General features: G+C 51.8%; 96 protein-coding genes and 1 tRNA gene (1 of these 97 cut by a window edge). 62 read left to right on the top strand and 35 right to left on the bottom strand.

What is annotated here, in order from left to right:
- Positions 1 to 491, top strand: partial view of a LysR family transcriptional regulator gene (locus I6L54_RS17335; RefSeq protein WP_005123587.1) — the 3' portion only. The gene continues 421 nt to the left of window position 1, outside the view; 491 of the gene's 912 nt are visible here — the last part of the coding sequence; the start codon falls outside the window, past its left edge; it ends in the stop codon at positions 489 to 491.
- Between the two features lie 78 nt (positions 492 to 569).
- On the opposite strand, the gene infA is transcribed toward I6L54_RS17335, so the two are convergent.
- The 5 genes from infA to trxB form a co-directional block, all read right to left on the bottom strand.
- On the bottom strand, positions 570 to 788 hold the full coding sequence (gene infA / locus I6L54_RS17330; RefSeq protein ID WP_002211347.1) for a translation initiation factor IF-1: 219 nt from the start codon (positions 786 to 788) through the stop codon (positions 570 to 572).
- A 286-nt stretch (positions 789 to 1,074) separates the two neighbouring features.
- Positions 1,075 to 1,779 carry a leucyl/phenylalanyl-tRNA--protein transferase gene (aat, locus tag I6L54_RS17325; protein ID WP_040233932.1) on the bottom strand — a complete coding sequence of 235 codons (705 nt, stop codon included), beginning with the start codon at positions 1,777 to 1,779 and terminating at the stop codon, positions 1,075 to 1,077.
- A gap of 44 nt (positions 1,780 to 1,823) precedes the next feature.
- On the bottom strand, positions 1,824 to 3,545 hold the full coding sequence (gene cydC, locus I6L54_RS17320; RefSeq protein WP_040233934.1) for a heme ABC transporter ATP-binding protein/permease CydC: 1,722 nt from the start codon (positions 3,543 to 3,545) through the stop codon (positions 1,824 to 1,826).
- A complete protein-coding gene (gene cydD, locus I6L54_RS17315; RefSeq protein ID WP_040233935.1) occupies positions 3,546 to 5,312 on the bottom strand; it encodes a heme ABC transporter permease/ATP-binding protein CydD in 1,767 nt (588 codons plus the stop codon).
- Between the two features lie 114 nt (positions 5,313 to 5,426).
- Entirely contained in the window at positions 5,427 to 6,395 is a 969-nt protein-coding gene (gene trxB / locus I6L54_RS17310) for a thioredoxin-disulfide reductase (RefSeq protein ID WP_040233936.1), read from the bottom strand.
- Positions 6,396 to 7,013: 618 nt separating this feature from the next.
- On the opposite strand from trxB, the gene lrp reads away from it, so the two are divergent.
- The 10 genes from lrp to I6L54_RS17260 all read left to right on the top strand — a co-directional run bounded on the left by lrp (position 7,014) and on the right by I6L54_RS17260 (position 22,428).
- Entirely contained in the window at positions 7,014 to 7,508 is a 495-nt protein-coding gene (gene lrp / locus I6L54_RS17305; RefSeq protein ID WP_002439523.1) for a leucine-responsive transcriptional regulator Lrp, read from the top strand.
- Between the two features lie 134 nt (positions 7,509 to 7,642).
- Positions 7,643 to 11,683 carry a DNA translocase FtsK gene (gene ftsK / locus I6L54_RS17300; RefSeq protein ID WP_040233938.1) on the top strand — a complete coding sequence of 1,347 codons (4,041 nt, stop codon included), beginning with the start codon at positions 7,643 to 7,645 and terminating at the stop codon, positions 11,681 to 11,683.
- Positions 11,684 to 11,794: 111 nt separating this feature from the next.
- Positions 11,795 to 12,406, top strand: coding sequence for an outer membrane lipoprotein periplasmic chaperone LolA (lolA, locus tag I6L54_RS17295; RefSeq protein WP_040233939.1), 612 nt, complete (start codon positions 11,795 to 11,797; stop codon positions 12,404 to 12,406).
- Between the two features lie 10 nt (positions 12,407 to 12,416).
- Positions 12,417 to 13,760 (top strand): replication-associated recombination protein RarA, encoded by a 1,344-nt coding sequence (rarA, locus tag I6L54_RS17290; RefSeq protein ID WP_040233941.1) that lies wholly within the window; start codon positions 12,417 to 12,419, stop codon positions 13,758 to 13,760.
- 92 nt (positions 13,761 to 13,852) lie between these two features.
- Positions 13,853 to 15,145, top strand: a complete 1,293-nt coding sequence (gene serS / locus I6L54_RS17285; protein ID WP_003836908.1) for a serine--tRNA ligase — start codon at positions 13,853 to 13,855, stop codon at positions 15,143 to 15,145.
- 236 nt (positions 15,146 to 15,381) lie between these two features.
- Positions 15,382 to 17,826: a dimethylsulfoxide reductase subunit A gene (gene dmsA / locus I6L54_RS17280; RefSeq protein WP_005123571.1), complete on the top strand. Its 2,445-nt coding sequence runs from the start codon at positions 15,382 to 15,384 to the stop codon at positions 17,824 to 17,826.
- Between the two features lie 10 nt (positions 17,827 to 17,836).
- On the top strand, positions 17,837 to 18,454 hold the full coding sequence (locus I6L54_RS17275) for a DMSO/selenate family reductase complex B subunit (RefSeq protein WP_005123570.1): 618 nt from the start codon (positions 17,837 to 17,839) through the stop codon (positions 18,452 to 18,454).
- 1 nt (position 18,455) lies between these two features.
- Positions 18,456 to 19,319, top strand: a complete 864-nt coding sequence (locus I6L54_RS17270; RefSeq protein WP_005123569.1) for a dimethyl sulfoxide reductase anchor subunit family protein — start codon at positions 18,456 to 18,458, stop codon at positions 19,317 to 19,319.
- Between the two features lie 331 nt (positions 19,320 to 19,650).
- Positions 19,651 to 20,799, top strand: coding sequence for an MFS transporter (locus tag I6L54_RS17265; protein ID WP_005123568.1), 1,149 nt, complete (start codon positions 19,651 to 19,653; stop codon positions 20,797 to 20,799).
- A gap of 207 nt (positions 20,800 to 21,006) precedes the next feature.
- Positions 21,007 to 22,428 carry an amino acid permease gene (locus I6L54_RS17260; RefSeq protein ID WP_005123567.1) on the top strand — a complete coding sequence of 474 codons (1,422 nt, stop codon included), beginning with the start codon at positions 21,007 to 21,009 and terminating at the stop codon, positions 22,426 to 22,428.
- Between the two features lie 43 nt (positions 22,429 to 22,471).
- Here the strand turns inward: I6L54_RS17260 and pflA are convergent, their stop codons facing one another.
- The 4 genes from pflA to ycaO all read right to left on the bottom strand — a co-directional run bounded on the left by pflA (position 22,472) and on the right by ycaO (position 28,762).
- On the bottom strand, positions 22,472 to 23,212 hold the full coding sequence (gene pflA, locus I6L54_RS17255) for a pyruvate formate lyase 1-activating protein (protein WP_003035751.1): 741 nt from the start codon (positions 23,210 to 23,212) through the stop codon (positions 22,472 to 22,474).
- Positions 23,213 to 23,397: 185 nt separating this feature from the next.
- Entirely contained in the window at positions 23,398 to 25,680 is a 2,283-nt protein-coding gene (pflB, locus tag I6L54_RS17250; protein WP_005123565.1) for a formate C-acetyltransferase, read from the bottom strand.
- A 59-nt stretch (positions 25,681 to 25,739) separates the two neighbouring features.
- Positions 25,740 to 26,597 (bottom strand): formate transporter FocA, encoded by an 858-nt coding sequence (focA, locus tag I6L54_RS17245; RefSeq protein WP_003831909.1) that lies wholly within the window; start codon positions 26,595 to 26,597, stop codon positions 25,740 to 25,742.
- A 404-nt stretch (positions 26,598 to 27,001) separates the two neighbouring features.
- A complete protein-coding gene (gene ycaO / locus I6L54_RS17240) occupies positions 27,002 to 28,762 on the bottom strand; it encodes a 30S ribosomal protein S12 methylthiotransferase accessory factor YcaO (RefSeq protein ID WP_040231802.1) in 1,761 nt (586 codons plus the stop codon).
- Positions 28,763 to 29,208: 446 nt separating this feature from the next.
- On the opposite strand from ycaO, the gene serC reads away from it, so the two are divergent.
- The 12 genes from serC (at position 29,209) to I6L54_RS17180 (ending at position 43,328) form a co-directional block, all read left to right on the top strand.
- Positions 29,209 to 30,297, top strand: a complete 1,089-nt coding sequence (serC, locus tag I6L54_RS17235) for a 3-phosphoserine/phosphohydroxythreonine transaminase (protein WP_040231803.1) — start codon at positions 29,209 to 29,211, stop codon at positions 30,295 to 30,297.
- 69 nt (positions 30,298 to 30,366) lie between these two features.
- Positions 30,367 to 31,650 (top strand): 3-phosphoshikimate 1-carboxyvinyltransferase, encoded by a 1,284-nt coding sequence (gene aroA, locus I6L54_RS17230; RefSeq protein WP_040231805.1) that lies wholly within the window; start codon positions 30,367 to 30,369, stop codon positions 31,648 to 31,650.
- Between the two features lie 171 nt (positions 31,651 to 31,821).
- On the top strand, positions 31,822 to 32,505 hold the full coding sequence (cmk, locus tag I6L54_RS17225; RefSeq protein ID WP_005123561.1) for a (d)CMP kinase: 684 nt from the start codon (positions 31,822 to 31,824) through the stop codon (positions 32,503 to 32,505).
- Between the two features lie 113 nt (positions 32,506 to 32,618).
- The gene (gene rpsA / locus I6L54_RS17220; protein WP_003035776.1) at positions 32,619 to 34,292 is read left to right on the top strand and encodes a 30S ribosomal protein S1; all 1,674 of its coding nucleotides are present in this window, start codon (positions 32,619 to 32,621) and stop codon (positions 34,290 to 34,292) included.
- Positions 34,293 to 34,451: 159 nt separating this feature from the next.
- Complete coding sequence (gene ihfB / locus I6L54_RS17215; RefSeq protein ID WP_003035780.1) at positions 34,452 to 34,736, top strand: integration host factor subunit beta; 285 nt, start codon at positions 34,452 to 34,454, stop codon at positions 34,734 to 34,736.
- Between the two features lie 206 nt (positions 34,737 to 34,942).
- Positions 34,943 to 37,207, top strand: coding sequence for a ComEC family protein (locus tag I6L54_RS17210; protein WP_040231806.1), 2,265 nt, complete (start codon positions 34,943 to 34,945; stop codon positions 37,205 to 37,207).
- A 36-nt stretch (positions 37,208 to 37,243) separates the two neighbouring features.
- Entirely contained in the window at positions 37,244 to 38,992 is a 1,749-nt protein-coding gene (msbA, locus tag I6L54_RS17205) for a lipid A ABC transporter ATP-binding protein/permease MsbA (RefSeq protein WP_040231807.1), read from the top strand.
- Positions 38,989 to 39,966, top strand: a complete 978-nt coding sequence (lpxK, locus tag I6L54_RS17200; RefSeq protein WP_040231809.1) for a tetraacyldisaccharide 4'-kinase — start codon at positions 38,989 to 38,991, stop codon at positions 39,964 to 39,966. The genes msbA and lpxK overlap by 4 nt, the downstream gene beginning before the upstream one ends.
- A gap of 41 nt (positions 39,967 to 40,007) precedes the next feature.
- Complete coding sequence (locus I6L54_RS17195) at positions 40,008 to 41,240, top strand: winged helix-turn-helix domain-containing protein (RefSeq protein WP_005123555.1); 1,233 nt, start codon at positions 40,008 to 40,010, stop codon at positions 41,238 to 41,240.
- Positions 41,241 to 41,291: 51 nt separating this feature from the next.
- Complete coding sequence (gene ycaR / locus I6L54_RS17190; RefSeq protein WP_003035793.1) at positions 41,292 to 41,474, top strand: protein YcaR; 183 nt, start codon at positions 41,292 to 41,294, stop codon at positions 41,472 to 41,474.
- The gene (gene kdsB, locus I6L54_RS17185; RefSeq protein ID WP_005123554.1) at positions 41,471 to 42,217 is read left to right on the top strand and encodes a 3-deoxy-manno-octulosonate cytidylyltransferase; all 747 of its coding nucleotides are present in this window, start codon (positions 41,471 to 41,473) and stop codon (positions 42,215 to 42,217) included. Before ycaR ends, kdsB begins: the two co-directional genes overlap by 4 nt.
- A gap of 217 nt (positions 42,218 to 42,434) precedes the next feature.
- Positions 42,435 to 43,328, top strand: a complete 894-nt coding sequence (locus I6L54_RS17180) for a YcbJ family phosphotransferase (protein WP_005123553.1) — start codon at positions 42,435 to 42,437, stop codon at positions 43,326 to 43,328.
- Here the strand turns inward: I6L54_RS17180 and elyC are convergent.
- Entirely contained in the window at positions 43,305 to 44,081 is a 777-nt protein-coding gene (gene elyC / locus I6L54_RS17175) for an envelope biogenesis factor ElyC (protein WP_005123552.1), read from the bottom strand. The genes I6L54_RS17180 and elyC overlap by 24 nt on opposite strands.
- Before the next feature lie 135 nt (positions 44,082 to 44,216).
- Between elyC and cmoM the strand changes: the two genes are divergently transcribed.
- The 7 genes from cmoM to I6L54_RS17140 all read left to right on the top strand — a co-directional run bounded on the left by cmoM (position 44,217) and on the right by I6L54_RS17140 (position 54,881).
- Positions 44,217 to 44,996, top strand: a complete 780-nt coding sequence (cmoM, locus tag I6L54_RS17170) for a tRNA uridine 5-oxyacetic acid(34) methyltransferase CmoM (protein WP_040231810.1) — start codon at positions 44,217 to 44,219, stop codon at positions 44,994 to 44,996.
- Between the two features lie 3 nt (positions 44,997 to 44,999).
- Positions 45,000 to 46,322 carry a chromosome partition protein MukF gene (mukF, locus tag I6L54_RS17165; protein ID WP_005123549.1) on the top strand — a complete coding sequence of 441 codons (1,323 nt, stop codon included), beginning with the start codon at positions 45,000 to 45,002 and terminating at the stop codon, positions 46,320 to 46,322.
- Positions 46,303 to 47,007: a chromosome partition protein MukE gene (gene mukE / locus I6L54_RS17160; protein WP_040231811.1), complete on the top strand. Its 705-nt coding sequence runs from the start codon at positions 46,303 to 46,305 to the stop codon at positions 47,005 to 47,007. Before mukF ends, mukE begins: the two co-directional genes overlap by 20 nt.
- Positions 47,007 to 51,467 carry a chromosome partition protein MukB gene (gene mukB / locus I6L54_RS17155; protein ID WP_040231813.1) on the top strand — a complete coding sequence of 1,487 codons (4,461 nt, stop codon included), beginning with the start codon at positions 47,007 to 47,009 and terminating at the stop codon, positions 51,465 to 51,467. Before mukE ends, mukB begins: the two co-directional genes overlap by 1 nt.
- A 261-nt stretch (positions 51,468 to 51,728) precedes the next feature.
- A complete protein-coding gene (ldtD, locus tag I6L54_RS17150) occupies positions 51,729 to 53,480 on the top strand; it encodes a L,D-transpeptidase (protein ID WP_005123544.1) in 1,752 nt (583 codons plus the stop codon).
- A gap of 176 nt (positions 53,481 to 53,656) precedes the next feature.
- Positions 53,657 to 54,205, top strand: a complete 549-nt coding sequence (mepK, locus tag I6L54_RS17145) for a peptidoglycan L,D-endopeptidase MepK (RefSeq protein ID WP_003831948.1) — start codon at positions 53,657 to 53,659, stop codon at positions 54,203 to 54,205.
- A gap of 28 nt (positions 54,206 to 54,233) precedes the next feature.
- Positions 54,234 to 54,881 (top strand): MBL fold metallo-hydrolase, encoded by a 648-nt coding sequence (locus tag I6L54_RS17140; protein ID WP_005123543.1) that lies wholly within the window; start codon positions 54,234 to 54,236, stop codon positions 54,879 to 54,881.
- A gap of 603 nt (positions 54,882 to 55,484) precedes the next feature.
- Here the strand turns inward: I6L54_RS17140 and aspC are convergent.
- From aspC to pncB, 4 genes are all read right to left on the bottom strand, one after another.
- Complete coding sequence (gene aspC, locus I6L54_RS17135) at positions 55,485 to 56,675, bottom strand: aspartate transaminase (protein ID WP_005123542.1); 1,191 nt, start codon at positions 56,673 to 56,675, stop codon at positions 55,485 to 55,487.
- A 183-nt stretch (positions 56,676 to 56,858) separates the two neighbouring features.
- Positions 56,859 to 57,935 (bottom strand): porin OmpF, encoded by a 1,077-nt coding sequence (ompF, locus tag I6L54_RS17130; protein WP_040231815.1) that lies wholly within the window; start codon positions 57,933 to 57,935, stop codon positions 56,859 to 56,861.
- Positions 57,936 to 58,548: 613 nt separating this feature from the next.
- On the bottom strand, positions 58,549 to 59,949 hold the full coding sequence (asnS, locus tag I6L54_RS17125) for an asparagine--tRNA ligase (protein WP_005123540.1): 1,401 nt from the start codon (positions 59,947 to 59,949) through the stop codon (positions 58,549 to 58,551).
- A gap of 165 nt (positions 59,950 to 60,114) precedes the next feature.
- Positions 60,115 to 61,317, bottom strand: coding sequence for a nicotinate phosphoribosyltransferase (gene pncB, locus I6L54_RS17120; RefSeq protein WP_005123539.1), 1,203 nt, complete (start codon positions 61,315 to 61,317; stop codon positions 60,115 to 60,117).
- Between the two features lie 265 nt (positions 61,318 to 61,582).
- On the opposite strand from pncB, the gene pepN reads away from it, so the two are divergent.
- Complete coding sequence (gene pepN / locus I6L54_RS17115; protein ID WP_040231816.1) at positions 61,583 to 64,195, top strand: aminopeptidase N; 2,613 nt, start codon at positions 61,583 to 61,585, stop codon at positions 64,193 to 64,195.
- Positions 64,196 to 64,266: 71 nt separating this feature from the next.
- On the opposite strand, the gene ssuB is transcribed toward pepN, so the two are convergent.
- From ssuB to ssuE, 5 genes are read right to left on the bottom strand one after another with little or no spacing between them, the layout of a single operon-like run.
- Positions 64,267 to 65,034, bottom strand: coding sequence for an aliphatic sulfonates ABC transporter ATP-binding protein (gene ssuB / locus I6L54_RS17110; protein ID WP_040231817.1), 768 nt, complete (start codon positions 65,032 to 65,034; stop codon positions 64,267 to 64,269).
- On the bottom strand, positions 65,031 to 65,822 hold the full coding sequence (ssuC, locus tag I6L54_RS17105) for an aliphatic sulfonate ABC transporter permease SsuC (RefSeq protein WP_040231819.1): 792 nt from the start codon (positions 65,820 to 65,822) through the stop codon (positions 65,031 to 65,033). The genes ssuB and ssuC overlap by 4 nt, the downstream gene beginning before the upstream one ends.
- 10 nt (positions 65,823 to 65,832) lie before the next feature.
- Entirely contained in the window at positions 65,833 to 66,978 is a 1,146-nt protein-coding gene (gene ssuD / locus I6L54_RS17100) for an FMNH2-dependent alkanesulfonate monooxygenase (RefSeq protein ID WP_040231821.1), read from the bottom strand.
- Complete coding sequence (locus I6L54_RS17095; protein WP_005123534.1) at positions 66,978 to 67,949, bottom strand: sulfonate ABC transporter substrate-binding protein; 972 nt, start codon at positions 67,947 to 67,949, stop codon at positions 66,978 to 66,980. Before I6L54_RS17095 ends, ssuD begins: the two co-directional genes overlap by 1 nt.
- Positions 67,942 to 68,517: an NADPH-dependent FMN reductase gene (gene ssuE / locus I6L54_RS17090; protein WP_005123533.1), complete on the bottom strand. Its 576-nt coding sequence runs from the start codon at positions 68,515 to 68,517 to the stop codon at positions 67,942 to 67,944. The genes I6L54_RS17095 and ssuE overlap by 8 nt, the downstream gene beginning before the upstream one ends.
- A 243-nt stretch (positions 68,518 to 68,760) precedes the next feature.
- Here ssuE and pyrD point away from each other — a divergent pair, with 243 nt between their 5' ends.
- Together pyrD and zapC are read left to right on the top strand one after the other, a co-directional pair.
- Positions 68,761 to 69,771, top strand: coding sequence for a quinone-dependent dihydroorotate dehydrogenase (pyrD, locus tag I6L54_RS17085; RefSeq protein ID WP_005123532.1), 1,011 nt, complete (start codon positions 68,761 to 68,763; stop codon positions 69,769 to 69,771).
- A 166-nt stretch (positions 69,772 to 69,937) separates the two neighbouring features.
- Complete coding sequence (gene zapC / locus I6L54_RS17080; protein ID WP_005123531.1) at positions 69,938 to 70,480, top strand: cell division protein ZapC; 543 nt, start codon at positions 69,938 to 69,940, stop codon at positions 70,478 to 70,480.
- Here the strand turns inward: zapC and I6L54_RS17075 are convergent.
- Positions 70,477 to 71,583, bottom strand: a complete 1,107-nt coding sequence (locus tag I6L54_RS17075; RefSeq protein WP_040231823.1) for a YcbX family protein — start codon at positions 71,581 to 71,583, stop codon at positions 70,477 to 70,479. The two genes, zapC and I6L54_RS17075, sit on opposite strands and share 4 nt — an antisense overlap.
- A 98-nt stretch (positions 71,584 to 71,681) precedes the next feature.
- Here I6L54_RS17075 and rlmKL point away from each other — a divergent pair, with 98 nt between their 5' ends.
- The 6 genes from rlmKL to rmf all read left to right on the top strand — a co-directional run bounded on the left by rlmKL (position 71,682) and on the right by rmf (position 79,606).
- Positions 71,682 to 73,790 (top strand): bifunctional 23S rRNA (guanine(2069)-N(7))-methyltransferase RlmK/23S rRNA (guanine(2445)-N(2))-methyltransferase RlmL, encoded by a 2,109-nt coding sequence (gene rlmKL, locus I6L54_RS17070; protein WP_040231824.1) that lies wholly within the window; start codon positions 71,682 to 71,684, stop codon positions 73,788 to 73,790.
- 12 nt (positions 73,791 to 73,802) lie between these two features.
- Positions 73,803 to 75,710, top strand: coding sequence for an ABC transporter ATP-binding protein (locus I6L54_RS17065; RefSeq protein WP_040231825.1), 1,908 nt, complete (start codon positions 73,803 to 73,805; stop codon positions 75,708 to 75,710).
- A gap of 14 nt (positions 75,711 to 75,724) precedes the next feature.
- Complete coding sequence (gene pqiA, locus I6L54_RS17060) at positions 75,725 to 76,978, top strand: membrane integrity-associated transporter subunit PqiA (protein WP_005123525.1); 1,254 nt, start codon at positions 75,725 to 75,727, stop codon at positions 76,976 to 76,978.
- Between the two features lie 4 nt (positions 76,979 to 76,982).
- Positions 76,983 to 78,623, top strand: coding sequence for an intermembrane transport protein PqiB (gene pqiB / locus I6L54_RS17055; protein WP_005123524.1), 1,641 nt, complete (start codon positions 76,983 to 76,985; stop codon positions 78,621 to 78,623).
- On the top strand, positions 78,620 to 79,183 hold the full coding sequence (pqiC, locus tag I6L54_RS17050; RefSeq protein WP_040231826.1) for a membrane integrity-associated transporter subunit PqiC: 564 nt from the start codon (positions 78,620 to 78,622) through the stop codon (positions 79,181 to 79,183). The genes pqiB and pqiC overlap by 4 nt, the downstream gene beginning before the upstream one ends.
- 255 nt (positions 79,184 to 79,438) lie before the next feature.
- Positions 79,439 to 79,606 (top strand): ribosome modulation factor, encoded by a 168-nt coding sequence (gene rmf / locus I6L54_RS17045; protein ID WP_003035871.1) that lies wholly within the window; start codon positions 79,439 to 79,441, stop codon positions 79,604 to 79,606.
- Positions 79,607 to 79,727: 121 nt separating this feature from the next.
- Here the strand turns inward: rmf and fabA are convergent, their stop codons facing one another.
- A complete protein-coding gene (gene fabA, locus I6L54_RS17040) occupies positions 79,728 to 80,246 on the bottom strand; it encodes a bifunctional 3-hydroxydecanoyl-ACP dehydratase/trans-2-decenoyl-ACP isomerase (RefSeq protein ID WP_003035875.1) in 519 nt (172 codons plus the stop codon).
- A gap of 68 nt (positions 80,247 to 80,314) precedes the next feature.
- Complete coding sequence (locus I6L54_RS17035; protein WP_005123521.1) at positions 80,315 to 82,075, bottom strand: AAA family ATPase; 1,761 nt, start codon at positions 82,073 to 82,075, stop codon at positions 80,315 to 80,317.
- A 185-nt stretch (positions 82,076 to 82,260) separates the two neighbouring features.
- On the opposite strand from I6L54_RS17035, the gene matP reads away from it, so the two are divergent.
- The gene (gene matP, locus I6L54_RS17030) at positions 82,261 to 82,713 is read left to right on the top strand and encodes a macrodomain Ter protein MatP (protein WP_005123520.1); all 453 of its coding nucleotides are present in this window, start codon (positions 82,261 to 82,263) and stop codon (positions 82,711 to 82,713) included.
- Positions 82,714 to 82,811: 98 nt separating this feature from the next.
- Here the strand turns inward: matP and ompA are convergent, their stop codons facing one another.
- Complete coding sequence (gene ompA, locus I6L54_RS17025) at positions 82,812 to 83,861, bottom strand: porin OmpA (RefSeq protein WP_005123519.1); 1,050 nt, start codon at positions 83,859 to 83,861, stop codon at positions 82,812 to 82,814.
- A 355-nt stretch (positions 83,862 to 84,216) separates the two neighbouring features.
- Positions 84,217 to 84,726, bottom strand: coding sequence for an SOS-induced cell division inhibitor SulA (gene sulA, locus I6L54_RS17020; protein ID WP_040231828.1), 510 nt, complete (start codon positions 84,724 to 84,726; stop codon positions 84,217 to 84,219).
- Between the two features lie 216 nt (positions 84,727 to 84,942).
- Between sulA and I6L54_RS17015 the strand changes: the two genes are divergently transcribed.
- Complete coding sequence (locus I6L54_RS17015) at positions 84,943 to 85,557, top strand: TfoX/Sxy family DNA transformation protein (RefSeq protein ID WP_005123517.1); 615 nt, start codon at positions 84,943 to 84,945, stop codon at positions 85,555 to 85,557.
- On the opposite strand, the gene yccS is transcribed toward I6L54_RS17015, so the two are convergent.
- Both yccS and I6L54_RS17005 read right to left on the bottom strand, forming a co-directional pair.
- The gene (yccS, locus tag I6L54_RS17010) at positions 85,535 to 87,688 is read right to left on the bottom strand and encodes a YccS family putative transporter (RefSeq protein ID WP_005123516.1); all 2,154 of its coding nucleotides are present in this window, start codon (positions 87,686 to 87,688) and stop codon (positions 85,535 to 85,537) included. The genes I6L54_RS17015 and yccS overlap by 23 nt on opposite strands.
- 18 nt (positions 87,689 to 87,706) lie before the next feature.
- A complete protein-coding gene (locus I6L54_RS17005; protein ID WP_005123514.1) occupies positions 87,707 to 88,153 on the bottom strand; it encodes a YccF domain-containing protein in 447 nt (148 codons plus the stop codon).
- Between the two features lie 125 nt (positions 88,154 to 88,278).
- Between I6L54_RS17005 and helD the strand changes: the two genes are divergently transcribed.
- Positions 88,279 to 90,333: a DNA helicase IV gene (gene helD / locus I6L54_RS17000; protein WP_040231830.1), complete on the top strand. Its 2,055-nt coding sequence runs from the start codon at positions 88,279 to 88,281 to the stop codon at positions 90,331 to 90,333.
- A 35-nt stretch (positions 90,334 to 90,368) separates the two neighbouring features.
- On the opposite strand, the gene mgsA is transcribed toward helD, so the two are convergent.
- Both mgsA and csgI read right to left on the bottom strand, forming a co-directional pair.
- Positions 90,369 to 90,827, bottom strand: a complete 459-nt coding sequence (gene mgsA / locus I6L54_RS16995; RefSeq protein WP_005123511.1) for a methylglyoxal synthase — start codon at positions 90,825 to 90,827, stop codon at positions 90,369 to 90,371.
- A 93-nt stretch (positions 90,828 to 90,920) separates the two neighbouring features.
- Positions 90,921 to 91,583, bottom strand: coding sequence for a curli synthesis inhibitor (gene csgI / locus I6L54_RS16990; protein WP_040231831.1), 663 nt, complete (start codon positions 91,581 to 91,583; stop codon positions 90,921 to 90,923).
- Between the two features lie 172 nt (positions 91,584 to 91,755).
- Between csgI and I6L54_RS16985 the strand changes: the two genes are divergently transcribed.
- The gene (locus I6L54_RS16985; protein ID WP_040231832.1) at positions 91,756 to 92,169 is read left to right on the top strand and encodes a CoA-binding protein; all 414 of its coding nucleotides are present in this window, start codon (positions 91,756 to 91,758) and stop codon (positions 92,167 to 92,169) included.
- 74 nt (positions 92,170 to 92,243) lie between these two features.
- Here I6L54_RS16985 and hspQ read toward each other — a convergent pair whose 3' ends face one another.
- Both hspQ and rlmI read right to left on the bottom strand, forming a co-directional pair.
- Complete coding sequence (gene hspQ / locus I6L54_RS16980) at positions 92,244 to 92,561, bottom strand: heat shock protein HspQ (protein WP_005123508.1); 318 nt, start codon at positions 92,559 to 92,561, stop codon at positions 92,244 to 92,246.
- 57 nt (positions 92,562 to 92,618) lie between these two features.
- A complete protein-coding gene (gene rlmI / locus I6L54_RS16975) occupies positions 92,619 to 93,809 on the bottom strand; it encodes a 23S rRNA (cytosine(1962)-C(5))-methyltransferase RlmI (RefSeq protein ID WP_040231833.1) in 1,191 nt (396 codons plus the stop codon).
- Between the two features lie 94 nt (positions 93,810 to 93,903).
- On the opposite strand from rlmI, the gene yccX reads away from it, so the two are divergent.
- Positions 93,904 to 94,185: an acylphosphatase gene (yccX, locus tag I6L54_RS16970; RefSeq protein ID WP_040231835.1), complete on the top strand. Its 282-nt coding sequence runs from the start codon at positions 93,904 to 93,906 to the stop codon at positions 94,183 to 94,185.
- Here the strand turns inward: yccX and tusE are convergent.
- A complete protein-coding gene (tusE, locus tag I6L54_RS16965) occupies positions 94,182 to 94,511 on the bottom strand; it encodes a sulfurtransferase TusE (RefSeq protein WP_005123506.1) in 330 nt (109 codons plus the stop codon). The genes yccX and tusE overlap by 4 nt on opposite strands.
- Positions 94,512 to 94,599: 88 nt before the next feature.
- The gene (yccA, locus tag I6L54_RS16960; RefSeq protein WP_003035917.1) at positions 94,600 to 95,259 is read right to left on the bottom strand and encodes an FtsH protease modulator YccA; all 660 of its coding nucleotides are present in this window, start codon (positions 95,257 to 95,259) and stop codon (positions 94,600 to 94,602) included.
- 271 nt (positions 95,260 to 95,530) lie between these two features.
- Here yccA and I6L54_RS16955 point away from each other — a divergent pair, with 271 nt between their 5' ends.
- Both I6L54_RS16955 and I6L54_RS16950 read left to right on the top strand, forming a co-directional pair.
- Complete coding sequence (locus I6L54_RS16955; RefSeq protein ID WP_040231836.1) at positions 95,531 to 97,159, top strand: ABC transporter substrate-binding protein; 1,629 nt, start codon at positions 95,531 to 95,533, stop codon at positions 97,157 to 97,159.
- Between the two features lie 143 nt (positions 97,160 to 97,302).
- A tRNA-Ser gene (locus I6L54_RS16950) sits at positions 97,303 to 97,390 on the top strand.
- A gap of 535 nt (positions 97,391 to 97,925) precedes the next feature.
- Here I6L54_RS16950 and cbpM read toward each other — a convergent pair.
- Positions 97,926 to 98,219, bottom strand: a complete 294-nt coding sequence (cbpM, locus tag I6L54_RS16945) for a chaperone modulator CbpM (protein WP_005123502.1) — start codon at positions 98,217 to 98,219, stop codon at positions 97,926 to 97,928.
- Complete coding sequence (cbpA, locus tag I6L54_RS16940; RefSeq protein ID WP_005123501.1) at positions 98,219 to 99,139, bottom strand: curved DNA-binding protein; 921 nt, start codon at positions 99,137 to 99,139, stop codon at positions 98,219 to 98,221. The genes cbpM and cbpA overlap by 1 nt, the downstream gene beginning before the upstream one ends.
- A 274-nt stretch (positions 99,140 to 99,413) precedes the next feature.
- Here cbpA and I6L54_RS16935 point away from each other — a divergent pair, with 274 nt between their 5' ends.
- Entirely contained in the window at positions 99,414 to 99,716 is a 303-nt protein-coding gene (locus tag I6L54_RS16935) for an antibiotic biosynthesis monooxygenase family protein (RefSeq protein ID WP_005123500.1), read from the top strand.
- 112 nt (positions 99,717 to 99,828) lie between these two features.
- Here the strand turns inward: I6L54_RS16935 and dsbA are convergent, their stop codons facing one another.
- Positions 99,829 to 100,452: a thiol:disulfide interchange protein DsbA gene (gene dsbA, locus I6L54_RS16930; protein WP_005123499.1), complete on the bottom strand. Its 624-nt coding sequence runs from the start codon at positions 100,450 to 100,452 to the stop codon at positions 99,829 to 99,831.
- A gap of 413 nt (positions 100,453 to 100,865) precedes the next feature.
- On the opposite strand from dsbA, the gene I6L54_RS16925 reads away from it, so the two are divergent.
- From I6L54_RS16925 to I6L54_RS16855, 15 genes are all read left to right on the top strand, one after another.
- Positions 100,866 to 101,228, top strand: coding sequence for a hypothetical protein (locus I6L54_RS16925; protein WP_005123498.1), 363 nt, complete (start codon positions 100,866 to 100,868; stop codon positions 101,226 to 101,228).
- Between the two features lie 48 nt (positions 101,229 to 101,276).
- Positions 101,277 to 103,157: a cytochrome c biogenesis protein CcdA gene (locus I6L54_RS16920; protein ID WP_005123496.1), complete on the top strand. Its 1,881-nt coding sequence runs from the start codon at positions 101,277 to 101,279 to the stop codon at positions 103,155 to 103,157.
- On the top strand, positions 103,154 to 103,777 hold the full coding sequence (locus tag I6L54_RS16915; RefSeq protein ID WP_040231839.1) for a DsbA family protein: 624 nt from the start codon (positions 103,154 to 103,156) through the stop codon (positions 103,775 to 103,777). Before I6L54_RS16920 ends, I6L54_RS16915 begins: the two co-directional genes overlap by 4 nt.
- A complete protein-coding gene (locus I6L54_RS16910) occupies positions 103,767 to 104,273 on the top strand; it encodes a protein disulfide oxidoreductase (RefSeq protein ID WP_040231840.1) in 507 nt (168 codons plus the stop codon). Before I6L54_RS16915 ends, I6L54_RS16910 begins: the two co-directional genes overlap by 11 nt.
- A 194-nt stretch (positions 104,274 to 104,467) precedes the next feature.
- Positions 104,468 to 105,220: an NADH:ubiquinone reductase (Na(+)-transporting) subunit C gene (gene nqrC, locus I6L54_RS16905; protein WP_040231841.1), complete on the top strand. Its 753-nt coding sequence runs from the start codon at positions 104,468 to 104,470 to the stop codon at positions 105,218 to 105,220.
- Positions 105,221 to 105,492: 272 nt separating this feature from the next.
- Positions 105,493 to 107,442 carry an FTR1 family iron permease gene (locus I6L54_RS16900; protein ID WP_040231842.1) on the top strand — a complete coding sequence of 650 codons (1,950 nt, stop codon included), beginning with the start codon at positions 105,493 to 105,495 and terminating at the stop codon, positions 107,440 to 107,442.
- A gap of 29 nt (positions 107,443 to 107,471) precedes the next feature.
- Positions 107,472 to 107,999 (top strand): iron transporter, encoded by a 528-nt coding sequence (locus I6L54_RS16895; RefSeq protein ID WP_003035987.1) that lies wholly within the window; start codon positions 107,472 to 107,474, stop codon positions 107,997 to 107,999.
- Between the two features lie 200 nt (positions 108,000 to 108,199).
- Entirely contained in the window at positions 108,200 to 109,579 is a 1,380-nt protein-coding gene (locus tag I6L54_RS16890; protein WP_005122133.1) for a Fe-S-containing protein, read from the top strand.
- A gap of 2 nt (positions 109,580 to 109,581) precedes the next feature.
- On the top strand, positions 109,582 to 110,865 hold the full coding sequence (locus tag I6L54_RS16885) for an ABC transporter permease (protein WP_040231843.1): 1,284 nt from the start codon (positions 109,582 to 109,584) through the stop codon (positions 110,863 to 110,865).
- Positions 110,855 to 111,985 (top strand): ABC transporter permease, encoded by a 1,131-nt coding sequence (locus I6L54_RS16880; RefSeq protein ID WP_040231844.1) that lies wholly within the window; start codon positions 110,855 to 110,857, stop codon positions 111,983 to 111,985. Before I6L54_RS16885 ends, I6L54_RS16880 begins: the two co-directional genes overlap by 11 nt.
- 4 nt (positions 111,986 to 111,989) lie before the next feature.
- Positions 111,990 to 112,685: an ABC transporter ATP-binding protein gene (locus I6L54_RS16875; protein ID WP_005122130.1), complete on the top strand. Its 696-nt coding sequence runs from the start codon at positions 111,990 to 111,992 to the stop codon at positions 112,683 to 112,685.
- The gene (locus tag I6L54_RS16870; RefSeq protein ID WP_005122129.1) at positions 112,672 to 113,157 is read left to right on the top strand and encodes a TlpA family protein disulfide reductase; all 486 of its coding nucleotides are present in this window, start codon (positions 112,672 to 112,674) and stop codon (positions 113,155 to 113,157) included. The genes I6L54_RS16875 and I6L54_RS16870 overlap by 14 nt, the downstream gene beginning before the upstream one ends.
- 24 nt (positions 113,158 to 113,181) lie before the next feature.
- Positions 113,182 to 113,670 (top strand): hypothetical protein, encoded by a 489-nt coding sequence (locus tag I6L54_RS16865; protein WP_005122128.1) that lies wholly within the window; start codon positions 113,182 to 113,184, stop codon positions 113,668 to 113,670.
- Between the two features lie 86 nt (positions 113,671 to 113,756).
- Positions 113,757 to 114,512 carry a sulfite exporter TauE/SafE family protein gene (locus I6L54_RS16860; protein WP_005122127.1) on the top strand — a complete coding sequence of 252 codons (756 nt, stop codon included), beginning with the start codon at positions 113,757 to 113,759 and terminating at the stop codon, positions 114,510 to 114,512.
- Positions 114,513 to 114,580: 68 nt separating this feature from the next.
- Complete coding sequence (locus I6L54_RS16855) at positions 114,581 to 115,288, top strand: ArsR/SmtB family transcription factor (protein ID WP_005122123.1); 708 nt, start codon at positions 114,581 to 114,583, stop codon at positions 115,286 to 115,288.
- Positions 115,289 to 115,343 lie beyond the last annotated feature (55 nt).

The following is a 115,343-nucleotide window of genomic DNA, read 5'->3' as shown; positions in this document are numbered from 1 at the left end:
TTGATGTCGCGATTCGCGTCAGACCCCGTCCTTTTGAGGATAGCGATCTGGTAATGCGTGTACTTGCTGACAGGGGGCATCGCCTGTATGCCAGCCCGCGATTGATCGAGCGGATGGGCACTTTACATGCGCCAGCGGAGCTGACCAGATGGCCTGGTCTGAGCCTGGCCACGGGTAAGCATGTGCATCGCTGGGAATTATTTGGCCCACAGGGCGCACGTGCGGAAGTGCATTTCACACCGCGTATGATCACCACCGATATGCTGGCTTTACGCGAAGCGGCAGTGGCAGGTGTAGGGGTCGTTCAGCTTCCGCAATTGATGGTAAAAGAGCAAATAGTGGCGGGCGAGCTGGTGGCATTACTCGACGGTTGGGAACCAAAGCGAGAGATCATTCACGCGGTTTTTCCATCGCGCAGGGGGTTATTGCCGTCGGTTCGTGCACTGGTGGATTTCCTCACGGAAGAATATGCACGAATGATCGAGGATTAAATACGTAATATCAGTCCACAAAAAAGGCCGGTTAAACCGACCTTTTATTATCTGGACGCCATTTGGGCGTTAAAACAATCAGCGACTACGGAAGACAATGCGGCCTTTGCTCAGGTCGTACGGGGTTAGTTCAACAGTCACTTTGTCGCCCGTCAGGATGCGGATATAGTTTTTACGCATTTTACCGGAGATGTGTGCAGTAACCACGTGACCGTTTTCTAACTCTACGCGGAACATGGTATTAGGTAACGTATCGAGAACGGTACCCTGCATTTCAATATTGTCTTCTTTGGCCATCTAATCCTCTGGGGTATCACTACCGTAATTTGAACCGGCAAGATAATGCCGAAGTTCTTTTAATAAGTAAAGATTTGTGCGTTTAAAACGCAGTAAATCGGGTTTGGCGCATTACTCTAACCACACACAACAAAGCCGCACTAAAAGCGCAACGTGTAAGGGAACGATGAGATAAACGATAGGCGTTGCCTGACGCGAACTGTTCCTTAACGGCGGCGGGGTAATGGGCTAAACCGACTCTGCGGCACCAATTATAACACCCCGACAAAAAATGTGCCGAAAACATTCACTTCTGAGGCGAAAATAACGTCCTGGGCACCCAGAAGTGGCTCGGTAGGCGCTGCTGGCGTAGCCTGCTTAAATGTTCAAGGTAGTCCCTGCGCGGAGTCTCAATGGCTCCCAGCGACGCGGTATGGGTATTTAACACCTGGCAATCGATTAATTTTCCGCCCTGACGGATAAATTCAGCGCAAAAAACAAGCAGTGCGGTTTTGGAGGCATTTTCCTGGCGACTGAACATCGATTCACCGCAGAAAAGGGTACCTTGCGCAACGCCGTACATCCCGCCGACTAATTCATTTTGCCGCCATACTTCAATAGAGTGCGCGTGTCCAAGTTCATGCAGCCGATGATAGGCATCCACGACATCATGCGTTATCCAGGTGCCTTCTTCCCGGTCGTTTGCACATCCTTCAATGACCTGACCAAACGCGTAATTAAGTGTCACGCGATACGGTGAGTGTTTATGAAAGCGCTTCATGCTGCGACTTACGTGAAATTTGTCAGGCCAAAGAATGGCGCGTGGGTCGGGCGACCACCAGAGGATAGGGTCGCCAGGAGAAAACCACGGGAAAATACCGCGTTGGTAGGCCATTAGCAGGCGGGCAGGGCTGAGATCGCCCCCCAGCGCCAACAAACCATTAGGCTCGCGTAAAGCGCCTTCCGGTGAGGGGAAGGCGATAGAATGGCGGGACAGTTGCACCAGGCGCATGACAGCGAAACTCCACTACGCGAGTTGGATCGTTCAATAATAGCTTACAGACGTTGCTTAAACTGGTAATAACGCCCCTGCCTGGCTAACAGATCTGCGTGATTACCTTGCTCAATTATGCGTCCGTTGTCCATCACTATTATTTGATTAAATCGCGACAGTCCGCGCAGGCGATGTGTGACCATCAGGATGGTTTTATTGCGCATCACATCGTTAATCAATTCAAGCATTTGGCTTTCCGTTGTTGCATCCAGACCTTCAGTAGGTTCATCCAGAAGCATCAGCGGCGCATCGTGCAGCAAGGCTCGCGCGATAGCCAAACGGCGTAGCTCTCCGCCTGAAAGCTGACGACCGCCTTCACCCAACCAGGCATTGAGACCATCACCTTCAAGCAGTTTTTCCAGACCGACACGACACAGCATCTGGGATAGCGCTTCATCGCTGGCGTGTGGCGCAGCCAACAGCAGGTTATCGCGCAATGTCGCACTGAACAGATGCACTCGCTGTGGTACGACGCTGATGCATTGGCGCAATGCGGCTTCGTTCAGCGTTGAAATCGGACGATCGTTAATCAGGATTTCGCCGTGTTGTGGATCCCATGCACGGGTCAATAATTGCAGCAACGTTGATTTCCCACAGCCTGTCCGACCCAGAATCGCAATGTGTTCACCGGGTTTAGCGAGCAAAGAAAGGGTGTCCAGAGCTTTTTGTGTTTGCCCAGGATAGCTGAAAGACACCTCACGCAATGTCAGAGTAATCTGTTGCGAAACCGTAGATTCCGTATCCGGGAAGGTGACTTCCGGTTGCTGTTCTGTCAGTTCGGTAATACGTAGTGCTGAAGCAATCACCTGGCCGAGATGCTGAAATGCGCCGGTAACAGGGGCCAGCGCTTCGAAAGCGGCCAGCGCGCAGAACACAAACAACGCTATCAGTGCGCCTGGTTGAGTGTTTCCGCCTACGCCACCTGAAGCCATCCATAACATCATCACCACAGCCAGAGCGCCAATCAGCAGCATGACAGCCTGAGACAAGGCCGTTAATTCGGACTGACGACGCTGAGCTTCATGCCATTGCAGCTCGGTGGCTTCCATTTGTGTGCGGTAGCGTTCACTGGCGCCAAAAAGGGTCAGCTCCGCCTGACCCTGTAACCAGGAGGTCAACTGCTGACGGTATTGCCCGCGCAGATGCGTCAGGTTCTGCCCGGCGCTTTTACCCGCCTGGTAAAACAACGGAGGCAAGATAAACAGAGTCAGCAGCATAATACCGCCAAGGGTGATGGCGAGTGTGAGATCGAGAACGCTCAACCCTAGCGTGACTACCACAATAACGACAAACGCACCAACCAGCGGGGAAAGCACGCGTAAATAGAGATGATCGAGCGTGTCGACATCCGCCACAACGCGGTTGAGCAGTTCGCCCTGGCCGTATCGGGCGAGCCCGGCAGGGGAGAGCGGCAGCAATTTGCTGAAGGTGTAAATACGCAGATGCTGCAATACACGAAACGTCGCGTCGTGACTGACCAGTCGTTCGAAATAACGACCTGCGGTTCGGGTAATTGCCGCCCCGCGAACGCCAGCCGCCGGAAGCATGTAGTTAAAACTGTAAATCCCGGTGACACCGACGACGGCGGAAGCAGACAGGAACCAGCCTGAAAGCGTCAGTAAACCAATGCTTGCCAGTAATGTAACGATCGCCAGAACGATCCCCAGTGTTAACATCCATTTATGACGTTTATACAGCGTCAGATAGGGTAGCAAAGCGCGCATTTAGATGTCCTCCTGACGGTGAGCCAGTAATGTCGCAAAAGCCCCGTTGGCTGCGCTAAGTTGCGCGTAGGTACCTTGTTCGACAATCTGCCCATCCTGCATGACCCAGATTGCGTCCCAGTCGGCAAGATCTTCCAACTGGTGCGTAACCATCAGTGTGCTCTGGCGGCGCGATGCCGCATTCAATGCCTGCATCACACGTTGTTCGCTGTGAGCATCAAGACTGGCTGCGGGTTCGTCGAGCAGCAGTAACTGACACGGGTTGAGTAAGGCACGGGCAACGGCAACACGCTGCGCTTGCCCGACAGAAAGTCGACCTGCCTGGTCGCCCACTGGGGTATCCACACCCCGAGGAAGCAGCGGTAAAAACTCACTGACCCAGGCGCTATCGAGCGCGGCCTGTAACTGTTCTTCGCTGGCATCAGGGCATGCCAGCAGCACATTTTCGCGCAATGTAGCAGCCGGAAGCTGCGGGTTTTGCCCAACCCATGAGAGTTGTTTACGCCAGGCATCAGGCGACAAGTCACGAAGTTCAAAGCCATTAATACGCAATGAGCCCTGATACGAGAGAAAGCCTGACAGAACATTCAGCAGCGAGCTCTTACCGGAACCACTACGCCCAACCAGCACCGCGCGCTGGCCTGCGGGTAGGGAGAAGTTAAGCGGACCAGCCAGGATCTTGCCTTCGGGTGAGGTGATGATCAGATCTTCGGCTTCAATTGAAACCGCGTCTTTGGTCGCCAGCTCAATATCGCCACGCTCAGGATGCGCGAGCGGGGTTTCCATGAACGTTTTCAGACTGTCGGCAGCGCCTACCGCTTGCGCCTTGGCATGGTAAAACGTGCCCAGATCGCGCAGGGGCTGGAAAAATTCCGGTGCCAGAATCAGCGCCAGGAAACCAGCCGCCAGCGTGACGCCGGTTCCGTAGTGGCCGAAATCAAGCTCGCCGAGATAAGAAAAACCGAAGTACACGGCTACCAGGGCAATAGAGAGCGAAGTGAAAAACTCCAGCACGCCCGAAGACAGGAATGCCAGACGAAGCACTTCCATCGTACGCTGACGGAAATCCTGCGATGCAGCCCGGATGCTTTCCGTCTCCGCTTTGCCGCGACCAAAAATTCTCAGTGTTTCCATGCCGCGCAAGCGATCGAGGAAATGACCGCTGAGTCGGGCAAGTGCCTGAAAGTTACGCCGGTTGGCATCGGCAGCGCCCATACCGACCATCGCCATAAACAGAGGGATCAGTGGTGCGGTTCCCAGCAGGATAAGGGCTGCAACCCAGTTTGACGGGAAAACGGCAGCCACAATCAATAGCGGGACGCATACCGCAAGCGCCATTTGCGGCAAATAACGCGCATAGTAGTCATGCATATCGTCAATCTGTTCCAGAATCAGCGTGGCCCAGCTTCCGGCAGGCTTCCCCTGTATCCATGCTGGCCCCGCCTGTTGCAGACGATCCAGAACCTGGCGACGAATCTCAAAACGAATATGTTGGCCCGCATGAAACCCTATTCGCTCACGTAACCAGACAACCCACGCCCGCAGGATAAAAATCAAGACCAGCACGACGAAAGGGAACAGCAGCGCTTCACGGGGGATATTTTCCATGATCATGTGCTGCAGAATCCGAGCCATGAGCCAGGCCTGAGCGACAATTAACAGGCCACTCACGAACCCCAACAGGCGTGAAATATTCAGCCAGCGTTGAGAAATGACACTTTGCTGTTTTAACCAGCGGGTAAGCTCTTTTTGACGGGTTTTATTCATTGCACGCTTAGCAGGTGAGTTATTGGAATTTTTGGGCAGGACAATGTTACAACGGGGCAAAAATAAAGGCGACTTATAGTCGCCTTTTTTACTTTTGTTACTGATTTGTAAAAGCTATTTGCAGGCGTCCGCCAGACCGTCGAGATAACGTTCTGCGTCCAGGGCGGCCATACAACCTGTACCCGCTGAGGTAATCGCCTGACGATAAATATGGTCCATCACGTCGCCGGCAGCGAACACACCAGGAATGCTGGTTTGTGTCGCATTGCCGTGAATACCGGACTGAACTTTGATATAGCCGTTTTCCAGTTCAAGTTGACCATCGAAAATAGCCGTGTTCGGGCTGTGGCCGATGGCGATAAACAATCCGGCGACGTCAAGAGATTCAACGTTGTCAGTATTTTGTGTATCGCGCAGACGCAATCCGGTTACACCCATTTGATCGCCAGTCACTTCTTCCAGTGTGCGGTGCGTGTGCAGCACGATGTTGCCGTTTTCAACTTTATCCATCAAACGTTTGATGAGGATTTTCTCGGCACGGAAACTGTCGCGGCGGTGAATCAAGTGAACTTCGGAGGCGATATTCGCCAGGTATAACGCTTCTTCCACCGCGGTATTGCCGCCGCCGATCACCGCAACTTTTTGGTTACGATAGAAGAAACCGTCGCAGGTTGCGCAGGCGGAAACCCCGCGGCCTTTAAAGGCTTCTTCTGAAGGTAAGCCCAGATAGCGTGCTGAAGCACCAGTGGCGATGATCAGTGCGTCACAGGTGTACTCGCCGCTGTCTCCGGTGAGACGGAAAGGGCGGTTTTGTAGATCTACCTTGCTGATGTGATCGAAGATGATCTCCGTTTCAAATTTCGTTGCGTGCTCGTGCATGCGTTCCATCAGCAGCGGGCCAGTGAGATCGTTTGGATCGCCAGGCCAGTTCTCCACTTCTGTTGTGGTGGTCAGCTGACCGCCTTTTTCCATACCGGTAATCAGCACCGGCTGCAGGTTTGCGCGCGCAGCATAGACGGCAGCGGTATAGCCCGCAGGGCCTGAACCCAGAATAAGAAGTTTACTGTGTTTGGTCGTGCCCATGAGATCCCCATAGTTGTTGGTAGGCAATGGGCAGGATTGTAGGGAATTTGCAGACGTAAAAAAAGAGTATGGCGATTTTGTTAACAATATGTGTAATAGCGGAAACCGATGATGGGCAAAATTGAGGGTAATGCGCTTCCCTAATTTATTCGAGTTGGGGGGCCGCGTGAAGCCAACGCACCGGCGACGTGAACTATGACGGGGATATAATGATTTCTACTTAAAATCGGTCAGTTATAAGGTGATAAAATGACGATTTTCCATCACTCCCAATGAATAACTGGCATGTTGTACTAAAAATCGATGTTTTGCTTTGACAATCACCTGCTGTTTTGCGAAAACATTCAAGGAAGAAAAAAACTGTGTCATGTATATGCTGCATAATCATGCATGTAGATACCATGTTTACCGGGTTAGTGAAATCTACGCATGGTGTGGACAGATGCCATTCGTGATGTCGATAGCCGCCGACAGGCAACGGTCTTCTCACCATAAACCCAGGCATTGCGCACCGTAAATCCCTCTGGGTTGCGGTTTATTGTGATGGGTAGCGACTCTGAACAGTGATGTTAGTAGAGTCAGGCAGGAGTAGGGAAGGAATACAGAGAGACAATAATAATGGTAGATAGTAAGAAGCGCCCTGGCAAAGATCTCGACCGTATCGATCGTAACATTCTTAATGAGCTGCAAAAGGATGGGCGTATTTCTAACGTCGAGCTTTCTAAACGTGTGGGACTTTCACCAACGCCCTGCCTTGAGCGTGTGCGTCGGTTGGAAAGACAGGGTTTTATTCAGGGCTATACAGCGCTGTTGAACCCGCATTATCTGGATGCATCACTTCTGGTTTTTGTTGAGATTACTCTGAATCGTGGCGCCCCGGATGTGTTTGAACAATTCAACTCTGCAGTACAAAAACTTGAAGAAATTCAAGAGTGTCATTTAGTTTCCGGTGATTTCGACTATTTGCTGAAAACACGCGTACCGGATATGTCGGCATACCGTAAGCTGTTGGGGGAAACCCTGCTGCGTCTGCCTGGCGTGAATGACACACGTACTTACGTGGTAATGGAAGAAGTCAAACAGAGCAATCGTCTGGTAATTAAGACGCGCTAACACGGAACAGGTGCAAAATCGACGCAGTTTGATTACACTCCTGTTAATCCATACAGCAACAGTGCCGGGGTAACCCGGTGCTGTTGTCCGTTTTAGCATCGGGCAGGAAAAGCCTGAAACCTGGAGAGCCGTTTTTGAGCCAGGAATACACTGAAGACAAAGACGTCACATTGACGAAGTTAAGCAGCGGGCGCCGACTTCTGGAAGCGTTGCTGATTCTTATTGCCCTTTTTGCCGTCTGGTTGATGGCTGCCTTACTCAGCTTTAACCCTTCGGACCCTAGTTGGTCGCAAACCGCATGGCACGAACCTATCCATAATCTGGGAGGAATACCCGGAGCATGGCTGGCGGATACGCTGTTCTTCATTTTTGGTGTCATGGCTTACACTATCCCCGTGATAATCGTCGGCGGCTGCTGGTTTGCCTGGCGACATCAGGCCAGCGACGAATACGTCGATTACTTCGCCGTATCGCTGCGTATTATTGGCGTTTTGGCGCTGATTCTCACATCTTGCGGGCTTGCCGCAATCAATGCCGATGACATCTGGTATTTTGCCTCTGGCGGGGTTATTGGCAGCCTGCTCAGTACTACGCTGCAACCCCTGCTGCACAGCAGTGGCGGTACGCTTGCGCTGTTATGTATCTGGGCCGCGGGTTTAACGCTGTTTACTGGCTGGTCATGGGTGAGCATTGCCGAGAAACTGGGTGGCTGGTTACTGAATATCCTGACATTTGCCAGCAATCGTACTCGTCGCGATGATACCTGGGTCGATGACGAAGAATATGAAGATGATGAAGAGTCTGTCGACGCCGTTGATGGCACCCCACATGGATCTCGACGGGCACGTATTCTGCGCGGAGCGTTAGCGCGCCGTAAACGTCTGGCAGAGAAGTTCACCAATCCACTTGGACGTCACACTGATGCCGCGCTGTTCTCCGGCAAGCGCATGGATGATGAGGATGAAATTGAATACAGCGCGCGTGGCGTTGTAGCCGATCCTGACGATGTGTTGTTTTCTGGCAACCGTGCCACATTACCTGAATATGATGAATTCGACCCGCTATTAAACGGCCATTCAGTGACTGAGCCGGTCACCGCCGCAGCGGTCGCCACTGCCACTGCGGCAACTCAGGCCTGGAGTGCGCCAGTCGACCCGCTGTTGCAAAATGCGCCAGTACCGGGAACCGTTTCAGAGCAACCCACTCCCGCGGTGGCATGGCAATCCGCACCGGCTCCGCAAACCGGTGAAGCGGTTATCGCACCAGCGCCGGAAGGTTACCCTCAGCCCGTTCAGTACGCGCAGCCTCCGGTTCAGCCTTATGAACCCTGGCAGCAACCTGCCCCGGTTGAACCGCAGATGCCTTATTCTGTACCGCCAGTTGCCGAAGCTGGCTATGAACAGCCGACGATGCCGCAACCGGCAATGCCGTGGCAAGCACCTGAGTCGGTGGTGGAACACGCCTGGCAACCAGAACCGGTTTACCAGCAGAATGCGCCGCTTGAACCGCAGCCTGTCTATCAGCAAGACTCCGTGCAGCAACAACACGTGGTTCATCAGCAGCCGGTGGTGGAACAGTCGCCGGTTGCCGAGCCTGAACCTGTCGTTGAAGAGGTGAAGCCTGCGCGTCCACCTCTCTACTATTTTGAAGAAGTGGAAGAAAAACGTGCGCGTGAGCGTGAACAGCTAGCTGCCTGGTATCAACCGATTCCAGAACCCGCACAAGAGCCTGAGCGGGTGAAATCCGCTGCACCGTCTATGCCAACAGCATCCATACCTCCCGTTGAGTCTGTGGCTGCTGCAGCGCCGCTGGCTGCTGGGGTGAAAAACGCTGCATTGGGTGCCGGTGCAGCCGTTGCCGCACCGGTATTTAGTCTTGCTGGGAGCGGTGCGCCGCGTCCGCAGGTGAAAGAGGGAATTGGCCCGCAACTGCCGCGCCCTAATCGTGTGCGTGTCCCGACACGCCGAGAGTTGGCTTCATATGGCATTAAGTTGCCGTCACAACGTATGGCGGAAGAGAAAGCGCGCGAAGAGCAGCTTGATACGGATGCGCAATACAGTGACGATGAAATTGATGCCATGCAGCAGGATGAACTGGCGCGTCAGTTTGCCCAGTCGCAGCAGCACCGCTATGGCGAAGAGTATCAGGATGACACAGCGCATGCTGATGACGAAGATTCAGCCGCAGAAGCGGAACTGGCGCGTCAGTTCGCTTCTTCTCAACAGCAACGTTATTCCGGCGCACAGCCTGCCGGGGCAAATCCATTCTCGCTTGATGATTTTGAATTCTCACCAATGAAAGCGTTAGTGGATGAGGGGCCGCATGAGCCGCTGTTTACCCCCAGCGTGATGCCGGAACCTGCGCCACAGTATCAACAGCCTGTCGCACCGCAGCAGCATTACCAGCAGCCGCCGCAGCCTGTCGCACCGCAGCAGCATTACCAGCCGCCGCCGCAGCCTGTCGCACCGCCGCAGCATTATCAGCAGCCATCGAAGCCTGTCGTACCGCAGCAGCAATATCAGCAGCCGCCGCAGCCTGTCGCACCGCAGCAGCAATATCAGCAGCCGCCGCAGCCTGTCGCACCGCCGCAGCATTATCAGCAGCCATCGCAGCCTGCCACACCGCCGCCGCAGGAAAGCCTGATCCATCCATTATTGATGCGTAATGGCGACAGCCGCCCTGTACAGCGTCCGACGACGCTGCTGCCATCACTGGATCTGCTCACCCCTCCACCGGCGGAAGTTGAGCCAATAGATACATTCGCGCTGGAGCAAATGGCGCGTCTGGTGGAAGCGCGTCTGGCCGATTTCCGTATTAAAGCCGATGTGGTGAACTACTCGCCCGGGCCGGTCATTACCCGTTTTGAGCTAAATCTGGCACCGGGTGTTAAAGCTGCGCGTATTTCTAACCTTTCCCGGGATCTGGCGCGCTCGCTTTCAACCGCGGCAGTTCGTGTAGTGGAGGTTATTCCAGGTAAGCCGTATGTCGGACTGGAGTTACCGAACAAAAAACGCCAGACCGTCTATCTGCGTGAAGTACTGGATAACGCAAAATTCCGTGATAATCCGTCACCGCTTACTGTCGTTCTCGGCAAGGACATTGCTGGTGAACCTGTGACTGCCGATTTGGCGAAGATGCCGCATCTGTTGGTGGCAGGTACCACGGGGTCAGGTAAATCTGTTGGGGTCAACGCCATGATCCTCAGCATGCTCTACAAAGCGCAGCCGGAAGATGTTCGCTTTATCATGATTGACCCGAAAATGCTGGAACTTTCAGTGTATGAAGGCATTCCGCATCTGCTGACCGAAGTTGTGACCGACATGAAAGATGCTGCCAACGCCTTGCGCTGGAGCGTCAATGAAATGGAACGTCGCTACAAGCTGATGTCGGCGCTGGGCGTGCGTAACCTTGCGGGCTATAACGAGAAGATTGCGGAAGCAGATCGTATGGGACGTCCAATCCCGGATCCGTACTGGAAACCAGGCGATAGCATGGATGTCACTCATCCGGTGCTGAAAAAAGAGCCGTATATTGTGGTTCTGGTTGATGAATTTGCTGATCTGATGATGACTGTCGGTAAAAAAGTGGAAGAACTGATTGCCCGTCTGGCGCAAAAAGCGCGTGCGGCAGGTATCCATCTGGTGCTGGCGACCCAGCGTCCGTCGGTTGACGTTATCACTGGGCTTATCAAAGCAAATATCCCGACGCGTATAGCGTTTACTGTGTCGAGTAAGATTGACTCACGTACCATTCTTGATCAGGGTGGTGCTGAATCCCTGTTGGGCATGGGTGATATGCTCTATTCTGCGCCAAACTCAACGATTCCGGTGCGTGTACATGGTGCTTTTGTGCGCGATGAGGAAGTTCATGCGGTCGTCCAGGACTGGAAAGCGCGTGGTCGTCCACAGTACGTTGAAGGCATCACCTCAGACACCGAGAGTGAAGGTGGTGGCGGTGGTTTTGACGGTGGGGAAGAGCTGGATCCGTTGTTCGATCAGGCGGTGAATTTTGTTACCCAGAAACGCAAAGCCTCCATCTCCGGCGTCCAGCGCCAGTTCCGCATTGGTTATAACCGTGCGGCGCGCATCATCGAACAGATGGAAGCGCAGGGAATTGTCAGTGAGCAGGGACATAATGGCAATCGTGAAGTGCTGGCTCCACCGCCCTTTGATTGATTGCAAAGTTAAGTAATTCAGTATTTTCTACTTTCCTCATGCTGATTTTTGGCCTGAAATGGATAGCAGAAGGAGCTCCCCGTTGGGAGTGACGTATTTTGAGGAATAACGATGAAAAGAATCGCAATCACCTGTGCATTACTATCGAGCTTTGTGGTGAGCAGCGTTTGGGCTGACGCCGCCAGCGACCTGAAAAGCCGTCTGGATAAAGTCAGCAGCTTCCACGCCAGTTTTACCCAGAAGGTAACGGATGGTAGCGGCGCAGCGGTGCAGGAAGGCCAGGGTGATTTATGGGTTAAACGTCCGAATCTGTTTAACTGGCATATGACACAGCCTGACGAAAGCATTCTGGTCTCAGATGGTAAAACACTGTGGTTTTTCAACCCGTTTGTTGAGCAGGCGACGGCGACCTGGCTGAAAGATGCCACGGGTAACACGCCGTTTATGCTGATTGCGCGTAACCAGTCCAGCGACTGGCAGCAGTACAATATTAAGCAAAACGGCGATGATTTTGTGCTGACGCCCAAAACCAGCAGCGGTAACCTGAAGCAGTTTACGATCAATGTTGGGCGGGACGGGACGATCCACCAGTTTAGCGCCGTTGAACAAGACGATCAGCGCAGCAGCTATCAGCTGAAATCGCAGCAGAACGGCGCTATTGAACCTTCCAAATTCACCTTTACCCCGCCGCAAGGTGTAACGGTTGACGATCAACGTAAGTAGAGGCGTGTGAGTGAGCAATCTGTCGCTCGACTTTTCTGATAATACTTTTCAGCCACTGGCCGCGCGTATGCGGCCAGAAAATTTAGCGCAGTATATCGGCCAGCAGCATTTGCTGGCTGCGGGTAAGCCCTTGCCGCGCGCCATCGAGGCCGGGCACCTGCACTCCATGATTTTATGGGGGCCGCCGGGGACGGGCAAAACCACGCTTGCCGAAGTTATTGCCCGTTACGCCAACGCCGATGTTGAACGCATTTCGGCGGTTACGTCTGGTGTAAAAGAAATTCGTGAAGCTATTGAGCGTGCGCGTCAGAACCGTAACGCTGGTCGGCGTACGATCCTGTTTGTGGACGAAGTTCACCGTTTTAATAAAAGCCAACAGGATGCGTTTTTACCGCATATTGAAGACGGTACCATCACGTTTATTGGCGCGACCACTGAAAACCCCTCGTTTGAGCTGAACTCGGCGCTGCTGTCGCGGGCGCGCGTTTACTTACTGAAATCGTTAACCACCGACGATATTGAACAGGTGCTGGACCAGGCGATGTCAGATAAAGCGCGGGGTTATGGCGGCCAGGACATCGTTTTGCCGAACGAAACGCGTCGGGCGATTGCTGAACTGGTAAACGGTGACGCGCGGCGGGCGTTAAATACGCTGGAAATGATGGCCGACATGGCCGAAGTGGATGACAGCGGAAAACGCGTTTTACACGCTACATTACTGACTGAGATTGCCGGTGAACGTAGCGCGCGTTTCGATAATAAAGGCGATCGTTTTTACGACCTGATATCAGCATTACATAAGTCGGTCCGCGGTAGTTCGCCGGATGCGGCGCTTTATTGGTATGCGCGTATCATCACCGCTGGCGGCGACCCGCTGTACGTTGCCCGTCGCTGTCTGGCGATTGCCTCTGAAGATGTGGGCAATGCCGATCCTCGCGCCATGCAGGTGGCAATTTCTGCATGGGATTGTTTTACCCGCGTGGGGCCAGCGGAAGGTGAGCGCGCGATTGCTCAGGCGATTGTCTATCTGGCCTGTGCGCCGAAAAGTAATGCGGTATACACCGCCTTTAAAGCCGCGCTGGCTGATGCCCGGGAACGTCCGGATTACGACGTGCCGGTCCACCTGCGCAACGCGCCGACGAAGCTGATGAAAGAGATGGGTTATGGCCAGGAATATCGCTACGCCCATGATGAGCCAAATGCCTACGCTGCCGGAGAAGAATACTTCCCGCAGGAAATGGCACAAACGCGCTATTATCGTCCCACAAACAGAGGTCTTGAAGGCAAGATTGGCGAAAAGCTCGCCTGGCTCGCCGGACAGGATCAAAATAGCCCTATAAAACGCTACCGTTAGTGTTATCGTTGCGGTAATGTTGTCTCTGTATCCCTGTGACCGCAGGCTGTGGTCACTTTCTCCTATTTTAATTCGATAAGCACAGGATAAGCATGCTCGATCCCAATCTGCTGCGTAATGAGCCAGACGCAGTCGCAGAAAAACTGGCAAGCCGGGGCTTTAAGCTGGATGTAGATAAGCTGCGCGCTCTTGAAGAGCGTCGTAAAGTTCTGCAGGTACAAACTGAAAACCTGCAGGCAGAGCGTAACTCTCGATCGAAATCCATCGGCCAGGCAAAAGCGCGCGGGGAAGATATCGAGTCTTTACGTCTGGAAGTGAACAAACTGGGCGAAGAGCTGGATGCCGCGAAAGCTGAACTTGATACCTTACAGGCCGAGATCCGCGACATTGCGCTGACCATTCCCAACCTGCCAGCGGACGAAGTTCCGGTGGGTAAAGATGAAAATGACAACGTCGAAGTCAGCCGCTGGGGTACACCACGCGAGTTCGATTTCGAAGTGCGCGATCACGTTACTCTGGGTGAAATGCACACGGGGCTTGATTTCGCCGCGGCGGTTAAGCTGACCGGCTCTCGTTTCGTTGTTATGAAAGGGCAGATTGCGCGTATGCACCGTGCGCTGTCTCAGTTCATGCTGGATCTGCACACTGAACAGCATGGTTACAGCGAAAACTACGTTCCGTATCTGGTTAACCATGACACGCTGTACGGCACAGGCCAACTGCCGAAATTTGCTGGTGACTTGTTCCATACGCGTCCGCTGGATGAAGAAGCTGACAGCAGCAACTATGCGCTGATCCCAACGGCAGAAGTGCCGCTGACCAACTTGGTACGTGACGAAATCATCGACGAAGATGCGCTGCCGATCAAAATGACTGCGCATACGCCATGCTTCCGTTCTGAGGCTGGTTCTTACGGTCGTGATACCCGCGGTCTGATCCGTATGCACCAGTTCGATAAAGTTGAGATGGTGCAGATTGTTCGTCCAGAAGATTCGATGGACGCGCTGGAAGAGATGACTGGTCATGCTGAGAAGGTCCTGCAACTGTTGGGTCTGCCGTATCGCAAGATCATCCTGTGCACAGGCGACATGGGTTTCGGCGCATGCAAAACCTACGATCTGGAAGTGTGGATCCCTGCACAGAATACCTATCGTGAAATTTCCTCCTGCTCCAATGTGTGGGATTTCCAGGCTCGCCGTATGCAGGCGCGTTGTCGTAGCAAATCTGACAAGAAAACACGTTTAGTGCATACGCTGAACGGTTCTGGTCTGGCTGTGGGACGTACGCTGGTTGCCGTTATGGAAAACTACCAGCAAGCTGATGGCCGTATTCAGGTACCGGAAGTATTACGTCCGTACATGAATGGCCTGGAATTCATCGGTTAAGTCATTTTTCCTTGCTAAAAAAGCGCCTCAGGGCGCTTTTTTTACGCCCGTTTGATGCCGGACAATAACCCTTACTCTATTAGTGGTAATACTGCCTTCGAATGAAAGTCAGTATTTATCTCTGTCTTTGCATAAATTCGCTATATAACGGTCTGTATAACGATAATGTCGATATATAAACGACTATACAACGAACATTCCCTTTTTGTTTATTGTGAGCAGCAGAGTGAGCCACTATGAAAACTAAGATCCCCGATGCTGTGCTGGCTGCTGAGGTGAGTCGTCGCAGTTTGGTAAAAACGACGGCGATAGGCGGACTGGCGGTGGCCAGTAGCGCGTTTACCCTGCCATTTACCCGTATCGCAAATGCCGCAGAAGCCCTCAACCCGCCACCGATCAATGAGAAAGTGATCTGGAGCGCGTGTACGGTAAACTGCGGCAGCCGTTGTCCGCTGCGTATGCATGTCGTAGACGGTGAAATCAAATATGTCGAAACCGACAACACCGGCGATGACAACTACGACGGTTTGCACCAGGTACGCGCCTGTCTGCGAGGTCGCTCCATGCGTCGTCGAGTTTATAATCCCGATCGTCTGAAATACCCAATGAAGCGTGTCGGCAAACGCGGCGAAGGTAAATTTGAGCGCATCAGTTGGGATGAAGCCTACGATATCATCGCCAGCAATATGCAGCGTCTGATTAAAGACTACGGTAACGAGTCTATCTATCTGAACTACGGTACCGGCACGCTGGGCGGCACGATGACGCGCTCATGGCCGCCGGGTAAAACGCTGGTGGCACGTTTAATGAACTGCTGCGGCGGTTACCTGAACCACTATGGGGACTATTCTTCTGCGCAAATCGCGGCAGGACTGAACTATACCTATGGCGGATGGGCAGACGGTAACAGCCCGTCTGACATTGAAAACAGTAAGCTCGTTGTCTTGTTTGGTAATAACCCAGGCGAAACCCGGATGAGCGGTGGTGGGGTGACCTATTACCTTGAACAGGCGCGGCAGAAATCTAATGCCCGCATGATCATAATCGATCCCCGCTACACGGATACCGGTGCGGGACGCGAAGATGAATGGATCCCCATTCGACCGGGTACAGATGCAGCGCTGGTTAACGGTATTGCCTATGTGCTGATCAGCGAGAATATGGTTGATCAACCGTTCCTCGATAAGTACTGCGTGGGCTATGACGAAAAAACCCTCCCGGCGGGAGCGCCGAAGAACGGTCACTATAAGGCGTATATTCTCGGTCAGGGTAAAGACGGTATCGCGAAGACCCCGGAATGGGCTGCGCAGATAACCGGTATTCCTGCTGAACGAATTGTTAAGTTGGCGCGTGAAATTGGTAGCGCGAAACCCGCTTATATTAGCCAGGGCTGGGGGCCGCAGCGTCACGCTAACGGTGAGATTGCGACCCGTGCCATTTCGATGTTGGCCATTCTGACCGGCAACGTTGGGATCAACGGCGGCAACAGCGGCGCACGCGAGGGATCATACGATTTACCGTTTGAGCGTATGCCAACGCTGGAAAACCCCATCGAAACCAGTATCTCAATGTTTATGTGGACGGATGCGATTGAGCGTGGTCCGGAAATGACGGCGCTGCGCGACGGTGTTCGTGGTAAGGATAAGCTCGACGTTCCGATTAAGATGATCTGGAACTATGCCGGTAACTGCCTGATTAACCAGCACTCTGATATCAACCGCACGCATGAAATCCTGCAGGATGATAAGAAGTGTGAAATGATCGTCGTTATCGACTGCCATATGACCTCCTCGGCGAAATATGCCGATATTCTACTGCCGGACTGCACGGCCTCTGAGCAGATGGACTTTGCGCTGGATGCATCTTGCGGGAATATGTCCTACGTGATTTTCACCGATCAGGCGATCAAACCGCGCTTTGAATGCAAGACTATCTACCAAATGACCAGCGAGCTGGCGAAACGCCTTGGCGTCGAGCAACAGTTCACGGAAGGCCGTACTCAGGAAGAGTGGATGCGTCATCTGTATGAACAGTCGCGCAAGGCTATACCGGAACTGCCGACATTTGAAGAGTTCCGTAAGCAGGGCATCTTTAAGCAGCGTGATCCTGAAGGACATCACGTGGCATATAAAGCATTTCGTGAGGACCCCAAAGCCAATCCGCTTACCACACCGTCAGGCAAGATTGAAATTTATTCTCAAGCGCTGGCAGACATCGCCGCAACCTGGGAACTGCCGGAAGGCGATGTGATCGATCCATTACCGATTTATACACCGGGCTTTGAAAGCTTAAACGATCCACTGGTGGAAAAATTCCCTCTGCAATTAACGGGCTTCCATTATAAATCTCGCGTCCACTCGACCTATGGCAACGTTGATGTTCTGAAAGCGTCCTGTCGCCAGGAAATGTGGATTAACCCGATGGATGCGCAACGGCGGGGTATTAACAACGGTGACAAGGTACGTATCTTTAACGACCGTGGAGAAGTGCATATTGAGGCTAAAGTTACCCCACGTATGATGCCTGGCGTTGTAGCGCTGGGCGAGGGCGCCTGGTATGACCCGGATGTGAAACGTGTGGATCAGGGCGGTTGTATTAACGTGCTGACGACCCAGCGACCTTCTCCTCTCGCTAAGGGGAACCCATCACATACGAACCTTGTTCAGGTTGAAAAGGTGTAAGGAGTAACCGATGACAACCCAGTATGGATTTTTTATTGATTCCAGCCGTTGCACCGGTTGCAAAACTTGCGAACTGGCCTGCAAAGACTTCAAAAATTTAACGCCGGACGTCAGTTTCCGCCGTATTTACGAATACGCCGGCGGTGACTGGCAGGAAGATAACGGTGTCTGGCACCAGAACGTTTTCGCCTACTACCTCTCCATTGCGTGTAACCACTGTGAAGACCCGGCCTGTACCAAGGTGTGTCCAAGCGGCGCGATGCACAAACGTGAAGATGGTTTTGTGGTCGTGGATGAAGACGTGTGCATTGGCTGTCGCTATTGCCACATGGCCTGCCCGTATGGCGCACCGCAATACAATGCCGCCAAAGGACACATGACCAAGTGCGATGGCTGTCATGAACGTGTTGCTGAGGGTAAGAAACCCATCTGTGTCGAATCCTGCCCGCTGCGTGCGCTGGACTTCGGCCCGATAGAGGAACTGCGTAAAAAACACGGCACCCTGGCCGCGGTTGCGCCGCTCCCTGGCGCGCACTTTACCAAACCGAGCATCGTCATCAAACCAAATGCCAATAGCCGCCCGACCGGGGATACCACGGGTTATCTGGCTAATCCGAAGGAGGTGTAAGATGGGAAGTGGATGGCATGAATGGCCGCTGATGATCTTCACTGTTTTCGGGCAGTGTGTTGTGGGTGGCTTTATCGTTCTGGCGCTGGCGCTGATGAAAGGCGACTTACGCCCTGATTCACAACAGCGTGTGATTGCCTGCATGTTTGGCCTGTGGGTATTGATGGGCATCGGTTTTATTGCTTCCATGCTTCATCTGGGCTCACCGATGCGGGCGTTTAACTCCCTCAACCGTGTCGGTTCTTCCGCGCTAAGTAACGAAATCGCCAGCGGCTCGATCTTCTTTGCCGTTGGCGGTATTGGCTGGTTACTGGCGGTGTTGAAAAAAATGTCGCCGGCATTACGCAATCTGTGGTTAGTTCTCACCATGGTGCTGGGCGTCGTTTTTGTCTGGATGATGGTGCGCGTATATAACACTATTGATACGGTGCCTACCTGGTATAGTGTCTGGACGCCGATTGGATTCTTCCTGACGTTGTTTATGGGAGGTCCGCTGCTGGGATATCTGCTATTACGCGTTGCCGGAATTGACGGCTGGGCGATGCGACTGCTGCCTGCTATTTCAGTGCTAGCGCTGGTCGTGAGCGGCATCATGTCCGTGATGCAGGGCGCCGAGCTGGCGACAATCCACAGCTCAATTCAGCAGGCATCTGCGCTGGTGCCCGATTACGGTTCGCTGATGGCATGGCGGATTGTGGCGCTGGCTTTAGCGTTATGCTGCTGGATTGTTCCGCAGGTGAAAGGCTACCAGCCGGCAATACCGCTGCTTTCCGTCGCGTTTATTCTGCTGTTAGTCGGTGAGCTGATTGGCCGCGGCGTGTTCTATGGTCTGCATATGACCGTCGGCATGGCGGTCGCCAGCTAACCTGAAAATGCCGAATGGCATCGCGATTGTCCGGCCTACACATTACAGTACTGAACGTGTAGGTCGGATAAGGCGTTAATACGGTCATCCCACAAATAAAAGATGCCGATTATCCATGAATTTTTTCGACTGAACGTAGCGGGGTAATTTTGTTTTAGATCAATTAAAACAAATAGATGTACTTTCCCATTTTTTATCAATCCGCATTAAGAATCAGTAATACGAATCGATCCCCCTGAAAGCGCCTCAGGCCCCTGATTGCGCCGATTGACAATGTTTTTTGCAGTGGCATGATGCGCATGAAATTTGAACTTCCTCACGGTTTTTATTCATGTCCACCTATACCCGTCCCGTTATGCTATTGCTGTGCGGGCTGCTTCTGTTGACCCTGGCGATCGCCGTGTTAAACACGCTCGTCCCGCTTTGGCTCGCCCATGAAAATCTGCCAACCTGGCAGGTAGGTGTGGTCAGTTCGTCTTATTTCACCGGAAATCTGGTTGGGACGTTACTGACCGGGTACTTAATTAAACACCTCGGTTTTAACCGCAGCTATTACATCGCTTCGCTTATTTTTGCCGCGGGCTGTGTCGGACTGGGCGTCATGGTAGGTTTTTGGAGCTGGATGACCTGGCGTTTTATTGCGGGTATCGGTTGTGCCATGATCTGGGTGGTGGTGGAAAGTGCGTTGATGTGCAGCGGGACGTCGCGTAACCGTGGACGCTTACTTGCCGCCTATATGATGGTCTATTACGTAGGGACGTTTTTAGGACAATTATTGGTCAGTAAAGTCTCGACAGAATTAATGAATGTTCTGCCGTGGGTGACCGGCACTATCCTTGCCGGAGTATTACCGCTGCTCTTTACCCGCATTGTGAATCAGCAGGGTGATGAACAACAGTCAACCCCCATTGTCTCTATGCTGAAGCTTCGCCAGGCTCGTCTGGGTGTGAATGGCTGCATTATTTCCGGGATTGTGCTGGGGTCGTTGTATGGCCTGATGCCGCTGTACCTCAACCATCAGGGTGTCAGCAATGCCAGCATTGGCTTCTGGATGGCGGTACTGGTCAGTGCAGGTATTCTGGGACAATGGCCAATTGGTCGTCTGGCCGATAAGTTAGGTCGCCTGCTGGTTTTGCGCGTTCAGGTCTTTGTGGTAATCGTCGGGAGTATCGCCATGCTGAATCAGGCGGCGATGGCACCCGCATTGTTTATGCTGGGCGCGGCAGGTTTCACCCTTTATCCGGTGGCGATGGCCTGGGCCTGCGAGAAAGTAGAACATCATCAGTTGGTCGCTATGAACCAGGCATTGTTATTAAGCTATACCGTGGGTAGCCTGCTTGGGCCGTCATTTACCGCCATGCTGATGCAAAATTATTCTGACAGTTTACTGTTTATAATGATTGCCAGCGTATCGTTTATTTATTTACTGATGCTGCTGCGTAAGACAGGGCATACACCGAATTCTGTGGCGCATATCTGAACAGGATAAAAACAGGTTCCCATACATGCTGTTTATGTATCCTTTATAGGAGCCTGTTTTATTTAATCATCGCTATTCTTTCCTGAAAATAAAATGTGCAGAAGATTATAGTTTTACATTCTGCCGTTTCCGCTTGGCCATTTTACCGCGCATAATTCCTCGCTTCATTTATTGATTATCAAAAGTAGCGTCTACGAAGGATCGCCAATGGCAAGTGTGCAGGAAAAACAATTGCGGTGGTACAACATCGCATTGATGTCTTTTATTACCGTATGGGGATTCGGCAATGTTGTAAACAACTATGCTAATCAGGGATTAGTGGTTGTCTCTTCATGGATATTTATTTTTGCCCTCTATTTTATCCCTTATGCACTGATTGTCGGACAACTTGGCTCCACGTTTAAAGACGGTAAAGGTGGGGTTAGTACCTGGATTAAACACACAATGGGACCGGGACTGGCTTATCTTGCAGCGTGGACCTACTGGGTGGTGCATATCCCTTATCTGGCGCAAAAGCCACAGGCTATTCTGATTGCTCTGGGATGGGCGCTGAAAGGCGATGGCTCGCTGATTAAAGAGTACACTGTGGTGGCGTTGCAGGGGCTGACGTTGGCGCTGTTTGTCTTTTTCATGTGGGTTGCATCCCGTGGCATGAAATCGCTTAAAATCGTTGGATCTGTTGCGGGGATCGCGATGTTTGTGATGTCCATTCTGTATGTCGTAATGGCCGTCACCGCTCCGGCGATTACTGATGTGCAGATCGCCACAACCAATATCACCTGGGAATCTTTTATCCCGCATATCGATTTTACCTATATCACAACGATCTCGATGCTGGTCTTTGCGGTCGGTGGTGCGGAGAAAATCTCTCCATATGTTAACCAGACGCGTAACCCTGGCAAAGAGTTCCCGAAAGGGATGTTAGTTCTGGCGGTTATGGTGGCGGTGTGTGCGATTCTGGGTTCTCTGGCAATGGGGATGATGTTTGACTCTCAGCATATTCCTGATGACTTAATGACTAATGGCCAGTATTACGCTTTCCAGAAGCTCGGGGAGTATTACGGCATGGGGAACACATTGATGGTTATTTATGCAGTTGCCAACACGTTAGGTCAAATTGCGGCTTTGGTGTTTTCTATTGATGCGCCGCTTAAAGTTTTACTGGGCGATGCCGATCGCAAATATATTCCTGAAAGCCTGTGTAAAACCAATGCCTCTGGAACACCGGTGAATGGTTATATTCTGACACTGGTGCTGGTGGCCATTTTGATTATGTTGCCAACCCTGGGGATTGGCGACATGAACAATCTCTACAAATGGTTGCTAAATCTCAACTCTGTCGTGATGCCATTGCGTTATTTATGGGTGTTTGTGGCGTTTATTGCTGTTATTCGCTTAGCGCAGAAATATAAGCCGGAATATGTCTTCATTCGTAACCGATCGCTGGCGATGACGGTGGGAATTTGGTGTTTTGCTTTTACCGCATTTGCTTGTCTGACCGGGATCTTTCCGAAAATGGAAGCCTTTACGCCAGAGTGGACATTCCAGCTCACGCTGAACATTGTGACGCCGTTTGTGCTGGTTGGACTGGGATTGATTTTCCCGCTGCTGGCAAGAAGAGGGCGTTAAAGGGAAATGTGGTGGGTAACAGGCTCGTTACCCACCACAAAGCTTAGTACATCACTTTGTGACCATACTGCTCAAGGATGCCTTTTACGCGTTCCATGGTCTCTTTTTTCGGCGGCTTCACGCCATCCAGTTTGTATTCTTCACCCATCGCCACCCATTTGTGTTTACCCAACTCGTGATATGGCAGCAGTTCAATTTTTTCGACATTGCCCATATCACGGGTAAATTCGCCCAAACGGTGTGCTGAATCATCATCATCGGACCAGCCAGGTACGACAACATAGCGGATCCACACCTTGATATCTTTGTTGGACAGGTAGCGGGCGAACTCCAGCGTGCGATGGTTAGATACGCCGACCAGGTTCTGGTGGATCTCGTCGTTCATTTGCTTGAGATCGAGCATCACCAGATCGGTCACTTCCAGCAACTCATCAATCACCGGGTCGTAGCGGCGGACAAAACCGTTAGTATCAAGGCAGGTATGAATACCTTCTTTCTTACAGGCACGGAACCAGTCACGGACGAATTCAGCTTGCAGAATGGCCTCTCCGCCGGATGCCGTTACGCCACCACCGGATGCGTTCATAAAGTGACGATAGGTCACGACTTCTTTCATTAATTCATCGACGGTGACTTCTTTACCGCCGTGCGTATCCCATGTGTCACGGTTGTGGCAGTACAGGCAGCGCATCAGGCAGCCCTGGAAGAAGGTAATAAAACGGATGCCCGGGCCATCAACAGTGCCACAGGATTCAAAGGAGTGAATGCGACCAATAACTGACATTGCGGTGTTTCTCCAGGTGTGGCCCATCCGGGGCCAGTGTTAGTGCACAGTTATTAACTGTGTCGAGTCTGTTTTGGCTGTTATCCATAAGTATAGATAGCTGACAAAGCAGGCTATTAAAAAGGCCCCACTTACGTGGAGCCTTTATTGTACGCTTTTTAAAGTACGATTTCAGTCAAAACCAATTACATGGTCTGAGTGAAGGTACGAGTAATAACGTCCTGCTGCTGTTCTTTAGTCAGGGAGTTAAAACGTACTGCGTAGCCAGAAACACGGATGGTCAGCTGCGGATATTTTTCCGGATGTTCCATCGCATCCAGCAGCATTTCACGGTTCATGACGTTCACGTTCAGGTGCTGACCACCTTCGATGGACGCTTCATGGTGGAAGTAACCATCCATCAGACCAGCCAGGTTGGTCTTACGAACTTCGTCGTCTTTACCCAGTGCGTTCGGAACGATAGAGAAGGTGTAAGAGATACCATCTTTAGCGTAAGCAAACGGCAGTTTAGCAACGGAGGTCAGAGAGGCAACAGCACCTTTCTGGTCACGGCCGTGCATTGGGTTAGCACCCGGTCCGAACGGCGCGCCAGCACGACGACCATCTGGGGTGTTACCAGTTTTCTTACCATAAACCACGTTAGAGGTGATGGTCAGAACAGACTGAGTCGGGATAGCGTTACGGTAAGTAGTCAGTTTCTGAATTTTCTTCATGAAACGTTCTACCAGGTCAACCGCCATGTCATCCACGCGAGAGTCGTTGTTACCAAACTGCGGGTATTCGCCTTCGATTTCGAAGTCGATAGCCAGACCGTCTTCGTCACGAATCGGTTTAACTTTCGCATATTTGATTGCAGACAGGGAGTCAGCAGCAACGGACAGACCAGCGATACCACACGCCATGGTGCGGATAACGTCACGGTCGTGCAGCGCCATCAGAGAGGCTTCGTAGCTGTACTTGTCGTGCATGTAGTGAATAACGTTCAGTGCAGTGACGTACTGTTTAGCCAGCCAATCCATGAAGTGATCCATGCGGTCCATAACTTCGTCGAAGTTCAGAACGTCGCCTTTGATCGGTTCAGATTTAGGACCAACCTGCATTTTCAGTTTTTCATCAACGCCACCGTTGATTGCGTACAGCATGGTTTTCGCCAGGTTTGCACGCGCACCGAAGAACTGCATTTGTTTACCAACAACCATCGGGCTTACGCAGCAAGCGATAGCGTAGTCGTCGTTGTTGAAGTCCGGACGCATCAGGTCATCGTTCTCGTACTGCAGAGAAGAGGTGTCGATGGACACTTTAGCGGCGAATTTCTTGAAGTTCAGAGGCAGTTTTTCAGACCACAGAACAGTGATGTTCGGCTCCGGAGAAGGACCCATGGTGTACAGGGTGTTCAGGAAGCGGAAGCTGTTTTTGGTAACCAGAGTACGGCCATCAACGCCCATACCACCGATTGATTCAGTTGCCCAAATCGGGTCACCGGAGAACAGTTCATCATATTCAGGCGTACGCAGGAAACGAACCATACGCAGTTTCATGACCAGGTGGTCAATCATTTCCTGAGCGTCTTGCTCGGTGATTTTGCCCGCTTTGATATCACGTTCGATGTAAGCATCCAGGAAGGTGGATACGCGACCGAAGGACATTGCTGCACCGTTCTGAGATTTAACCGCGGCCAGGTAGCCGAAGTAAGTCCACTGGATAGCTTCCTGAGCGTTGGTAGCCGGACCAGAGATATCGCAGCCATATTTAGCCGCCATTTCTTTGATCTGACCCAGAGCGCGGTGCTGTTCAGCGATTTCTTCACGCAGACGGATAGTTGCTTCCAGGTTTACGCCGTTTTCCAGATCGGACTGCAGAGAGACGAACTGAGCATATTTGTCTTTCATCAGGTAGTCGATACCGTACAGCGCAACGCGACGGTAGTCACCGATGATACGGCCACGGCCATACGCATCAGGCAGACCAGTCAGAACACCGGATTTACGGCAGTTCAGAATGTCTTTGGTGTAAACATCGAATACGCCCTGGTTGTGGGTTTTGCGGTATTCGGTGAAGATTTTTTTCAGCATCGGGTCCAGTTCGCGATTGTACGCTTTGCAGGAACCTTCAACCATTTTGATGCCGCCAAACGGAATGATCGCACGTTTCAGCGGAGCTTCAGTCTGCAGACCAACAATTTTCTCGAGCGCTTTGTTGATGTAGCCAGCGTCGTGAGAAGTGATGGTAGAAGCAACGGAGGTGTCAAAGTCAACAGGCGCATGAGTGCGGTTTTCCTGTTTAACGCCTTCCATCACGCTGTCCCACAGTGCAGTGGTCGCATCAGTTGCGCCAGCCAGGAAGGACTCGTCACCCTCATATGGAGTGTAGTTTTTCTGAATGAAGTCACGGACGTTTACTTCATTCTGCCAGTCACCTTTGGTAAAACCTTCCCAGGCTGTGGCTAACTTTTCATTAAGCTCGGACATGTAACACCTACCTTCTTAAGTGGATTTTTTATTTACTGCGTGTAATGGGCATCATCAGATTAATGATGATCGTTACCACGCAGGTAAATGACCCAGTATGTCAACCCGACCAACAAACCGCCGCCGATAATGTTACCGATCGTAACCGGAATCAGGTTATCGGTGATGAAATTCATCACGGTCAGGTGAGAAAAATTCTCCGGAGAAGAACCGACAGCGGTCCAGAATTCCGGGGTGGCGAAATCGCGTATTACGATACCCATAGGGATCATAAACATGTTTGCGATACTGTGCTCAAAACCGCTGGCAACGAACATTGCGACCGGTAATACCATGATAAACGCTTTGTCCATCAGGCTGCGGCCAGAGTAGCTCATCCATACCGCCAGGCACACCATCAGGTTAGCCAGAATACCAAGGCTTACAGCTTCAACAAAAGTATGGTGCACTTTGTGGTCGGCAGTTTGCAGGACGTTGAGCCCCCACGCGCCGTTGGCGGTCATATACTCGCCAGAAAGCCACATGAGTAACACAAAAATCAGCGCACCAATCAGGTTACCGACATAAACGTTAAGCCAGTTCTTCGCTAACTGACCCCAGGTAATACGACCACTGGCTTTAGCGACGACAATCAGTACGGTTGAAGTGAAGAGGTCAGCGCCGCAGACAACGCAAAGGATCAGCCCCAGGGAAAAGCAGATACCACCTACCAGCTTTGCCATGCCGAAAGGCATTGTGCCGGTACCGGTTGTGGCAGTGATATAGAAAACAAAGGCAATTGAAATGAACACACCGGCAGTAATTGCCAGATAGAACGTCTTAAGCGGATGTTTCGTTGCTTTATAGACGCCTGCTTCTTCGGCAACTTTGGCCATAGCAGCAGGAAGTATAAGATCAAAAGGGTTGTCAGCTTTCACACTAACTCTCTCTTTATTAAGTCGGCGACGAGATACTAACAAAGCATTATAGATGAGAATTTGATATAGATCATATCTCGCCTGGCTTATAGGCCCGCAAGGCGCATGGTTTTTATGCGATTACGGAGTAACTTGTTGATTATCCATATAAAAATAAATTTTAAAAATTATAAGGTGAGTTGAATTTTTTCTTTTTGTCTCCTGTCAGACAGTTAATTAAAATGGAGTAATTGAGATAAAAAAACACATTAATACGCTATTTTTTTTAATATCAACTACCAATATTTAACCTTGTTTTTACATTTATTTTCCGATTTGACCAAAATAAAAAACAGGGCGCTTAAAGCGCCCCGTAATATATCCCAGACAATATCTTTAGCCTACTTAGCGCAGGCTGACTGTCACTATTTTGACCAATGTGCAGCTTTCGCGCGTTGCAGCTTCTCATAGGCTTTCAGCAGAGACTGATGTGCCGGGAAAGCCTGCAGATCGCTATCAACGGTTTGCAGCCCGTAGAATGGCGCTTCGCCACTCAATGCCGCACTTGCCGCTTCAACCGCCTCGGCACCGTACATGCGGACAAACGCATTCAGATATTGCAGCGGCTGACGATCTTCTTCCTGAGAGAGCAGCAGTAGCGTTTGCAGACAGCGGTAGTAGTTGGCACGTTCAGCGCTAAAGACGGAGGCATTGAATTCCATCGTCCATTCCGTCCAGACCAGCGCCTGCTCCAGGTCGCCACCGGCCAGCGCCAGCATCACTTTTAGCTCGCCAATACGCAGGGTGTACCAACCGTTATCCGCGCCGGTTGCCAGACCAAGCAGTTCGCGTACGCGGGTGAAGTCGTCAAAGCCTTCTTCATCCAGCTGTTCGATCAGATTGAGATAGTCTTCTTTATCCCATTCACTGCCCGGCAGAGAGAGGATGGTGTCACGTAGATGGGCGCCCATGGCGTTGTTGGCTAACCACAGATCTTCAGCCGGGTAGATGTCAGACATTCCCGGAACAATAATACGGCAGGCGTAAACGCTCAGATGCTCATAGTCGGCGATGTAGACTTCCTTATCTTCCGCTTTGAAGATGGCCATCAGGGTGGCGAACTCTTCTTCTGTTGTACCGGAGAAACTCCAGTCAACGAACGGGTAATCGGCATCCTGCTTGAACAGATCCCAGGAGATCAGACCGCTGGAATCGATGAAGTGCGTTTCGAGGTTAGTGTGCTCAGCCACTTCTTCATCGTCGAAGGTTGGGGGAGTGAAGACATCAAGATCTTTCAGACCACGGCCCTGCAACAGTTCAGTGACGGTACGCTCCAGTGCAACACCGAAATCCGGGTGCGCACCGAAAGAGGCAAAACAGGTACCGTTAGCCGGGTTGAACAGTACAACGCAGATAACCGGGTATTTGCCGCCCAGCGAGCCGTCGTATGCGAAGATTGGGAATCCTTCGGCTTCCAGCTTTGCGATGGATTCAACGACTGCCGGGTAACGCGCCATCACTTCGGCCGGAATTTCCGGCAGGCTGATGCTTTCCGCGATAATGCGGTTCTTCACATAGCGCTCAAAAACTTCAGACAGCCCCTGAACGCGGGCTTCATTCGGTGTGTTACCCGCAGACATACCGTTAGATACGTACAGGTTACCGATAATGTTCATCGGAATGTAAACGGTCTGATTATCTGACTGACGGGTAAACGGCAGGCCGCAAACGCCGCGTTCTTCATTGCCGGATTGCAGATCGATAAGTATGCTGCCGGTCAGTTCATTGTCTGGATCGTAGAATGCACGCAGACGCGCATCCAGCAAACCTTCAGGTACGTCATCATCTTCTGTCAGTGGGAACCATTTTTCGTTCGGGTAATGTACGAACGGACCGTTGGCGATGGTGTCGCCCAGCCAGAAATCCGCAAAGAAGTAGTTAGTCGACAGACGCTCAAAATATTCACCCAGTGCGGAGGCCAGCGCCGCTTTTTTCGTCGCACCTTTACCGTTGGTAAAGCACAGCGCGCATTCTTTGTCGCGAATATGTACAGACCAGACGTTAGGAACGGGGTTCAACCATGAGGCTTCTTCAATTTGAAAACCGAGGTCGAGTAATTTTTGCTGGAAGCGAGCGATGGAATCTTCCAGTGCGGCATCTTTGCCGGGGATAAATGTTTGCGTCATGAAAATCACTTTTGTCGTACGGAAAGCGCGCAATGATACGGGTTTTCAATGAATGGCGCTATCGCCGCCGGAGCCTCGGCGTAAATAAAGCATTTGATTCACACCGTAGCGTGTTCAGTTGAATGTCTGCGGACTATCTGCTGAAGGGAAGGGGGGCTTCTTTCTTTATATATCTCTGCGCTATGCAAAACCAGAATGGTCGAAGGCCAGTCGGGCAAAACGGGCCACCTGATAGCGAAAATCTCGGTTTTTATCCGTCAATCCGATAGATTCTGTTGTGTGACGCATCGCTCATTTTTGCCCTGGTCGGTTTTACCCATTGCGGCGCGTGTCACTGAATGATAAAACCGATATCCACAGGAATAACTTATACCCAATGTCTGTCACAGGAATTATCGTAAACGACAGGATGTTGATTGGACAACAACACAACGTGGTGAGGGGAAATGGCTCAGGTCTTCAATTTTAGTTCAGGTCCGGCAATGCTACCGGCAGAAGTACTTAAACTGGCTCAACAGGATCTTTGTGACTGGAACGGTCTTGGCACGTCGGTAATGGAAATTAGCCACCGTGGCAAAGAGTTCATCCAGGTTGCAGAGGAAGCGGAGCAGGATTTTCGCGATCTTCTCAGTATCCCCTCCAACTATAAAGTGTTGTTCTGCCATGGCGGTGGTCGTGGGCAGTTTGCGGGTATTCCGTTAAATATTCTGGGTGATAAAACGACGGCGGATTACGTCGATGCCGGTTACTGGGCAGCCAGCGCGATTAAAGAAGCGAAAAAGTACTGCACGCCAAACGTTATTGATGCCAAAGTCACCGTTGACGGCCTGCGCGCTGTTAAGCCGATGAGTGAATGGCAGCTTTCTGACAACGCGGCGTATCTGCACTATTGCCCGAACGAAACCATCGACGGTATCGCGATTGATGAAACGCCGAATTTTGCCAGCAATGTGGTGGTTACGGCGGATCTGTCCTCGACTATTCTTTCCGCACCGCTTGACGTTAGCCGTTATGGCGTAATTTATGCCGGAGCGCAGAAAAACATCGGCCCGGCCGGGCTGACGATTGTCATCGTACGCGAAGATTTACTGGGTAAAGCCCACGTGTCTTGCCCGTCGATCCTTGACTATACCGTACTGAATGACAACGACTCCATGTTTAACACGCCACCGACCTTTGCCTGGTATCTGTCTGGCCTGGTCTTTAAATGGCTGAAAGGGCAAGGCGGTGTTAACGCGATGGATAAAATTAACCAGCAAAAAGCGGAACTGCTGTACGGCGTGATTGATAACAGCGATTTCTACCGCAACGATGTGGCGAAATCGAACCGTTCACGCATGAACGTCCCGTTCCAGTTGGCTGACAGCGCACTGGATAAACTTTTCCTGGAAGAGTCTTTCGCTGCGGGCCTGCACGCGCTGAAAGGGCACCGTGTAGTTGGCGGAATGCGGGCTTCAATCTATAACGCTATGCCGCTGGAAGGCGTAAAAGCACTGACCGATTTCATGGTCGATTTCGAGCGCCGCCGCGGCTAATCTGCTGTACTTTTCATCCCCACAGCCAGCCTGTGGGGTTTTTATGTCTGTTTTTGAGAGTTGAGTTTCATGGAATCCCTGACGTTACAACCCATTGCGCGGGTGGATGGCACCATCAATCTGCCTGGATCCAAAAGTGTTTCTAACCGCGCTTTGCTGCTGGCTGCATTAGCAAATGGCACCACTGTCCTGACCAACCTGCTGGACAGCGATGATGTCCGCCATATGCTGAATGCGCTGAATGCGTTAGGGATTAGCTATACCCTTTCTGCCGATCGCACGCGTTGCGAGATAATCGGTAACGGCGGCGCGCTGCATGCAGAAGGCGCTGTAGAGCTGTTCCTTGGCAATGCCGGAACCGCAATGCGCCCGCTGGCCGCAGCGCTGTGCCTGGGCAGCAATGACATCGTGCTGACGGGCGAACCGCGCATGAAAGAGCGCCCGATTGGTCATCTGGTTGATGCGTTACGCCAGGGCGGAGCCAACATTGAATACCTGGAGCAGGAAAATTATCCGCCTCTACGTCTGCGCGGTGGTTTCACCGGAGGGCAAGTTGAGGTAGACGGCAGCGTATCCAGCCAGTTCCTCACTGCATTGCTGATGACTGCGCCGCTGGCGCCGCAGGACACGACGATCGCCATTAAAGGTGAGCTGGTATCCAAACCTTACATTGATATCACACTGAACCTGATGAAAACGTTTGGTGTTGACATTGAAAACCAGAACTACCAACGTTTTGTCGTGCAGGGCAACCAACAGTACCAGTCTCCGGGCGCCTATCTGGTAGAAGGCGACGCTTCATCGGCCTCGTATTTTCTTGCGGCTGGCGCGATCAAAGGCGGTACGGTGAAGGTTACCGGGATTGGGCGTCATAGCATGCAGGGTGATATTCGCTTTGCTGATGTGCTGGAAAAAATGGGCGCGACCGTGACATGGGGTGATGATTTTATTGCCTGTACTCGCGGTGAGTTGAACGCTGTCGATATGGACATGAACCATATTCCTGATGCGGCAATGACCATTGCGACCGCCGCGTTGTTTGCAAAGGGCACAACGACTTTACGGAACATTTACAACTGGCGCGTCAAAGAGACCGACCGTCTGTTTGCGATGGCAACGGAGTTGCGGAAAGTGGGCGCGGAAGTTGAAGAGGGGCATGATTTTATCCGTATCACTCCGCCGGTTAAGCTGCAGTTTGCGGATATTGCGACCTATAACGATCACCGTATGGCGATGTGTTTCTCGCTGGTAGCGTTGTCTGACACGCCGGTAACCATTCTGGACCCTAAATGCACCGCCAAAACCTTCCCGGATTATTTCGAACAGTTGGCGCGTATTAGTACTCCTGCCTGATTTTGTTGCCGCACTAACTGGTGCGGCACATTCTAACATCTCCGATTGTCTATTTATTCTACACTCAGCTTCAATGATTCTGCATTTTTCACACAAAGATAACGATCATTGTCGTTGGCGCGTATAATGCGCGGCGTTCACGTTAACGTATGCCCGTTTAAGGAGAAAAAGATGACGGCAATTGCCCCGGTTATTACCATTGATGGCCCAAGCGGTGCAGGAAAAGGCACCTTGTGCAAGGCAATGGCGGAAGCATTGCAGTGGCATCTGTTAGATTCAGGCGCGATCTACCGCGTACTGGCGCTCGCAGCGTTACATCACCATGTTGATGTCACTTCTGAAGATGCTCTGGTACCGCTTGCCTCACACCTGGATGTGCGTTTTATCTCAACGGACGGCAACCTGGAAGTCATTCTGGAAGGCGAAGATGTCAGCGGTGAAATCCGCACCCAGGAAGTGGCGAATGCCGCCTCTCAGGTCGCTGCGTTTCCTCGCGTACGCGAAGCGCTGTTACGTCGTCAACGCGCGTTTCGTGAAGCGCCCGGCCTGATTGCCGACGGACGTGACATGGGGACCGTGGTATTCCCGGATGCACCAGTGAAAATTTTTCTGGACGCCTCCTCGCAAGAACGTGCGCATAGACGTATGCTACAGTTGCAGGAAAAGGGCTTTAGTGTTAACTTTGAACGCCTTTTGGCCGAGATCGAAGAACGCGATTACCGCGATCGTAACCGTGCTGTAGCGCCGCTGGTTCCCGCTGCTGATGCTTTAGTTTTGGATTCAACCCGATTAAGCATTGAGCAAGTGATTGAAAAAGCGTTACAATACGCGCGCCAAAAACTGGCTCTCGCATAAGTGCGACCGAATTTGCAGTACCCCCGTTGCAATGGATTGACAGCGGGTATGTTAAACAACCCCATCCGGCATGGAGCCAGGTGGACGTTAAATATGAAACCTGAAGATTAAACATGACTGAATCTTTTGCTCAACTGTTTGAAGAATCCTTAAAAGAAATCGAAACCCGTCCGGGTTCCATCGTTCGTGGTGTTGTTGTTGCTATCGACAAAGACGTAGTACTGGTTGACGCCGGTCTGAAATCTGAGTCCGCCATTCCGGCAGAGCAGTTCAAAAACGCCCAGGGCGAGCTGGAAATCCAGGTTGGTGACGAAGTTGACGTTGCTCTGGATGCAGTAGAAGACGGCTTCGGTGAAACCCTGCTGTCCCGTGAAAAAGCTAAACGTCACGAAGCTTGGATCACGCTGGAAAAAGCTTACGAAGAAGCTGCAACCGTTACTGGTGTTATCAATGGCAAAGTCAAGGGTGGCTTCACTGTTGAGCTGAATGGTATTCGCGCGTTCCTGCCGGGTTCCCTGGTAGACGTTCGTCCGGTCCGCGACACGCTGCACCTGGAAGGCAAAGAGCTTGAATTCAAAGTAATCAAGCTGGATCAGAAGCGTAACAACGTTGTTGTTTCCCGTCGTGCCGTTATCGAATCCGAAAACAGCGCAGAACGCGATCAGCTGCTGGAAAACCTGCAGGAAGGCATGGAAGTTAAAGGTATCGTTAAGAACCTCACTGACTACGGTGCATTCGTTGATCTGGGTGGCGTTGACGGCCTGCTGCACATCACCGACATGGCATGGAAACGCGTTAAGCATCCGAGCGAAATCGTAAACGTTGGCGACGAAATCACTGTTAAAGTGCTGAAGTTCGACCGCGAGCGTACTCGTGTATCTCTGGGCCTGAAACAGCTGGGCGAAGATCCATGGGTAGCTATCGCTAAGCGTTATCCGGAAGGTACCAAACTGACTGGTCGCGTGACCAACCTGACCGACTACGGCTGCTTCGTTGAAATCGAAGAAGGCGTTGAAGGCCTGGTTCACGTTTCCGAAATGGATTGGACCAACAAAAACATCCACCCGTCCAAAGTTGTTAACGTTGGCGACGTAGTGGAAGTTATGGTTCTGGATATCGACGAAGAACGTCGTCGTATCTCCCTGGGTCTGAAGCAGTGCAAAAACAACCCATGGCAGCAGTTCGCGGAAACCCACAACAAAGGCGACCGTGTTGAAGGTAAAATCAAGTCTATCACTGACTTCGGTATCTTCATCGGCCTGGACGGCGGCATCGACGGCCTGGTTCACCTGTCTGACATCTCCTGGAACGTTGCAGGCGAAGAAGCAGTACGTGAATACAAAAAAGGCGACGAAATCGCAGCAGTTGTTCTGCAGGTTGATGCAGAACGTGAGCGTATCTCTCTGGGCGTTAAACAGCTCGCAGAAGATCCGTTCAACAACTGGGTTGCACTGAACAAGAAAGGCGCAATCGTAAACGGTAAAGTCACTGCAGTTGACGCTAAAGGCGCAACCGTAGAACTGGCTGACGGCGTTGAAGGTTACCTGCGCGCTTCTGAAGCTTCCCGCGACCGCGTTGAAGATGCAACTCTGGTTCTGAGCGTAGGCGACGACGTTGAAGCTAAATTCACCGGCGTTGATCGTAAGAACCGTGCAATCAGCCTGTCTGTTCGTGCTAAAGACGAAGCTGATGAGAAAGATGCAATCGCAACTGTTAACAAACAGGAAGATGCTAACTTCTCTAACAACGCAATGGCTGAAGCTTTCAAAGCAGCTAAAGGCGAGTAATATCGAGTGCTCTAAATCCTTTGTGCTGTTAACAGCACAAAGGGTGACGAGTAGCTTGACAGATTACAGGATTCGTCCTGTAATCAATGACAAAGGGCGGCTACGGCCGCCCTTAATCAATGCAGCAGCTAATTTTGCCTTTAAGGAACCGGAGGAATCATGACCAAGTCAGAATTGATTGAAAGACTTGCAACCCAGCAACCTCATATTCCCGCGAAAGCGGTTGAAGATGCAGTAAAAGAGATGCTGGAACATATGGCCTCGACTCTTGCGCAGGGCGAGCGTATTGAAATCCGCGGTTTCGGCAGCTTCTCTTTGCATTACCGCGCACCACGCACCGGACGTAATCCGAAGACCGGCGATAAAGTGGACCTGGAAGGAAAATACGTTCCGCACTTTAAACCAGGTAAAGAACTGCGCGATCGCGCCAATATTTACGGTTAAGTCCTCAGCAAGACTTAGCTCCGAGAAAAGCACCTGTATGGGTGCTTTTTTCATTTTTACCTCTCTGTACTGGAATCTCCCTCCCAACTTATTTGTATGTTACATCTGCAGTTAAATAACAGCGGAATGCACCTCGTTTACCGGTAAATAACTGCCAGACATCTGCTGAGTTGTCCTGCACACTCCCTGTCACAGGGAGGTGTCATATGAAAATAACAACAGTCAGTACGTGTGCGTTATGCGGCATTCTCCCGCTGACGGTATTACCCGTATTACCTGACATGCTGTGTGTCAGCTTTGTATTTGGTCTGGCGTGTCTGCTTTGCCTCATTCCTCATCGATATATGCATTACGCCGGGTTAGTCCTGCTGTTTTTCCTGTGGGGAATACTGGCAGCGAAAGAGGTTATCTGGACTGGTGATGCGCTCCCGGCCAAAACGCAGCAGGCTATCGTTCAAATAACCGGGACTGACAATATGACCACGCACTACGGTCAGATTACACACCTTCAGGGGAGCCGGATATTTCCTGCCGTTGGCGTCGTACTGTATGGGCAGTATTTACCCGGCGATGTTTGCGCTGGTCAGACATGGGCGATGACGCTGAAAGTTCGCGCTGTGCATGGGCAACTGAATGAAGGTGGATTTGATAGCCAGCGCTATGCATTGGCACAGCATCAGCCGCTGACGGGGCGTTTTCTGCAGGCCTCAGTGATTACGCCGCAATGCAGTCTGCGTGCACGTTATCTCTCCTCGCTAAAAACCACGCTTGCCGCCTATCCCTGGCAGCAAGTCATACTGGGGCTGGGGATGGGAGAACGTTTGTCTGTATCGCAGGCGGTAAAAAATATAATGCGTGATACCGGAACAGCACATTTGATGGCCATTTCCGGGCTGCATATTGCTTTTGCCGCACTCCTCGCTGGCGGACTGATACGAGGTGGACAATTTTTAATGCCGACACGCTGGATCTGCTGGCAGGCTCCGCTAGTCGGGGGTGTGCTCTGCGCTGCATTTTATGCCTGGCTGACGGGCCTGCAACCACCGGCATTACGCACGGTCATCGCGCTAATGGTATGGGGGGCACTAAAACTAAGCGGCAGGCAGTGGAGTGACTGGACGGTCTGGATTACCTGCCTGGCAGCAATTGTGGTAGTGGATCCGGTCGCGGTGCTTTCACAAAGTCTGTGGTTGTCTGCTTTCGCTGTGGCGGCACTGATATTCTGGTATCAGTGGATGCCGATGCCGTACTGGCCGCTCTCGCGTATCGGACGTGCAGTGCTGGCGCTTGCTCATTTGCAATTTGGCATTACGCTTCTGCTTCTGCCTGCCCAAATCGCATTATTTCACGGTGTTAGCCTGAGCTCATTTCTGGCCAATTTATTTGCGGTACCGCTGGTCACATTTGTTTCAGTTCCTCTGATATTAGCGGGTATGGTCGTGCATTTAACCGGTCAGGTGATGATTGAGGCAGGCCTGTGGTATCTCGCTGACCGTTCCCTGGCGCTGTTATTTTGGGGTCTCAATAGCTTACCGGAAGGATGGCTCAACATTGATGCGCGTTGGCGATGGCTTGCACTGTCCCCATGGCTGATGCTTATTGCATGGCGATTAAATGCCTGGAAAACGCTACCGGTTGCCTGTTTTACCGGGCTTTTGTTATTGAGTGGGCCGTTCTGGAGAACACCCCGCGCTGATTTGTGGCAGGTACATATGCTGGATGTAGGACAGGGGCTGGCAATGGTGATTGTCCGTAATGGCAAAGCGATTCTCTATGATACCGGGTTGGCCTGGCCCGAGGGCGATAGTGCGCAGCAGTTGATCATTCCCTGGCTACGTTGGCACAACCTGGAACCGCAAGGGGTAATTCTAAGCCACGAACATTTGGATCATCGGGGAGGGTTGCAATCACTACGGCAAGCCTGGCCGTCACTGTGGGTCAGAAGTCCGTTGGGCTGGAAAGGGCATCTCCCTTGTTTTCGCGGGGAGCGTTGGCAATGGCAGGGATTAACATTTAGCGCACATTGGCCAGTCAGTGGAAATAAAGAGCTGGGGAATAACCATTCCTGCGTGGTAAAGGTGGATGACGGACATCAGAGTATTCTCCTGACAGGTGATATTGAATCCTCTGCTGAACAAAAAATGCTAAGTCACTACTGGCAGCATCTGCAGGCTACGTTTGTGCAGGTTCCACACCATGGGAGTAACACATCATCCTCACTGGCGCTGATTCAACGCGTTAGCGGACAGGCCGCAATAGCCTCAGCATCCCGCTACAATGCCTGGCGTCTACCGTCATGGAAAGTCCGACAGCGTTACCGGCAACAAAATTATCAGTGGCTGGACACACCCCACCAGGGGCAAATCACGCTGGATATTTATCAAAAAAGTTGGCGAGTACGCAGCTTACGGGATCAGATTTTACCCCGTTGGTATCATCAGTGGTTTGGCGTGTTGGAGGATAACGGGTAGAATATGCGGCTATTCTAACAAATGCTGGTTTTTTGAATGCATAACGATAAAGATCTCTCTACGTGGCAGACGTTTCGCCGACTATGGCCAACCATAGCGCCTTTTAAATCGGGTCTGATCGTGGCGGGTATAGCGTTAGTCCTTAACGCGGCCAGCGATACCTTCATGTTATCGCTCCTCAAGCCATTACTGGATGATGGTTTTGGTAAAACTGATCGCTCTGTGCTGCTGTGGATGCCTCTGGTGGTCATTGGGCTAATGATAGTTCGCGGTATTACGAGCTATGTCTCCAGCTACTGCATTTCATGGGTGTCAGGTAAAGTGGTCATGACCATGCGTCGCCGCCTGTTTGGTCATATGATGGGCATGCCTGTCGCCTTTTTTGATAAACAGTCTACAGGCACGTTGCTATCACGTATTACCTATGATTCCGAGCAGGTCGCGTCTTCGTCTTCCGGCGCATTGATCACTGTGGTACGTGAAGGAGCCTCAATTATTGGCCTGTTTATCATGATGTTCTACTACAGTTGGCAGCTGTCATTGATCCTGATTGTGCTGGCGCCCATCGTATCGGTGGCCATTCGAGTGGTCTCCAGGCGTTTTCGTAGCATCAGTAAAAACATGCAAAACACCATGGGGCAGGTGACCACCAGCGCAGAGCAAATGCTGAAAGGCCACAAAGAAGTATTGATTTTTGGTGGTCAGGAAGTTGAAACCAAGCGTTTTGACAAAGTCAGCAACAAGATGCGCTTGCAGGGTATGAAGATGGTTTCCGCCTCTTCTATCTCTGACCCTATCATCCAGCTGATTGCGTCTCTGGCTCTGGCCTTCGTGTTATATGCGGCCAGTTTCCCAAGCGTAATGGAAAACCTGACGGCAGGGACAATCACCGTTGTCTTCTCTTCAATGATCGCCCTGATGCGTCCGCTGAAGTCACTGACTAACGTCAATGCACAGTTCCAGCGCGGTATGGCGGCATGCCAGACCTTATTTACGATTCTGGATAGTGAACAAGAGAAAGATGAAGGTAAACGCGTCATTGAGCGCGCTTCCGGCGATCTGGAGTTCCGTAATGTGACCTTTACCTACCCGGGCCGTGACATTCCTGCGTTACGTAACATCAACCTGAATATTCCGGCGGGCAAAACTGTTGCCCTGGTTGGACGTTCTGGTTCGGGTAAATCCACTATCGCCAGCCTGATCACGCGCTTCTACGATATCGATGAAGGGCAGATTCTGATGGATGGGCACGACCTGCGTGAATACACCCTGTCATCTCTGCGCGATCAGGTGGCGCTGGTATCGCAGAACGTTCACCTGTTCAATGATACGGTTGCCAACAATATTGCCTACGCGCGTACCGATATGTATAGCCGTGAGCAGATCGAAAAAGCTGCGCAGATGGCCTACGCCATGGATTTCATCAACAAGATGGATGATGGTCTGGATACGGTGATTGGCGAAAACGGCGTGCTGCTTTCAGGTGGTCAGCGCCAGCGTATCGCCATTGCTCGCGCCTTGCTGCGCGACAGTCCGATCCTGATCCTCGATGAAGCTACGTCGGCGCTGGATACCGAATCCGAACGCGCGATTCAGTCTGCACTTGATGAGCTACAGAAAAACCGTACCTCTCTGGTTATTGCTCACCGCCTTTCTACCATTGAACAGGCGGATGAGATCATCGTGGTAGAAGACGGGCTGATTGTTGAGCGCGGAACCCATAGCGAACTGCTTGAGCAGCGTGGGGTTTATGCACAATTACATAAAATGCAATTTGGTCAATGATCGCACGTATCTGGTCCGGTGAATCGCCGTTGTGGCGATTATTATTGCCACTTTCCTGGCTGTATGGTCTGGTGAGTGGCGGGATTCGTCTATGCTACAAGCTTGGGCTTAAACGTGCATGGCGTGCGCCAGTACCGGTGGTGGTGGTCGGCAATCTTACCGCAGGCGGCAATGGTAAAACACCGGTAGTCATCTGGCTGGTTGAACAGCTGCAGCAACGCGGTATTCGTGTGGGCGTAGTGTCTCGTGGCTATGGCGGGAAAGCGGCGACTTATCCGCTATTGCTAACAGCAGACACTACTAGCGCAGAAGCGGGTGATGAGCCTGTGCTTATCTTTCAACGTACCGGCGTACCCGTAGCGGTATCTCCGGTAAGATCGGATGCGGTAAAAGCGATCCTTGCTCACCATGATGTGCAGATTATTGTGACAGACGATGGGTTACAGCACTATCGTCTGGCACGTGATGTGGAAATCGTGGTGATTGACGGTGTTCGTCGGTTTGGTAACGGCTGGTGGCTCCCTGCGGGCCCAATGCGTGAGCGTGCGGGTCGGCTGAAATCGGTGGATGCCACGATCGTTAATGGCGGTGTGGCGCGACCGGGTGAAATTCCCATGCATCTTGAGCCTGGGCTGGCCGTTAATTTACGTACTGGTGAACGCCGCGATGTCGCGCAACTGCCTGATATTGTCGCCATGGCGGGTATCGGCCATCCCCCCCGTTTTTTTGCCACGCTTGAGGCATGTGGCGCCAGGCCACAAAAATGTGTCGCACTGGCGGACCATCAGTCTCTGACCTACAGTGACGTCAGTGCGTTGTTAGCCGAAGGACAAACGCTGGTGATGACGGAAAAAGATGCCGTGAAATGCCGCGCATTTGCCAATGATAACTGGTGGTATTTACCCGTTGACGCACATCTGTCAGGCGAACGGCCTGATGCGTTGCTGGATAGCTTAATCTCGCTGACTCGCTGACTGATTCACGCTGCGGCAGCGAATCATTTATGAGGCCATAAATGTTGTTGCCGCGTCTTTCTCTGACGGATGCCCGTCATCTTCACCTTGCTGCCCAGGGGCTGCTGAAAAAAACACGCCGTCGGGCAACGCCTGCAGATATTCTTCCCACCATTTCGCGCATGTCGTTACTGCAAATCGATACCATCAATATTGTCGCGCGCAGCCCCTATCTGGTGCTGTTTAGTCGTTTGGGCGACTATTCCCCCCAATGGCTCGATGACTCCTTAATGCAGGGCGAACTGATGGAGTATTGGGCGCATGAAGCCTGTTTTTTACCGCGCAGCGACTTTACGCTGATACGCCATCGTATGTTGGCTCCGGAAAAAATGGGCTGGAAATACAAAGCGGCGTGGATGAAAGAACATGCTCATGAAATAGAGCAACTGTTGCAGCATATCCAGCATAACGGGCCGGTACGTTCAGCCGATTTCGAGCATTCGCGTAAGGGGGCCAGCGGCTGGTGGGAATGGAAACCACAAAAGCGGCATCTGGAAGGGCTTTTTACATCCGGGAAAGTGATGGTGGTGGAGCGGCGTAATTTTCAGCGAGTGTATGATTTAACGCATCGCGTCATGCCTCATTGGGATGATGAGCGTGACCGGCTGTCGCAGGATGAAGCCGAAATTGTGATGCTGGATAACAGCGCCCGTAGTTTGGGTATTTTCCGTGAGCAGTGGCTGGCGGACTACTATCGCCTGAAGCGTCCGGCGTTAAAAAACTGGTGCGATATGCGAAGGGAACAGCGACATATAATTCCTGTTGATGTAGAAGGGCTGGGCACCTTGTGGCTGCATAGCCACCTTCAGCCGCAACTGGAACTTGCTCTGGCGGGAAAGTTGACTGCCACCCACAGCGCTGTTTTATCCCCGTTTGATCCGGTGGTCTGGGATCGTAAACGGGCAGAACAGCTGTTTGATTTTAGCTACCGACTGGAATGCTATACGCCAGCGCCCAAACGTCAGTATGGTTATTTCGTCTTGCCGCTGCTGTATCGCGGGCAGTTAGTTGGGCGCATGGACGCCAAAATGCACCGTAAAACCGGCGTGCTGGAGGTTATTTCGCTGTGGTTGCAGGATGGCATCAAACCAGGAGTTACTCTGCAAAAAGGCTTGCTCCAGGCCATCAGTGATTTTGCTCGCTGGCAGCAGGCGACGCGAGTGACATTGGGGAATTGCCCGGACGGTTTATTTGCTGACTCCCGGCACGGTTGGGAAATAGACCCAGCCTCTTAATTGATTATGTTAATATTTACGGATTCACAATCCGGTCCATCTGGAGGAACTATGGATCATCGTCTGCTTGAAATCATTGCCTGCCCGGTATGCAATGGCAAACTCTGGTTTAACCAGGAAAAACAGGAACTGATTTGTAAACTGGATAACCTTGCTTTCCCACTGCGCGATGGCATTCCAGTTTTGCTGGAAACCGAAGCCCGTGTTCTGACTGCTGATGAGAGTAAATCATGAGTTTTGTGGTCATTATTCCTGCGCGTTATGCGTCCACACGTTTACCGGGTAAGCCGCTGCTGGATATCAACGGCAAGCCCATGATTGTGCATGTGCTGGAGCGAGCGCGTGAATCTGGCGCTGAGCGTATTATTGTTGCTACCGATCATGAAGATGTCGCTCGTGCGGTAGAAGCGGTGGGTGGCGAAGTGTGCATGACACGTGCCGATCACCAGTCTGGCACGGAGCGACTGGCGGAAGTTGTCGAGAAATGTGGTTTTAGCGATGATACCGTTATCGTGAACGTACAGGGTGATGAGCCGATGATCCCGGCGGTCATTATTCGCCAGGTCGCTGAGAATCTGGCGCAGCGCCAGGTTGGTATGGCGACCCTTGCAGCCCCGATTCACAGCGCGGAAGAGGCATTTAATCCGAATGCGGTAAAAGTTGTGCTGGATGCCGAAGGTTATGCGCTCTATTTTTCACGCGCGACCATTCCGTGGGATCGCGACCGTTTCGCCAAAAGCCTCGAAACGGTGGGCGATACTTTCCTGCGTCACCTGGGCATTTACGGTTATCGCGCCGGATTTATTCGCCGTTATGTAAACTGGCAGCCGAGTCCGCTTGAGCATATTGAAATGCTGGAGCAACTGCGTGTGCTGTGGTACGGCGAAAAAATTCACGTCGCCGTTGCTAAGGAAGTTCCTGGCACAGGGGTTGATACCGCTGAAGATCTTGAGCGTGTTCGCGCTGAGATGCCTTAGTTTTTCTCACGATTCTCCATTAAGATACGCTGAATAATTTAAGTTGCAGGAGGCTTTACTCACCTGCAGCTTGAAGTATGACGCGTATTTTTGGGAGGCGTATCGTATCGTTACGCTTTTCCTCCACTTTTCTTTTCATCAATTGATCTCATCCGGGTGACATCTGTCTGCACGACGCTCATTATGAAAGCAGTAGCATTTATGAGGGCAATCTGAAATGGAACAGTTGCGTGCCGAACTCAGCCATCTGCTGGGTGAAAAACTCAGTCGTATTGAATGCGTAAATGAAAAAGTGGATACGGCTCTGTGGTCACTGTATGACAGCCAGGGAAATCCGATGCCACTGATGGCGAGAAGTTTCACCACACCGGGGATGGCGCAGCAGTTAGCATGGAAAACCACCATGCTGGCACGCAGCGGGACGGTGCGTATGCCAGTCATTTATGGTGTCTTAACGCACGAAGAGCATCCCGGCCCTGATGTCCTGTTGCTTGAGCGTTTACGCGGTGTGCCGGTAGAAGCGCCTGCCAGAACGCCCGAACGCTGGGAACATTTAAAGGATCAGATTGTAGAAGGTCTGCTTTCATGGCATCGGCAGGATAGCCGCGGCTGTGTGGGAATGGTGGATAACACGCAAGAGAATATCTGGCCATCCTGGTATCGTCAGCGAGTAGAGGTGCTGTGGACTACGCTAAGTCAGTTCAACAATACCGGGCTGACGATGCAGGACAAACGGATCCTGTTTCGCACCCGTGAGTGTTTGCCCGCTTTATTTGAAGGATTCAATGATAACTGTGTGCTGATCCACGGTAATTTCAGCTTACGCAGTATGCTTAAAGACGCCCGTAGCGATCAGCTTCTGGCGATGGTGGGGCCTGGGTTGATGTTGTGGGCGCCGAGGGAATATGAACTGTTCCGCTTAATGGATAATGCGCTGGCGGAAAGCCTGCTATGGCAATACCTGCAGCGCGCGCCAGTGGCGGAGTCGTTCATCTGGCGGCGCTGGTTGTATGTGTTATGGGATGAGGTTGCGCAACTGGTCAATACCGGACGTTTTAATCGTTCCAACTTTGACCTGGCAACGAAATCACTGCTGCCGTGGCTCGCCTGAACCTTTTAGCCACTGCCAGATGCGCCCCAACGTTTCGTAACCAACACGATCGCTATGCATCAGCCAGACAGGCGAAGGAATTGCCCGCTCCCACGGATTGAGTGGGGAATCGATGGCCAGTTGATTGGCGGGTGCAGGCAAAGGATACAGTCCGGCCTGCTGGAAGAAAATCATCGCACGCGGTAAGTGCGATGCGGATGTCACCAGCAGGAACGGCGCATCGCCAATGGCCTGTTTCACTGCGGTCGCTTCTTCTTCGGTATCTTTAGGTTTATCCAGCGTAATGATCTCGCTGCGGGGGACGCCCAGCGACTGCGCCACGCGAGCGCCAGCTTCAGCCGTGCTGACAGTATTGGTCTTTGCGGCAGCGCCGGTAAAGATAAGCTTCGATCCCGGGTTTGCGCGCCATAGGCGAATACCTTCATTCAGACGTGGAAGGCTGTTGTTGATCAGGTTTGAACTCGGCGCCCACTGCGGATTCCAGGTATATCCGCCACCCAACACCACAATGTACTCCACTTTTTGCCTATCCTGCCAGGTTGGATAACTATCCTCAAGCGGTTTCAACAGGCTATCGGCGACGGGCTGCAAACTAAGAAGTAACAGCGCCAGCCAACTCAGACTAATACACACTTTCCCCGTTTTCTGAAAGCGGCTAAACCAGATTAACCCCAGGCCGATGCCCATCACAAGCAGCATCAACGGAAGCGGCAGCATCATACCGCCAATCACTTTCTTCAGCGTAAAAAGCATCCTTTTTGGTTCCTTTTTTAACCATACAGCAGGGGATCTGCAGGGATATTACACCAGGAAGGTTCATTCTCGGCGTGGGTGTGACAAAATAGCGGTTTTACTTAGTCGCCCTAAAGCCAGCCTGTGGAGAGCCCGATGCGGGATCGCAATTTTGATGACATTGCAGAGAAGTTTTCCCGTAACATTTACGGCACCACCAAAGGTCAATTAAGACAGGCTATTCTCTGGCAGGATTTGGATCGCCTACTGCCCACGCTCGGTGAACAGAAATTACATATTCTGGATGCAGGGGGGGGCGAAGGGCAAACGGCCATCAAAATGGCGGAGCGCGGTCACTTCGTGACATTATGCGACCTGTCCGGTGAGATGATCGCCCGTGCGCAACAGGCAGCAGAGGCAAAAGGTGTGAGCGGAAACATGCATTTCATACAATGCGCCGCTCAGGATGTTGCTGCGCATTTGGAAAGCCCGGTTGATCTGATATTGTTTCATGCTGTGCTGGAATGGGTGGCCGAACCGGTTTGCGTGCTGCAAACCCTGTGGTCGGTATTACGTCCCGGCGGCGCGTTATCGTTAATGTTCTACAATGCTAACGGTCTGCTGATGCACAACATGGTCGCAGGGAATTTCGACTATGTGCAGGTTGGGATGCCAAAACGTAAAAAACGTACGCTTTCACCAGACTATCCGCGTGAACCAGGACAGGTTTATCAGTGGCTGGAAGAGATCGGTTGGCAGATAACCGGTAAGACAGGCGTACGCGTGTTTCATGATTATCTGCGAGATAAGCATCAACAGCGTGACGGTTATGAAATGTTACTTGAGTTAGAAACGCGCTATTGCCGCCAGGAACCGTATATCAGCCTTGGCCGCTATATTCATGTCACCGCGCGCAAACCGCAGATGCAAGGATAACCTATGAGTGAATTTTCCCAGACAGTCCCCGAACTGGTTGCCTGGGCCAGAAAAAATGACTTCTCCATTTCTCTGCCGGTAGACAGACTTTCGTTCCTGCTGGCGGTAGCCACGCTGAACGGTGAGCGACTTGACGGTGAGATGAGTGAAGGCGAGCTGGTGGATGCGTTCCGCCATGTGAGTGATGCGTTTGAGCAAACCAGCGAAACCATCGGTGTTCGCGCCAATAACGCGATTAACGACATGGTACGTCAACGTCTGCTGAACCGCTTTACCAGCGAGCAGGCGGAAGGTAACGCTATTTATCGTTTAACGCCGCTGGGAATTGGCATCACGGATTACTATATTCGTCAGCGCGAATTCTCTACATTGCGTTTGTCGATGCAGTTGTCGATTGTTGCTGGTGAGCTGAAGCGTGCGGCAGATGCCGCCGCGGAAGGTGGTGATGAATTCCACTGGCACCGCAACGTCTATGCGCCATTGAAGTATTCGGTAGCGGAAATTTTCGACAGTATTGATTTGACTCAGCGCATTATGGATGAGCAGCAGCAGCAGGTAAAAGACGATATTGCACAGTTGCTGAATAAGGACTGGCGGGCGGCAATTTCCAGCTGTGAAATGCTGCTGTCTGAAACGTCAGGTACGCTGCGTGAGCTGCAGGATACGTTGGAAGCCGCAGGCGATAAGCTCCAGGCGAACCTGTTACGCATTCAGGATGCGACGATGGCACATGACGATCTGCATTTTGTCGACCGGTTGGTGTTTGACTTACAAAGCAAGCTCGATCGCATTATCAGCTGGGGTCAGCAATCCATCGATTTGTGGATCGGTTACGATCGTCACGTGCACAAGTTTATCCGTACCGCGATCGATATGGACAAAAACCGCGTCTTTGCCCAGCGTCTGCGCCAGTCCGTGCAGACCTACTTTGACGATCCGTGGGCGCTGACCTATGCCAACGCCGATCGTCTGCTGGATATGCGCGACGAAGAGATGGTGCTGCGTGATGAAGAGGTCACCGGCGAGTTGCCCGCCGATCTGGAATATGAAGAATTTAACGAGATCCGCGAACAGCTGGCGGCAATTATCGAAGAGCAGTTGGCTATCTATAAATCCAGACAAACGCCACTGGATCTCGGATTGGTCGTGCGCGAGTATCTGGCGCAATACCCACGTGCGCGTCACTTCGACGTAGCGCGTATTGTTATTGATCAGGCGGTACGTCTTGGCGTAGCGCAAGCAGACTTCACCGGACTGCCCGCGAAATGGCAGCCGATTAATGATTACGGAGCCAAGGTACAGGCGCATGTCATTGACAAATATTGAACAAGTGATGCCGGTAAAGCTGGCGCAGGCGCTGGCGAATCCGTTATTTCCAGCGCTGGATAGCGCTTTACGTTCGGGTCGCCATATCGGCCTGGATGAACTGGATAATCATGCCTTCCTGATGGATTTTCAGGAATATTTTGAAGAGTTTTACAACCGCTATAACGTGGAATTGATCCGTGCCCCGGAAGGGTTCTTCTACCTTCGTCCACGTTCAACGACGCTCATTCCCCGTTCGGTTCTGTCTGAACTGGATATGATGGTCGGTAAAATTCTTTGCTATCTCTATCTCAGCCCGGAACGCCTGGCGAACGAAGGGATTTTTACCCAGCAAGAGCTGTATGACGAGCTATTAACGCTGGCGGATGAAGCCAAACTGCTGAAGCTGGTGAACAACCGTTCAACCGGTTCGGACGTTGATCGCCAGAAACTCCAGGAAAAGGTTCGTTCTTCGCTAAACCGTCTCCGCCGCTTAGGCATGGTATGGTTTATGGGTCATGACAGCAGCAAATTCCGTATTACGGAATCAGTCTTCCGCTTTGGCGCGGATGTACGCAGCGGTGACGATCCGCGCGAAGCGCAGCGTCGCTTGATTCGTGATGGCGAAGCGATGCCGGTCGAGAACCGCCTGCAGCTTAACGATGAGCCAGAAGATAATCAGCCGGACAGTGGAGAAGAAGAATAATGATTGAACGCGGTAAATTTCGCTCACTTACGCTGATTAACTGGAATGGTTTTTTTGCCCGTACGTTTGACCTTGATGAACTGGTTACCACGCTGTCCGGCGGTAACGGTGCGGGTAAATCCACTACCATGGCGGCATTTGTTACGGCGCTCATCCCTGACTTGACTCTGCTGCATTTCCGTAACACCACCGAAGCCGGTGCAACCAGCGGCTCACGTGATAAAGGCCTGCACGGTAAGCTGAAAGCAGGTGTCTGTTACTCAATGCTTGACGTGCTCAACTCGCGCCATCAGCGTGTGGTCGTCGGCGTGCGTCTGCAGCAGGTTGCCGGGCGCGATCGTAAAGTGGACATCAAGCCGTTTGCGATTCAGGGGTTGCCGATGTCGGTGCAGCCAACCCAACTGGTTACGGAAACCCTGAACGAACGCCAGGCTCGCGTTCTGTCTCTCGCAGAGCTGAAAGAGAAGCTTGATGAGATGGAAGGTGTGCAGTTTAAGCAGTTTAACTCAATCACCGATTATCACTCGTTGATGTTCGATCTGGGGATCATCGCCCGTCGTCTGCGCTCTGCCTCTGACCGTAGTAAATTCTATCGCCTGATTGAAGCCTCACTGTACGGCGGTATTTCCAGCGCCATTACCCGCTCGCTGCGTGACTACCTGCTGCCGGAAAACGGCGGCGTGCGTAAAGCGTTCCAGGATATGGAAGCGGCGCTACGTGAAAACCGCATGACGCTGGAAGCGATTCGCGTCACCCAGTCAGATCGTGACCTGTTTAAGCATTTGATCAGCGAAGCGACCAACTATGTGGCTGCGGATTATATGCGCCACGCCAACGAACGTCGTATCCATCTTGATAAAGCGCTGGAATATCGTCGTGAGCTGCATACCTCACGCAAGCAGTTGGCCGCAGAGCAGTACAAGCACGTGGATATGGCGCGTGAACTGGGCGAGCATAACGGCGCGGAAGGCGATCTGGAAGCGGATTATCAGGCGGCAAGCGATCACCTGAATCTGGTGCAAACCGCGCTGCGTCAGCAGGAAAAAATTGAACGCTACGAAGCGGATCTCGAAGAACTGCAGGTTCGTCTCGAAGAACAAAATGAGGTGGTCGCGGAAGCCGTTGACCGCCAGGATGAAAACGAAGCCCGCGCGGAAGCCGCCGAACTGGAAGTGGATGAGCTGAAAAGCCAGCTTGCCGATTACCAGCAGGCGCTGGACGTTCAGCAAACGCGCGCCATCCAGTACACTCAGGCGATTCAGGCGCTAAATCGGGCGAAAGAGCTCTGTCACTTACCGGATCTGACGCCCGACAGTGCTGCCGAATGGCTGGAGACGTTCCAGGCGAAAGAGCAGGAAGCCACTGAAAAACTGCTGACGCTGGAACAAAAAATGAGCGTGGCACAAACCGCGCACAGTCAGTTCGAGCAGGCTTATCAGCTGGTGGCGGCTATCAACGGCCCACTGGCACGTGGTGATGCCTGGGGCGTCGCACGTGAGCTGCTGCGCGAAGGTGTTGAACAGCGCCACCTGGCGGAACAGGTTCAGCCATTGCGCATGCGTTTGAGCGAGCTGGAACAGCGTTTGCGCGAACAGCAGGAAGCCGAGCGTCTGCTGGCTGAATTCTGCAAGCGTCAGGGTAAACAGTTCGATATCGATGAGCTGGAAGCACTGCACCAGGAGCTGGAAGCGCGTATCGCCGCCTTGTCGGACAGCGTCTCTTCTGCCAGCGAACAACGTATGACGTTGCGCCAGGAGCAGGAGCAGTTGCAGTCTCGTATCCAGCATTTGATGCAACGCGCGCCGGTCTGGCTGGCCGCGCAAAATAGCCTGAACCAGCTTAGCGAACAGTGTGGCGAAGAATTTACCTCCAGCCAGGACGTCACCGAGTACCTGCAACAGTTGCTGGAGCGCGAGCGTGAAGCCATTGTTGAGCGTGATGAAGTCGGCGCGCGTAAAAATGCAGTTGATGAAGAGATTGAACGTCTAAGCCAGCCGGGCGGGGCGGAAGATCAGCGTCTGAACGCGCTGGCAGAACGCTTCGGCGGCGTGTTGCTGTCTGAAATCTATGACGATGTTAGCCTTGAAGATGCGCCGTACTTCTCTGCGCTTTACGGTCCTTCGCGTCATGCCATCGTGGTGCCGGATCTGTCGCTGATTACTGAGCAACTTGATGGGCTGACGGATTGCCCGGAAGACCTCTACTTCATCGAAGGGGATCCGCAGTCGTTTGATGACAGCGTTTTCAGTGTCGATGAGCTGGAAAAAGCGGTGGTGGTGAAAACCGCCGAGCGCCAGTGGCGTTACTCCCGCTTCCCAACGGTGCCGATTTTTGGTCGTGCCGCGCGTGAAAGCCGCATCGAAACGCTACACGCCGAGCGTGAGGGGCTGTCTGAACGTTTTGCAACGCTCTCTTTTGACGTCCAGAAAACCCAACGTCTGCACCAGGCGTTTAGCCGCTTTATCGGCAGCCATCTGTCGGTGGCGTTTGAGGCCGATCCGGAAGCCGAAATTCGTCAGTTGAACAGCCGTCGCGTTGAACTCGAACGTGCGCTGACCAACCATGAAAATGATAATCAGCAAAGCCGCACGCAGTTTGAACAGGCGAAAGAGGGGGTTTCTGCTCTTAACCGCCTGCTGCCGCGTTTGAATCTGCTGGCGGATGACACGCTGGCCGATCGTGTGGACGAAATTCGCGAACGTCTGGATGAAGCCCAGGAAGCGGCGCGTTTTGTGCAGCAGCACGGCAATCAGTTAGCCAAGCTGGAGCCGATGGTTTCCGTTCTGCAAAATGACCCGGAGCAGTTTGAACAGCTGAAAGAAGACTACGCGTATTCTCAGCAGACGCAGCGTGATGCACGCCAGCAGGCCTTTGCACTCACTGAAGTCGTTCAGCGCCGGGCGCACTTTAGCTATTCCGACTCCGCCGAAATGCTGAGCGGCAACAGCGATCTGAATGAGAAACTGCGTGAACGTCTGGAACAGGCGGAAGCTGAACGTACCCGCGCCCGTGAAGCGTTGCGCAGCCACGCCGCGCAGTTGAGCCAGTACAATCAGGTTATGGCCTCGCTGAAAAGCTCCTACGACACCAAGAAAGAGCTGCTTAACGATTTACAACGTGAACTGCAGGATATTGGCGTTCGTGCGGACAGCGGTGCCGAAGAGCGCGCGCGTATCCGTCGTGACGAACTGCATGCGCAGCTCAGCAACAACCGTGCACGCCGCAACCAACTTGAGAAAGCACTGACCTTCTGCGAAGCGGAGATGGAAAACCTGACCCGCAGACTGCGCAAGCTGGAACGTGATTATCATGAAATGCGCGAGCAGGTAGTTACCGCCAAAGCCGGCTGGTGTGCAGTCATGCGGATGGTGAAAGACAACGGCGTTGAGCGCCGTCTGCACCGTCGCGAGTTGGCGTATCTGTCCGGTGATGAACTGCGCTCGATGTCGGATAAGGCGCTCGGCGCGCTGCGTCTGGCCGTTGCGGATAACGAACATTTGCGCGATGTGCTGCGCATGTCTGAAGATCCCAAACGTCCAGAACGTAAAATTCAGTTTTTTGTCGCGGTTTACCAGCATCTGCGTGAACGTATTCGCCAGGATATTATCCGTACCGACGATCCGGTCGAAGCCATCGAGCAGATGGAGATTGAATTGAGCCGTCTGACGGAAGAGTTAACCTCCCGTGAACAGAAGCTGGCTATCAGCTCTCGCAGCGTGGCGAATATTATTCGTAAGACGATTCAGCGTGAACAGAACCGTATTCGTATGTTGAACCAGGGTCTGCAAAGCGTGTCGTTTGGTCAGGTAAACAGCGTTCGTCTGAACGTAAACGTGCGAGAAACGCACGCTACTTTGTTGGATGTCCTGTCCGAGCAGCATGAACAGCATCAGGACCTGTTTAACAGCAACCGTCTGACCTTCTCTGAAGCGCTGGCGAAGTTGTATCAGCGTCTTAATCCGCAGATCGACATGGGACAGCGTACGCCGCAAACCATTGGTGAAGAACTGCTCGACTACCGCAACTACCTGGAAATGGAAGTTGAGGTTAACCGTGGTTCTGACGGTTGGCTGCGTGCCGAATCGGGCGCGCTGTCCACAGGGGAAGCGATCGGTACCGGGATGTCAATCCTCGTGATGGTTGTTCAAAGCTGGGAAGATGAAGGTCGTAGACTGCGTGGGAAAGATATCTCGCCATGCCGCCTGTTGTTCCTTGATGAAGCCGCACGACTCGATGCCCGCTCCATCGCAACCCTGTTTGAACTGTGCGAGCGTTTGCAGATGCAGCTGATTATTGCTGCGCCGGAAAATATCAGCCCGGAGAAAGGCACAACCTACAAACTGGTGCGTAAAGTCTTCCAGAATACCGAACACGTTCACGTGGTGGGTCTGCGTGGTTTTGCCCCTCAGTTGCCTGAGCCGTTACCTGGGATAGAAGATGCCTCTTCGCAGGCAAGCTAAGTAAAAAGGCGGCGCTAAAGCCGCCTTTTTCTTTTCCGATATGCTCATGATACCTGGTGTAATTTCTTTAGACTTCTTTACATTAGGTTAGGCAAAAATGATTTGATGTTTATATACTGAAGGTAAGCCTAACGCGTCACCGGGCTTGCTCGTCATACTTCAGAATGTATTGGCGTTTTACAGGCCCGCTCCCGTGAGAGTAACGGGGAATACAGGCGGTCTGGCTACTCAAAGTATGATAAAGAAAACAGGGGGCAAGGGATGTTGCTTAATAAAATGTGTGGTCGTCGGCTGTCGGCAATCAGTTTGTGCCTGGCCGTAACATTCGCTCCACTGTTCAATGCGCAGGCCGATGAGCCTGAAATGATTCCTGGCGACAGCTCTGCGGCCGTTAGCGAACAGCCTACAGCGTTATCGCAACCGCAGGTACAATCTTCCGCGACGGCGATCATGGCGGGGATTCAACCGCTGCCGCAGGGCGTGTCAGTTGATCAAGCCCGCGCTGAATTGCAATCTCAGCTACCAGCAGGCTATACGCCGGTTTATATGAGCCAGCTGGAATTACTGTATGCCGCACGCGAAATGAAACCGATGTGGGAAAATCGTGATGCGGTAAAAGCCTTTCAACAACAGTTAGCCGAGGTGGCGATTGCCGGCTTTCAGCCGCAGTTCACCTCGTGGGTTGCACTTCTGACTGACCCGGCAGTCACTGGCCTGGCACGTGATACTGTGCTTTCTGATGCGATGATGGGCTATCTGCACTTTATTGCCAATATCCCCGTCAAAGGTAGCCGCTGGCTGTATAGCGATAAGCCTTATGCTCTGGCAACGCCACCGCTCTCCGTTGTTAACCAATGGCAGGTGGCGCTGGACAATGGTCAGCTAACGTCATTTATCACCAGCCTTACACCTCAACATCCACAGTATGCAGCGATGCATGAGTCGTTGCTGAAGCTGGTGGGGGATTCGCGACCCTGGCCACGGTTAACCAGCACCACGACGTTGCGTCCCGGTGAATGGAGTAATGATATCCCGGCGCTGCGCGAAATTCTGCGTCGCACCGGAATGCTGAACGCCGGTGTCAGCACTTCTGCCAAAGAAGGGCGTAGCGCCTACGATCGCGAACTTGTTGATGCGGTGAAACGTTTTCAGACATGGCAGGGGCTGGGGGCCGATGGCACGATTGGTCCTGCAACACGCGACTGGCTGAACGTGACGCCTGCTCAACGCGCGGGCGTACTGGCGTTAAATATTCAGCGTTTGCGCCTGCTGCCGAGCGATCTGTCTACCGGCATCATGGTAAACATCCCAGCCTACTCGCTGGTTTATTATCAGAACGGAAATCAGGTGCTGGCTTCCCGTGTTATTGTCGGACGTCCCGATCGTAAAACGCCGATGATGAGCAGCGCGTTGAATAATGTGGTTGTAAACCCACCGTGGAACGTACCGCCGACGCTGGCCCGAAAAGATATTCTGCCTAAATTGTGGAACGATCCGGGGTACCTTGAGCGTCACGGGTATACTGTAATGCGCGGCTGGAACAGCAAAGAGACGATAGATCCGTGGCAGGTCGACTGGGCTACAATCACCGCCTCAAATCTGCCGTTCCGCTTCCAGCAGGCACCGGGCGCGCGTAATTCGCTGGGGCGCTATAAATTCAACATGCCGAGTTCTGATGCCATTTATCTGCACGATACGCCAAACCATAATTTGTTCCAGAAGGATACTCGGGCGCTAAGTTCTGGCTGTGTGCGCGTGAATAAGGCCTCGGAACTGGCGAATATGCTGCTGCAGGATGCTGGCTGGAATGATACGCGCATCTCGGATGCCCTGAAGCAAGGGGATACGCGGTATGTAAATATCCGCCAGAATATTCCGGTCAACCTCTACTATCTGACTGCCTTTGTGGGAAGCGATGGACGCACTCAGTATCGTACAGATATTTACAATTACGATCAGACAGCGCGATCCAGCGCACAAATCATGTCGAAAGCTGAGCAATTAATCAGATAAATGAAGCAGTTCGAGGAAAATGATTGTCGTAAGTTATGACGAAAACGGGGCAGGATGGCTGTAAGCCCCGTATTTCCTGGGTTTGGGAGCCTTGACGTGGACTACTTAGCCAGATAAGGTTTCCCGCGTGCGCTAGAGCATACATACGATAACATTGACCTGTAGACCTTAATACCATGGACAAATTTGACGCTAATCGCCGCAAATTGCTGGCGCTTGGTGGTATTGCCCTCGGCGCTGCCATCCTGCCCACGCCTGCGTTTGCAACACTCTCCACCCCACGTCCGCGTATATTGACGTTGAATAACCTGCATACCGGTGAGTCAATTAAAGCAGAGTTTTTTGATGGCAGGGGCTATATTCAGGACGAATTAGCAAAACTTAATCACTTTTTCCGTGACTTTCGGGCGAATAAAGTGAAATCCATCGACCCGGGATTGTTTGATCAACTCTTCCGTCTGCAGGGACTGCTGGGTACGCGTAAACCCGTACAACTGATCTCCGGCTATCGCTCCATCGATACCAATAACGAACTCCGTGCACGTAGTCGTGGTGTGGCAAAGAAAAGCTACCACACGAAAGGACAGGCCATGGATTTCCATATTGAAGGCATCGCATTAAGTAATATTCGCAAAGCTGCGTTATCTATGCGCGCAGGTGGTGTAGGATACTACCCCAGCAGTAACTTTGTGCATATTGACACCGGGCCTGCACGGCACTGGTGATCCGTAAGCTTAATGAAACAGGAGCTGTATGAACTATCGTATTATTCCGGTCACTGCATTCGCCCAGAACTGCTCGCTAATCTGGTGTGAGCAGACGCGTCTGGCCGCACTGGTCGATCCCGGCGGTGATGCCGAGAAAATCAAACAGGAAGTCGATGCCAGCGGTCTGACGCTCATGCAGATCCTGCTTACCCACGGTCATCTCGATCATGTTGGGGCGGCGGCAGAACTGGCACAGCATTACGGTGTACCGGTTATTGGGCCGGAAAAAGAAGATGAGTTCTGGCTGCAGGGGCTGCCTGCGCAAAGCCGTATGTTTGGCCTGGGTGACTGTGAGCCGCTGACGCCAGATCGCTGGCTAAACGAAGGCGATCGGATTAGCGTCGGCAACGTAACCTTACAGGTGCTGCATTGCCCGGGTCACACGCCAGGGCATGTCGTCTTCTTTGATCAACAATCAAAATTACTGATCTCGGGTGACGTGATTTTCAAAGGCGGCGTAGGACGCAGTGATTTCCCTCGCGGAGATCACAACCAATTGATTGATTCGATTAAACGTAAACTCTTACCATTGGGTGATGACGTGACGTTTATTCCGGGTCACGGCCCGCTTTCTACACTGGGTAACGAACGGCTACATAATCCGTTCCTGCAGGATGAAATGCCTGTCTGGTAATAGCTTAGATAAGTAAAAGGGCTGCGACTGCGGTAATGCTGGTTAGTTAACGGACCGGAGGTAATGAATCTGTTGCCTCCTGCGTATTGCTACGTTCGCCTTAAAGCGCGCCCTGAGCCAGCATCCATGCTGGCTCTCCCTGCCTTACGGAAACACGTCGGCAATTTTCAGCCGGACCAGCCCACACCTGACCATCTGCATTTTTATTTGAACAGGTTTGAACAGCAAAACAGATTGAACTGGAAGTCAGAGCGTTGCAGCGATGACACTGGTCCGGCTGAAAATCGATGAGGCGTTGACGGCTGCCCGGGTCTGCCCGCAGGGATGCGGGCAGAGGGGACGGCCTGCATGGACGCAGGCTCGACCCCGACCCGACCGGCAGACGGCATAAGACGAATGAATCGCGTAGCGACGATTTTCCCGCCGGGAGCCTGGGATGTAAGGGAGGCGGCGGTGAGCCTCCCTTACACGTTCACGGGTTTCTGTGCCTCAGAGAAGTGACAAACATAGGGTGAACGGAACCCTGAGCCTGAATTACATATTCTCAATAATGCTTAACTGACAGGCATTACGGCTATTGAGGCCTTTTCTGTACGCGATAGATTACAGCACTGCGACAATCGCTTCGCATAACGGCGCCATGTTGTCTGGCGTCATTCCTGCGACGTTTACGCGTCCGGAAGCAACAGCATAAACACCAAACTCTTCACGCAGGCGCAGAACCTGTTCTTTCGTCAGTCCGCTGAATGAGAACATACCGTTCTGTTTGATGATAAAGCTGAAGTCGCGGTTCGCACCTTTCTCCTGCAGCGTATTGACGAACAGTAAACGCATGCGCTGAATGCGTTGGCGCATATCGGTCAGTTCCTGTTCCCAGATGGCACGCAGCGCGTCGTTGCTCAGAATCGTGGCGACTACAGATGCGCCGTGGGCTGGCGGGTTGGAATAGTTAGCGCGGATGGCGGATTTCATCTGACTAAACGCACGGTCGACGGTTTCAGCATCAGCTGCAACCAGCGTACAGGCACCTACGCGCTCATTGTACAGACCAAAGTTCTTGGAGTAGGAGCTGGCGACAATCAGCTCTTTATGCAGCGCGGCAAATGCACGCAGACCTTCTGCATCTTCTTCCAGACCGCGGGCAAAGCCCTGGTATGCGAAGTCAAACAGCGGCAACCATCCTTTTTCGACAGAAAGCTGAGCCAGCGTTTGCCACTGCTCAAGCGTCGGATCGATACCGGTTGGGTTATGGCAGCAGCCGTGGAACAGTACTACATCGCCAGCCTGCGCTTCGCTGAGGCTTGCCAGCAGCGCATCAAAGTCTAACGAGTGGTTCGCCGCATCGTAATAGTTATATTCACGCACTTCCAGACCAGCAGAATTAAATACGCTCTTATGGTTCGGCCAGCTTGGGTTGCTGACCCACACGCGTTTTGCACTGGTGTTTTTTGCCAGGAAATCAGCGGCCACACGCAGGGCTCCTGTACCACCAGGGGTCTGTGCTGTACGCGCGCGTTTTTCATTAATCAGTGCACTTTCTTTACCAAACAGTAATTCCTGAGTGCAGCGACCAAACTCTGGAATACCGTCAATGCCAAGATAGTTTTTGGTGGTTTCATTTTCCAGGATATATTGCTCGGCTTTTTTAACGCTGGTCAATACCGGCGTTTTGCCTGTCTCATCTTTATATACACCGATTCCGAGGTTTATTTTCCCCGGGCGATCATCGGCACGAAACAAATCAGCCAGGCCCAAAATGGGGTCGGCAGGAGCGGCGGTAATGTTCTCAAACATGACGAGGTTCCATTGTGGTTACAGAAGGGAAGTCCGCTATCAGGTTAACGGTAGATTTACAAAATGCCAACCGTTAGTGACGAAAAGCAGGGGGGTTTTTTGAAGACGCAAGAATCCGCTGGCGGATATAAAAAAACAGGACCGAAGTCCTGTTTTTTAGGCATTTAGCAAAGAGGTCTGCTATTAGAACTGGTAAACGATACCTACTGCAACGGTGTCGTCAGAGCCTACGCCCAGTTTGTTGTCAGAATCGATCTGGTTGATGATGTAATCAACATAGGTGGACATGTTTTTGTTGAAGTAGTAAGTCGCACCCACTTCAACGTAGTTCACCAGATCTACGTCACCGATACCTTCGATATCCTTACCTTTAGATTTGGTATAGGCGATGGACGGACGCAGACCGAAGTCGAACTGGTACTGAGCAACTAACAGTACGTCTTCAGTTTTGTTCGCATAACCGTTAGAAATGCGGGTTGCGTTGCGGGTTTCGCTGTAGTTCGCTGCCAGGTAGATGTTGTTAGCATCGTATTTCACGCCGGTAGCCCACTGCTCAGCTTTGTCGCCATGGCCACGCAGAAGCGGGTTTTGCTGAGCATCGGTACGGTCAGCCGCGCCGTATGCACCGACGATACCGAAGCCTTCGAATTCGTAGCTTACAGAACCGCCAACGCCGTCACCATTAGAGCGACGAACGTCATCACGCTCGTTTTTACCCAGGTACTGAACAGCGAAGTTCAGGCCTTCAACCAGACCGAAGAAGTTGGAGTTACGGTAGGTCGCGAGGCCACCGTTACGCTGAGAGAAGAACTGGTCGGAAGCCGCAGTATCGCCACCGAATTCTGGCAGCATATCGGTGTAACCCAGTGCATCGTATACGACGCCGTAGTTACGACCGTAATCGAAGGAGCCTGCGTCACCGAATTTCAGACCGGCAAACGCCAGACGGGTTTTGTTCCCATTCTGAGAGTCGTCACCGCCTTCGGAGTTATTGCCGCTGAACTGATATTCCCACTGGCCGTAACCGGTCAGTTGGTCGTTAATCTGAGTTTCCCCTTTGAAACCAAGACGGGCGTAAGTTTGATCGCCATTAGGTGCGTAGGCGTTGTCACCGTTGTGCTTGGAAAAATAGTGCAGACCTACAGCTTTACCGTAGATGTCTACTTTATTGCCATCTTTGTTATAAACTTCTGCAGCGTTAGCTGCCCCGGCTACCAGCAGAGCAGGGATAACCACTGCAAGAATATTGCGCTTCATCATTATTTATTACCCTCATCGGTTTTTATATGACACCTGCCACTGCCGCCAATAAATTCCGTCAATAAAAATTTACGGAACTATTGATGAGAGTTTGGTGTCTTTATGTGTCTGCAGGCATCTTTCCATTCAAACTACCGTTTCGCTACTCTCAAAGTGCTACAAATATAAAGATTTAGTTTCAAAAAGAAAAAATATGTAACAAAATGTTATTTTTATGCAACTTTGTGAACGACTTCAAATTTCAGCTGTCCCTGCGATTGAATTTTGCTCAGTTTTATCTATTTATATGATTTTCTTATACTTAATTTTGCTAACGACATTTTTATCTAACCCCGCAAAAAAGAGCCATTTTTACAAATGCCTATTTTAGCCGTCCAGAATGCCGTGCGAATGGGGGATAAATGCTCTATTTGATCATGAAATGCTAATCCACAATAAAAATAGTGATTATTTTTTGTTCTCAAATGTTGCAGTGAAACATTGCGTAACAGGAAGGGGGAATTTACGGGTTGAGTTTAGTGCGGGATGAGAATTCATCTAAGGCGACAAATGCAGCAATGCGCTGAACGAAAAAAGGCCAGCAGTGCTGGCCTTTAAGGTTAAAGCGACAACGTTAGAAGCTGGCGTTACGCGGTGTACGCGGGAACGGAATAACATCGCGGACGTTCTGTACGCCGGTGACGTAAGCAATCAGACGCTCAAAGCCCAAACCAAAACCGGAATGCGGAACGGTACCGTAGCGACGCAGATCGCGATACCACCAGTAATCTTCTTTGTTCAGACCCATCTCCAGCATACGGGCATCCAGCACGTCCAGACGCTCTTCACGCTGAGAACCACCGATGATTTCACCGATTCCCGGTGCCAGCACGTCCATTGCCGCAACGGTTTTACCGTCTTCGTTAAGGCGCATATAAAACGCCTTAATATCTTTCGGATAGTTTTTAACAACCACCGGCGCTTTAAAGTGTTCTTCGGCAAGATAGCGTTCGTGCTCAGAAGACAGATCGACACCCCAGTAAACCGGGTTTTCGAACTGTTTGCCGCATTTTTCCAGAATGCTTACCGCATCGGTGTAATCCACCTGCGCGAAGTCAGCATCAATAAAACGTTCCAGGCGTGATACCGCGTCTTTGTCGACACGTTCGGCGAAGAACTTCATATCATCCGCACGCTCTGCCAGTACGGCTTTGAACGCGTATTTCAGCATCGCTTCAGCCAGACCTGCAACATCGTTCAGATCGGCAAAAGCGACTTCCGGCTCAAGCATCCAAAACTCTGCGAGGTGACGGCTGGTGTTGGAGTTTTCCGCACGGAAAGTCGGTCCAAATGTATAAATTTTGGACAGTGCGCAGGCATAGGTTTCGCCGTTCAACTGACCGGAAACCGTCAGGAAGGCTTCTTTACCAAAGAAGTCTTTATCGAAATCGACTTTACCCTGATCGTTGCGTGGCAGGTTTTCCAGATCCAGCGTTGATACGCGGAACATTTCACCGGCACCTTCGGTATCGGAAGCGGTGATCAGTGGGGTAGAAACCCAAAAGAAACCCTGCTCGTGGAAGAAGCGATGCAGCGCTTGCGCCAGCGTATGACGTACGCGCGCTACCGCACCAATCATATTGGTGCGCGGACGCATGTGCGCCACTTCACGCAGGTACTCAATACTGTGACGCTTTGCTGCCATGGGATAGGTGTCAGGATCTTCAACCCAGCCCGCGACTTCAACTTCAGTGGCCTGAATTTCAAAGCTCTGTCCTTGTCCTGGTGACGCAACGACTTTACCCGTCACGATAACCGAACAACCCGTCGTCAGGCGCAGCACGTCCTGATTGTAATTGGGCAGAGAATTATTGATGACGGCCTGTACAGGATCAAAGCAGGAACCGTCATAAACGGCAAGGAAGGAGATGCCAGCTTTTGAATCTCGGCGGGTACGCACCCATCCGCGCACGGTGACTTCGCTGTCAACGGCTACGCGGCCCTGGAGTACGTCGGCTACAGGCACAACGCTCATAATATTCTCTCTGTTAATAGTCGGATATATAAACACATGTCCACCCGTAATGGGGGGATACCTATGTTACCTGGCATCTGCAATCAGACAAGCAGAATTCGTAGCTGGAGTGAAAGATTTCGGAAATAAACGTGAAAAGGGAACCAAAGTGGCTCCCTGAAAGGACTAGCTGGCTTTTTTAATATGCGGAAGATCGAAAGCTTTACGCAGCGCACGAACAAATGCTTTATCGTGGCAAATGGTTTTACCTGGACTATCTGACAACTTGGCTACCGGCTTACCGTTACATTCGACCAGCTTGATAACGATATTCAGCGGCTTAACCTGGGGGATATTACACGTCAGGCGTGTCCCGATACCAAAGCTCAGTTGCACGCGAGAAGAGAAGTGACGGTAGAGTTCAATCGCTTTATTCAGATCGAGGTTATCTGAAAACACCAGCGTTTTGCTTTGCGGGTCAATACCCAGTTTTTCATAATGGGCGATGGCTTTCTCACCCCATTCAACCGGATCGCCAGAGTCGTGGCGCAACCCCTGGTAGCGGGTTGCAAACTCAACGCCAAAGTCGCGCAAAAACGCGTCCATGGTGATGCAATCGGTCAGGGCGATGCCGAGCTGGTCGGGATATTCGTTCAGCCAGGCGGCCAGGGCAACGCGCTGGCTGGTAGCAAGCTCAGGGCTGATTTGCTGGTGTGCCTGGAACCATTCATGTGCCTGGGTTCCCATCGGCGTTAATGACAAACGACGGGCAAGATCGTAGTTGCTGGTGCCAACAAACCACGGTTCCTGCTGCAGACGCTGAACAATAGCTTGCTGCACTTCGCGTGAAAAACGACGACGCGTGCCGAAATCCATCAGATGGAAGCGGGACATATCGACATCTTTCGTTAATGTAGTGAATTCTGCTAATTTGTTTTCCAGCTCAGCCAGTGCCTGCGGCACGCCAGATTCTGGCGAACGGTAACGGTGCACCAGCTCACTAATTACCGCCAGCAGCGGAACTTCCCACATGATGACTTCACGCCATGGACCGGTTAAGCGGATGTTCAGCTTACCGTTATCATTGGTGACGCGAACCTGTTCCGGGTTGTAGCGGAAATCACGTAACCAGGTGAGGTAATCAGCTTTAAAGAAAGGCAGGCCGGAGAGCCACTGGTACTCGTCCTCCTGAAGTCGCAGGTACTGCATAGCGTTAACCTGCTCACGAATAGTGTCGGCGTAAATACCGAGCAGGTCATCGCCACGGCAACGAAATTCAGCCGCTACTTGTACATCATAGTAGTGGTGAAAAACGGCTTGCTGCATATGCAACTTATAAGCGTCTGTATCCAGCAGCGAGTGCAGAACAGGAGAAGCGAATTGTGTCATAGGTGCGCAGTAGCATCCTCTCGCGGGAGCGTTTAGTACAATAAACAACTAAGAAAACCGCTGGAGTATACCCTGTTTAGCGATTTATTGAACCCCGATCACACCATAAGCTGTCTTTCTGGTCGAGGGCATTTCGTGCCGCGTGTTATTAAAATGTAGCAAAAAGGGTGTTTGTGCCTGAAAAGATGAACATTCTGCGTAGCGCGATTTACGCAACAGGAATAGACTGAAGCCGAGACTCTACCAAAGATGCTAAAGGTTTTTTATGACACAACAGCCACAAGCCAAATACCGTCACGACTATCGTGCACCGGATTACCAGATTACTGATATTGACTTGACCTTTGACCTGGATGCTGAAAAAACCGTGGTCACCGCAGTGAGCCAGGCTGTCCGTCATGGTGCGTCTGATGCTCCCCTTCGCCTGAATGGTGAAGATCTGACCCTGGTGTCAATCCACGTGAACGATGACCCGTGGACAGAGTATAAAGAAGAAGAAGGTGCTCTGGTCATCAGCCAACTGCCGGAACGTTTTACGCTGCGTATCGTGAATGAAATCAGCCCAGCGGCGAATACCGCGCTGGAAGGGCTGTATCAGTCCGGCGATGCGCTGTGTACCCAGTGCGAAGCGGAAGGGTTTCGCCATATTACCTGGTATCTCGACAGGCCGGACGTGCTGGCGCGTTTTACGACCAAAATTATTGCCGATAAAACCAGATATCCATTCCTGCTTTCCAACGGCAACCGTGTCGCGCAGGGCGAACTGGAAAACGGTCGCCACTGGGTGCAGTGGCAGGATCCATTCCCGAAACCGTGCTATCTGTTTGCGCTGGTCGCCGGTGATTTCGATGTGCTGAGCGATACCTTTACGACCCGATCCGGGCGTGAAGTCGCGTTGGAGTTGTACGTTGATCGCGGCAACCTGGACCGTGCGCCGTGGGCGATGACGTCGCTGAAAAATTCCATGAAATGGGATGAAGAGCGTTTTGGTCTGGAGTATGACCTCGATATCTACATGATTGTCGCCGTGGACTTCTTTAATATGGGGGCGATGGAGAATAAAGGTCTGAACATCTTTAACTCCAAATACGTGCTGGCGCGTACCGATACAGCCACCGACAAAGACTATCTCGATATTGAGCGCGTTATCGGCCACGAATATTTCCATAACTGGACCGGTAACCGTGTCACCTGCCGTGACTGGTTCCAGTTAAGCCTGAAAGAAGGTCTAACCGTATTCCGTGATCAGGAATTTAGCTCCGATCTTGGTTCTCGCGCGGTAAACCGTATTAGCAACGTGCGTACCATGCGCGGCTTGCAGTTTGCCGAAGACGCCAGCCCGATGGCCCATCCAATTCGTCCGGATATGGTCATTGAGATGAACAACTTCTACACCCTGACCGTGTACGAAAAGGGCGCTGAAGTGATTCGTATGATCCACACCCTACTGGGTGAGGCGAATTTCCAGAAGGGAATGCAGCTTTACTTTGAACGTCACGATGGTAGCGCCGCGACCTGTGATGATTTCGTGCAGGCAATGGAAGATGCGTCGAACGTTGACCTTTCACATTTCCGCCGCTGGTACAGCCAGTCCGGTACGCCGATTTTGACCGTGCGAGATGACTACAATCCAGCGACGGAACAGTACATGCTGACTATCAGCCAGCGTACGCCAGCCACGCCGGATCAGGCTGAAAAACAACCGCTGCATATTCCTTTCGCCCTCGAGTTGTATGACAACGAAGGGAAAGTGATCCCGCTACAAAAAGGCGGTCACCCGGTGAATTCCGTACTCAACGTGACCCAGGCAGAGCAGACGTTTGTTTTCGATAACGTCTACTTCCAGCCGGTTCCGGCACTGCTGTGTGAGTTTTCAGCGCCGGTGAAACTGGAATATAAATGGAGCGACCAGCAACTGACCTTCCTGATGCGTCATGCTCGCAATGATTTCTCCCGTTGGGATGCGGCTCAGAGCCTGTTGGCGACCTATATTAAACTGAATGTTGCCCGACATCAGCAGGGACTGCCGCTGTCACTGCCGGTACACGTTGCTGACGCATTCCGGGCGATTCTGCTCGATGAGAAAATCGATCCGGCACTGGCGGCAGAGATCCTGACGCTGCCTTCCGTCAACGAGATTGCTGAGCTGTTTGAGATTATCGATCCAGTTGCGATCGCCGAGGTTCGTGAAGCGTTAACCCGCACGCTGGCTGCTGAACTGGCAGATGAATTCCTGGCGATTTATAACGCCAATCATCTCGATGAGTATCGCGTTGAGCATGCTGATATCGGCAAACGTACGCTGCGCAACGCCTGCCTGCGCTTCCTGGCATTTGGCGAAGCCCATCTGGCTGACACGCTGGTAAGCAGGCAGTACCGTGAAGCGAATAACATGACTGATGCGCTGGCAGCGCTGTCTGCGGCGGTCGCAGCACAGTTGCCGTGTCGTGACGCGCTGATGCAGGAATACGACGACAAATGGCATCACGACGGTCTGGTGATGGATAAATGGTTTATCCTGCAATCTACCAGCCCGGCAGATAACGTGTTGGAGACGGTACGCGGCCTGTTGAAGCATCGCTCCTTCAGTATGAGTAACCCGAACCGCATCCGTTCGCTGATCGGTGCCTTTGCGGGCAGCAACCCGGCGGCATTCCATGCGGAAGATGGTAGCGGCTATCAGTTCCTGGTCGACATGTTGACCGAACTGAACAGCCGAAATCCACAGGTGGCATCTCGTTTGATTGAGCCGCTGATTCGTCTAAAACGTTATGATGCCAAACGTCAGGCGAAGATGCGTGCGGCTCTGGAACAGTTGAAAGGTCTGGAGAATCTGTCAGGCGATCTGTTCGAGAAGATAACTAAAGCATTAGCCTGATAATGTCGCCGGATGGGTCCGGCCTACCATTCACGTGTAGGCCGGATAAGCGGTAGCGCCATCCGGCATTTTTAACCATGCCTTCGTAGCTGAACTTCATTTTCGCCGCGTTGCATCACCCGGTTCAACACCTCGGCTTCCAGTTCTGCCAGACGCACCGAACCAATCCGACGCGGTCGTGCAATATCCACCGTTAAATCCAGCCCGATTTTTCCATCCTCAATCAGCAAGACGCGATCGGCCATTGCCACCGCTTCGCTGACATCATGGGTGACCAGAAGTACGGTAAAGCCGTGCTCTTGCCATAAAGAGACGATCAGCTCCTGCATTTCAAGGCGGGTTAAGGCATCCAGTGCGCCGAGGGGTTCATCCAGCAGCAGCAGACCAGGGCGATGAATTAATGCCCGGGCAAGGGCCACGCGCTGTTTTTGTCCGCCGGAAAGCGCTGCGGGCCACTCCTGAGCTCGATTCTCCAGCCCAACTGCGGCCAGCGCATCTCGGGCCGCATTGCGCCAGTGACCTTTCAGACCCAGACCGACGTTATCGATAACCGTCTTCCAGGGCAGCAGACGCGCATCCTGAAACATCATACGCGTATCATCCTGAATTTCCGCCAGTGGGGTGGTTCCGGCAAGTAATGCGCCTGAGGTGGGCGACTCCAACCCTGCCAGCAGACGCAGCAACGTGCTTTTACCACCACCGCTGCGGCCAACCACGGCAACGAATTGCCCGGCCTGTATATGCAAATCTAACTGATTGAGCACCGTATTGGCGGCGTATTGTTTCGTCACTGCGCTCAGCACAAGCGGAGTGCCCTGGTTCAGGCGAGCGGTGTTCATACAGTAGCCTCCTTCACATGGTAAGCCGGGTTCCAGCGTAGCCAGATTCGCTCCAGCAGTTGGGCACTGACATCGGCAAGTTTACCCAGCAGGGCGTAGAGAATAATGGCCACCACGACCACATCGGTTTGTAGAAACTCGCGAGCGTTCATCGCCAGGTAGCCAATACCGGCATTGGCTGAAATGGTTTCCGCCACAATGAGCGTCAGCCACATCAGCCCGAGAGCAAAACGTACGCCGACCATAATCGAGGGCAGGGCACCGGGGAGGATCACATGAATAAACAGTGAAAAGCCTGACAATCCATAGCTGCGCGCCATCTCAACCAGCCCGCGGTCAATATTACGGATGCCATGCCAGGTGTTGATGTAAATCGGGAACAGCGTGCCCAGCGCGACGAGAAAGATCTTGGCGGACTCATCAATACCGAACCACAAAATGACCAGTGGGATCAGCGCCAGATGCGGGACGTTACGCAGCATCTGCACCGACGTATCCAGCAGGCGTTCTCCCCAACGCGAAAGGCCGCTTATCAGTCCCAACGTCAGGCCAATCGATCCGCCGATGGAGAATCCGATCAGCGCCCGCCAGGCGCTGATCGCCAGATGCTGCCAAAGTTCGCCGCTGGCGGAAAGCGTCCAGAAAGCTTCGACCACGCCTTCCGGAGAGGGCAGGATGCGGGTGGAGAGCCAGCCCACTGATGATGCGAGCTGCCAGAGCGCCACCAGACCTACCGGTAAAAACCAGGGTGCGAGGCGCAATAACCATCTGTTTTTCGGCGTTGCCATTAGCCGCTCCTTAGCTTTGAGCGACTTTGCGCGGGATGAATTCGTTCGCAACCGCTTCGCCTTGCTGTTGCAGGCGCTGTGGTTGCGGAATTTCGGGTATCGCGACATCCAGATGCGGGAACAGCAGTTCACCAACCTTGTACGCCTCTTCCAGATGCGGATACCCGGACAGCACAAAGCTGTCTATTCCCAGCGCGGCATACTCGTTAATACGCGCTGCGACCGTAGGACCATCTCCGACCAGTGCGGTCCCTGCGCCACCGCGCACCAATCCTACCCCTGCCCACAGGTTCGGGCTAATTTCCAGTTTGTCGCGTTTACCGTTGTGCAGTGCAGCCATTCGCTGCTGACCGACCGAATCCGTTTTTGAGAAGGCGGCCTGGGCTTTGGCGATGGTGTCGTCATCCAGATGGGCTATCAGACGATCTGCGGCCTGCCACGCCTCTTGCGTTGTCTCCCGTACGATCACATGCAGACGAATACCAAAGCGGATCTTGCGACCGAGCGCCGCCGCTTTGGCTCGTACTTGTTCAATCTTCTGCTTCACCTGTTCAGGCGGTTCACCCCAGGTCAGATAGAGATCAACCTGCCCGGCAGCCAGATCTTGTGCGACGTCAGACGAGCCGCCGAAATAGAGTGGAGGATGCGGCTGCTGGATCGGCGGGAAGAACAGTTTTGCCCCGCGAACATGAATATGTTTGCCGTTGAAATCCACGGTTTCACCTTGCAGTAAGCGTCGCCAGACCTGAGTAAATTCGCCAGAGGCTTCATAGCGCTCGGTGTGATCGAGGAACACGCCGTCACCAGCCAATTCCTGCGGATCGCTGCCGGTCACCAGGTTAAATAACGCCCGACCGTTAGAAAGTCTGTCGAGCGTTGCTGCCTGGCGCGCGGCAACCGTCGGCGAGGTTACACCTGGACGCAGCGCGACCAGAAATTTTAATCGCTGGGTGACCGGGATCATCGAGGCGGCGACCAGCCAGGCATCTTCGCAGGAGCGCCCGGTTGGGATCAACACACCGGTAAATCCCAGACGATCGGCCGTTTGCGCAATTTGTTGCAGATATCCGTGATCGACCGGGCGCGAACCTTCTTCCGTTCCAAGATAATGACCGTCACCGTGGGTGGGTAAAAACCAGAACATGTTCAGACTCATCATTTTTCTCCTGCCTGCTGAGTGGGTTGCCAGATACGCTGGCGAATATCGATTTTTTTCGGCACCAAACGGTTGTCATAAAACAGATCCGCGGTTTGTTGTTGCAGTGCGGCAACAGAGTCGCTGACGGGCGTAATGGTGGTTGGCGGGCGGTGATCCAGATAGGAGGCAATCACTGGCTCAGGCAGGCCCATGGTTTTAGCCAGCAGGGCAATGCTTTGCTGGCGCTGGCTGAGGGTTAACGCATCGGCCTGGCTAAAGGTATTCAGTACGCCAAGAACAAAAGCGCCATTTTTCTCGGCATAAGGACGTGCTGCGAGATAAAACGAACCGGTCTGCTTAAGGTCTGAGCCGTCTTTCAGCACGCGTACATCACCTTGCAATAACGCGGCGGAATAGTAGGGATCCCAGATAGCCCACGCATCAACGTTTCCTTGCTGGAAGGCCGCTCGCGCATCGGCTGGCGTCAGATAAGTCGGTTGAATATCGGTAAATTTCAGCCCGGCCTGTTGCAGTGCACGGAGCAGTAAATTGTGGGCGCTGGACCCTTTCTGGAAAGCGACTTTATGTCCTTTAAGCTGCGCGACGTTCTGGATCGGGCTATTTTTCGGCACCAGAATCACTTCGGCTTTCGGTTTGGGTGGCTCAACACCCACGTAAACCAGATCGGCTCCGGCAGCCTGGGCGAAAATTGGTGGAATGTCACCCGTACTGCCGAGATCGATACTGCCGATATTTAGCGCCTCCAGCATTTGCGGCCCGGCGGGAAACTCAATCCATGAGATTTTTGTCTGCGGGTAGCGTTTTTCCAGCAGTTGATGGCTTTTTGCCAGCACCATGCTGACGCTCCCTTTCTGATAGCCAATGCGCAGAGTGTCTGGCGCTGCATCTGCGGCGTGAACCAGCGTCGACAAAGAAAGCAGCCCGGTTAGTGCCAGCCACGACCTGTGGCGCTTGAGCAGATTAAGCATGGGCAGTACCCCGCAGGGTATTCAGTTGAGGGAGTTGGATATCGCGACGATGCAATGCCAGCCAGAAAGTCTCGAGCGCACTATCCAGGCGCTGCTGCAGGTTGGGCGTAAACTGCGGTTTATGCTGATAATCGATGACCTGCGAATCATCGGCAAATACGCCGTGCAGGATCTCCTGGGCTTTTAACGCACTCAGTACCGGTTTCAGCGCGTAATCGACGGCCAGTAAATGCGCCACGCTGCCGCCGGTCGCCAGCGGCAACACCACTTTTCCTTCCAGCGCTCGCTCGGGGAGCAGATCGAGCAGCGTTTTCAGTGCGCCAGAGTAAGCTGCCTTGTAGACCGGCGTGGCGACAATCAGCCCGTCAGCATCCTGTAATTGTTCAATAAATGTCTTCAGCGCCGGACTATCAAAACGGGCATAGATCAGGTCTTCTGGGGCAAAATTGTGCAAGTTCCAGTGAAAGACTTCGACATCCTGACCGTTGAGCTTTTCTCGGGCATATTCCAGTAACGCGCTGGAGCGAGAGGGAAAGCGTGGGCTTCCCGCCAGAGTGATGACGCGCATAATTTCAATCTCCGCTTATAACTAATTGTTTGCTTTTATTTAACATTAATAACAATTTATGCAGTCTGGCAGAGAGGCTCTGTTTATCGAAATAATTTATGCGGGATAGAAAAGTTGAAAATTGCATAAAACGAGGAGCCGAAAGAAAACGTTTGCTTTTTATTGCCGCAGGTCAATTCCCTTTTTGCTCCCGATCGCACATAATACGCCCCCGGTTTGCACACCGGGAATCCAGGAGAGTTCATGTACTACCCCTTCGTTCGTAAAGCCCTTTTTCAGCTCGATCCAGAGCGCGCTCATGAATTGACATTCCAGCAATTACGTCGCATTACCGGCACGCCGCTTGAAGCGCTTGTGCGCCAGAAGGTACCTGCAAAACCGGTTACCTGTATGGGGCTGACGTTTAAAAATCCGCTCGGGCTTGCTGCCGGACTGGATAAAGACGGGGAGTGTATTGATGCGCTCGGCGCGATGGGATTCGGTTCCATTGAGATTGGTACCGTAACGCCGCGTCCTCAACCGGGTAACGATAAACCGCGTCTGTTCCGTCTGGTTGATGCAGAAGGTTTGATCAACCGTATGGGGTTTAATAACCACGGGGTTGATAACCTGGTCGAGAACGTTAAAAAATCGCATTTTGACGGTATTCTGGGAATTAATATTGGCAAGAATAAAGATACCCCGGTAGAGAATGGCAAAGATGACTATCTGATTTGTATGGAAAAAGTCTATGCTTATGCCGGTTATATCGCGATTAATATCTCTTCACCGAATACGCCGGGATTACGTACGCTGCAATACGGCGAGGCGCTGGACGACCTCCTGGCTGCAATTAAAAATAAGCAAAACGATCTGCAAGCGATCCACCATAAATATGTGCCGGTGGCGGTAAAGATCGCGCCGGATCTTTCTGTGGAAGAACTGATCCAGGTTGCTGACAGTTTAGTTCGGCATAATATTGATGGCGTAATTGCGACTAACACCACGCTCGATCGTTCTCTCGTTCAGGGAATGAAAAATTGCGATCAAATGGGTGGTCTTAGCGGGCGACCATTGCAATTAAAAAGTACAGAAATTATTCGCCAGTTGTCTCAGGAATTAAAAGGTCAACTGCCGATTATCGGAGTTGGTGGTATCGACTCGGTGATTGCCGCGCGGGAAAAAATGGCGGCCGGCGCAACCCTCGTACAGATTTATTCGGGATTTATTTTTAAAGGTCCGCCGTTGATTAAAGAAATCGTCAGCAATATCTGATCTATGCCTTAATCCGACAACCAGGGCTTTATTTCTAGCCCTGGTTGTTTTATATTCCTTTACTGTTGCTTATTTAAACATTCTGAGCTTTTATTATTAGGGCAATAAACGAAGCGGCAAAAGGATACTGTCGTAATGGCGATGATTAAGGAAAGGAGAGAAACTGATGCGAATTAAACCCGACGATAACTGGCGCTGGTATTATGATGAAGAGCACGATCGAATGATGCTCGATTTAGCCAATGGCATGTTATTCCGCTCGCGTTTTGCGCGTAAAATGCTCACTCCTGATGCTTTTTCTCCGTCTGGTTTTTGTGTCGATGACGCTGCGCTTTATTTCTCCTTCGAAGAAAAATGCCGTTACCTGGATTTAGCTAAAGAACAAAAAGCGGAACTGGTGCTAAATGCGCTGGTGGCTATTCGGTATCTTAAACCGCAAATGCCAAAAAGCTGGCACTTTGTCGCGCACGGCGAGAACTGGTCGCCAGTGGTCGGCGACGCTGCCTGTGTTTATTTGAGCGATACTGAAGAACAGGTAAATCTGTTAGTGGTAGAGCCGGGTGAAAATGCCGCACTGTGTTTGCTTGCGCAGCCGGGAGTGGTCATTGCCGGTCGCACCATGCAACTTGGCGATGCGATTAAAATCATGAATGACAGACTGAAACCGCAGGCAATTGTCGACAGTTTCAGCCTTGAGCAGGCGGTCTAACTTTCCAGTCTGATTGCCGTTTTGGGTACACAACTGCAGCACAGAATCGTTCCGTCATCACCAATCGCTGATTTTTTCAGCGGGCTAACTTCGCCTTCTACCAGTCGAATTCGACAGCATCCGCAAATTCCTGCCCGGCATGAATAGGGAACCCGAATTCCCTGGTTTTCCAGCTGTTCAAGCAATACCTGCTGATTATTGCCACGAAAGGTCTGCCCCTGCCAGTCAATCAGTACCGTGGCATCGGGCTGCTTCTCGGCGACGGTATCATCAGATTCCGCTGCGCCGTATGCTCTGGCGGGGCCGGTTGCTAAAATTTCGACTTCATCGCCAACGCGAATCACGCCGCTGTTACGGGCGATGAGATTCTGGCCGAAATCAACATCGCCGTTATCCGCCGCCGTGCGGAAAGTTTGCAGCGTGGCGAGCGGCTCGCCAGACGGATGTTTCTGGCCTTTCTCTGGGCTGACGGTGGTGAATATGCAGCGGCTACAGGGTTTTGCCACATCAAAAATGACGTCGCCAATGCGAATCACTTTCCAGGTATCTTCTTCCCAGGCGCCAGCACCTGAAATCACCAGATTAGGGCGAAACTGTTCCATTTTGACGCTTGCCGGGCAGCGTTGCTGCAGATCGCGCAGCGACGCTTCGTTGGTCAGCAGGTAGGGATAACCGTCGGCGAAGGATAAAGGAACATCATCGTGGCGCTTCACCCGGCGCGTCAATTGTGGGCCAACCCAGCGCAACTGCACGTCACGGGAGAAAAAGCCGCTCAGCCATTGGTTGATAGCGGCTGGCGCGATACGCGCGGTAAAATGGTTTCCCCACACTTCTGTCGGCGCATCCTGGGTGGCGAAGTCGGCGAATCGCACCAGCGCGCTGCTACCGTCTGGCGCCGTAAGATGCAGTCCATCGTGAAAAGGGGAAGGGGTAAAGCGGACCATTTGCGGGAACTGTCGGGCGGTAATAAACGTTCCGTCAGGTTCGGTAATCATAAATATACGGTCAAAGGCGAGACCGCTGACGTCTGCCAGGGCGTGCGTGAGTCCAATTCCACGCATAGATTTAACCGGATGAATAAAAAGTCGGGTCAACGTTACCACTGTACAGCCCCTTGAACGAAAATAAGCCTTCAACTTTATGACATACAGCCCATATTAGCTATAATGCGCAGCAATTTTCTCGGAGTAAAAGTGACATTATGAATTCTCTGTTTGCCAGTACGGCCCGTGGGCTGGAAGAGCTGTTAAAAACTGAACTGGAAAACCTCGGCGCGCTGGAGTGCCAGGTCGTTCAGGGTGGGGTCCATTTTAAGGGCGACACGCGGCTTGTTTACCAGAGCCTGATGTGGAGCCGCCTGGCCTCGCGCATTATCCTGCCGATGGGAGAGTGCAAGGTCTACAGCGATCTTGATCTGTACCTCGGCGTTCAGGCAATCGACTGGACAGAGATATTTAATCCTGGTGCCACCTTTGCCGTGCATTTTAGCGGGCTGAACGAGACGATTCGTAATAGCCAGTATGGTGCACTGAAAGTAAAGGATGCGATTGTCGATGCCTTTACCCGTAAAAACCTGCCGCGTCCGAACGTAGATCGTGAATCACCCGATCTGCGCATTAACGTTTGGCTGAATAAAGATACCGCCAGTATTGCACTCGATCTTAGCGGTGACGGTTTGCATCAGCGTGGTTATCGCGATCGCGCTGGTCAGGCGCCGATCAAAGAGACGCTGGCTGCGGCTATCGTTATGCGTTCTGGCTGGCAGCCGGGTACGCCGCTGCTCGATCCGATGTGTGGTTCCGGTACGTTGCTGATTGAAGCAGCAATGTGGGCAACCGATCGCGCGCCGGGCCTGCACCGCGGGTACTGGGGCTTCAGTGGTTGGGCGCAGCACGATGAAGTCGTCTGGCAAGAAGTCAAAGCCGAAGCGCAGGTTCGTGCGCGTAAAGGGCTGGCTGATTACTCCTCGCATTTCTACGGCTCCGACAGCGATGCTCGGGTGATTGAAAAAGCGCGCAGTAACGCCCGCCGCGCCGGTATTGCCGATCTGATGACGTTTGAGGTTAAAGATGTCGCCAAACTGAGCAATCCGCTGCCGAAAGGACCGTATGGTACGGTTATCAGCAACCCGCCATACGGCGAACGTCTGGATAGCGAACCGGCGCTGATAGCCCTGCACAGCCTGCTGGGTCGGACGATGAAAAACCAGTTTGGCGGCTGGAATTTATCGCTGTTCAGCGCCTCGCCGGATCTGCTCAGCAGCCTGCAATTACGTGCCGACAAGCAGTTCAAAGCGAAAAACGGCCCGCTGGATTGCGTACAGAAGAACTATCACGTTGCAGAGACCACCGCAGACAGCAAACCTGCCACGGTGGCGGAAGATTATGCTAACCGCCTGCGCAAGAACATCAAGAAGCTGGAAAAATGGGCGCGGCAGGAAGGCATTGAATGCTATCGCCTGTATGACGCTGACCTGCCGGAATACAACGTTGCAGTGGACCGCTATGGTGAGTGGGTCGTGGTTCAGGAATATGCTCCGCCGAAGACGGTTGATGCGCAAAAAGCACGTCAACGCCTGTTCGACATTATCGCCGCAACGCTGTCGGTACTGGAAATTGCGCCAAATAAACTGGTGCTGAAAACCCGTGAACGGCAGAAAGGGAAAAATCAGTATCAGAAGATGAATGAGAAGGGTGAATTCATTGAGGTAAGCGAGTACAACGCGCGCCTGTGGGTCAACCTGACAGACTATCTTGATACCGGTTTGTTCCTCGATCACCGTATTGCGCGCCGCATGCTCGGTCAGATGAGCAAGGGTAAGGATTTCCTTAACCTGTTCTCCTACACCGGCAGCGCCAGCGTACATGCGGGATTGGGCGGTGCGCGTAGCACCACGACGGTTGATATGTCGCGTACCTACCTGGAATGGGCGGAACGTAACCTGCGTCTGAACGGCCTGAGCGGTCGCGCGCACCGTTTAATTCAGGCCGATTGCCTGGGCTGGCTGCGCGAAGCCAATGAACAGTTTGATCTGATTTTCATCGATCCGCCGACGTTCTCTAACTCAAAACGTATGGAAGACTCGTTTGACGTGCAGCGCGATCATCTGGCGCTGATGAAAGATCTGAAACGCCTGCTGCGTAAAGACGGTACGATCATGTTCTCCAACAACAAACGTGGATTCCGTATGGATCTCGACGGTCTGGCTGCACTGGGATTGAAAGCACAAGAAATCACCCAAAAAACGCTTTCCCAGGACTTTGCCCGTAACCGACAGATCCACAACTGCTGGCTGATTACCGCAGCCTGAAAGGAAAATTAAATGTCATTAATCAGTATGCATGGTGCATGGCTGTCGTTCAGCGATGCGCCGCTTCTTGATAATGCTGAACTGCATATCGAAGATAACGAACGCGTCTGCCTGGTTGGCCGTAACGGCGCAGGCAAGTCGACGCTGATGAAGATCCTGAACCGTGAACAGGGTCTTGACGATGGGCGTATTATTTATGAGCAGGATCTGGTTGTGGCGCGTCTGCAGCAGGATCCGCCGCGCAACGTGCAGGGTAGCGTCTACGATTTCGTCGCCGAAGGGATTGCAGAACAGGCGGTTTACCTCAAGCGTTATCATGATATCTCGCATCTGGTGATCACCGATCCGAGTGATAAAAACCTCCAGGAACTGGCGAAGGTTCAGGAACAGCTGGATCACCATAATCTGTGGCAGCTGGAAAACCGTATTAATGAAGTACTGGAACAGCTTGGCCTGGAAGCAGACATGGAGCTGGCATCGCTTTCCGGCGGCTGGTTACGTAAGGCGGCGCTGGGTCGCGCGTTAGTGAGTAACCCGCGCGTACTGCTGCTGGATGAACCGACGAACCACCTGGATATTGAAACCATCGACTGGCTGGAAGGGTTCCTGAAAACCTTCAATGGGACAATCATTTTCATCTCCCACGACCGTTCATTTATCCGCAATATGGCGACGCGCATTGTCGATCTCGACCGCGGTAAGCTGGTGACCTATCCCGGGAACTACGATCAGTATCTGCTGGATAAAGAAGAAGCGTTGCGCGTAGAAGAGTTACAAAACGCGGAATTTGATCGCAAGTTGGCGCAGGAAGAAGTCTGGATCCGTCAGGGTATCAAAGCGCGTCGTACGCGTAACGAAGGTCGTGTGCGTGCGCTGAAAGCCATGCGTCGCGAGCGTGGCGAACGTCGCGAAGTGATGGGCACAGCGAAGATGCAGGTCGAAGAGGCTAGCCGTTCTGGCAAGATTGTCTTCGAAATGGAGAATGTTGATTACCAGGTTGACGGAAAGCAGCTGGTGAAAGATTTCTCCGCGCAGGTGCAGCGCAGCGATAAAATTGCCTTAATTGGGCCTAACGGCTGCGGCAAAACGACGCTGCTTAAGCTGATGCTGGGACAATTACAGGCCGACAGTGGCCGCATTCACGTCGGGACGAAGCTGGAAGTTGCCTATTTCGATCAGCACCGCGCCGAACTGGATCCGGATAAAACCGTGATGGACAACCTTGCTGAAGGTAAGCAAGAGGTGGTGGTTAACGGCAAACCTCGCCATGTTCTGGGCTATCTCCAGGACTTCCTGTTCCATCCGAAACGTGCGATGACGCCAGTACGTGCGCTCTCTGGCGGGGAACGCAATCGCCTGCTGTTGGCGCGTTTATTCCTGAAGCCCAGCAATCTGTTAATTCTCGATGAACCAACCAACGATCTGGACGTCGAAACGCTGGAACTGCTTGAAGAATTAATTGATAGCTATCAGGGCACCGTGCTGTTGGTGAGCCACGACCGTCAGTTTGTTGATAATACCGTGACCGAATGCTGGATCTTCGAAGGCGGCGGTAAAATTGGTCGTTATGTCGGCGGTTATCATGATGCGCGCAGCCAGCAATCGCAGTATGTGGCGTTTAAACAGCCAGTTGCGAAAAAAACAGAGGAAACTGTTGCTCCTAAAGCAGAAATTGTCAAACGCGGCACGAGCAAACTAAGCTATAAACTGCAGCGCGAACTGGAGCAGCTCCCCGCGTTGCTTGAAGAACTGGAAGCTAAGCTGGAAGCCTTACAGGCTCAGGTTGCTGACGCCGCGTTTTTCAGTCAGCCTCACGAGCAAACGCAACAGGTATTGGCTAATCTGAACGAAGCGGAACAAGAACTTGAGCAAGCCTTTGAGCGCTGGGAGTATCTTGAGTCTTTGAAGAATGGCGCATAATTAAAGGAGCACATATGTGCGAACATCACCATGCCGCGAAGCATATTTTGTGCTCGCAGTGTGACATGCTGGTGGCGTTACCTCGCCTTGAGCATGGTCAGAAAGCGGCATGTCCACGATGTGGCACTACGTTAACCGTTGAGTGGGACGCGCCCCGGCAGCGTCCCACTGCCTATGTTTTAGCCGCATTATTTATGCTGCTGCTGTCAAATCTCTTCCCCTTTGTGAATATGAACGTCGCAGGGGTGAGTAGTGAAGTGACGCTGCTGCAAATCCCCAGCGTGCTCTTTTCTGAAGATTACGCCAGTCTCGGCACCTTCTTTATCTTATTCGTTCAGCTGGTTCCGGCCTTTTGTCTGCTGACGATCCTGCTACTGGTAAACCGGGTTCAGATGCCCGAGCGGCTTAAAGCATGGCTGGCGCGCATTTTGTTTCAGTTAAAAAGCTGGGGAATGGCGGAAATTTTCCTCGCGGGCGTGCTGGTGAGCTTTGTTAAGCTGATGGCCTATGGCGATATCGGTGTGGGCAGTAGTTTCATCCCGTGGTGCTTCTTTTGTCTTCTCCAGTTACGTGCATTCCAGTGTGTCGATCGTCGCTGGCTTTGGGATGATATTGCGCCGATGCCGGCTATCAAACAGGTCTTAAAGCCAGGTGTACCCGGTATCCGGCAAGGATTGCGTTCCTGCTCCTGTTGTACGGCTATTCTTCCGGCTGATGAGCTGGTGTGTCCGCGCTGTCAGACGAAAGGTTATGTGCGGCGTAAAAACAGTTTGCAATGGACATTAGCCTTACTGTTCACGTCGATCATGCTTTATCTTCCTGCCAATATTCTGCCGATTATGATCACCGACCTGCTGGGGTCAAAATTGCCATCGACGATCCTTGAGGGGGTGGTTTTAATCTGGAGTGAAGGTTCTTACCCGGTGGCAGCGGTTATCTTTATCGCCAGTATTATGGTGCCGACATTAAAAATGATCGCCATTGCCTGGCTGTGTTGGGATGCCAAAGGGCACGGTAAACGCGACAGTGAACGGATGCATTTAATTTATGAGGTTGTGGAATTTGTCGGTCGCTGGTCAATGATCGACGTTTTTGTAATTGCCGTACTCTCTGCGCTGGTGCGCATGGGGGGATTAATGAACATTTATCCTGCAATGGGTGCTTTGATGTTTGCTTTAGTCGTCATTATGACAATGTTTTCTGCGATGACATTTGATCCGCGTCTGTCGTGGGACCGTGAACCAGAACCAGATCATGAGGAGTCCTGACAGCATGGAATCTAAAAGTGGGGAAGCCAAAGTGCAGAAGGTAAAAAACTGGTCGCCCGTGTGGATATTCCCTATCGTCACTGCACTCATTGGCGCGTGGGTTCTGTTTTACCACTACAGCCATCAGGGGCCGGAAGTCACGTTGATTACGACCAATGCCGAAGGTATTGAAGGAGGTAAAACGACGATTAAAAGCCGCAGCGTAGATGTCGGCGTGGTTGAAAGCGCTACTCTGACGGATGATTTGACCCATGTGGAAATTAAAGCACGCCTCAATTCCGGTATGGAAAAGCTGCTGCATAAAGATTCTGTTTTTTGGGTTGTGAAGCCGCAGGTGGGGCGTGCAGGTATCAGTGGCTTGGGAACGCTGTTGTCCGGGGCATATATTGAGCTACAACCTGGTAATAAAGGCAGCAAGCTGGAAAATTACCAATTGCTCGATTCTCCACCGCTGGCGCCGCCTGATGCGAAAGGGATCCGTGTGAACCTGGACAGTAAAAAAGCCGGTCAATTGAGTCCGGGTGACCCGGTGCTGTTCCGTGGATATCGCGTGGGCTCGGTTGAGACCAGCACGTTTGATGCGCAAAAACGCACGATCAGCTACCAGCTTTTCATCAATGCGCCAAACGATCGACTGGTAACCAGTAATGTTCGTTTCTGGAAGGACAGCGGTATTGCCGTCGATCTCACTTCGGCAGGTATGCGAGTGGAAATGGGCTCGCTCACCACGCTGTTTGGCGGCGGAGTAAGCTTTGACGTACCGGAAGGGCTGGAACAAGGCCAACCGGTTGAACAGCTCTCCTCTTTCAATCTGTATGACGATCAAAAAAGTATTCAGGATTCCTTGTATACCGATCACATTGATTACCTGATGTTCTTCAAGGATTCAATTCGTGGTCTGCAGCCGGGAGCGCCGTTGGAGTTCCGTGGTATACGCCTGGGTACAGTAAGTAAAGTGCCTTTCTTTGCGCCAAATATGCGCCAGGTATTTAACAACGATTACCGCATTCCTGTTCTGGTGCGTATCGAACCTGAACGGTTGAAAGCGCAGTTAGGCGAAGACACCGATGTGGGGGCTCATCTTGCTGAGTTGCTCAAACGTGGGCTGAGAGGGTCGTTGAAGACGGGGAACCTGGTGACCGGCGCGCTGTATGTCGATCTCGACTTTTACCCGAAAGAGCCGCCAATTACAGGGGTACGCGAGTTTAATGGTTATCAAATTATTCCGACAGTGAGCGGCGGTCTGGCGCAGATTCAGCAGCGTCTGATGGAAGCGTTGGATAAGATTAATAGCCTACCGCTGAACCCGATGATTGAGCAGGCGACCACGACTCTGTCGGAAAGCCAGCGCACGATGAAACACCTGCAAACTACGCTGGATAACATGAATAAGATCACATCCAGCCAGTCGATGCAGCAGCTTCCTGCGGATATGCAGAATACGTTGCGTGAACTGAATCGCAGCATGCAGGGCTTCCAGCCGGGTTCTGCGGCCTACAACAAGATGGTGGCAGATATGCAGCGTCTTGATCAGGTACTGCGTGAACTGCAGCCGGTTCTGAAAACGCTGAACGACAAGAGCAACGCGCTGGTGTTTGAAGCGAAGGACAAAAAAGATCCAGAGCCGAAGAGGGCGAAACAATGAAAAAGTGGCTAGTGGTGATGATGGCGGTCTGGCTGACGTCATGTAGCTCCAGCGGAGAGAATAAAAGCTATTATCAGCTCCCCATTGCGCAAGGGGGGGGACAAAGTTCAGCTAATCAGGGCAACCGCCTGCTGTGGGTTGAACAGGTTGCCGTACCTGATTACCTGGCGGGGAATGGTGTGGTGTACCAGACCAGCGACGTGAAGTATGTGATAGCGAATAACAATCTCTGGGCCAGCCCACTGGATCAGCAGCTACGTAATACCCTTGTCGCCAATCTCAGTATGCAACTTCCTGGCTGGGTGGTTGCATCTCAGCCGTTGGGAAGCACTCAGGATACGCTTAACGTGACGGTGACAGGCTTTCACGGACGTTACGATGGCAAAGTGATTGTCAGCGGTGAATGGTTACTGAATCACCAGGGGCAATTAATCAAGCGTCCGTTCCATATCGAAGTTGTGCAGACGCAGGATGGCTACGATGAAATGGTGAAAGTTCTGGCCAGCGCCTGGAGTCAGGAAGCGACGGCTATTGCCCAGGAGCTGAAACGTATTCCATAAGCTTAAATAATTGTAAATTATGCCGCCTCAGGCTTATCGCCAGAGGCGGTTTTTTTATTTTTTTAGCGGTTGAGGTAGCTGTTCTGACAGAGGATTTTTGTACAAATGATTTACCAGCTAGCTCACAATTATGACACTGGCGTGAATTTTGCGCATTGACGAGCCTGATGTTTAGGGGTATTCGTTTAGTGTGATTGCACACTTAGTAATCACTGTTTTCTTTTCCACCAGACCTAAAGATGAGGGAAACGAGGCATGAAGAGACAAAAACGAGATCGCCTGGAACGGGCACATCAACGTGGTTATCAGGCCGGCATTGCCGGACGCTCAAAAGAAATGTGTCCCTATCAGACGCTGAATCAGAGGTCATACTGGCTGGGAGGCTGGCGAGAAGCCATGGGGGATAGGGTTTTAATGGCCTGATTCTGTCTCTTTAGATAAAAGAAACCTCCGCAAAGCGGAGGTTTCGCCGTTTGTAGACCGGTAAATTAACGTACGCGGCCATTCGGCCATGTCGCACCACCAGTCCTACAGATGTCTGCGATTAGAACGCCGAGGTGTCCTGGAACAGACCCACTTTCAGATCATTTGCGGTGTAGATCAGACGACCATCAACCAGCACTTCACCATCAGCCAGACCCATGATCAGGCGGCGGTTAACGATGCGTTTGAAGTGAATGCGGTAGGTGACTTTCTTCGCGGTCGGCAGAACCTGGCCTGTGAATTTCACTTCGCCCACGCCCAGTGCACGGCCTTTACCTTCGCCGCCCAACCAGCCGAGATAGAATCCAACCAGCTGCCACATGGCATCCAGACCCAGGCAACCTGGCATTACCGGATCGCCGATAAAATGGCATCCGAAAAACCACAGGTCCGGGTTGATGTCCAGTTCAGCTTCCACATAACCTTTGTCAAAGTTGCCGCCGGTTTCGGTCATCTTGATGACACGATCCATCATCAGCATGCTTGGTGCAGGCAGTTGTGGGCCTTTAGCACCAAACAGCTCACCGCGACCAGAGGCAAGAAGGTCTTCTTTTGTATAGGATTCGCGTTTATCTACCATGTTCTCTGTAAGCCTTATTTTATTGAAGCACGCAGGATAGCTAACACGTGTACGCTGAACAAGTCCGATCAGTTCGGAATAATCCAATTCAGCCAACGTAGCGGCCATGGAAAACGGTGACGGCCTTCCTGTTGCGTTGCCGCAGCAATACGCTCCTGGATAGTTTGCATCAGCGTCGTCTGACCTTCGCCATCCCACACCAAATTTAATAGCAGCGGCAGCGCATCGGTCACGTCGTCTACTGCCCAGATAGTGAATTTTTCTTCTTCAACAGCCTGCAGCAGTGCGGGTGGCAGGCTCAGATGTCTGACGTTGGCTGCAGGGATAATCACACCCTGAGTCCCTGTTAATTCACGCTGCTGGCAGATGGCAAAAAAGCCTTCAATTTTCTCATTCAGGCCGCCGACAGGTTGAGCACGACCAAACTGATCGACAGAACCGGTTATCGCGATGCTTTGATTAACAGGAACGTCAGCGAGGGCGCTGATCAGCGCACACAGTTCTGCCATAGAGGCGCTGTCACCGTCTACTTCACTGTATGATTGCTCAAATGTCAGAGAGGCAGAGAACGGTATTTGCTGTTCTAGCTGGAGTTCCGACATCAGGAACGCCTGCATAATCATCATCCCCTTGGCATGAATATTTCCGCCCAACTCGGCTTTACGTTCAATATCGGTAAATTCGCCATCGCCAATATGCACGACGCAACTGATACGTGAAGGTTCACCAAATGCGCGGGGATGACCTGGAAATTCGATCACCGACAGGGCGTTTATTTGCCCAATACGCTCGCCTTCCGTTTCAATGAGGATCTGCTCTTGCAGGATCTCATCCTGCATTCGTTCGGAGAGGAATCCTTCTCGCCATTCACGCTGAGCAAGCATCAGGCTCAATTGCTCCGCAGTGCAGGTATCACCGTCGCAAAGAGGTGCCACTTCTTTGAGCTGGCGAGTGATCCATAGCGGATTAAGCGGCAGCGTGTCCTGTTCGCCGGTATAGCGAACGGCTTCGCGGATGAGAACCTGCCAGGCATCGGTAGCGGGATAGGGCAGATTGTTGCGGCGGGCAGTATGCGTTACCCACTGACACCACTGTGTCATGGTTTCGGCATCCACTATCTGCAAGTTATCTTCAAATTCGCTGTAGATAGCCTGTTCTGCCAGTTCTGGTTCCATTTCCTGGAAGTCTGCCAGCGATTCACGTTCGCCGACCAACACCACTTTCAGTTTAAGCGGCATAGAAGGGACGGAGACTGGCAGGGGGCGAGACTCATCAAAGGCCACCCAGTCAAAACGCTCGTGGCTGACAATGGCTTTCAGGCGCATCCACAACAACGGCTGAGCCAGAAGTGTGCGTAATGAGATAACCAGCACACCGCCGTTGGCCTGATGAACCAGTCCCGGTTGCAGCGTAATTTCGCCATTGAACTGGCGCAGACAGCCAAACAGCTGTTCGGCCTCAGCCCAGTCAGCATTAACCACCTGAGTTAACGTCGCAAAGTTGTCGTCTGCTTTCTCCGCTGCGCGGTAACGAATAGTGTGGCCGGATACATCGTAATGCCCCCCGGTTAACCTATCGGCATCCGCATGCAAGGTACGTGCAGCCGTTGCAATAAGATTGAGATACTCCAGCTCTTCGGGCGCTTTCACCAGCATAAACGAGGACGTAGCCCAGTGCTGAAGAAGCTGCTCTAGCGCGAATTGTAAACGTGGCTGAGTATCACTGAGTAAGGTGTCGGTGTCGTCAGTGACGTGCGGCTGTGCAAATATTTCCTGATAGCTGTCGGTATCAGGAACCAGATCACGCCATGCAAGTTTCGTAATGGTCAAAGTTGATGTTTTTTAGTCTGTTGTAAAAAACGAGATTATACCGTAACCATCAGCACTGCACACGTGGAAAGCACCGCTAAACGGATGTGATGACGCGCGACAGTTCACAGGCTGGATATTCTTTTCTTCAGATGCTGAAAAAGCTGATATTCTGATAAGAGTTACACGGTAACATTGAGATCGCAATGAAATATCAACAACTTGAAAATCTTGAAAGCGGATGGAAATGGAAGTACCTGGTGAAGAAGCATCGCGAGGGGGAGTTGATTACCCGCTATGTGGAAGCCAGCGCTGCCAAAGAAGCCGTTGATTTGTTGCTAACCCTCGAAAATGAACCGGTTCGGGTCAACGCCTGGATTGAAGAATACATGAACCCTGCACTGCTCAATCGTATGAAGCAAACGATCCGGGCGAGGCGTAAACGGCACTTTAATGCAGAACATCAACATACGCGTAAGAAATCGATCGATCTGGAGTTTATGGTCTGGCAGCGTTTAGCCGGGCTTGCGCAGCGACGTGGTAAAACACTCTCAGAAACGATTGTGCAGTTGATTGAAGATGCGGAACATAAAGAAAAGTATGCGAACAAGATGTCGACATTGAAGCAGGATCTACAGGCGTTACTGGGTAAAGAGTAGGGTACGGGTAACGTCAATATGGAGTGTGTCTGTACTTTTGCATGATATGTAGATGAAAAAAAACCCCGCCAGGCGGGGTTTTTTTATAAGACGATAACTTAAGCCTGAGGCTGAGTTACAACGTCTTTGATACCTTTAACTTCGATCTCAACACGACGATCCGGAGCCAGGCAGTCGATCAGCGCAGCGCGAGCTTTCACGTTGTCACAGGTGTTACCAGTAACCGGGTTGGATTCGCCCATACCACGTGCGGAGATTTTGTCAGCAGGGATACCTTTAGAGATCAGGTAATCAACAACAGACTGAGCACGTTTCTCAGACAGACCCTGGTTGTAAGCGTCAGAACCGATGCGGTCAGTGAAGCCCAGAACAACGACGGAACCGTCTTTCGGATCCAGGTTGCTCAGCTGGCTGTACATCTGATCCAGAGCCTGTTGGCCTTCCGGTTTCAGAGTCGCTTTGTTGAAGTTGAACAGAACGTCAGACTTCAGAGTGAAGTGTTTGGTCTGTACTTCTGGAGCCGGAGCCGGAGCCGGAGCAACTACCGGAGCTGCTTCTTCCTGCTGGCCGAAACGGTAAGAAACACCAACGCTCAACAGACCGTTGTCTGGACGACCACCAACGGTGTTCGCGTCACCGATGTTGTTAGTCCACTGGTATTCCAGACGGGTAGCGATTTCAGGAGTAATTGCATACTCTACGCCGCCAGCGAATACTGGGGATACACCAGTGTCGTGGTCTTTGAAGCCGTCGTTGTTTTTAGCATCTGCACGCCAAACCATACCACCCAGACGGGTATAAACGTCCAGATCGTCAGTGATTGGGTAACCCAGTTTAGCGGTCAGCTGAACGCCCTGAGCTTTGAATGCGCCATTTTCAGTGTTGCCTTTGTACGGCATACGACCTAACCAGTCGTAACCCATTTCAAAACCAACGTACGGGTTAACCTGGTAACCACCGAACGCACCAGCACCCAGTTGGCTTTCGTGGGTCGGTCCGTTGTTGTTGATCTGATTGTTGCCGATGTCATGGAACTGGGACCAACCCAGTTTAGCACCAGTATACCAGGTGTTATCTTTCGGAGCGGCCTGCGCCACGGTAGCGAAACCAGCCAGTGCCACTGCAATTGCGATAGCTGTCTTTTTCATTTTATGCGCCTCGTTATCATCCAAAATTCGCCATGAATATCTCCAGAGAGATAACACGGTTAAATCCTTCACCCGGGGACCAGTTCAATAGTTACTCTACCGATATCTGCGGCTTACGCCGAGCACCCCTGGCGATGTAAAGTCTACAACGTAGTTGAAAACTTACAAGTGTGAACTCCGTCAGGCATATGAAAAAAAAAGGCTTGTATACATAATATTTAACATTTGTGGATGATTAATTGTACAGCTACTATCGCGGAAACCGCTTCACACAGGCGTTCTCGCAAAAAGTGTGTTAAAGCTCAAAGCTGAATTTGAGGGTGAAAAAAAATTCCAGGATAAATCCTAATTTTACTTAATGATACAAATTCGAGTGAATTTTTAGCCCAGAATGCTGTCTCCCCGCAAGTGTCTGAGCGCGTACAGGACGCATGATAAACCCCATCGCATTGCCTTCATCTGCTGCTTTTACCAGCTCGGCATGTTCATCTTCGGTTAATTCTTCCGTCAGCCAGCCAATTACGACGCTGTAGTTACCCGTGCGTAGCGCACGAACCATAGATTCCAGCGTATTGCAGGGAGAGAGTTGGCTAATCTGCATGACTTTCGTCAATGGGAGTCCGGCCGACTGCACCCACTCCCGGCTTAGTTTTTGCTGAGGCGTCAGCCACAGCTGCCAGCGCGACTGCTGACCTAATTGCTGAAGCAGGGGAAGCAGCAGGAGCTGCGTCATCATGGGCTGGTCCTCGCGATAGACCACTTCACTGATAAGCCCAGCGGTAGTGTGCTCTGACGACACGCGCGCAATTTTGCTTGCTGTGGAAGAGAACGACGAAGAACGATTTGCATAGCCTGAAGTGTACATAATCAATCCAGCCCTGTGAGTTACTGTATGGATATACAGTAACCCTGCTATCACCAAAGATCAACCTTATTTTCTGAAACAGGTTCGCAGTTTTTGGTTGTTGTTACGGGAAAAACAAAATTCATCTTGCCCCTTGCGAATAAGTTGCCTATTTTCGTCATTAACGGATCCGCTACTGCAAATCATTTTATTACGTTATGATTTAAAAGGATTTTTATGAAAAAACTTTCTTATGCAAGGATCTATAAATCACAAGAATATCTGGAGTCACTGGGGACTATTCGTTATCGATCGCTGTTTGGGGGTTATAGCCTGACAGTCGAGGATACGGTGTTCGCCATGGTCGCCAGTGGCGAGCTATATCTTCGGGCCTGTGAACAGAGCGCGCAGTACTGTGTAAAACATTCCCCTGTCTGGCTGACATTTATAAAACGTGGACGTCCGGTGGTGCTCAATTATTATCAGGTGAACGATACGCTGTGGCAAAACCAGCAACAACTGGTGTCGCTATCACGGTATTCACTGGATGCGGCGTTAAAAGAAAAGCAAAGTCGTTTTGCACAGCATCGCCTGCGTGGACTGCCGAACATGACATTTCATCTGGAAACCCTGCTGAATGAAGCAGGTATAAAAGATGAAAGCACATTACGCATGTTGGGTGCAAAAATGTGCTGGTTGAAACTGCGACAGATTAATCCCGCCCTGACGGTGAAAATACTCTATGCCCTTGAAGGCGCGATTGGGGGCATTCATGAGGCGGCGCTCCCGGCGATTCGCCGCCAGGAGCTTGTGGAGTGGGTGAGTTCTCTTACGCCTGAACCGGTGTACTAGACGGTAATGCGGCAATTTGCTGCTGTAATCGTCGGATTTCTGGTAGTAGCGCTATCAATAGGCCAACTTGCTGTACGACCAGCGGTTCTTTACTGTCCGGGCGTGGTTCAAGATGCTGAATCCGTTGCTTCAGTCCTTCAAGCGCCTGGTATACGCGTTGCTCGTCAGCAGGTTGATGATGAAGTGCATCATCAACATAGCAAACGGCATCGTCCAGTAATGCCAGAACGTCCGGGTTGGTTAACTGTTCACGGTGTGCGCCCAGTGCCGAGATATAACTGGTAAAGGTATGGTTGAGGCACAGCAAGCGGAATGCCGTTTCGCGCGTTTGGGCGGTAACATCCGGTTCACTCGACATATTCGACACCACGGATGCCAGCTCCGCATCACGATTATGCGCATCGCGGCGCGCAATACGGTATGCCAGACGATTGTCTCGCCCCTGATGATATTGTTCGAGAATGGCGTCAAGGTAACGACAGTTTGCGTCGGTCGCCCGTTCAATCACCCGTGGCAGGTTGCGAAAGCGCCAGTCTGGCCAGATGAAACTGACGGCTGCCCATGCGATGGCACAACCTATCAGCGTATCGATGACGCGCGGCAGTGCGACTTCAAACCCTTCTCCAAGCAGGTTAAAGCACAGCAATACCAGCAGCGTGATAAACATTGTGGCATGTGCGTACTGAACATTGCGGAAAGCAAAAAAGAGCACGCCGGTGATCACCAGCAGTATTAATTGCCCTTCCAGCGATGGGACGAACCACAGGATGGGCAGTCCAATCGCTATCCCGACTAATGTGCCGATAATCCTTAACGCCAGACGATGTCGTGTGGCGTTGTAGTTGGGCTGGCAGACAAACAGGCTGGTCAGCAGGATCCAGTAGCCATGGTTCATGCCCGTTATCTGGATAATGGCGTACCCGACGCAGAGCACCAGCGACATGCGAACCGCGTGGCGAAACAGCGCCGACTCCGGCGTAAAATTGCGACTCAGACGCAGCCAGATATCACTGAATCCGTGCGGACTGTCATCGGCAAGCTGATTTTCTGACTCATTGCGCGAGAGTACCTGAGCCTGTTCAGACTCAATGGTGGCCAGTTGCGCATCGATAGCCCGCAGGTTCGATAGTAAGAATCCCAGCGTATTGAGCAGATCTGCAGGGGCACCGCTTGCACGCATACGCTCAAGGGCAGCATCTATATGTGTAAAGACTCGCTCAAAGTGTGGATCGTGCTGGTAAGGGGTGCGTAGCAAAATGCAGCGAGACAGTTGCGTACAGGCTTGCCCCTGCATCGACATTAATCGCTGGAAACGAAACATCACATCGCTGTGACGGAAATGGTCGCGTAGCGTCTGGTACTGAATATGTGAGGAACTTGCGCGTTCGTGAATATCCTGCGCGACAAAATAGTAATGCAGTGTGCGGCGGGTTCCTCGCTGTCCGCGGTCACCGCGCAGACGGGTCAGTAATGATACTTTTGTTTGGTTCAGCGTCGCCATCAGTTGCCCATTGGCCAGCGCTAACTCATACAGGGGGGCCTGACTTTCATCTTCGATGTCGGGATCAAAAAGGCGGGATTTCAGCTCCAGGTAGTGTGCCAGCTGTTCGTAGCTGCGTGCCAGATTGTCCTGCAGTGGACGAATCGGGAACAGAAGGTGACCGATGAGCGTCAGAAGGTTATACCAGATGGCGCCTGCAAGCAGCAGGATCGGTTGCTGATACCACTGATCGTAAAGTGATGTTCCCAGCATGGTGTAAATGGCGATCAGTAATGCACCAAAGGCTATGGTCGCATAACGCTGACCTAAGCCCCCCAGCAAAATAAAGCCGCTGGTGGAAAGCGTTAATCCAATTGCGAAAAGCCACGGCCAGGGGAAGAGCAATTCGACGGAAGCCGAAGCAATGAAAAAGCAGATCAGCGTAATGATCAAATTACGCAGACGACCCGCGAGCCGATCGTCCAGATCGGTCAGCGCGGCAGCAACCATGCCCAGCGTTAGCGGGATGGTCAGTTTGACGTCACCCAGCCACCACGGCAGTGCCGTTGTACCGCAAAGCGCGATAAAAATCCGCACGTAGTACAGCCAGGTGCTGTTCCAGGTGTAGCGTTTAAGCAGTGGACTTAACATAAAGGCCATCAGTTCCGATTATTCAAAGCGGCGACGCGCGTTGGCTTCGCGTGCGGCACGGGCAACTTCGACTGAAACCACGCGACGACCAACCGGCCAGAGTGCAATCGCGGCGATTTTAAAGTTCGCGATACCAACCGGAATACCAATAATCGTAATGCACTGGGCAATACCGGAAACAATATGCATCAGGCACAGCCACCAGCCGAAGAAAATCAGCCAGAAAATGTTGAGCAGCGTACCGCCGGTATTCAGAAGCACGTTTTTACCCGCCGGGTTGAGTTCATCAACGTGAATCGCCTCATTACCGTAGGGGAATAGCGACAAGCGTGTGATTTCCCAGCAGGAGCGGGTCAAGGGGAGTGTGAAGATAAGTACGATACTGACTAACGTCGCCAGTAGCCAGGCTAAGGTGGTGGCGAATCCCCCAAGCACAAAATTTAAAATATTCAGAACAGTACGCATAAACCCTCGGTTAACTCTGGTTTTCTGTGAGTTTGGCAATTGTAACGTTTTTTTGGGCTGGAGCACGTTTTCTCTGGCGGTTACACTGATAAGCAAACCTCTTCGTGTGGATCCGCGTAAGTCTTATGGAACTGAAAGCAACTTCTCTGGGAAAACGTCTGGCGCAACACCCTTACGATCGGGCCGTTATTCTCAATGCCGGCATTAAAGTCTCCGGCGACCGTCATGAGTATCTTATTCCATTCAATCAGTTACTGGCTATCCATTGTAAAAGGGGCCTGGTATGGGGTGAGCTGGAATTTGTGCTTTCTGATGATAAAGTTGTACGCCTTCACGGCACTGAATGGGCGGAAACCCAGCGTTTCCACCATCATCTGAGCATCCTCTGGCAGCAGTGGAGCCAGGAGATGAGTGACGTTGCAGCAGGGGTGCTGCAGGAACAGCTGGATACGATTGCCGCGCGTACAGGGGAAAACAGATGGCTGACGCGGAGCCAAACATCCGGATTGCAGCAACAGATCCGCCGTGCTTTTGACGCGTTGCCCCTGCCGGTCAATCGTCTGGAAGAATTTGATCATTGTCGTGAGGCGTTGCATCAATGTCAGGCGTGGCTGCAGGATATTGAAGCGTGTCGTTTGCAGCACAATCAGGCGTACACCGATGCGATGCTGGCGGAGCATACCGAGTTTTTCCAGAAGATTGAGTCCTCACCGCTGAATCCAGCTCAGGCTCGTGCGGTGGTGAATGGCGAGCAGTCGCTATTGGTGCTTGCGGGGGCAGGAAGTGGCAAAACATCCGTTCTGGTTGCGCGTGCGGGCTGGTTGCTGGCGCGGGGAGAAGCGGCTGCTGAACAAATCTTGCTGCTGGCGTTTGGTCGCAAAGCCGCTCAGGAAATGGATGAGCGCATTCGCGAACGACTGAATACGCAAGACGTCACCGCGCGGACGTTTCATTCACTGGCGTTGCATATTATTCAACAGGGTAGCAAAAAAGTCCCGACAGTCAGCAAACTCGAAAATGATACTGCCGCCAGAAATAAGCTATTTATCGCCACATGGCGTCAGCAGTGCAGCGAGAAAAAAGCCCAGGCTAAAGGCTGGCGACAGTGGCTGGAAGAAGAGATGCAGTGGTCCGTGCCAGAAGGCAATTTTTGGGACGATGAAAAATTACAACGTCGCCTGGCCTCACGTCTGGATCGCTGGGTTAGCCTGATGCGTATGCATGGTGGAGCACAGGCGGAGATGATCGCCAATGCGCCGGAGGCGATCCGCGATCTGTTCAGCAAACGTATAAAGCTGATGGCGCCGTTGCTCAAGGCCTGGAAGAGTGCTCTGAAAGAAGAGAATGCCGTTGATTTTTCTGGATTGATCCATCAGGCGATTGTCATTCTGGAGAAAGGACGCTTTATCAGCCCGTGGAAGCATATCCTGGTTGATGAATTTCAGGATATCTCCCCACAGCGCGCCGCCCTGTTAGCCGCATTGCGCAAGCAAAATTCACAGACCACGCTGTTCGCCGTGGGAGATGACTGGCAGGCCATTTACCGTTTCAGTGGCGCACAACTTTCGTTAACTACCGCCTTCCGGCAACACTTTGGTGAGGGCGATCGCTGCGATCTGGATACGACATACCGTTTTAATAGCCGTATTGGCGAAATAGCCAATCGGTTTATCCAGCAAAACCCGCATCAGCTTAAGAAACCGCTCAATAGCCTGACAGCAGGCGACAGGAAAGCCGTCACTCTGCTCGATGAAAGTCAGCTGGATGTGTTGTTGGATAAGCTATCCGGCTTTGCGAAAGCAGAAGAGCGCATACTGGTGCTGGCGCGATATCACCACCTCAAACCTGTCAGTCTTGAGAAGGCAGCGACCCGCTGGCCCAAACTACAGCTGGATTTTATGACTATTCATGCCAGTAAAGGACAGCAGGCGGATTATGTCATTGTCGTTGGGCTTCATGATGGCAGCGATGGTTTTCCGGCCCCGGCTCGTGAGTCGATCATGGAAGAAGCATTACTGCCAATGGTCGAGGATTTTCCGGATGCAGAAGAGAGAAGGTTGCTCTACGTGGCACTTACGCGTGCCCGGCATCGGGTGTGGTTGCTGTTTAATAAAGACGCGCCATCCTGTTTTGTTGATGAACTAAAACAACTGGATGTCCCGGTAGCGAGAAAACCCTGAAGAACAGGCGGCGACGGCGGCCGCCTGTCTGGCGATTATTTGAGGCGCTCAGCCAGATAACGGGCGTAATCCGGGATCAGGATGTCCGCTGCATCGTTGAAATTTGGCGACTGGATAATAAAATCGGCGGTAGAGACGTTGGTGGCAACCGGAATATTCCAAACTGTGGCCAGGCGCAGAAGGGCTTTGACATCCGGATCATGAGGCACGGCGTTGAGTGGATCCCAGAAGAAGATCAGCACATCAATTTTCCCTTCAGAGATCAGTGCGCCGACCTGCTGATCGCCGCCCATTGGACCGCTAAGCATGGCGTTGACATCCATGCCGGTCGCGCGTTGAATGAGATTTCCTGTCGTGCCTGTCGCATAGAGGACATGCTTTTCTAACAACGGCTGGTGGCGTTCCACCCAGTTCATCAGCATCTGTTTACAGTGATCATGTGCAACCAGCGCAATATGCTTACGCGCCGGTAAAGTGCGAGTCGTCAGTTCCATAGTACAGCTCCCAAGTTAACCTTATTACAGAGTACTGGAAGCGCTTGAGGCTGCAAGAGAAAGACAAAAAAAATGCGTAGGTGGACATGAACGTCATGAGGGTGGTTGTTTCTCTGCCCATTGCAGAAAATTACTTCGCGTTTGCGCGTCAGCCTGCTGGAACCAATATTTTAAGCGCTGCTCGGTGAGTGTTTGCGACTGCGGCGGCACGCGATCCAGTTCAGAAACTCCAGATAGCAGAGAGCTGTCATCGGCCATCATAGTGGCAAATTGTGGGAGTGAAGCATGCTTAGACGATTTGTTATAGCGTTCAGTCTCGAGTTCATAATCCACGATTTTTGCCGATGAGGTAATCGACAAAATATCCAGTTTGACCGGAATAGGCATGGAATCGCCATCTAATAGTTCCACACGGGGAGCTTCATCGAAATGCGTTGCGTCACGTTCGTTGTTCAGACGGGGAAGATGAAAATTGACCTGACTAACCAACTGAGTATCAAAACTGATGACCAGCGGAGGAGAAATATACAGACGTTCTTCATGACTGGAGAGACGAATCGTTTTCTCAACGCGAAAGACAAGCTGATGCCGACCATTCTCCAGCTCAATACTGTCGGCACCGCGCAGTAATGAGCTGGAGACTTTTTTTCCGTCCAGCACCAGCAGGTCAATATCATTAGACAGACGTAAAGAGGTCGCACAAACGGTTACCGGCAAACACAGGGCAATTAAGGCTGTCACAATGCCGGCTTTCATATGTTTCTCCCGTCCAGAAAATATCTGTATAAGATCTATCTAAATTTTTCGATAATCATGTTTACTAACATATAGACATATTTTTGAGTTTAGCTCTCATGCGCCAGTATGGGATGAATGGTTGCATGCTCAGGTTTGTCGTACACTTTGCTAAACAGCCTGGAGGAAAACGATGAAAGAGACCGATATTGCTGGCATTTTGACAACTACCCGCACGATTGCACTGGTAGGAGCAAGCGATAAACCCGATCGCCCAAGCTATCGGGTGATGAAATATTTACTCGATCAGGGCTATCACGTTATTCCCGTTTCACCGAAGGTTGCCGGGAAAACGCTGCTGGGACAACAGGGCTATGCGACGCTGGCAGACGTACCAGAGAAAGTGGATATGGTGGATGTCTTTAGAAACTCAGAAGCAGCATGGGGAGTCGCACAGGAGGCTATTGCTATTGGCGCGAAGACCTTGTGGATGCAGCTTGGCGTGATTAATGAGCAGGCTGCTGTGCTGGCGCGCGATGCGGGCCTGGCGGTAGTGATGGATCGTTGCCCGGCGATTGAAATCCCCAGACTGGGACTGGCGAAGTAAGGTTGTACTGTTGCCGGATGGCGCATTGTATATCCGGCCTACAACGGTGTTTGTCGTAGGCCGGAGAAATGTTGTCAGTTGCGCAGGCGTGGAGCCTGGAGTTGTTTACGGATTGTCCGTGCCAGTTCATCCATCGACGGTTGCTCTGGATGTTCTTCCTGTAGCTCGCTACTCAACTGTGCTTCAGCCAGATACGTATGTACTGGCAGGCCATTATCGTCTTCCATCACTACGTGATACCAGGGAGCGGCGCGAAGTTCGTCGTTAACCGCCAACTCATCAGGTGACGGGTCATCAAGCGAATATTCCGGGTCGATATCCACGACCACTCCGAGGTAACCTAACAGGGAATGGCGGACCTGCTGGCCGATACCGAATTTGCTGGCAATCATAGTCACCTCCCGGGAAATAGATACCCTCTATGTAAGGGTAATATTCCACTTTTCAAGTTACATGATGCGACAGGCAAACCCTTTCAGATACAGCCCTTCCGGGTAGGTAGCGATCACCGGATGATCGGCGGCCTGACGGAACTGCTCTATAAATTGTACATCACGCCCGGCATCTATTGCGGCATCGGCGATGATTTTCTGAAATAAATCGGTGGTCATCAATCCGGAGCAGGAGAATGTCAGCAGTACGCCACCCGGATTCAGCAACTGAATTGCCAGCATATTGATGTCTTTATAGCCGCGGCAGGCGCCCATCAACTGGCTTTTGTTTTCGACAAATTTCGGCGGGTCCATTACGATAACATCAAATTTCTCACCACGATCGCGATAGGCGCGCAGCAACTTGAACACATCATCACGCACGAACTCAGCTTTGCTCAGATCCAGCTTGTTCAGCTCTACGTTCTGGCGGGCGATGTCGAGAGCTTCCTGGGAAGTATCAACGCTGACCACCTGACGGCAGCCACCCATTAATGCTGAAACCGCAAAGCCGCCGGTATAAGAGAAACAGTTCAGGACACGTTTGTTTTCCACGTAACGACGCGTGGCCAGGCGGCTGTCACGCTGATCGAGGTAATAGCCGGTTTTGTGACCATGCTGAATATCAACCAGCAGCTTCATTCCGTGCTCTTCAATTGGCAGCAGTGCTGGCGGAAGCTCGCCCGTTACTGGCCCTTGAGTCAGCTCCATACCTTCTTTTTTACGCACGGCCACATCGCTACGGTCATAAATGGCGCAGTCCGGGAAAACAATTTGCAGAGCGCTAATCAGGGCGGCGCGTTGATATTCAGCACCGGCGCTGAGCAACTGCAACACCAGAAAGTTGCCAAAGCGGTCAATGGTGACACCCGGCAGACCATCGGATTCTCCGGCGATCAGACGGTAGCTGTCCAGCCCGTCTTTTTTCGCCAGCCAGTCACGCCATGTCTGCGCCTGCTGCAGACGACGGGTGAAGAAATCAATATCGATGGACTCAGACTTGTCAAATGTCCAGACGCGTGCACGGATCTGCGACGCGGGTGAGTACGCGCCGCGTGCTAACCATTTACCCTGATGGTCAACAATATCGATGGTTTCACCGAGGTTGGCTTTACCTTCCATACGTGCGACAGCACCGGAAAATACCCACGGATGGCGGCGCAGTAATGATTTTTCGCGCCCTTTGGCTAACACTAAACGTACACTCATAATTTACTATTCTGTCAATTCAAAGAAATGGGCGCCATTGTCCTGAGTTTTACGCATATTTGCAACGCGCGCTGTGATGATAAGGAGAACCGCAATGTCGAAAGTCTGCATAATCGCCTGGGTCTATGGCCGGGTTCAGGGGGTAGGATTTCGCTACACCACCCAGCATGAAGCACAACGGCTGGGATTGACCGGATACGCGAAGAATATGGATGACGGCAGCGTAGAGGTTGTCGCCTGCGGTGACAGCGAGCAGGTAGAACAACTGATGAAGTGGTTAAAAGCCGGGGGCCCGCGTAGCGCCAGGGTAGACAGAGTTCTCAGCGAACCGCATCGGCCTGACGAAGCGTTAACGGGCTTTAGTATCCGCTACTAAATACATTTGACCGGTTTTGGCAGACCGGCAATTTTGGTGGCCTGCTTGGCCGGACCTTTTGGAAACAGGCGGTAGAGATAACGGCTGTTGCCTTTCTCTTCGCCAAACTTGTTGGCCATCGCTTTGACCAGCATACGAATAGCGGGGGAGGTATTAAACTCCAGATAAAACTCGCGGACAAAACGCACCACTTCCCAGTGTTCTGCTGACAGCGTAATTCCTTCGTTTTCAGCAATGGCAACTGCCAGCGGCTCGCTCCATTCGGTTGTGTCTTTTAAATAGCCTTCGCTATCAGTACTGATTTCTTTACCTTCAAAGATCAACATAATTCTTCACTGCGTTAGTCAAACTGGCGGCAGTTTACCAAAAAAGAAAGCCCCGCATAAGCGGGGCTGGATAATGCGTGTTGGTATCTTAATCGCGGCTGGCGAAGCCCAGAATGCTCAGCAGGCTGACGAAGATGTTGTACAGCGATACATACAGGCTGACGGTTGCACGGATGTAGTTGGTTTCACCACCACGGATGATGTTGCTGGTTTCAAACAGGATGGCACCTGAAGAGATCAGGATAAACACCGCGCTAATCGCCAGGTGCAGCGCTGGCAGTTGCAGGAAAATATTCGCAACCATACCAATCAGCACGACTACGATACCTGCCATCAGCATACCGCCGAGGAAGGACATGTCTTTACGCGTGGTCAGAACATACGCAGAACAGCTGAAGAAGACCAGCGCCGTACCACCCAGCGCCATACCGATCACGTCACCCATACCTGCCGACAGGTAAGTGTTCAGAATCGGTCCCAGGATGTAACCCAGGAAACCGGTGAAGGCGAAAGCAGACAGAATACCTACTGGTTTATCTGCCGTTTTGTAGGTCAGGAACATCAGACCATACATACCAACCAGCGTCAGAATCAGACCCGGAGACGGCAGCATCAGTACTGTACTGGCAGTTGCGGTGATAGCTGAAAACGCCAGCGTCAGGCTGAGCAGGAAATAGGTATTACGCAGCACCTTATGCGTGCTGAGTAGCGATGTACGATCGCGCGAAGAACTGATAATACGATCCATGAGTCACTCTCTTATGACAGATGTAATTAATGATGGAGGATAATGAAATCAACGGTAACGACCCAGCGGTTTTACCCATCTTTACGCATTTTAACCCGCCAGGCTTAAGCATATTATTTCAGCAAAAGCTTCTGGATTAGATGTTACCACTGTTTATGCAAAAATGTCAGATTGGTATCTGCCAGGTAACTGAAAAATATTGCGTTATTCCCTACATGCCTTTAAGAGTGACAGTGGTGTCAACATAAAACAGAACAATAAGGTAAAGGGAATGACTCAACATAAATCGAAGGTATTTACATTTACGCTGTTGGCTGTCTGTTTGATGTCTATCAACGGCATGGCGAGCGCTGCGACAGTTCCCGCGGGCACAGAACTGGCAGCTCAACAAGAACTGGTCAGAAATAACGGCAGTGAGCCAGCCTCACTGGATCCGCATAAAGTTGAAAGCAACGTTGAGTTTAATTTAATCAGCGATATGTTCGATGGACTGGTGGCCGTAAACCTGGATGGCACTATTGCGCCCCGTCTTGCTGCCTCCTGGGAGAATAAAGATAACACTGTCTGGATCTTTCATTTACGTCCAGGCATAACCTGGTCAGATGGATCGGCTATTACTGCACAGGATGTCGTCTGGAGCTGGCAGCGCCTGGTTTCACCGCAAACTACCTCACCCTATGCCTCTTATCTGGGCAATATGCATGTCGCAAATGCGGTTGATATTGCTCAGGGGAAAAAAGATCCCGCTACGCTTGGGGTCAAGGCACTGAATGACACCACGCTGGAAATTACCCTGACGCAGCCGACAGCGGCATTTTTAGCGATGCTGGCGCACCCATCACTGGTCCCGCTGGATAAAGTGCTGATTGGCCGCTTTGGCGATAAGTGGACTCGTCCGGAGCACTTTGTCAGCAATGGTGCGTATAAGTTGTCGCAGTGGGTCGTCAACGAGCGGATTGTTGCCGTGCGCAACCCGCATTACTGGGACGATCAGCACACGGTCATTAATAAAGTGACGTATTTGCCCATCAGTTCAGAGGCTGCAGACGTTAACCGTTACAAAGCCGGGGAAATCGATATTGTTTTTAGTGTTCCGGTCAATCAGTTTGCTCAATTGAAAAAGACGATGGGTGATGAACTCCATGTCTCACCTCAGCTTTCAACCTATTATTATCAGTTTAATACCACGCGTGCGCCGTTTAACGACCCGCGCGTGCGTCGGGCGCTAAATATGGCGTTAGATAAAGACATCATTGCGCAAAAGGTGATGGGGCAGGGACAACGTGCGGCGTGGGTTATCAGCCAGCCTGAAATTGGCGGGGTAAAATTACATGCGCCAGACTACGCATCATGGCCACTCGACAAACGCATTGCCGAGGCAAAAAAACTGCTGGCGGAAGCGGGCTACGGTCCTGAGCATCCGCTTACATTAAATCTGCTCTACAACACTTTCGAAACGCATCAGCGAATCGCGATTGCCGCCTCGTCAATGTGGAAGAAAAATCTTGGTGTTGAGGCAAAGCTGCAAAACCAGGAATGGAAAACGATGCTGGATACCATGCACACCGGCAATTTTGACGTCGTACGCTATGCATGGATAGCGGATTACGACGATGCGTCGAGCTTCCTCAATATTTTCCGCACAGGCGATAGTGAAAATACCACCCGATACAGTAATCCAGCCTACGATGAAGCGATGCGTAATGCGGCAAAAGCCCGTTCTTTGCCAGAGCGCGGGAAATATTACCAGCAGGCGGAAGATGTGTTAGGCGAGGATGTACCGGCGATTCCGGTTTACCACTATGTCCGCACACACCTGGTGAAGCCGTGGGTAGGCGGATTTGCGCCGGATAATCGGGGGAATTACTTCACCAAAGATATGTACATCAAAAAACATTAAACAGCAGTAGCCCGGATTTGTGCTGAATAAACGGTCAATTTGTTGTTATTTAAGTCGATTAACGACATTTTGACTGTTTTTCAGGCAAACGAACACATTGGTGCTTTACAGGTCCGTTCGGGATGTTTATAGTGCGCCTCATTGGAAGCGTGGCCGAGCGGTTGAAGGCACCGGTCTTGAAAACCGGCGACCCGAAAGGGTTCTAGAGTTCGAATCTCTACGCTTCCGCCAAACATGAAAAGGGGTTACCGAAAGGTAACCCCTTTTTGCTTTTGATGCATTAGAATAGACTTGCAATATTCGCCAATCCCCTCATGTAACATTCGAACACTTGCTTACCCCGAGTCCAGGTTTTTTCCTTTTAGTGCCATACGCTGCAATTTAACTGCACATCTAAAGTCTTTCCATATTGGCGTGGCTGAAGGCATGGTCATGATGTATTCATGACCTGTAAGAGCCTTAACTGAATCCAGGTCAGTCCAGGAGTGTTTCTCTGGGGGAGGCAAGTTCAGATCATCAGCAAATCGACGCGCTGTGCAGAAGGACATTGTCGGTACTGGTGAGATGGTTACCCATAAACGTTATTTCTGGCTAAAAAGCTGACGCGGATGGAGTCATTCATCCGCAGTTTTTCTGACTATCTGCCGGGCGGGTATTGAGCTCAACAATCCGTAACCGAGAAATCGAATCTGATGAGTTTGGTTCTTTATAAAAAATACGCCCTACTTACCTGTAGGTGCGGCTCATCGCCGCACCCTTAACATATTCACGGATGGCAAATAAATCGGGACAGGCGTTGGCGCAAAAGGCGGTTTTCCTGCCGCAGTTGCGCGTTTTCCTCGAGCAACGTCAGTGCGACGGCAATTCCTGGCCAGTCAAGCGCCAGTTCATGGCGCAGACGCAGTGCGCGTTGCACCACGGTCAGCGCATGGTCATCAAAGGTCTCATCTTCACGGGGTTCGATTACCCCTAAACCGACAATTTCATTCAGTTCCTCTGCAGAAACACCGGTATGCAGACAAAACTCGGTAATGGTAAAGGTAACGGTCACGTTAGCCATTATGCTTTCCCCCACTCTTTACGCGGATCAAAGGACTTCTGCGCATCCGCCAGCTGTTGCCACAAGGCGGCGCTGTTGTCGTCAGGTTTCGGCGGCATCACGATTTTGATGACCGCGTACAGGTCGCCAGTATGTTTTTTACCGACCAGACCTTTGCCTTTGATACGTAATCGCTGTCCGGCCTGGCTTCCTGCGGGGATGGTCAGCAAAATACTCTCTTTGAGTGTTGGTACAGTTACTTTTGCGCCCAATGCAGCTTCCCATGGCGCAAGCGGAACGACAACTTCCAGATCCTGATTAACAATATCAAACAGCGGATGCGGCGCGATATGAATCACCAGCCACAAATCACCGTTCGGGCCACCGTTTTCACCAGGGGTTCCCTGACCTTTCAGGCGAATGCGCTGCCCATTGCCGACACCGGCCGGGATCTTAACGTTGAGGGTTTTGGGGATTTCTCGCTCGATCATGCCAAACGCATTGTATACCGGCAGGTTGTAACTGATGGTGCGGCTATGCTCAGCAAGGGTTTCTTCAAGGAAAACGGCGACCTCGATTTCAATATCATGTCCGCGACTGGCGTGGCGCTGCCGTGACTGATGTGCGTGCTGGCCAAAAATTGAAGAGAAGATATCGTCGAAATCTTCAGCGCTGTAGCTTTGACCTTCTCCTTGCTGGAACTGACGATTAAACTGCGGGTCGTTGCGATGCTGCCACAGTTGGTCGTATTCGGCGCGTCGCTGTTCATCGCTCAGTACTTCCCAGGCTTCGGCAACTTCTTTAAAACGGGCTTCAGCGTCGGGCTCTTTGCTGACATCGGGATGGTATTTTCGCGCGAGACGACGGTAGGCGGTCTTGATTGTCTTGAGATCGTCTGTCGGCTTCACGCCCATAATGGCGTAATAATCCTTTAATTCCATAGCGTTCTCTCGTGTAAATCAACACATGAAGAAGGCAATCCCTCTCAAAAGGTATCACCGTTAAGTTTAGGGTAATCCTGATAGGCGCGAATGCCAACCATGAAAAAGGGGGGCACAGGTCATAAAAGGGGCACCGGCTAATGTGGTGAGCCTGCTTGTTTATTTACATGTCACACTCACATTTTCCCTTTTCCCCAGACAGTTCGTTGTTGAGCGAAGCATGGCATTTAACCCGGTAATAGAGTAGCTGAAATTAACAAGGGAGAGATACTGAATGATCGCCGTTATTTTTGAAGCAGATGTGCATCCTCAGGCTGGAGAGCGATATCTTCAACTGGCCTCAGAGCTGAAGCCGTTGTTGGCAGAGATCTCAGGATTTATTTCTATCGAACGATTTCAGAGCATTAATACGCCCGGGAAAATGCTGTCACTTTCATGGTGGGAGGATGAGGATGCAGTGCTCAGATGGAAATGCAACATCAGGCATCAGGCCGCACAACAGGAGGGTAAGCAGTTGATTTTTTCATACTACAGAATACGTGTTGCCTCTGTTTTGAAGGATTACGCCTCTGAATAAGGTTCTGCCAGCGTATATGACAGTTGACAGTCAATAATGTCTGCCTGTAGCAACAGGAGCCAGAACAGGCTCTGGCTCCTGTTAATGGTGCGTCAGGAATATTAACGGCTTATCAAGGTCTGGAAAAAAGAAAACGAACGGTATCAGCGTAGTTCTGGACAAAAGCGTTAACGTTATCTGATTTTAATCCTTTCGGGTTAATCATATATTTACCCTTGATAAAGATAGCCGGTACACCTTTCAGGTCTACCGCTTTAGCCAACTCCTGTTGCTTCGCCGTTAATGATTTTACGGCAAAGCTATTCCATGCAGCATCATAGTCACTTGCACTGACGCCAGCGCGGATAAATACATTGCGAATATCATCTGCTGTTTTAACAGTTTGTTTTTTCTGCACGGCATCAAACAGTAAAGGTTTTACTTTATCTTCCACGTTTAACAGCATAGCGACAGACCATGCGTGCGTCATCTCCGGCCCCAACGGACCTAAGAAATCAACGTGATACTCAGTAAGTTTGACATCAGTAGGTAATGCTTTTTTCACATTATCAGTGACTTCCAGAACTTCATCGTATTGGTAGCATGAAGGGCAATAAAATGAAAAGAACTTAAGCGCAGCGGGCGCTGTCGCAACTGGCTTTTCAAGTGAAATATATTCCTTGCCATCGGTAAATATTGCTGCCTGAACGCTCATAGTAAAAATCAGGCCCAGAAGAGGAAGTAAGATTTTTTTCATTTCCATATACTCTAAATAACATTTAACAAACAATTTTTTTGATGATGAACATAACGTTCATTGCGGTAAGTTATAATACATTATTTATCCGAAAATGTGCTGGCCCTTACTTTCATTTACGTGGGAATATCCACTGGCGGATTTCTCATCCATTTTTATCATCAGTGGTGAAATATCTTTTGGGACGCTTTTGGAATGACTGATAATAAACCCTGTGATATTTCCAGTCTTGTTTTATTAGCACTATTATTTTGCAACAATGAAATTAATTAACAAGATTAATTATCATTTCTGGGCAGCGCGCTGGGGAGGAATGAGAATTGACCGGCCTCTGCCGACATAACTTTACAGGGTAAAGGTTGCCAAAACCTCGCCAGTGACTAAGATAACTCGCGTCAATCAGTGAGGGTATAATGGCGAAACGTCAACGGATGGGATGGTGGTTCCTCTGCCTGGCATGTGTTGTGGTGATGGTATGCACCGCGCAGCGCATGGCGGGTCTGCACGCGTTGCAGATGAACACCGCGACCGCTGCAGTTGTCGCGAGCGCCCAGGCTGATACCGATGAGGCTTCACCCGTTACGCCTTGTGAGCTGAGTGCAAAATCATTGCTGGCTGCACCGCCAGTATTGTTTGAAGGCGCGATTCTGGTGCTATGTTTGCTCCTGTCGCTGTTGACGCCCGTGCGGGCATTTCGCCTCCCTTTTTTCCCTCCGCGCGCTATCTCGCCGCCCACACTTAGGGTTCATCTCCGATTTTGTGTCTTCCGTGAATGACTGCGCAGCCGTTGCTGACTGTTAGAAAATTATTCACGGAGAAAAAATATGAAGACTGTTTCCAGGCAGGCGCTGCTCTGCCTGTTATTGCTATGGCTGCCCGTATCCTGGGCGGCTGATATCGGTTGGCTGCGTTCACCCGATAACAATCACGCCAGTGTGCGGTTACGTGCCGATACAGCTGCAGACGGTGAAACCCGACTGCTGCTCGATGTTAAACTGGAGGATGGCTGGAAAACCTACTGGCGATCGCCGGGTGAGGGCGGTGTAGCACCGTCCATCGTCTGGAAAGATAAAATGCCTGCTGTTGATTGGTACTGGCCGACTCCCGCGCGTTTTGATGTCGCCAATATCACCACCCAGGGATATCACGATAATGTCACCTTTCCGATGGTAGTACGTGGCACAACGCCAGCCACCCTTAACGGTGTATTGACCCTATCAACCTGCAGCAATGTCTGCCTGTTAACGGATTTTCCCTTTTCTGTGACGCCGGGCGTCCAGGATCCGTCTTTTGCTCATGACTATGCGCAAGCGATGGGGCAGATACCGCTGGCCAGCGGGCTAACCGATGCGCTTAGTGCCGGGGCGCGAGCCGGAGAGCTGGTGGTTGAGGCGCGTCGTACGGGGGGCTGGTCTGCGCCAGGCCTGTACCTGGACACCGTTGATGATGCGGATTTTGGTATGCCGCAAATCCGTGTAGAGGGCGAAACACTATGGGCAACGGTTCCGGTTCATGACAGCTGGGGGGAAGGGGCGCCGAATCTTCGTGGTAAGCAACTTACACTGGTTCTGGCTGATAACGGCGTTGCACAGGAAAGTCGTCTTGCCATTGGCGATGCGCCAGTGGTGCCGAATGCAGCGATCCCACTGTGGCAGGTGGTGCTGATGGCGCTGTCAGGCGGGTTGATCCTTAACTTAATGCCCTGCGTGCTTCCAGTGCTGGGCATGAAGCTGGGCTCGATTTTACTGGTTGAGGAGAAAAGCCGTCTTCAGGTTCGCCGCCAGTTTCTGGCATCGGTGGCTGGCATCCTGGTCTCTTTTATGGCCCTCGCGTTGCTGATGACGGTGCTGCGTCTGACCAATCAGGCGCTTGGTTGGGGGATCCAGTTCCAGAGTCCGTGGTTTATCGGCTTTATGGTGCTGGTGATGCTGACGTTCAGCGCCAGCCTGTTTGGGCTGTTTGAATTTCGCCTTCCTTCAGCAATGACCACCATACTGGCAACACGCGGCGGTAACGGCTTGTCAGGGTATTTCTGGCAGGGCGCGTTTGCGACGTTGCTTGCCACACCGTGCAGTGCTCCGTTCCTGGGGACGGCAGTGGCGGTGGCGTTGACCGCCTCGCTGCCGACGCTATGGGGGCTGTTCCTCGCGCTCGGGCTGGGGATGAGCTTGCCATGGTTGCTGGTGGCACTGCGTCCGGGTCTGGCGCTGCGTCTGCCGCGTCCGGGGCGTTGGATGAATATCTTGCGGCGTCTTCTCGGCGTAATGATGCTTGGCTCGGCTATCTGGCTGGCAACCTTGCTGCTCCCGCATTTGGGGGTCGCAAGCCAAAGCGCAGCCAAAGAGAGTGTGAACTGGCAACCGCTGAGCGATCAGGCCATCGAAGATGCACTGGCCCAGCATAAGCGCGTATTTGTAGATGTGACGGCTGACTGGTGTATTACCTGTAAAGTTAATAAATTCAATGTGCTACAAAAAGAAGATGTTCAGACTGCACTGCAACAATCCGATGTGGTGGCTCTGCGGGGGGACTGGACGCTGCCCTCTGAAGCGATCACCGAATTCCTGAAAAAACGCGGCCAGGTTGCTGTGCCGTTCAACCAAATTTATGGCCCCGGCATGCCGCAAGGCCAGGCATTGCCAACGTTGTTAACCCGCGATGCGGTGCTGAATACACTGGCCGATGCCAAAGGAGTGAACCCATGAAAATGATGATTGCCCTGCTGCTAACCCTGTTTTCTGCCGTCAGCGTGGCGAAAGAACCTGCGCCATTTACGCCTGAACAGGAGAAGCAAATTGAAGCGCTGATTCAGGAAGCGCTGTTTAACGATCCCAATAGCCCTCGTATTGGTGCCAGGCAGGCTAAACTAACGTTGATCAATTTCACCGATTACAACTGCCCGTATTGCAAGCAGTTGGATCCGATGCTGGAAAAAATTGTACAGAAATATCCTGATGTGGCGGTGGTGATTAAACCGCTGCCGTTTAAAGGGGAAAGTTCGGTTCTGTCGGCGCGAACCGCACTGACGACCTGGCGTGAGCATCCGCAGCAGTTTCTGGCGTTACATGAGAAACTGATGCAGAAGAAGGGTTACCACACGGCAGTGAGTATTAAACAGGCACAGGAGAAAGCCGCTGCCAGCCCTGTGACGCTGGATGCACAAAGTGAAGAGACGCTGAGCACTAACCTGCAACTGGCGCGACTGGTGGGTGTGCAGGGAACCCCCGCAACGATTATTGGCGATGAGCTGATCCCGGGTGCAGTACCGTGGGAAACACTGGAAGAGGTGGTCAAAGAAAAACTGGCGGCCGCAAATGGTCAGTAAACTGCGCCGCTGGCTGCGCGAAGGACTGATCTTACTGGTGTTATTCGCCGGGGCGATGTTGTTGATGGATGTCTGGCGAGCACCTAAGCTTCCCGCTGCGTTTGACAGTACGCCTTTGCAGACGCTGGATGGTGAAAACGTTACGCTGGCCGCGCTCAGCAAAGAGGATCCAGTGCTGATCTATTTCTGGGCGAGCTGGTGTGGCGTGTGTCGGTTCACGACACCGGAAATCGCCAGACTGCACTCAGAAGGCGAGAACGTGATAACCATTGCGCTGCGTTCTGGTAATGAGGTGGAGGTGATGCGCTGGCTGGCGCGTAAAGGCGTAGACTTTCCCGTCATCAACGATGCCGACGGGACCATCTCCCGCAGCTGGGATATCAGCGTCACGCCAACGCTGGTGGTGATGTCGCACGGTCGCGTGGTGTCGACAACCAGCGGCTGGACCAGTTACTGGGGCATGAAGCTTCGGTTGTGGTGGGCGAAAATGTTCTGATATTTGTGCCGGGGAAACCCGGCATTTTTTTACGATAAAAAGGTAAGAAAAACATGTTGTTCTGATATTGGATCCTGAAATCATATACTAATAGCTATATATTTTTGATTTTTTCTGTAGTTGCAAATCCACAAAGGTAATGGCATATCTGATGGTGTTTTAAATATCTTATTTCTCGCAGGGATTATAGAATAATGCGCAAGGGTAAAGTTATTGTTATATCAATGATGTTTTTTTGTATCCTTATTTTTATTGCTGCTATTGTCTGGTTTATGATGTATCAGGGGGAACTCACTGAACCTACCAGTGAAGAGAAACATGCCGCCATTCTGCATGCTTCAGGCTTGTTGAAATCAGATGCGCAGGATAAAAAAACAATTAAAAATTTGTATCAACGTTATATTTTAGCGCGTAAGGTTAATCTGGATTCTGGTGAGTGGGTAGCTGATGACGTCCAGACGCAGGGATGTAAAAAACTCGCTCCGGAACATGATCCCGCGAAGATCCATCAGCGTTGTACGATTGCAGATGTATATCTGGTAAAAGATAAAAACAATAAAATTCAACAAATTATACTCCCTGTTTTTGGTAAGGGCGCGAAGTCAATGATGTATGCCTTTCTGGCTCTTGACCCAGACGGACGTACGGTTAAAAACCTGTATTACTATCAGCAGCGGGAAACTCCTTTTTTGGGAGCCAGAGTGGAAGATGAGAGTTGGCGCAAGCAATGGGCGGGTAAAAAAGTGGTTGATAATAACTGGATGCCAGCATTAAGAATAACTCAGGAGAAACCAGAGAATATCGATGAATATACAGTAGATGGTATTTCTGGTGCGACCCTGACATCGAGTGGGGTTGAGAGAAGCATCAACTACTGGACAGGCGAACAGGGTTACGGCCGTTTTTTGCAACGGATTACTCGTAGTCCTGATATAATAGTTCCCTGAACACTTTTGTTTTAAATAACGTTTATTTTCATACTCACTGTCGGCCTCATTTGCGTCAGTGAGTATGGGGAAACTCTATTCCATATCACCGATAAATTCTCCTGTATTGACGGCATCATTAATAAATCCCGAATGTCTCAATTTCGTATTCATCACATTTTCATGAGATAAATTTACATAACTTGTTACCTATTGACATTTTTATGATCCAGGTCATGTACAACGCAAGCTAAAATCAGTAATGATAATAATTATCATTTGTATTTTACGGGATGCGTACCGTGCGTAAGTTCTGTGTTTTCCTGCTGACCACTTTGTGTAGCTTGCTTGTAAGCCTTCATGTATGGGCTGCAACAAACTATGCTCCATTAATTGAGGATATTGAGCAACGTCTTGATAAAACAGCAGAACTTTACTCTCAACAACAAACTGATGAAGCACGGCGAACGGTGCAAATGGCTTACTTTGAGGTATTTGAAAACCTTGAAGGTCCTATCCGAATCAACATTTCCGCCAGCAAAAGTTATGAGATGGAAAGCGCTTTTGGTGAGATCCGTCGCATGATTGGCGAAAAAAAATCGTTCTCTGACGTGCAGTCTAAAATCGACTGGCTCAAAGCCTCGCTGCGCGAAGTTGAACCTGTGTTAGATGGCGGACATCGCCTGGTTGCCGAAGAGCAGCACAATGCGTTTTCCAGGACAGATATCGCCGTACACTGGCAAGAGAGTTTTCGCGTTATCGACGATTTGTTGGCCCAGGCAGTAAATAACTATCAGGCCGGGAATTTAAGCGTAGCCAGCCAGAACGTTCAACAAGCGCACTACCAGGGTTTTAAAAACTCAGAGATGGAAATGTCGGTCAGACAGAATCGATCGGCAAAAGACGCTGCTGCGATTAACCAGCAATTTTCTGCGTTGATTGCGCTCACCGCAGAATCGGATCGCCTTAATGATGTCTCTTATCAGGTCACTACGCTGTTACAGGATATTGAGGATCTTCTGCCTGGTCTGCCTACGACCCGTGACGAACAGCAGGTTACGGCGGTGCAAAATACGGGGAATAAGCCCACGGCACAGGATGATATAGCCCGCGCAGACTGGGCTGCCGTCTCGTTGGGTATCCACCAAAGTATTCAGAAAGCGATTGCCCGTTACCAGGAGGGCGATGCGAAAAATGCCATTCTGGATGTGCAAGACAGTTATTTTGACCGCTTTGAAGCTAGCGGTATGGAAAACAAAATCGGTTCTCGCGATTCGGCGTTTAAAACCTCTCTGGAGGCTTACTTCACGCGTCTGGTTAGTCTGATGAAAGCGGGTCAGCCAGTGGAAAGACTCAACGCCGAAGCCAGCGCACTGGAGCAGGATTTACAAAAAGCGGTGGTGATGTTGGGAGAAGGAGAAGAGACCCAGTGGAGCCTGCTGCTCTACAGCCTGATGATCATTGTCCGTGAAGGACTGGAGGCCCTGCTTATTGTGGCGGCCATCGTGGCTTATATGGTGAAAAACAATCACCAGGATAAACTTCCGTTAATTCGCCAGTCGGTGATTGTCGCATTAATCGCCAGCGTCATTACCGCTGTGATATTCCAACTCCTGTTCACGAATTCCGGCGCCAGCCGAGAACTGCTGGAAGGCGTCACGATGCTGATTGCCGTCGTCATGCTGTTCTTCATGAGCTACTGGTTACTGTCTAAAGTCGAGGCTCGCCACTGGAAAGCATGGCTGGAAGGAAAACTGTCCCACTCACTTTCCCGTGGTTCACTGGTTGGACTGTGGCTTACCAGCTTCCTGGCGGTTTACCGCGAAGGGGCGGAGACCGTGCTGTTTTACTACGCCCTGATCGGGGATGCGAATGATATTTCTGGGCATATGGCGATTGCGGCAGGTTTTGTTATCGGCTGTGTTGTTCTGCTGGTCGCCTGGCTCATTATGCGCTACTCGGTTGTACGCCTGCCTTTGAAGCCGTTCTTTATGTTTACCGGCAGTTTTATGTACCTGATGGCCTTTGTATTTGCGGGCAAAGGGGTTCTGGAACTGGTGGAAGGTAAGCTGTTCCAGCCAACGTTGATTAACGGCTTCCCTGAAATCAGCTGGTTGGGAATTTATCCCTACGTGGAAACGTTATTACCGCAGGCCCTATTGCTACTTGCGGCGCTGGTGGCGCTGTGGGTGATGCGGCGGAAAAGCACTGTTCCTGGGGAAACGATAAAAACTAATCTATAGCTGTTATTTGAGACGAGAGGATATGTCTGATGACCATGAAGAAAACCCTGATTGCCAGTGCAGTGATGGCCGGTATTTTCACTGCTCCGGCAGCGTTTGCCTTTAAGGAGTATCCGGCAGGCGAGCCTGTCACCATGAATGAGATGGAACTGGCCGCTGTGTACCTGCAGCCAATCGATATGGAACCGCGTGGCATGGGGTTACCGGCCGCAAAAGCCGATATTCACCTTGAAGCGGATATTCATGCCGTGGAAGGCAGTAAAAATGGTTTTGGCGCAGGCGAGTGGATCCCTTATCTGACTATCAGTTACACCTTGATTAACAGTGATACGGGTGAAAAACAAGAAGGTACGTTCATGCCGATGGTTGCCAGCGATGGCCCTCATTACGGTGCGAACATCAAAATGATGGGGGTGGGTAACTATAAAGTGACCTATCACATCGAACCGCCGTCAAAAGCAGGTATGCACCGTCATACAGACAGTGAGACCGGCGTTGGTCGCTGGTGGAAACCATTTGATGTGAGTTATGAATTTAAATACGTCGGCCTGAACTAAGCGCTTTTTCCATCAGGCTGCTTGATTTGCCATTTGGACCGGGCAGTGCTCACAATCTTACGTACGAAGTGTACCCACGATTTGTTTTGCACTGCTCATGTCTTAACTGACCGCGAACTTATCCCCCTGATGGGCAGGCTCTAAATTATCGATGTACCTGGATAGTTACATCATTCAATCCGCCGTACAGAGTCGATGTTATGAGTTATTTTTTTGTCACGACGCTACAGGTTTTTTTCTGCATTGCGCTGCTCTCCGGGGTTCTCTGGAGTCGCATCGATCCCCCTTCTTTACGCCCACTCGTCTGGACCTTACTCACAGGCTTAATCCTTGGCGTGCTGGTGGGACTTACCCTCCGTGGCTCGCAGCCAGTGCAATTGTTGCTGGTTGGCACAGAAGTGATGATTACGCTGCTGTTTGTATTGAGCTTCTGGTGGGTATCAAAGCGCATTCGCTACCTGTGGCAAGGGATTTTGGTGTTTGGCGCAGCCCGACATTGGGCTTTGGATCCCAATCTCGGCGGATTAACCAGCACCCATGTGCTAAATACCGATCTGCTGTTGAATCTGACGGCAATGCTATTGGCATTTGCGATCCTCTGCCTTGCGGGGGTTCTGAGCGCCATGCTGTTGCGTCGTATTCGTGGACTCTACTGGCCGTTGACGCTGATTCTGATGGTCATGATTTGGCTGCCATTAAGCGGTAATTTGTTGCTGCTGTTAATGAAACTGCAGGTGCTACCGCTGGCGAAATCGCTATTGAGTTTCGTGGCCAAAGTGACCAACAACGCGGCGATGTATAACTGGTTGGGGGCCGCCCTATTACTTGCTCTGGCACTGTGCTGGGTACCGGCGTTGTTACGCGCGATCCGCCAGACGCGTAAAGCCGATGAGCCGATTGCTTATCGACTGGCGCTGGCACATCGTCGAAATGCGTTTCGTCTTTGGCTGGTCACGCTAGGTTGTGCGGTGGTGGTGATCGCCGGGCAACTGTGGTGGGAAAAAGTCGCCTCTCAACCGCCGCAGTTGTCAGAAGCCATTCCGGTACAACTTGCCAGTGATGGCATGGTTCATCTGCCAATAGAACAACTCCGTGATGGCAAGCTGCACCGCTTTGTTTGGGTGGCTGATGATGGTAAAGCGGTACGTTTTTTCGTGATTAACCGTTATCCTGACAAGTTGCGTTTGGGGGTCGTGTTTGATGCCTGTCTACTGTGTGGCGATCAGGGTTACGTGATGGAAGGTAATCAAGTTATCTGCGTGGCATGCGGGGTACACATTTTCATTCCTTCGATTGGTAAACCTGGTGGTTGCAATCCGGTGCCGATTGAAAACTGGCGTAATGATGAGAAAGAGCTGGTGATCCCAGGTAAAGAGCTGGCTGCTGGCGTGAATTACTTCTCGACGGTCATGACCATCAAGGTGACCGACCCGGTTGATGGTTCGACGTTGACGAATACCTCTGCTGACTACAAATACAGCTATGGTGGCAAAACCTGGTTTTTCTCGTCCGAGGCCAATTACGATCGCTTCCGTAAAACGCCGGAACAGTTCGTCCCTGCCGAATTGAGGGAGGAGTAACAATGCTGTGGCGAATGTTACGACAATCCTGGGGGCGTAATCTCCGACGCAAGGGGCTGGCTATTATGACCGTCTTTCTTGCATCCAGCCTGATCTCCGCCCTGCTGGCGGTGTCGATTGATATTGGCGATAAAATGTCCAGAGAGTTGAAGTCCTATGGTGCCAATATTTTGATTGAACCTGCCGGACAGGCGGCGCTGCCTGCACTTTTCAGTGAAAACAGTAATCCACTATCAGGACAGGATTTCCTTGATGAAGCGGAACTCCCCAACATTAAGGATATCTTCTGGCGCAACAACATTGTCGGCTTTGCCCCTATGCTTGGCGGTGGTGTCGACGTTAACAGCAAAGAAGTACGTATTCTCGGCACCTTCTTCAGCCAACCGGTAGATATTCCAGATGAAGAAGGGTTTGAGACGGGGCAAAAAACGGTAAGCCCGTTCTGGCAAGTGACTGGCGACTGGCCGCAAGAGCCTGCTGGTGATGCTCCTCAAACACTGGTAGGGCATGCGTTGGCACGACAAACGGGCTGGAAGCCAGGCGATCAACTGGTGATCCGTACCAGTAATACAACGTTGAATGTGACCGTCAGCGGCATCCTCTCCAGCGGCGGGGATGAGGATAACCAACTGGTTATGCCGTTGAGCACGGCGCAAACGTTGCTGGGTCTACCCGGCAAAGTGCAGGCCATTCGTGTCTCGGCGCTGACGGTGCCGGAAAATGAGTTGTCGCGCCGGGCGCGTGAAAATCTTGATGCACTGAATGCTGAAGAGTATGACCTTTGGTACTGCACAGCCTATGTCTCGTCCATTGCTCATCAACTGGAGGAGGCTATTTCCGGTGCAGAAGTTCGCCCTGTATGGCAGGTTGCCGCATCTGAGGGGGTTGTAATCGATAAAATTCAGTTGCTGATGGCAGTCGTGACCGTCGCAGCACTGGCAGCTTCGGCTATGGGAATCGCGTCACTGATGACCAGCACCATTATGGAGCGCGCTAAAGAGATCGGCCTGATGAAGGCGCTTGGCGCGCATCAGTGGCAAATCATGCTGTTGTTCTATCTTGAAGCCGCGTCCAGTGGACTGGCCGGAGGGGCATTGGGATGTGTTGCTGGATGGGGAATGGCGAAAGCGATTGGCCTGATGCTATTTGATGCGCCATTGAATTTTGCCTGGATTGTGGTGCCATGTGTATTGGTTATTGCGGTCCTTATTGCCCTGATTGGCACCTGGTTCCCGGCCCGCCGTATTGCCCGCCTGTATCCTGTGGAGGTGCTGTATGGCCGCTAAACGTACCATGCTCTGGCTACTGGTATGGCGGGCGCTGCGTCTGCGTTTTCAGCGAGTTAGCGTAGTATTTGCCGCATTGATGGTCGGGGCGACCATTGTGACCGCACTATCTGCGGTGTGGTTCGACATCAATACCAAAATGAGTGAAGAATTGCGAACCTTTGGCGCAAATTTCTACATCGGGCCTGGCCATGGCTCCAGCATGCCGCAGCAAGCGTTGCAGACTATTTTAGATCAGGCACCGCAAGGCCTGGTTCACGGAGCCAGTCCTTGGCTTTACGGTATGGCGCGTACCGAGCTGGAGAAGGTGGTGATTGTCGGCGTGTGGTTTGAATCCTTGCAAAAGCTGGTGCCGTACTGGCAGGTTCAGGGGAGTTGGATTGGTGTCAGCTTTGACGATCGCAATGCGATGATTGGCGTCAAATTGGCGGAGCGTCTTAACGTCCAGCCTGGCGATAACATCACCCTGGTGGATCACAATCAGCGCAAAAACTTACAGATAAAAGGCATTGTTGAAGCCGGTGATGCGACAGATAACATGCTAATTGTGAGTCTTGATGTGGCCCAGGCGTGGTTGCATCAGCCCGGTAAAATTAGCCATGGGCTGCTGAGTGTCAGTAACGATGTCGGTCAGGTGGAAAACTATGCCAGCCGATTGCAGGCTCAATACCCGGATCTGGAGATCCGTCCAATACGGAAAGTCTCCGCTTCAGAAGGACAGGTACTGGATAAAATAAAAGGGTTAATGGGGCTGGTATCGGTTGTGATCCTTGCGCTGTCCTCTTTGTGCGTGAATACCACGTTGATGGCCATTGTGGGTGAGCGGGCCAGGGAATTTGCGCTGCAAAAAGCGTTGGGAGCCAGCAACGGTGATATTGTCCGGCAAATTCTCCTCGAAACCTGCATTATCGCGCTGGCTGCAGTGGTTTGTGGGTGGATCTTAGGGTACATGTTGGCCCAACTACTGGGGCTGACCGTATTCAATGCCGCAATATCGCTACGCTGGCCAGTGCTGCCCGTCACCCTGACATTATCTTTACTGGTCGCCATTCTGGCGGCGATTGTTCCGGTCCGTCGCGCGGTTAGCGTCGAACCCGCAAAAGTGTTGAAAGGAGAGTAACGCCATGTCCGTTGTGCAGACCCCGTCAATGGCGATTGAAACCCGCCATTTATATAAACGGTTCGGCGATGTTACCGCCTTAGATGACATCAACCTGCAAATAGTGCAGGGGGAGTTTGTCGCGATTATGGGCGCTTCTGGTTCGGGTAAAACGACGCTGATGAATATTCTGACCTGCCTGGACACCGCGACAGAAGGTCAGGTGTTTTTAGATGGGATTGATGCTGCCGCACTGGATGAAGAGGGGCGTCGCCGTTTTCGCGCTGAGAAAATAGGGTTGGTATTCCAGCAGTTTCATTTGATCCCGTTTTTAACCGCGCTGGAGAATATCATGCTGGCGCAACACTACCATAGCGTGGTAGATGAAGCGGCGGCCAGAAAGGTTCTGGAACAAGTCGGTCTTGGGCATCGAGTAACGCACCTGCCGAGTCAACTTTCTGGGGGGGAGCAGCAGCGGGTGTGCATTGCCCGGGCGCTGGTCAATGAGCCGCCGGTGATTTTTGCCGATGAACCTACGGGTAACCTCGATGAAGAGAATGAACAGCGGGTGTTGGATCTACTCACTGACCTGCATCGGCAGGGGCGCACGATTGTGATGGTGACGCATAATCCGGCGCTGGGGTTATTTGCCGATCGTATTATCCGTTTGCAACATGGCAAATATCAGGGTGAGGAGGCTACTCAACATGCGCTGGATTAACGTATTAACTTTCGCCATTTTGGTTCTGATTAGTGGATGTAAAGAAGAAAAGTTGGTGGTTGGGCAGCAAGCCCCGGCGCTGGCAACATTCGACCTGCAGGGGGGAGAAGCTGGGCTTGAACGCTGGCGTGGAAAGGCTGTTTATCTAAACTTTTGGTCGGCGGGATGCGGTGGCTGTCTTGCCGAAATGGACGCGCTGGAAGCGTTAAGTAAAAAGTGGGGCGATAACGTTGTGGTCGTGGCTGTGAATACCGATCCGGCGACGGTTAACATAGATGACTTACTGGTGAAACATCAGGTTTCTTATCCGGTACTCCGCGATCAGCTTAAGATTTCCCAGGAGCGCTATCAGGTCATCGGCACGCCAACCTCGGTGTTAATTGACAGGGACGGTCGCGTGCTGGAATTACACCAGGGGATGCGGAAACCGCCTGAGTTAGATGCAACGTTTGCGCGACTGGCCGCCCGATGAACGCGATACAAAGAGAAACGCTATATGGCATTCAGGTGGAATAAAGAAAGTCTGGCCGTCCTGCGTGAAAACGCAGGCGTTCTCACGACGGAGCAGATTGCGGGGATGCTTCGCACTAATATTACGGTTGTGCGCAATATGGCGTATCGACTGAAACTCAGCCTGCGGGTATCCGCCTACAATCAAAAACGTATTGAGCAGGTACAAACTCTCTATACGTCTTCTGAACCACTAAATCTGAAAGAGATTGCTGCAAAAACTGGACTGACATTCAGTACGGTGCAATACATTGTGTATGTGAAATTAAAAAGTAAACCCTATACCAAACGGGAATATGTTTCCTTTGAAACTGATGATGCGGTTCATTATCGGATACAACGAGAGTTCATTGATACTGAGCGTTCCCTTTTACACAACATCCCAGATAACACGCGCTTTCATCAATTGTATCTGACAGACGGAACCTTATATTGTGCACGTAATATCCGCAGCGAAGTGATTATCTGCGAATAATTGGATGGCATATTTCGTCACCCGACGAAGCAAGTATTCATAGTCGCGTTTAACCTGGCTTATCTTTTTTTGTGGGAAAATAAAGAATGGCCAATGTATACGCATTTGAATCCTCCCTGGTGATGATGATTACCGTCACGTTTGTCCTCGCCGGGATGGTGAAAGGTGTCACCGGTATGGGGCTGCCCACCGTGGCGATGGGGATCCTCGGATCGCTTATTTCACCGGTTGCGGCGGCGGCCATGCTGCTGTTGCCTTCGCTGATCAGTAATCTGTTTCAGTTTGGCGGTGGCGGAAATACGCGTCAATTGCTCAAACGCCTGTGGCCTATGCTGCTGGCGGTGGTGATTGCCACTTTGCTTGCCAGTGTCTGGATCACCGGGGGCGACACAACCCGGACCCAGTTTGCGCTTGGCATGGCACTGGTTGCCTATGCCCTCTGGACGCTGGCGGGAAAGAAAATTGCGGTGGCCCCGCAGCGTGAAAAACCCTTTTCCCTTGTCATTGGATTCGTGACCGGTTTATTGACGGGGGGAACGGGGGTATTTGTGATGCCCGCCGTGCCATGGATCCAGTCTTTGGGCTTTGAAAAGGATGAACTGGTGCAGGCGCTTGGCATTTCGTTTACGTTTTCGACGCTGGCGTTAGCACTGGGTTTGTGGTGGCACGATGCGTTACCTGTTCAGTCCCTGAGTTTATCGACATGTGCCATTCTTCCTGCGCTACTGGGACAGTGGATAGGGACTCGTGTGCGGCGAGTGATTTCTCCTGTGGTGTTTAAACGCTGTTTTCTGTTCTGTCTGGTGGGGTTGGGCGTGGAGATGATGCTGCGCGCCGCGTAAGTCTCACTGTGACTTTACGCCAGTTTCATGCCATCGTTAATTCAGAGAGCAACGCCAAAGGAGGCGCTATGGCATCGGTGATACTGCACGAAGAAGAGGGTGAACTGGAGTCGCGAATGGCGCTTACTGCGGCAGTGATGGCGGATAAATCGCGTTCGCGTATGCTGTGTGCTTTGATGGATGGGCGCGCCTGGACCGCAACCGAACTTAGCGCCGTGGCGGACGTGTCAGCCTCGACGGCCAGCGCGCATCTGGCGCGTTTGTGTGAACAACGCTTTGTTGTGGCGCTTGCGCAGGGCAGGCATCGTTATTTTCGCCTGGCAGGTTCCGATATCGCCGAACTGCTGGAGCGCCTGATGGGCGTGGCGTGGAGCACATCCGTACCACGAAAAATTACTACGCCGCTAAGCTTGCGGCATGCCCGAACCTGCTACGATCATCTGGCTGGAGAAGTGGCGGTAAGGCTGTTCGATACGCTGGTTTCCCGCCAGTGGTTAACGTCGGATGGCGAAACGCTGACGTCACTTGGACGGGAAAAGCTGGCGCAGATGGGGATTGTCCTCACTGCTGGCTCATCCCGGCGGAAATTAACCTGTGGCTGTCTGGACTGGAGTGAGCGACGTTATCATCCCGGCGGCGTGCTCGGCGCCACGCTGCTGAGCTGGTTTAGCGAACAGAAGTGGCTTAAAACGCAGACAGGCAGCCGCCACGTTACCTTTACCCCACTTGGTGTGCGCAAACTTCAAACGGAGTTTGGCATCCAAACGACACGGTAGATTCCCCATTTTTGCGAAAGCGTTCCCGGAAAAATGTCATATATCTGTCACACTC

It is taken from the genome of Citrobacter pasteurii, from assembly GCF_019047765.1.
Taxonomy (GTDB): domain Bacteria; phylum Pseudomonadota; class Gammaproteobacteria; order Enterobacterales; family Enterobacteriaceae; genus Citrobacter; species Citrobacter pasteurii.
The sequence above is the reverse complement of the archived record's forward strand: the minus strand, read 5'-3'. Positions and strand labels throughout refer to the sequence as shown.

Excerpts from the sequence above, each read along its gene's own strand:
- infA (WP_002211347.1), bottom strand. The coding sequence starts at position 788 with ATGGCCAAAGAAGACAATATTGAAATGCAGGGTACCGTTCTCGATACG.
- aat (WP_040233932.1), bottom strand. The coding sequence starts at position 1,779 with ATGCGCCTGGTGCAACTGTCCCGCCATTCTATCGCCTTCCCCTCACCG.
- cydC (WP_040233934.1), bottom strand. The coding sequence starts at position 3,545 with ATGCGCGCTTTGCTACCCTATCTGACGCTGTATAAACGTCATAAATGG.
- cydD (WP_040233935.1), bottom strand. The coding sequence starts at position 5,312 with ATGAATAAAACCCGTCAAAAAGAGCTTACCCGCTGGTTAAAACAGCAA.
- trxB (WP_040233936.1), bottom strand. The coding sequence starts at position 6,395 with ATGGGCACGACCAAACACAGTAAACTTCTTATTCTGGGTTCAGGCCCT.
- lrp (WP_002439523.1), top strand. The coding sequence starts at position 7,014 with ATGGTAGATAGTAAGAAGCGCCCTGGCAAAGATCTCGACCGTATCGAT.
- lolA (WP_040233939.1), top strand. The coding sequence starts at position 11,795 with ATGAAAAGAATCGCAATCACCTGTGCATTACTATCGAGCTTTGTGGTG.
- serS (WP_003836908.1), top strand. The coding sequence starts at position 13,853 with ATGCTCGATCCCAATCTGCTGCGTAATGAGCCAGACGCAGTCGCAGAA.
- dmsA (WP_005123571.1), top strand. The coding sequence starts at position 15,382 with ATGAAAACTAAGATCCCCGATGCTGTGCTGGCTGCTGAGGTGAGTCGT.
- I6L54_RS17275 (WP_005123570.1), top strand. The coding sequence starts at position 17,837 with ATGACAACCCAGTATGGATTTTTTATTGATTCCAGCCGTTGCACCGGT.
- I6L54_RS17270 (WP_005123569.1), top strand. The coding sequence starts at position 18,456 with ATGGGAAGTGGATGGCATGAATGGCCGCTGATGATCTTCACTGTTTTC.
- I6L54_RS17265 (WP_005123568.1), top strand. The coding sequence starts at position 19,651 with ATGTCCACCTATACCCGTCCCGTTATGCTATTGCTGTGCGGGCTGCTT.
- I6L54_RS17260 (WP_005123567.1), top strand. The coding sequence starts at position 21,007 with ATGGCAAGTGTGCAGGAAAAACAATTGCGGTGGTACAACATCGCATTG.
- pflA (WP_003035751.1), bottom strand. The coding sequence starts at position 23,212 with ATGTCAGTTATTGGTCGCATTCACTCCTTTGAATCCTGTGGCACTGTT.
- pflB (WP_005123565.1), bottom strand. The coding sequence starts at position 25,680 with ATGTCCGAGCTTAATGAAAAGTTAGCCACAGCCTGGGAAGGTTTTACC.
- ycaO (WP_040231802.1), bottom strand. The coding sequence starts at position 28,762 with ATGACGCAAACATTTATCCCCGGCAAAGATGCCGCACTGGAAGATTCC.
- serC (WP_040231803.1), top strand. The coding sequence starts at position 29,209 with ATGGCTCAGGTCTTCAATTTTAGTTCAGGTCCGGCAATGCTACCGGCA.
- aroA (WP_040231805.1), top strand. The coding sequence starts at position 30,367 with ATGGAATCCCTGACGTTACAACCCATTGCGCGGGTGGATGGCACCATC.
- cmk (WP_005123561.1), top strand. The coding sequence starts at position 31,822 with ATGACGGCAATTGCCCCGGTTATTACCATTGATGGCCCAAGCGGTGCA.
- rpsA (WP_003035776.1), top strand. The coding sequence starts at position 32,619 with ATGACTGAATCTTTTGCTCAACTGTTTGAAGAATCCTTAAAAGAAATC.
- ihfB (WP_003035780.1), top strand. The coding sequence starts at position 34,452 with ATGACCAAGTCAGAATTGATTGAAAGACTTGCAACCCAGCAACCTCAT.
- I6L54_RS17210 (WP_040231806.1), top strand. The coding sequence starts at position 34,943 with ATGAAAATAACAACAGTCAGTACGTGTGCGTTATGCGGCATTCTCCCG.
- msbA (WP_040231807.1), top strand. The coding sequence starts at position 37,244 with ATGCATAACGATAAAGATCTCTCTACGTGGCAGACGTTTCGCCGACTA.
- lpxK (WP_040231809.1), top strand. The coding sequence starts at position 38,989 with ATGATCGCACGTATCTGGTCCGGTGAATCGCCGTTGTGGCGATTATTA.
- I6L54_RS17195 (WP_005123555.1), top strand. The coding sequence starts at position 40,008 with ATGTTGTTGCCGCGTCTTTCTCTGACGGATGCCCGTCATCTTCACCTT.
- ycaR (WP_003035793.1), top strand. The coding sequence starts at position 41,292 with ATGGATCATCGTCTGCTTGAAATCATTGCCTGCCCGGTATGCAATGGC.
- kdsB (WP_005123554.1), top strand. The coding sequence starts at position 41,471 with ATGAGTTTTGTGGTCATTATTCCTGCGCGTTATGCGTCCACACGTTTA.
- I6L54_RS17180 (WP_005123553.1), top strand. The coding sequence starts at position 42,435 with ATGGAACAGTTGCGTGCCGAACTCAGCCATCTGCTGGGTGAAAAACTC.
- elyC (WP_005123552.1), bottom strand. The coding sequence starts at position 44,081 with ATGCTTTTTACGCTGAAGAAAGTGATTGGCGGTATGATGCTGCCGCTT.
- cmoM (WP_040231810.1), top strand. The coding sequence starts at position 44,217 with ATGCGGGATCGCAATTTTGATGACATTGCAGAGAAGTTTTCCCGTAAC.
- mukF (WP_005123549.1), top strand. The coding sequence starts at position 45,000 with ATGAGTGAATTTTCCCAGACAGTCCCCGAACTGGTTGCCTGGGCCAGA.
- mukE (WP_040231811.1), top strand. The coding sequence starts at position 46,303 with ATGTCATTGACAAATATTGAACAAGTGATGCCGGTAAAGCTGGCGCAG.
- mukB (WP_040231813.1), top strand. The coding sequence starts at position 47,007 with ATGATTGAACGCGGTAAATTTCGCTCACTTACGCTGATTAACTGGAAT.
- ldtD (WP_005123544.1), top strand. The coding sequence starts at position 51,729 with ATGTTGCTTAATAAAATGTGTGGTCGTCGGCTGTCGGCAATCAGTTTG.
- mepK (WP_003831948.1), top strand. The coding sequence starts at position 53,657 with ATGGACAAATTTGACGCTAATCGCCGCAAATTGCTGGCGCTTGGTGGT.
- I6L54_RS17140 (WP_005123543.1), top strand. The coding sequence starts at position 54,234 with ATGAACTATCGTATTATTCCGGTCACTGCATTCGCCCAGAACTGCTCG.
- aspC (WP_005123542.1), bottom strand. The coding sequence starts at position 56,675 with ATGTTTGAGAACATTACCGCCGCTCCTGCCGACCCCATTTTGGGCCTG.
- ompF (WP_040231815.1), bottom strand. The coding sequence starts at position 57,935 with ATGATGAAGCGCAATATTCTTGCAGTGGTTATCCCTGCTCTGCTGGTA.
- asnS (WP_005123540.1), bottom strand. The coding sequence starts at position 59,949 with ATGAGCGTTGTGCCTGTAGCCGACGTACTCCAGGGCCGCGTAGCCGTT.
- pncB (WP_005123539.1), bottom strand. The coding sequence starts at position 61,317 with ATGACACAATTCGCTTCTCCTGTTCTGCACTCGCTGCTGGATACAGAC.
- pepN (WP_040231816.1), top strand. The coding sequence starts at position 61,583 with ATGACACAACAGCCACAAGCCAAATACCGTCACGACTATCGTGCACCG.
- ssuB (WP_040231817.1), bottom strand. The coding sequence starts at position 65,034 with ATGAACACCGCTCGCCTGAACCAGGGCACTCCGCTTGTGCTGAGCGCA.
- ssuC (WP_040231819.1), bottom strand. The coding sequence starts at position 65,822 with ATGGCAACGCCGAAAAACAGATGGTTATTGCGCCTCGCACCCTGGTTT.
- ssuD (WP_040231821.1), bottom strand. The coding sequence starts at position 66,978 with ATGAGTCTGAACATGTTCTGGTTTTTACCCACCCACGGTGACGGTCAT.
- I6L54_RS17095 (WP_005123534.1), bottom strand. The coding sequence starts at position 67,949 with ATGCTTAATCTGCTCAAGCGCCACAGGTCGTGGCTGGCACTAACCGGG.
- ssuE (WP_005123533.1), bottom strand. The coding sequence starts at position 68,517 with ATGCGCGTCATCACTCTGGCGGGAAGCCCACGCTTTCCCTCTCGCTCC.
- pyrD (WP_005123532.1), top strand. The coding sequence starts at position 68,761 with ATGTACTACCCCTTCGTTCGTAAAGCCCTTTTTCAGCTCGATCCAGAG.
- zapC (WP_005123531.1), top strand. The coding sequence starts at position 69,938 with ATGCGAATTAAACCCGACGATAACTGGCGCTGGTATTATGATGAAGAG.
- rlmKL (WP_040231824.1), top strand. The coding sequence starts at position 71,682 with ATGAATTCTCTGTTTGCCAGTACGGCCCGTGGGCTGGAAGAGCTGTTA.
- I6L54_RS17065 (WP_040231825.1), top strand. The coding sequence starts at position 73,803 with ATGTCATTAATCAGTATGCATGGTGCATGGCTGTCGTTCAGCGATGCG.
- pqiA (WP_005123525.1), top strand. The coding sequence starts at position 75,725 with ATGTGCGAACATCACCATGCCGCGAAGCATATTTTGTGCTCGCAGTGT.
- pqiB (WP_005123524.1), top strand. The coding sequence starts at position 76,983 with ATGGAATCTAAAAGTGGGGAAGCCAAAGTGCAGAAGGTAAAAAACTGG.
- pqiC (WP_040231826.1), top strand. The coding sequence starts at position 78,620 with ATGAAAAAGTGGCTAGTGGTGATGATGGCGGTCTGGCTGACGTCATGT.
- rmf (WP_003035871.1), top strand. The coding sequence starts at position 79,439 with ATGAAGAGACAAAAACGAGATCGCCTGGAACGGGCACATCAACGTGGT.
- fabA (WP_003035875.1), bottom strand. The coding sequence starts at position 80,246 with ATGGTAGATAAACGCGAATCCTATACAAAAGAAGACCTTCTTGCCTCT.
- matP (WP_005123520.1), top strand. The coding sequence starts at position 82,261 with ATGAAATATCAACAACTTGAAAATCTTGAAAGCGGATGGAAATGGAAG.
- ompA (WP_005123519.1), bottom strand. The coding sequence starts at position 83,861 with ATGAAAAAGACAGCTATCGCAATTGCAGTGGCACTGGCTGGTTTCGCT.
- sulA (WP_040231828.1), bottom strand. The coding sequence starts at position 84,726 with ATGTACACTTCAGGCTATGCAAATCGTTCTTCGTCGTTCTCTTCCACA.
- I6L54_RS17015 (WP_005123517.1), top strand. The coding sequence starts at position 84,943 with ATGAAAAAACTTTCTTATGCAAGGATCTATAAATCACAAGAATATCTG.
- yccS (WP_005123516.1), bottom strand. The coding sequence starts at position 87,688 with ATGTTAAGTCCACTGCTTAAACGCTACACCTGGAACAGCACCTGGCTG.
- I6L54_RS17005 (WP_005123514.1), bottom strand. The coding sequence starts at position 88,153 with ATGCGTACTGTTCTGAATATTTTAAATTTTGTGCTTGGGGGATTCGCC.
- helD (WP_040231830.1), top strand. The coding sequence starts at position 88,279 with ATGGAACTGAAAGCAACTTCTCTGGGAAAACGTCTGGCGCAACACCCT.
- mgsA (WP_005123511.1), bottom strand. The coding sequence starts at position 90,827 with ATGGAACTGACGACTCGCACTTTACCGGCGCGTAAGCATATTGCGCTG.
- csgI (WP_040231831.1), bottom strand. The coding sequence starts at position 91,583 with ATGAAAGCCGGCATTGTGACAGCCTTAATTGCCCTGTGTTTGCCGGTA.
- I6L54_RS16985 (WP_040231832.1), top strand. The coding sequence starts at position 91,756 with ATGAAAGAGACCGATATTGCTGGCATTTTGACAACTACCCGCACGATT.
- hspQ (WP_005123508.1), bottom strand. The coding sequence starts at position 92,561 with ATGATTGCCAGCAAATTCGGTATCGGCCAGCAGGTCCGCCATTCCCTG.
- rlmI (WP_040231833.1), bottom strand. The coding sequence starts at position 93,809 with ATGAGTGTACGTTTAGTGTTAGCCAAAGGGCGCGAAAAATCATTACTG.
- yccX (WP_040231835.1), top strand. The coding sequence starts at position 93,904 with ATGTCGAAAGTCTGCATAATCGCCTGGGTCTATGGCCGGGTTCAGGGG.
- tusE (WP_005123506.1), bottom strand. The coding sequence starts at position 94,511 with ATGTTGATCTTTGAAGGTAAAGAAATCAGTACTGATAGCGAAGGCTAT.
- yccA (WP_003035917.1), bottom strand. The coding sequence starts at position 95,259 with ATGGATCGTATTATCAGTTCTTCGCGCGATCGTACATCGCTACTCAGC.
- I6L54_RS16955 (WP_040231836.1), top strand. The coding sequence starts at position 95,531 with ATGACTCAACATAAATCGAAGGTATTTACATTTACGCTGTTGGCTGTC.
- cbpM (WP_005123502.1), bottom strand. The coding sequence starts at position 98,219 with ATGGCTAACGTGACCGTTACCTTTACCATTACCGAGTTTTGTCTGCAT.
- cbpA (WP_005123501.1), bottom strand. The coding sequence starts at position 99,139 with ATGGAATTAAAGGATTATTACGCCATTATGGGCGTGAAGCCGACAGAC.
- I6L54_RS16935 (WP_005123500.1), top strand. The coding sequence starts at position 99,414 with ATGATCGCCGTTATTTTTGAAGCAGATGTGCATCCTCAGGCTGGAGAG.
- dsbA (WP_005123499.1), bottom strand. The coding sequence starts at position 100,452 with ATGAAAAAAATCTTACTTCCTCTTCTGGGCCTGATTTTTACTATGAGC.
- I6L54_RS16925 (WP_005123498.1), top strand. The coding sequence starts at position 100,866 with ATGGCGAAACGTCAACGGATGGGATGGTGGTTCCTCTGCCTGGCATGT.
- I6L54_RS16920 (WP_005123496.1), top strand. The coding sequence starts at position 101,277 with ATGAAGACTGTTTCCAGGCAGGCGCTGCTCTGCCTGTTATTGCTATGG.
- I6L54_RS16915 (WP_040231839.1), top strand. The coding sequence starts at position 103,154 with ATGAAAATGATGATTGCCCTGCTGCTAACCCTGTTTTCTGCCGTCAGC.
- I6L54_RS16910 (WP_040231840.1), top strand. The coding sequence starts at position 103,767 with ATGGTCAGTAAACTGCGCCGCTGGCTGCGCGAAGGACTGATCTTACTG.
- nqrC (WP_040231841.1), top strand. The coding sequence starts at position 104,468 with ATGCGCAAGGGTAAAGTTATTGTTATATCAATGATGTTTTTTTGTATC.
- I6L54_RS16900 (WP_040231842.1), top strand. The coding sequence starts at position 105,493 with ATGCGTACCGTGCGTAAGTTCTGTGTTTTCCTGCTGACCACTTTGTGT.
- I6L54_RS16895 (WP_003035987.1), top strand. The coding sequence starts at position 107,472 with ATGACCATGAAGAAAACCCTGATTGCCAGTGCAGTGATGGCCGGTATT.
- I6L54_RS16890 (WP_005122133.1), top strand. The coding sequence starts at position 108,200 with ATGAGTTATTTTTTTGTCACGACGCTACAGGTTTTTTTCTGCATTGCG.
- I6L54_RS16885 (WP_040231843.1), top strand. The coding sequence starts at position 109,582 with ATGCTGTGGCGAATGTTACGACAATCCTGGGGGCGTAATCTCCGACGC.
- I6L54_RS16880 (WP_040231844.1), top strand. The coding sequence starts at position 110,855 with ATGGCCGCTAAACGTACCATGCTCTGGCTACTGGTATGGCGGGCGCTG.
- I6L54_RS16875 (WP_005122130.1), top strand. The coding sequence starts at position 111,990 with ATGTCCGTTGTGCAGACCCCGTCAATGGCGATTGAAACCCGCCATTTA.
- I6L54_RS16870 (WP_005122129.1), top strand. The coding sequence starts at position 112,672 with ATGCGCTGGATTAACGTATTAACTTTCGCCATTTTGGTTCTGATTAGT.
- I6L54_RS16865 (WP_005122128.1), top strand. The coding sequence starts at position 113,182 with ATGGCATTCAGGTGGAATAAAGAAAGTCTGGCCGTCCTGCGTGAAAAC.
- I6L54_RS16860 (WP_005122127.1), top strand. The coding sequence starts at position 113,757 with ATGGCCAATGTATACGCATTTGAATCCTCCCTGGTGATGATGATTACC.
- I6L54_RS16855 (WP_005122123.1), top strand. The coding sequence starts at position 114,581 with ATGGCATCGGTGATACTGCACGAAGAAGAGGGTGAACTGGAGTCGCGA.